Here is a 111,575-nt window from a genome sequence, read left to right as displayed (position 1 = left end):
AGGAGCTGAACGCGCCGGCCAGGCTCCCCGGGAAGGCCAGGCCGTCCCAGCCCGCCGCGTAGGTGAACAGGCGCGGCCCGAAGTCGCGGGCGGGGTTGATGGCGTAGCCCGCGTTGGCTCCGTAGGACATGCCGATGGCGGCGACGACGAGGCCCACGACCAGCGGCCCCAGGTTGGCCCGCACGGCCTGGTTGCGCAGGTCGATGACGGCGGCGATCAGCATGAGCAGGAAGGCCGTACCGACGATCTGGTCGATCAGCGGCCCCCAGACACCGCCGTGGAAGTACGCGGCCGGGAAGGTCGCGAAGATCGAGAACGTGGCGTTCGTGTGCCCGTTCACCTTCGGCCCCGGCGCCGCGCTGTCGTAGGCGTTGATCGCGCTGTGATAGACGAGGTAGACCAGGGCCGCCCCGGTGAGGGCGCCGACGACCTGCGCGAACCAGTACGGCAGGACCTTGGCCCAGGAGAACCCGCGGCGGATGGCCATGGCCAGGGTGACCGCGGGGTTGAGGTGGGCGCCGCTGATCCCGCCGGCCACGTAGACGCCGAGCATGACGGCGAAGGCCCAGCCCCAGGTGATGAGCAGCCAGTCGCCGGCGGCGACGAAGATCGTGGTGGGGGTGGCGGCCCGGCCGGAACCGGGCAGCGCGGCGACCGCCATCGCGACCACACCGCAGCCGAAGGAGATGAGGACGAAGGTTCCCAGGAACTCCGCCATGCACTCGCCCAGCAGGCCGCCCCTGCTCCTGAGGCGGGACGGTTTGACGAGCGCAGGGATTTCCACAGCCATGGAGGCCCCCTCAGAAGAGAGCAATTCGGCCAATATCACCATATTGGCTCACAAAACCACTCTCCGCAGGGTGAACGCTCCCGGCAGGGGTCAGCTGTCGAGGTCGTCGGCGTAGTGGCGAAAACCCCGTCGTTCCCGGTGCAGGGCCCACAGGGCCTGCGCGAGCACGTCCGGGTCCTTGCGGGCGTGCCCCCGGGCGATGGCCCCCGGGATCACCAGCTGGGCGACGTGGATGCCCTCACCGGCCAGCCGGTCGTGCAGCAGATGGCCGTAGGCGCTCTCCGCCGCGAAGGCGATCGAGGTGCCGGCCCGCTCGGGATGCGGTACGGCCGCGCTGCCGCCGTTGACGAACAGGATCGTGCCGCGCCCGAGCCGCCGCATCCCCGGCAGCACCTGCCGCACGGCGGCCACCGCCCCGTACACGGAGAACTCGATCGGCCCCACCAGGTCCCGGTGCCCGGTGTCCAGCACGGGCCGCATGAAGTCGCGGTGCGGCACCGGGCTGTACTGGAGCACCTCGACGGTCCCGAGGGCCTCCGCGAGCCGGTCCAGCGCTTCCGCCAGCTCCTCCGGCCGGCGCACGTCGGCGGGGAAGCCGCGCGCGGTGATCCCCTCGGCCGCGAGGTCCTCGGCGATCGCGTCCAGCCGGCCCCGGTCCCGGGCGACCAGGCCGACCCCGAACCCCTCGCGTCCGAACCGCCGCGCGACGGCGGCACCGAGCCCCGGCCCGGCTCCCACGATGGCGACACTGCTCATGCCCGGCATCCGTACCGCACGGGCCGCCGCCTCACACCGCCCGCCTCACCACACCGGCTGCCTCACACGGCCGTCGCACCGCTGCCGTCCCACACCGGCCGCGGTGCCTCCGGGCCGGCGGCGGCCTCCCGGATGCGTGCCAGCTGGGCGACGGTGACCGCCCGCACGGCGAACGCGCCGGCGACGGCGGCACCGACGACCGCCGCGTCGCTGGCCAGCAGCGGCCACACCTCGGTGTAGGCGCGGGCGATGATCTCGTCGGCGGAGTCCTCGTAGACGATGCCCACCCCGCTGAGCATCCCGAGCAGCCAGAGGACCCACCACACGTTCACGGAGACGGGCAGCCGGCGCCCCGGGGCGGAACCGCGGAACGCGTCGGCGACGATGCCCCGCGGGAACCACAGGTTGACGACCGGGACGATCCAGCCCGCGTACACCCAGAGGCCGGCGTACCGGGGCGCCCGGCCGGACAGCAGGCGCGCGTTGTCCCGCAGCCGCACCACCCAGGACAGGAAGAGCACGGCGCAGACCAGCACCGCGGCCCCGCCGACGGACGTGACCTGGTGGTACGAGTCCTCCAGCGCGGTGAGCGGCCGGTGCAGCCCGCCCCCCTGGTCCGGCGGCCCGGAACCGGGCTCACCGGCGTGTGCCAGCCGCGCCTCCCACACGCCGCGCGCCACCCAGGCGGCGCCCGCGAGCAGCAGCCCGGCGACGGCGAGCCGCCCCGTCACCCGGACGTCCCGGTACGGCGTCGGCCGCCCGGCGGCCCACTCCTCGCGCGCGGCCGGCGCGTCCTCGTGCCCCATCGACCCTCCCCTTGCCGGCGCCCGGGCTCCTCCCGGTCCTCTCCCGGTCTCCTCGGGTGAGGACGACGGCAGCCGGTCCGCCGTTCCGCTCCCAGGGGAGAAGGCCGAGGTCAGGCCATCCAGAAGAACACGGCCGTCATGCGCTTCTCCGCCAGCGTGCGGCCGGAGTAACCGGTCGCGCTGTGCACCAGGTTGGCGTGGTAGAGGAGCAGCCGGTTGTACTTGTGCGGGACGCGGACGTCCTCCTCGAAGGCGTCCGGGGTGACATAGCGGGTGCCGAGGGCCTCGACCAGGTTGGTGTGCGGGGCCTGGACGACGTTGCCGCCGAGCCGGCCGCCGGGCAGGGACTGGCGGTAGAAGCTGGTGCCGCAGTCCTTGGGGACGTCCGGGTTGAGATAGAGCACGGCCGCGTACCGGCACAGGGCGCGGGAGTCGGTGTGCGGGCGGGGCTCGCTCTCGCCCTCCCCGACCACCTGCACGCAGTTGTGGTTGAGGGTGCCGCCGCCGGGCGCCTGCTGCACCCACAGCTCCTTCGCCCCGGTCGCCTTCTTCACCAGCCGCTCGATGCGGCCGAGTTCGCCCGGTTCGAGACCGGGCATGGCACGCAGCCCGGGCCAGGTCTCGGAGGTGTACGGATACCCCTCCACCCAGTCGTCCTTGTCCAGGCACCGCTGCCGTACCGCGTCGACGTCGGGCAGGACGTCGTCCAGCACCCAGTAGTCACGGCCCTTGGTGGGCTTGCGGTAGGGCAGGACGGGCAGCGCGGCCGGCGGGCGGGGCGGGGGCTGTGGGGACATGCGGCGAATCTAGGGGCGCGCCGGGTCCGCCGTCTCCCGGGCAGAGGTCAACCTTCCACCCGGTAAAGGCCAATCTTTCCCCAACGGGTTCCGGTGAATCTTTACCCGGCGGCGCCGAGACGAACGGGCCCCGCGTCCGTACTGCTGTGCGTCGGAACCGCCCACGGGCGGGAACCCCCAGCAGGAGGAACGGTGCGCTTTTCGCGGAACGCGACGGGAACGCTCTTCGTGGGCGGTGCGATGGCCCTGACCCTCACCGCCCTCGCCTACCCGGGCATGCTCGGACTGGACAAGGTCTCCACCGCCCAGGACCGCGTCATCGCCACCACTCAGTGGGGGCCGCTCACCGAGCAGGACCGGGACTTCGTGGTGAAGGTGCGGGCGGCGGGCCTGTGGGAGTACCCGGTGGGTCAGATCGGGCTGCAGAAGGGCGGCTCCAAGGCTGTGATCACGGCCAGTCAGCACCTGATCGACGGGCACGCGGCGCTGGACACCACCTGCCGCAAGATCGCCCCGCTGCTGAACATCACGCTGCCCAACGTGGCGAGCCCCCAGCAGGAGGGCTTCGTGAACACGCTGAAGGCGGACACCGGCAAGCAGTTCGACACCGACTTCGCCAACATCCTGCGGATGACGCACGGCGCGATCTTCAACGCCATCGCGAAGATCCGCTCCACCACGAAGAACTCGCTGGTACGGGCCCTCGCCGACCAGGCCAACGACACGGTGCTGGACCACATGACCGTGATGGAGAAGACGGGCCTGGTCGACTTCGACCAGACCCTGTTCCAGCAGACCACCCCGCCGAAGCTGCCCAACTCGGACCTGACCCCGCCGGCCCCGCCGCCCGGCCAGCCCGAGGTGGTGCTCACCCCGCCGGCGACCGCCACCGCCAGCCCGGTGGACCTCTCGGGCCTCCTCGGCGGCGGCGGCACCCCGGCCCCGGGGGCGAGCCCCGATCCGGCACCTACGGGGGGCTAGCTAGGCCCCGGAGGAAAGGCCCTGGGCCAGCCACACCGTGGTGTCCGGTGGGAGGAGGGTGGCCGCCGGCAGCGGGGTGCTGGCCAGCAGGATCTCGCCCGGCGGGAGCGGGACCGGGTCCGGGCCGAGGTTGGTGACGTTGCGCCAGCCCTCGGTGCGGGTGAAGTCCAGCACGCCGGCGGGCGCGTCCGGCGTCCAGGTCAGCGTCTCGCCCGCCAGCAGTTTGCGGCGCAGCCGCAGCGCCGTGCGGTACAGCTCCAGCGTGGAGCCCTCGGTGCCGGCCTGCGCCTCGACGGCGTACGCCGCGTACGACGGCGGCTGCGGGAGCCAGCCGGCCCCGGGCCCGAAGCCGTACGACGGCCCGGTGGCCGTCCACGGCAGCGGCACCCGGCAGCCGTCGCGGCCCTTGCGGACGTGGCCGGTCTGCTCCCAGATCGGGTCCTGGAGCACCTCGGTGGGCAGGTCGGCGACCTCGGGCAGGCCCAGTTCCTCACCCTGGTAGAGGTACGCCGCACCGGGCAGCGCCAGCATCAGCAGGGTCGCCGCCCGCGCCCGGCGCAGGCCGGCCGCCGGGTCGAGCGCGGGCGCGGTGCCGTGCGAGAGCAGCCAGGCGGCCGGGTCGGTGCCGGGCGGCAGCATCAGCCGGGAGGCGTGCCGTACGACGTCGTGGTTGGACAGCACCCAGGTGGCGGAGGCACCGGCGGCGCGGGCCGTGACCAGCGAGGCGGTGATGACGTCCCGCAGTTCCCCGGCGTCCCAGCGGGCCTCCAGGTACTCGAAGTTGAACGCCTGGCCCAGCTCGTCCGGGCGGGCGTACAGGGCGCGGCGGGCGCCCGGCACCCAGGCCTCGGCGACGGCCGTGCGGGGCGGGCTGTAGGCGTCGAAGATCTTGCGCCAGTCGCGGTAGATCTCGTGGACCTCGTCGCGGTCCCAGTAGGGGTGGCTGCCCGGCGCGACCCGGGGCAGCGCCTCCTCGCCGGTCGCGCCGAGGTCGCCGAGGTCCCGCAGCGGCTCGGTGAGGTCCTTGGCCAGGCCGTGGGCGACGTCGACGCGGAAGCCGTCCACGCCCCGGTCGGACCAGAACCGCAGGGTGGTGCGGAAGTCGGCGCGGACCTCCTCGTTCTGCCAGTTCAGGTCGGGCTGTTCGGGCGCGAAGAGGTGCAGGTACCACTCCCCGTCCGGCACCCGCCGCCAGGCGCTGCCGCCGAAGACCGACTGCCAGTCGCTGGGCGGGAGTTCCCCGCGCGTCCCGCGCCCCCGCCGGAAGACGTAGCGCTCCCGGGCGGCCGAGCCGGGCCCGGCGCGCAGCGCCTCCTGGAACCAGGGGTGCAGGTGCGAGGTGTGGTTGGGGACGACGTCCACGACGACCTTCAGCCCGAGCCGGTGCGCCTCGGCGACCAGGGTGTCGAAATCGTCCAGCGTGCCCAGGCGTTCGTCGACCCCGCGCGGGTCGATGACGTCGTAGCCGCCGTCGGCGAGTTCGGAGGGGTAGAAGGGGCTCAGCCACAGGGCGTCCGCCCCGAGGGCGGCCACGTGGTCCATCCGCTCGGTGATGCCCCGCAGGTCGCCGAGGCCGTCACCGTCGGCGTCGGCGAAGCTGCGCGGATAGACCTGGTAGACGACGGCCTGCCGCCACCAGTCGGGGTTCCTGGACGAGAGGTCCGGCGAGAGGTCCGGCGAGAGGTCTGCCATTCGGGCTCCCAGGGGAGACGGACGACGGTACGGAATCTGTATCTGTCCACCTTGCCCGGAAAGGGAACCCCCGCTGGGACGCCACGCGCCGCCGGGTGGTCAGCGGGCGACCGTCTCCAGGTACAGCTTCACGTACCGGTCCGCGGCCACCTCCAGGGCCACGTCGACCAGGGCCCGTTCGCGGCCGCCCTCGTGGATCTCGGACTCGCCCAGGCGGGGCCGGCGGTCCACGACGGTCTGGCCGCGGGCCGGGCCGGGGGCGAGGGAGACCTCGACCGGGAGGAGGCGGGTGGTGAGGCCGGCCGGGTCGGCGACCGCGCACACCGCGCCGGCGTCGCCGAGGCCGCCCGCCTCCTCGGCCTCCGGCGGCTCGCCCTGGTGGGCGGGGCGGTGGGCGAGCAGCTCGCCGGCCAGCCGGGTGCCGGGCTCGGCGCTGGCGCGCAGCCGGTGCACGTCCGCGCTGTCCACGACGACCTGCTGGAACACGTCCAGGCCGTACATGGTGATCGGCACACCGGCGGTGAGCAGGATCGCGGCGGCCTCCGGGTCGTGCCAGACGTTGAACTCCGCGACCGGGGTGGCGTTCCCGGTGGCCACCGCCCCGCCCATGAACACGATCCGCTCGACGTTCCGGGTCACCTCGGGGTGGGTGCGCAGCAGCAGGGCGATGTTCGTCAGGGGCGCGGTCGGGATCAGGGTGACCGGGCGCGGCGAGGCGAGGATCTCCCGGCGCAGCAGGGTCACGGCGTCGACGTCCGCCGGGGCCCGGGTGGGGGCGGGCAGGCCCAGGTCGCCCATGCCGTCGGAGCCGTGCACGTGCCGGGCCGAACGGGGCGGCTCCAGCAGCGGCCGCTCGGCACCCCGCGCCACCGGGATGTCGGGTGCGCCCGCCCGCTCCAGCACGGTGAGCGTGTTCCGTACGACCCCGTCCACATCGGTGTTCCCGGCCACGCACGTCACCGCCCGCAGGTCGAGCCCCGGGTGCCGCACGGCGAACAGCAGGGCCAGCGCGTCGTCGACCCCGGTGTCGCAGTCGATGATCACGGGGATGGGCTGTCCGGTCACAGCGGACTCCTTCCGTCGAGCCGACGATAGATCAAGCGGGCGCGGGGTGAGCGGCGGCGGATGGGCTGCCCGGGGCGGGAGCCTCACCCGTACGGCGCGGAGGGCTGGTGGGGGGTGGGGGGTGGTGGTGCCGTGGGAGCAGGCACCGTCGGCCGCACGCAGACCAGGAGGCACGATGTCCCCCGCGATACGAGCGATACGCGCGCTACCCGACCGCATACCCCGTGGCGTCGTCCTCTCCCTGCTGGCCACCGGTCTGCTCGCCGCCGGCGGCTGCGCGGCGCTGAGTCTGAAGCAGCCGGCGAGCGCGCCGTACCCGCTGCCCACGGTGGATCCGACGAGTCCGCCGGCGAAGGCGTCGACGCGGGCCGACGCCTCCGCGCTCAGCGACGAGCAGGCGCAGGCCGCGCTGATCAACCAGACCGACCTGGGCGCCCCCTGGACGGCCACGCGCGGCGCGGCCACCTGGCGGGACGGGCTGCTGAAGACGCACACCTCGGCCGGGCAGTGCGAGCGGCTGCTGGACGCCCTGTACAGCGACGAACTCCTCGGCGCCCCGGCCCGGGTCGCCGTCGGCCTGGACGACGCCGACACCGACGCCCAGCTCCGCTACCAGATCGGCGCCCGTCGCCCGGCGGACGTCGACGCCGTGCTGTCCTGGCTGCGGACGATGCCGGCGCAGTGCGCGCGGTTCACGGCCACCACGGAACTGGGCCTCGTGGAGGACGTCCGGGTCGTGGACGCGCCGCTGCCGCAGGTCGGGGACGCCCGGCAGGGCCTGCGCGTCTACCTCTCCACGACGACACCGGACAACCAGCAGTACCTGCTCACCATGGACGTGGCCGCCGTCCGGGTCGGCGAGGACGCCTTCGCGCTGACCAACGCGGGCCTGGGGGACGTCCCGAACGACGCCACCCAGGCCGCCGTGCAGATCGGCGCCCTGCGCCTGGCGGACATCCGCAAGCAGGGACGCGCGCAGGTCTGAGGCTCACAGCGGGGGCTGCGCCGGGGCCGGCCCAAGAGTGGTGGTGCCGGGCGCGGTGCGGTGACCCAGGCCGGTGCGGTAGGCGTCCAGGGCGGCCTCGGTACGGCCCGTGCGGCGCAGCAGGTCGCCCAGCAGCCGGCACAGGTCGGCGAGGTCGCCGGCGGCGCCCGCGCGTTCCAGCAGGCTGAGGGCGCGCACGTAGTGCTCCTCGGCGGCCTCGGTGTCCCGGGCGTCCTCGGCGATGATGCCGAGCAGGCGGTGCGCGGCGGCGGCGTGCACGGCGCCGCGTTCGGAGGAGAAGTCGCCGAGGACGCCCTCCAGGAGGGCGGCGGCCTCCGCGGAGCTGCCCCGGCGGTGCAGCACGTCGGCGAGTTCGACGGCGGCCTGGCTGCGGTACAGGGCGGCCCGGGTCTGGGAGAGCATCGCGTACGCCTGCCGTAACTCGGCCTCGGCACGGTCCAGTTCGCCGTTCTGAGCGTAGACGTAACCGCGCATCCAGTGGCAGTTGGCCAGCTCGGTGCGCAGGCTCAGCTGCCGGTACAGCTCGGCCGCCTTGGCCAGGGAGGCGTCGGCCTCGGCGATCCGGCCCTCGGCGAGCAGGGTACGGGCGACCGAGCGGTGCATACGGGCGATCAGCGCGGGGTCGCCGGCCCGCGGTGCGAGCGCGAGCGCGAACTCGGCGGCCTGGGCGGCGCGGGCGTGGGCGCCCATGTCCATGTAGGGGCCGATGACGCTGGCGTAGAGCAGCAGCAGCGCGTCGGGGTCGTGCAGTCCGCCCCGGTTCAGCTCGTCGAGGGTGGACTCCAACAGGTAGACGGCGTACCGGAGTTCGCCGGCGAGGTAGTGGGCGACGGCCCGGCCGCGGACGGCGGGCACACGCACCGGCAGGGTCTGGTCGGCCAGCCGCTCCTCGGCCTGCTCGAAGTACTCGCGCGCCTCGGTCAGGTCGCCGGTCTCCAGGGCGCACTCGCCGAGTCCGAGCAGGGCGGCGGCCTGTTCGCGGCCGAGTCCGTGGGCCTCCGCCTCGGCGCGCAGCACGCCGTACTGGGCGGCGGCCTCCTCGGCCCGCCCGTCGGCGAGGACGCGCTGGGCCTCGGTGAGCCGGAGTCGCAGGGCGGTGGCGAGGTGGGCGGGCCGGCCGGCGGCCAGCTCCTCGAAGGCGACGCCGAGCCGCTCCGCGATGTGCCGTAACGCCTCGTCGGAGGCCCGGACCCGGCCGGCCTCCAGGGTGGAGATGTAGGCGGGTGAGTACGCCGGCTCCGCCAGCTGTCGCTGGGTGAGGCCCCGTTCGCCGCGCAGCCGTTGTACCCGCCGCCCGATGACCTCCGGGTCGTCCCGCTCCACCATGCCTCGCGTCCCCCCAACGCCCCGGGTAACCCTTGCCGTCGACTCGGGCAGCCCCTAGGTTAAACGGCGAATTAAGCACGCTTAACAGGCCGCTGTCGTGTTGCGAGGTGACCGTGCCCGGACGTCCATCCGCACCCTACGCACGCCCCACCGCACGGAGGGCCGTAACGGCCGCGGTGATCGCCGCGACGGCCCTGCTCCTCGCGGCGAACGCCGGCCCGGCGAGAGCGCAGGGCCTACAGAGCCCGCACGAAGGCGGCCCAGGCCCGCGGGTCCACAGCGAGGTGCGCCAACTCGGGCTGCTTTGAGTCCCTGACAGCAATGAGGGCGGGCAGATCGGCGACCTCTACGCAATCACCGCCGGTGTTTCCGCTGTGGCTTGACTTGTGCCATGCGGCGGGGTGGACAACGGCACACTCGACACACTCACCGCCGCTACTCCCGCTGTACGAGGACTTGCGCCACGCGGCGGGGCCGAGTGCGGCGCATTCGACGCAGTCGCCGCCGTTGCTCCCGCTGTAGCTGGACTTACGCCACGTCGCGCTGTCGAGCTGTCGGCTGGTCTCCATAGCTCTCCTCCATCACGTGGGCGATCAACTCTGCCGAGTCCCGCACCGAGAGCGCGGCAGCCTGTAGCTGATCGTAATGGAGCCAGCCCTCGCTGACGCTCTCCGGATTGGCAGTCATGTGTCCCTGGATGAAGTCCTCCGTGTAGACGATGTCAGGGTGGTCGTCGAAGCGCAGGAGATTGAAGGCGCCGTGCACGGCGGGGTGTTCGCCCGCCGCGTTCGGCAAGATCTGGACGTTGACCATGCGCTGGTCTCGGAAGCTCAACAGGTGCGCGAGTTGCTCTCGCATCACCTCCGGCCCACCCATCGGGCGGTACAGCAGGGCCTCGTCCAGCACGACCCACACCAACGGCGGCCGCTCCCTCTGCAGAAGACGCTGCCGCTCCAGTCGAGCGGCAACCAGCTCATCGAGATGACCCCGGCCCGGCGCGCCGAGCACCGCACGCGCGTACCTCTCGGTCTGCAGCAACCCGTAAACGACCTGCGCCTGAAACGTCGAGATGTACGCCGCCTTCGCCTCCATCTCCGCATACGGCTGGAACCACGTGGGCAACTGGCTCCGCAGGACCAGTCCGACCATCCGCGAGAAGAAGCCGTCCGTCATCAGCGCCGCGTCCACCCGTTCGGCGAACTCCCGCGTCGGCACCTTCAGCGTGGTCTCGATCTGGCCGATCAGCGAACCCGTGCAGAAGACGACCGCGCCGAGTTCCTTCTGCGTGAGCCCCGCCTCCTCCCGTTTTCTGCGCAACTCCGAGCCGAAGTAGTCCAACGGAGAGGCGCTGGGGTCGAGCGGACGGATGTTGACCATGAAGAGAGGCACCCCCTGCGATCGTTCTGTTGCAGAGCGTAACGACAAGATCCCGCAGCTGTCCCGGGATTCGGGAAACCCGGTGGCGCCACTGTCAGGGGCATGACCTACCCTTTGCACACTCGCCGCACGAGGCACACACGGCTCATGCACAGGGGGCTCACGTTCGCCGTGCCCTTGCGGCTCCCCATGCCTTTCATTCGTTCCGGGGGTTCGAATCAGCGTGCGCAAGCGCTCTCTCACGGCCGCCACCACCCTGGCGGTCCTCTTCAGCTCCGCGGCTCTCGCCGCCGCCCCGGCGTTCGCCGACTCCGCCCGGCCCCTGCCGGTGCGGCAGAGCGGTGACATCGTCGTGGACTCCGTCCACCGGCAGGTCTTCGTCAGCGACCCGCTGAACGGCAAGATCGTCGTCACCGACTTCAACGGCGACGTCGTCAAACAGCTCACCACCCGCATGTCCGGCGTCCAGGGCCTGGAACTGTCCGCCGACTCCGGCACGCTCTACGCGGCCGTGCAGGACCTCGACTCCATCGCCGTGATCGACACGGCCACCGACACCGAGTCCACCCGGTACGAGGTCGGCGACAAGCCGCTCAGCGTGGCCTTGGCGGGCGGCAAGCTGTGGTTCGGCTACGGCGGCCCCGCCGCCGGCAACATCGGCTCCGTCGACCTGACCGCCGAGGACCACAAGGTCACCCTCGGCCAGGACGCCGACTGGTACTCCGCACCGCTGCTGGACGCCGCGCCCGGCTCCAACACGCTCGTCGGGGGCGCGGTCGGGCAGAGCCCGGTCGAACTGGCCTCGTACGACGTCTCCTCGGGCACCGCCACCAAGGTCGCGAGCACCCGTGAGGCCGGCGACAACCTCGGCGACTTCCAGGTCACGCCCGACGGCAAGGACGTCGTGGTGGCCAGCGGCGCGCCGTACTACCAGCAGGTGTTCCGGACGTCCGACCTCAACGAGGACGGCAAGTACGTCACGGACGCCTACCCCAACTCGGTGGCGATCGCCCCCGACGGCACCCTCGCGGCCGGCATCGACGGCTCGTACCACCCGGACGTCTACATCTTCAAGCCGGGCTCCGGTGAGCCGGTCCGCACCTACGACTTCCCGAACACCGGCACCACCTCGGGCTCCGACCTGCTGGCCCGCGCAGGTCTCGCCTGGGCCGCCGACGGCTCCCGGCTGTTCGCGGTGACCAGCAACAGCCAGGGCGTGTTCTCCCTGCGCGTGCTGAACGCGCCCACCAAGGCGACGAGCACCGTCACCGTGGACGCGCCGGCCACCGCGACCCGGGCGAAGAAGCTCACCGTGAAGGGCAAGGTCGCCTCCACGACGGCCGTACCCGCCGGCACCCGGCTGACCGTGACCCGCACCGACCTGGAGTCGCCGAAGGGCAAGCCGCTGGCCGCGGCGGTCACCAGGGCGGACGGCACGTTCTCCTTCACCGACACCCCGCCGTCCGGCGGCAAGGTGAAGTACACGGTGGCCTACGCCGGCGACGCCGACCACGCGGCCGCCTCCGGCTCGGACACCGTCGAGGTCTCCCGCGCCAAGACGACGGTGACGATCAACAACAACGGCAAGGTGTACGCCTACGGCAAGGACGTCAGGTTCACCGCGCACCTCGGCACGACGTACTCCAGCCGTACGGTGGAGATCTGGGCCGACCCGTTCGGCTCCGACAAGCCGAACAAGCGGGTGAAGACCGGAAAGGTCGACTCCCACGGCAACCTGTCGGTCACCCTGGACCTGAAGCGGGACACCAAGGTCACCGCGAAGTTCACGGGCGACTCGCGCTACCTGCCGGCGTCCGCGGCCAGCACGGTCGGCGCGCAGGTCAGCGTGTCCACGTCGGTCTCCAAGCACTACAAGGCGAAGTCGGCGTGGGGCCACACGTACTACTTCTTCCACAAGAACAAGAACCCGCTGATCACGACCAAGATGACGTGGTACCCGGACCGCGCGCAGAAGTTCGAGTTCGAGGTGTACTACCAGGGCCGCTGGTACCCGGGCGACCCCGCCTACTTCAGGCTCGGCTCCGACGGTTTCTCGCGGGTCACCATCACCGGCGACCACAGCAAGGACGTCGGCTGGCGGTTCCGGGTCCGCTCGTCGTACATCAACAGCGCCTCCGGTGACACCGTCAACTCCACGACGCACGGGGCCTGGAGGTACTTCACCTTCACCAAGTAGGCGCTGGGTTCCGCCTCTTCGGCACGCGGCGCACGCTCCGACGCGTGCGCCGCCGTGTCTGCCGACAGCCGCCCCTGGGGTTACCACGCCCTCCCTTCCGGCAGAGTGGCCAGGCCGGGGGCGGACAGGTGCAGTACTTCGTAGCGTTCGGTGGCGTCGTGATCCGCGGCGGGGGTGTCCTCCCACAGGACGAGCCTGAACAGTTGCCAGTGCCGGGGGTCCAGGGCCAGTGCGGCGGTGTGGACGCCAGGGAGCCGGGAGAGCTGCCGGAGCCCCTCGACTTCCTGCTCGATGAGCCTGGCCGTCCCGAGTCCGGTCCGGTCGGAGTCGGGGTCGGGGGGAAGCGCGGTCAGGCGGCGGGTCGCGGCCCGCACAGGCGCGGTGCGGGCGGGGCCGGAGTAGCAGGCGACACCGGTCCAGTGCAGGGCGGCGGGGCGGCCGAAGTCCCGGATGATGTTCTGGAACCCGCCGGCGCCGACCAGGAAGTGGGCCATGGCACCGGTGTCGTTCCAGAGGTAGCACGGGGCGTACTGGTTGACGGGCGAGCCATGGGTGCCGCGCTCGCGCATCAGGTATGCCTTGAGGCCCAGTCCCGCGCGGTCGTCGAGGACGTGGCCGCCGGTGGCGACCCGCTTGCGGACGATCTGCATGTCGTAGTCGGCGGGCAGGGTGATCTCGTACTGAGCGGCGTACACGTTCGGGGCCTCTCTTGGTGGTGGGCCGGCCGCGCAGCGGCGGGACCGGCTGGTCGAGCGAGTGGAGGGCTTGTGCTTCAGAGGAGCAGTTCTTCACCCAGCCCGGGGGTGCGGACCTCGTACGGCTCGTCCTCGGCGGCGTCGAGGAAGCGGGCGAGCTCGTCGGGCCGCGTGGCGTAGAAATCGGAGTGGAAGCCGTCGTAGTGGATCGGGATGACGGTCCTGGCCTGGAGGAGGCGGGATGCGACGGCGGCGTGCCGGGCGTCGAGTGCTGCCGGGTAGGGGCTGGGCGGCCGGCAGTGCGGGAAGCAGACGGTCGGTCCGTTGATGGGCGTGAGGACCGCGTCGAAGGGGCCGTAACGGTGGGCGGCGCGCCACCAGTAGCCGTGGTACATGGTGTCGCCCAGGTGGATCACCCGGGTTCCGTCGGCTTCCACGGCCCAGGAGACCTGGGGATCGCCGAGGGCGTCGACGGCGGGTACCGCTGCGATGGTGAAGGGCCCGATGGTGGTCGTCTCCCACCCGTTCATCGAGCGTCGGGGCAGGTCGTGGGCGGCGAGTTCGGCCTCGGCCTGGAGCGTCCACAGGTTCTCGTGGTCATCACCGCCGTAGGACGCCGGGTGCAGGACCACGCCCCCGGGAGCCAGTGCCCGGGACAGGGCGCCGGCGTCCGCGTGGTCGCGGTGGAGGTGGGTGCACAGGCCGGCCAGCGCATTGCCTTGCCCGCGGGGCGGCACGACCTTCGGCAGCGGTACTCCGGTAAGCGGTGTCCCTTCCAGGACTCCTTCGGGGCGGCCCAGTAGGTCGATGACCAGGCTCTCGCCCCGTGCTTCGAGCTCCACTCCGGCCCAGCCCAGCCAGCGGATGCGCATGCGAACGTCCTCCCCGTCATATTTACCGTACGGCCGTTCGCTAATTTAGCAGACGATCGATCGGTAACATGGTCGGCATGAGGAAATCGGCGGAGGAAGCCCGGCGCACCCGCGAGCGCATCGTCGGCGCCGCGGTACACCAGGCGTCCGGCGCGGGACTGACCGGACTGACCATCGGCTCGCTCGCCTCGGCGCTCGAGATGAGCAAGGCCGGCGTCGTCGGCCCCTTCGGCTCCCGCGTCGAGCTGCAACTCGCCACACTGGACCGGGCCGTTCAGATGTTCACGGCGGCAGTGGTGACCCCCGGCCGGGTCGCGGAGCCGGGCCTGCCGTGCCTGAACGCCGTGATCGACGCCTGGTGCGCCTACTTGGCCGACAGCCCCTTCCCCAACGGCTGCTTCGTCACAGCGGCATCCTGCGAACTCGACGGGCAGCCGGGCGAGTTGCGCAGCAGGGTTCAGGAGGCGGTGACCCGCTGGCGGCGGTTCCTGGCCGATCAGATCGCCGCCGCCAGCGCCACCGGCGACCTCGCCCCGGATCTCGAACCCGGCGACCTGGTGTCCACCCTCTCCGGCCTCGCCATGACCGCGAACCAGGAGATCCAGCTCCTTGGCGACCGTGACGCCGCGCTACGCGCCCGCCGCCTCATGCATGCCGCGGTGGCCCGTCATCGGCCCCGGCCCGCCAACTGAAGCCGCACACGGCGGCCCGGTCCGTCCGCGGCCGAGTGGACCGACGAGGATCATCTCCCGGGTGCCGTCGGCGGCCCATCGGATCAGCCGTTTGCTGAGCGGTCTGGAGCGAGCCCAGCTCGTCGGGAAGGTCTCGCCAGGGCGAATGGGTGCGGTACTTCGACGCGATGACCTCAAGCGCTCTAGCGGGCGCCCTGGAGCCGGCTCAGCTGCCGCTGGACGTTCTCCAGCGCGCCGCGCCGGCGCCCCGGCACCCTCAGCCGCAACTCCGCGAGCGCGGGCCCGAGTTCACGGGCCCGCGCCGTGTCCCTGATCCGGGTCCACTGGTGGTGCGCCCGGTCCACGGCCGCCTCCACGGCCGGCGCGTCCTCCGCCTGCCCCGCGGCCAGCCGCGCCTGGGCCACACCGAGCCAGGCCCGGCAACTGCCTGCCGCGTCTCCCGCGAACATCGCCAGGTCGGCCCGCACCTCGCTCCAGTGCAACGCCTGCTCCGACGCGGTCCCGTACGCCCGGACGGCCTCCGCCTCGAACCAGGCCGCGATCCCCTCGGCGTCCCGGTGCCGCCCCTCCCGCACGGCGGCGCTGATACCGGCGTGCGGATCGCCGAGGGCGGCCGCGGGCGCGGCTGCCGGGACGGTCGCGGGGGTGCGGGGGACGGGGGCGGCCGCGGGGATACGGGGGGCGGCCGCGGGGATACGGGGCGCGGGGGCGGCCGGGCCGGTGTGGGGGCCCGGGGTGGACGCCAGCAGCAGGTTGCCCCTCGCCTCCTCCGTCATGCGGGCCAGCGCCTGCTCGTGCAGGAGGCCCAGCGGGGGCCGGTGGCCGCTGCGCAGCAGCGTGGCCACCGTCTTCATGTACGTCGGCTCCGCCAGGCCCCGCCGCCCGGTGGCCGGGGCGACACGGCCGTAGACCGCGGTGTTCCACCCGGAGTCGAGGCCGCGCTCGGTGAGGTGCCGCCAGGCCTCGGCGTCGGCGTGCAGGTCGACCACGAGCGCGGTGTCCGTCGCGGAGCGCAGCCGCAGCTCCTCGCGGATCCAGTGCCAGGGCAGTGCGGTGTAGCGCAGGGTGGCCGGTGTGGTGCGGGCCAGCGCCAGATGCGGCTGGTGCCCGCGCCGGTCCAGGTGCAGCTGGCCGGTGACGTACACGGTGAGCGGCCCGGGGGAGGCCGCGGCGGCCCGCAGCCGGGTCAGGACGGCCTGCGGTTCCAGCGGGTCGGCGAGTTCGACGACGTTCGCGGTGTCGGTGCCGGACAGCACGGAGGGGGCGACGGCGGCCAGCACCGGCAGCACTCCGGCCGCGTCCACCAGGCGCCCCCGGCCCAGCGGCGAGGCCGCGAGCAGCAGCACGGTTCCGGGCATCGTGCCTCCCCCATGTCACCCTGCGGACCCCGTGCACCTCCGGTCCGGGAGGCCCCTGTCGATCCGCTCTTCCAGCCAGCACCGTAACCGCTGCTGCCGCAAACCGGCGCCCCGGTACGGCAAACGTGCCGGTAAGACCGCCGGTTCGGCCGGGCCCCCGTCAACTCCGCGCTCCCGCCTGACCCTCGATCGCGGAGGAGCTCCCCGCACCCGCCGCACCTCCCGCGTCCCCCGCCCTGCGCACCGCGAAGATCGTCGTGTCGTCCCCCAGACGGCCCCCGCTGTGCCGGAGGACGCCGTCGCGGACCCGGCGGACCAGGCGGCGCGGCTCCGTGTGGGCGGGGTCGTCGCGGACGGCGCGGGCGACTTCGTCGGAGAGGGGGAAGAACGCGCCGTGGCGGTCACGGGCCTCGGTCACGCCGTCGGTGACGAGGAGCAGCGTCTCGTCGTCGGCCACCGCCACCCGGTGGACGGGCGGCACGCTCCCCGCGAGGTCGGTGAGGCCGAGCGGCAGCCCGTCGCCGCAGGGCAACTCGCGGACCCCCTGCGGGCCGACGGCGAGCGGGGGCTCGTGGCCGAAGTTCATCACGTCGATCAGGCCGGAGGCGTCGTCGGGGAAGGAGAGGAGGACGGCCGTGGCGAACCGGTCGCCGTCGGCCCGCCCCAGCGCGGCGGTGTGCGAGCGGTGCCGCAGCATGCGGGTCTCCAGGCGTTCGGCGACGGTCGCGAGGTCCTTCTCGTGGTACCCGGCCTCGCGGAAGGTGCCGAGCAGCGCGGCCGCGGCCTCCACCGCGCCCAGCCCCTTGCCCTGCACGTCACCGACGAGCAGCCGGGTGCCGTGCGGGCCGGGCTGGATGTCGTAGAAGTCGCCGCCGACGCGGGCGTCGACGTCGGCGGCCAGGTACACCCCCGCGTGCTCCAGGCCGGCCCACCCGGGGGGCAGCGGGCGCAGCACGGTACGGCGGGTGGTCTCGGCGATGTCCTGCATGTGCAGCATCTGGCGTTCCTGCCGCATCCGCACGGCGGCGGCGAGCGTGGCGAGGACGCCGCCGAGGGCGACGAGCAGGAAGTCGCCGAACCCGGCCTGGTACTCGTCGGGCCAGGCGCTGTCCACCAGGACGTACGTGACCAGCGAGAGCACGCTGTAGCCCGCCGTCGTCCACACCCCGCAGATCGCGGCGGAGATGCCCGGCACGAGGACGATCCAGGTGATGATCCGGAAGTGCTCACCGGTGTTGAAGTCCAGCAGGATGACGGCGACGAGCAGCAGCAGGGGCGGCAGCCACGCGATGCTCCGCCCGCGGACCCGCAGCAGCGCCCGGCGCCGCCCGTACTCCATCTCCGTCACGGCGGGCAGCCCTCCATGTCCGTCCCCGTTCCTCAGCCAAACACGGGGGAGAACCGCGCGCATCCGGGCACTCGTCACCCTCCTGGCCGAGTTGCCAGGCCGGGTCCCCCGGGTGTGCCCTGGAGACGTGCCCCGCACGCGGGGGCGGATCCGGTGGCGGATCCCGGGGGCGAGGAGGAAGGAGTGCTCTCATGGCTCAAGCGGCACCCGCGCCCGGCGGAATGCCCCGGCCCGGCCGCACGCCCGAGATGGAGCGCCGGTCGTCCGAGGTGGTCGCGCGCCCGCCCGACGTCTTCGACCCGCGGACCCACGCGCTCGCCCGGGTGGCCGTCCCGGTCGTCCTGGGCCTGGTCTACGGCTACTGGGTCGCGGCCAACAACCGGGGCGGCGGCCCGGTCACCGGCTGGAACCTGCTGCTCGGCTTCGTCAGCGCGCTGGTGTTCGCGGCGGTGTGCGCGGCCCTGCTGACCCTGGCCCCGCGGATGCCGCGGGAACTGCACGCCCTGCTGTGGACGGCGTTCACCGGCTGCGCGTTCGGCTTCCTCTACAGCCAGAGCGGCAGCTTCTTCGCCACGCAGGGCGCCGGCGAGAGCGGGCAGAGCGATGTGCCGCGGTCGATCCTGATGTCCCTGCTGGTGTCGGCGGTGACCTTCGCCGTGTTCTTCTACCGCTACTACACCCGCGAGGACGCCTCCGGCCACCGGGTCCGCTGACGCGGGCCGGGCGAGTGCGGGTGCATGCGCGTGGGCCCCGGCCGCTCGGCCGGGGCCCACGCGCTCCCCTGTTCCTCCCCCGTGGTGCACGGCGGTCACTTCCGCCTCCCCAGCACCAGGAAACACCCGTTCGGGTGGTCCCTCCAGCGGAGAGCCCCCGAACGCAGTCCCCCCGCTCGCGCACCGGCCCGGGCGGCCCTTGCCTGGAAGCGTGTCCCCACGCCTCAGGAGCGTCCTGTCGGCCGTACTGATCGCCCTGTCCTGCCTCCTCGTGCCGTTCGGCGCGCTGGCGGCCTGGGCGGCGTACGGGCTCGCCGACACGGGCCGCTACGTCACCACGATGGCGCCGCTCGCCGCCGACCCGGCCGTGCGGGAGGCCGTCGTGGACACGGTCGGCGACGGCATCCTGCGCGCCGTGGACGAGCAGCTGAACGCCCACCCGGCCCCCGCCTCGGTGCGCCCGTTCGTGCACGACGCGGTGCGTTCCTTCACCCACACCGAGGCCTTCCGGCTGGCCTGGGACACCGGCAACCGGGTCACCCACGACGCCGTCCTGCGCGCCCTGCGCACGGAGAACGAGGGTGCCGTCACCGTGGACCTGGCCCCGGTCACCGCCCAGGTAAAACGCCAGCTCACGCACGACCACGTGCCGCTCGCCGCGCGGATCCCGGTGGAGCACACCTCGGTCGCCGTGCTCCCGGCGGACCGGCTGACCGCGCTCCGGAAGGGGTTCCACGTGCTCGAAGTCGCCGGTCTCTGGCTGCCGGTCGCGGCCGTCACCTTCGCCGCCGGCGGGATCGCGCTCGCCGTGCGCCGGCGTCGGGCGGTCGCCGCCACCGCGCTGGGCACGGCCCTCGGCGGCGCCCTGCTCGTCCTCGCCCTCGACGTCGGCCGCGGCCTCACCCTGGACGACCTGCCGGCCGGCGTCTCCCACCCGGCCGCGGCCGCCGTCTACGACGCCCTGACCGCCACCCTGCGCTCGGCCGCCTGGCTCCTGCTGGCCCTCGGCCTGACGGTGGCCCTCACGACCTGGCTCACCAGGCACCTCCGGCTACCCCGCCGCCGGGAGAAGTCCCCGGCACCCACCCGGACGACAGCACCGAACCCGACCCGGGCCGAGGCCTGACCCCACCCAGGCCCGCGGCGCCCTACCCCCGTGACGGCACCCGCACCCCACGCCACCCCCACCGGAGCACCCCCGGGGGCCCAGGCCTGACCCCACCAGGACTGTGCCGCCGTACCCCCGTGACGGCGCCCGCCCCCCTCTCCCGGCCCCCCTCACGCACCCCCGCCCCGCGCCACCCCCGCGAGGGTCTCCAGTGCTCGCCCCAGCAGTGGTTCCGGGACCGAGCCGAGGCCGAGTCTGACCGCGTCCGGGGTGCGGCTGGGGTCCACGCAGAAGGCCGTGCCCGGGGTGACCGCGATGCCCTGTGCCCGGGCGGCGGCCGTGAAGGTGTCCGCGCGCCACGGCGGGGGCAGCTCCCACCAGGCGAAGTAGGCGGCCGGGTCGGACCGTACGGCGAACCCGGCGAGCTTCCCGGCGACCAGCCGCTGGCGCCGCCGCGCGTCCCGCCGTTTGGCGGCCACCAGCCGGTCCACCGTGCCGTCGCCGAGCCACCGCACGGCCGCCTCCAGAGCGAACGCGCCCGCACTCCACCCGCCGGACCGCACGGCCCGGGCCACCGCCTCGACACGGTCCTCCGGTACGACGGTGAAGCCGACGGTGAGTCCGGGCGCGACCCGCTTGGAGAGGCTGTCGACGAGGTGGACCAGGCCGGGCGCGAGCGCGGCGAGCGGGGGTGGCCCTCCGGAGTCCAGGAAGGCCCAGATCCGGTCCTCGACCACCGGTGTCCCCAGCCTGTGGACACAGTCGGCGAGCTGCCGCAGCCGCCCGGCGCTCGTCGTCAGCGAGGTCGGGTTCTGCAGGGCCGGCTGGAGGTACAGCGCGGACAGCGGAGCCCTCCGGTGAGCGTCGGCCACCGCCTGCGGCACGACCCCCTCCGCGTCCGTGGCGAGCGGCACCAGAACCAGGCCGAGCCGCGCCGTGATCTCCTTGACCAGCGGATACGTCAGCGGCTCCACCCCGACCCGGCCGCCGGGCCGGACCAGCGAGGCGAGGGTGGCGGCGATCGCCTGCCGGGCGCTGCCGGTGAACAGCACCCGCCCGGGGGCGGCCTCCAGACCGCCGCGGGCGAGCAGGGCGGAGACCGCCGCCCGGGCCGCCGGGGTGCCCGCGGCGGCGGCCGGCCGCAGCGCCTGGCCGAGCGCGTCCGGCCGCAGCAGCGGGGCCAGCGCCGGGGCCAGCAGTTCCGGCTGGCCGGGCACCACGGGATAGTTCAGCTCCAGGTTGACCAGCGGGGCGCCGGCCGCCTCGGTCAGGGCGATCCCCGGCTGCCCGTCCGGCGCGGTGGCCCGCACGAACGTGCCGCGTCCGACCTCGCCCACCACCAGTCCCCGGCGCACGAGTTCGGCGTACACCCGGCCGGCGGTCGAGGGCGCGATGCCGTGCCGGCGCGCGAACGCCCGCTGGGGTGGCAGCCGTTGGCCGGGCAGGAGCCGCCCACCGGTGATGTCGGCCGCGATCCGCTCGGCGATGCGCCGGTAGTCGTCCACAAGTCCCCTTGTTCTCCGGCGCATTGGATTGCACCGAGGACAAAGATCTTATTGCACCGAGCTCTCCGGCACCCTAGGGTCGTTGCCATGCCCCCCTTCCTCGCATTCGAGGACAAAGGCCCCGGACCCTCCTCCCGGGTTCCCCTCGTCCTCGTCCACGGACACCCCTTCGACCGCACGATGTGGCAGCCGCAGCTGACGGAGTTCGCCGCCGGCCGCCGGGTGATCGCCCCCGACCTGCGCGGCTACGGCGCCTCCCCCGTCACCCCCGGCACGGTCCCGCTCTCCCGCCACGCCCGTGACATCGCGGACCTCCTGGACCACCTCGGCGTGGACACCTTCGTGCTGGCCGGCCTGTCCATGGGCGGCCAGATCGCCATGGAGTGCCACGACCACTTCGGCGACCGCGTCCGCGGCCTGGTCCTCGCCGACACCTTCCCCGCCGCCGAGACCCCCGAGGGCCGGACGGCCCGCGCCGCCATGGCCGGGAGACTGCTCGCCGAGGGCATGCGCGGCTACGCCGACGAGGTGCTGGAGAAGATGGTCGCGCCCTACGCCGACCCCGAGGTCAAGGCCCACGTGCACCGCATGATGACGGCCACCTCCCCCGAGGGCGCCGCGGCCGCCCTGCGCGGCCGGGCCGAACGCCCCGACTACCGCGAGCTGTTGACCCGGGTGACCGTGCCCGCCCTCGTCCTGGTCGGCGCCGACGACACCTACACCCCCGTCTCCGACGCCGAGGCCATGCACGCGGCCCTCCCCGACTCCACCCTGCACATCATCGAGCGCGCCGCCCACCTGCCCAACCTGGAACGCCCCCAGGAGTTCAACCGCGCCCTGGCCGCGTTCCTGACCCGTCTGGACGACCGACCGTAAGCCCCCTCGCCGGGCGTGGGAACCGAAATCGGCCGAACAATCCATAATGGGCGCATGTCCCGAGAGTTCCCCACCGGCCTCACCCCACCCGACTGGCTGGTCCGGAACCTCACGCCCCAGCAGGCGCCGGTCAACCGGCCCGCCGTGGCCCGCGCCGCCCTCGCCATGGCCCTCCCCCTGGCCGTCGGACTCGCGGCCGGCCGTCCCGCCTACGGCGCCCTCGCCTCCATGGGCGCCCTGTCCGGCGTCATCGGCGACACCGCGGACGCCTACCGCATGCGCATCCTCAACATCGCCGTACCCCAGCTCTTCGGCGCGGTCGGCGTCACCCTGGGCACGCTGGCGTACGGCCACGGCTGGTACGCGGTCGCCGCCGTCACCGGGGTCGCGCTGGTCTCCGGCATGATCTCGACGATCGGCGCGGTGGCCTCGGTCTCCGGCCTGCTGCTCCTGCTGAACTGCGTGATCGGCGCGGGCCTCCCGCTGCCCTCCCCCTGGTGGCTGCCCCCCGCCCTGATGACCGGCGGCGGCCTGCTGGTCCTCCTCCTGGCCCTGCTGTCCTGGCCGCTGCGCGCGGGCGTACCCGAACGGTCGGCGGTCGCCGCCACCTACCGCGCGGTCGCCGCCCTCCTCGCCACCGCCGGCACGGACCGCACGGAGGCGTACGAGGAGGCCCGCCGTGCCGTCACCCAGTCCCTGAACGAGGCGTACGACCTGATCCTCGCCCGGCGCGCCCGCCACCACGGCCGCAGCCCGGAACTCACCCGGCTTCTGGCGCAGTTGAACGCCATCACCCCGGTGATCGAGGCGGCCCCCGCGGCCCACCTGGCGGCCCGCCCGCTGCCCCCGCAGATCCCGGCGGCGCTCCACCACCTGGCGCGGTCCGTCGCCGGGGACGGCACCCCCGTACCGCCCCTGCACCTGCCCGTGCCCACCACCGAGACGGCGCGGGCCGTGGACCACGCCCTGCGGCACACCGCCGAGGTGGTCACCGCGCCCGACGTGGATCCCCGGGCCACCGACGACCGCCTGGGCCGCCCGGCCGCCCTCGGCATCCGCACCGCCCGCGCCGCCCGGAACGTCGTCCTGTCCACCAACTCCTGGCGCTACGGCGCCCGCCTCGCCCTCTGCATCGGCATCGCCCAGGCCCTGGTCTCCCTGATCCCCGTCCCGCGCTCCTACTGGGTCGCCCTGACCATCACCTTCGTCCTCAAGCCCGACTTCGGCTCGGTCTTCTCCCGTGCCCTGCTGCGCGCGCTCGGCACGGTGGCCGGACTGGTGGTCGCCGCGGTGGTCCTCGCCGAGGTCCCGCTCGGCTGGTGGGACGTCTTGGTCCTCTTCCTGCTGGCCCCGCTCATCCCTGCCCTCACCCCGCGGGGCTACGGCTACCAGACCGCCGCCATCACCCCGGTGATCCTGCTCCTCTCCCACGTCCTCAACCACCAGGGCACCGCCCTGCTGCTGCCCCGGCTGAACGACTCCCTCCTCGGCTGCGCGATCGCCCTGACCGCCGGCTACCTCTTCTGGCCGGAGAGCTGGCACACCCGGGTGGGCGACCGCCTGGCCGACGCGGTGGCCGACACCGCGGACTACGTCGACGCCGCGTTCCACCCCGACACCGCGGCCGCCGCCCGGGCCCGGATGCGCCGGCGCCTCTACCGCGACCTGTCCGTCATCCGTACGGAGTTCCAACGGGCCCTGACAGAACCCCCGCCGACCGGCCGGCGCGCGGCGGCCTGGTGGCCGCTGGTCGTCGCCGTCGAACGGATCGTGGACGCCACGACCGCGGCCCGCGTCCGCGTCCGGCACGGGGCGGCTGCGCCGTCCTCCGGCGAGATCGCCCAGGTGACCCTGCAACTGCGGGAACTGTCCGAGGACCTACGCAACGCGGACACCCTCAGCGCGGTCCGCACCGACCTCACCGGGCCCGCGGGCAGCGTCCTCGAACCCCTCCGCCAGGAGCTGGCCGCGGCGCGCGCCCTCACATCCACGCACGGCCGCTAACCTTACGTGTCCGTCCTGGCCAGGGATTGACGGGCTACAACCTCACGCGAAGGGTTGCGCACATGGGCATTCTCACTCTCCTGCGGAACGCATTCACCCGCTCCCGCAAGACCGACCCCACCGCAGGCAAGCCCACCGTCCCAGACCCCCGCGAGGCAGCGACCCCGACCCCGGATCCGGAGACCGCACCCCCGGTCACGGCTCTGGAGACCACGCCCCCGGTCACGGGCCCGGAGGCCACGACCCCGGCCCAGGACGCGGAGCCCGCAACCCCGGCCCGGGACGCGGAGGCCCCGGCCCCGGAGGGTACGACGACCATCCCGGACCCCCGCCAGTCCCCTCCGGAGACCTCCGAGGAACACGACCTGGTGGCAGCGGCCTTCGACAAGATCAAGGTCCCCCACCAGCCCACTCCGGCCGAGGCCGAGCTCGAGGTGACGGACGAGGAGACCCCGCCGCCGGCGAAGCCGGAAGCGGAAGCGGAACCGGAGCGGATCACCACGGAGGAGGCCGAGCCGACGACGGCCCCGCAGGCCGCCGACGACGAGGACACCCCACAGGCGCCACCCGCACCGGACGACGCAACCCGCACGGGGGATGCGGGTGGGAACACGGACGCCGAAGGCGAAGCCGAGGCGGCCACGCACCCGGAACCGCCGCAGGCAACCCGCGAAGCCGAGGCGGAAACGCACCCCGAGCCGCCGCAGGAAACCCGTGCGGGTGGGACCGCGGACGCCGAAGGCGAAGCCGAGGCGGCCACGCACCCGGAACCGCCGCAGGCACCCCGCGAAGCCCCCGGCAAGGCCAAGCCCGCCATCACCCCCGCCAAGATCAAGTCCGCCGCGCCCTCCCTCACCACCGCCTACAAGGCCGCCGCGGCCGCGCTGAAGAAGACGAACCTCACCGGCACCCGAGCGAAGCTCTACCTCGTGCTGGACCGCTCCGCGAGCATGCGCCCGTACTACAAGGACGGCTCCGCCCAGGCCCTCGCCGACCAGGCCCTCGCCCTCGCCGCCCACCTCGACCCCGAGGCCACGGTCCACGTCGTGTTCTTCTCGACGGAGGTCGACGGGACGACCGACCTCACCCTCACCCCCGGCCACGAAACCAGGATCGACGACGTGCACGCCGACCTCGGCCGCATGGGCCGTACCAGCTACCACGCCGCCGTGGACGCCGTACTCACCCACCACCGCAAGCACACCCCCACCCCCACCACCCCCGCCCTCGTCGTCTTCCAGACCGACGGCGCCCCGGACGCGAAGACCCCTGCCACCCAGGCCCTCACCGAGGCCGCCGAGTCCGACCCCACCGTGTTCTTCTCCTTCGTCGCCTTCGGTGAGCACGACAACAAGGCCTTCGACTACCTCCGCAAGCTGAAGACCACGAACACGTCCTTCTTCCACGCGGGCCCCACCCCCCGCGAGCTGACCGACACCGAGCTGTACGACGGCGTACTGGCGAACTGGCGCCCCTGACCCCGGCGCCCACCCGGTGTGACCCCGCCCGCTTCTCAGCCCGCAAAACGGGAAGCGGGCGGCATACACACGTCGGCTACGATTTCAAGGTTCGTACCCGTAGCGACCTGGGAGCAGCCCCCGATGGCTCGACACCTCATCACCAGCGCCCTTCCCTACATCAACGGGATCAAGCACCTGGGCAACATGGTGGGGTCCATGCTCCCGGCGGACGTGTACTCCCGGTACCTCCGCCAGCGCGGCCACGAGGTCCTGTACATCTGCGCGACGGACGAGCACGGCACCCCCGCCGAGCTGGCCGCCAAGGAGCAGGGCCTGCCGGTGGCCGAGTTCTGCGCGCAGGCGCACGACGCCCAGAAGGCGGTCTACGACGGCTTCGCGCTCGCGTTCGACTACTTCGGCCGCAGCTCCAGCCCGGAGAACCGCGAGATCACCCAGCACTTCGCCCGCAAGCTGCACGAGAACGGGTTCATCGAGGAGCGGGCGATCCGCCAGGTGTACAGTCCCGCCGACGGCCGCTTCCTGCCGGACCGCTACGTCGAGGGCACCTGCCCGCACTGCGGCTACGACAAGGCCCGCGGCGACCAGTGCGAGAACTGCACCCGCGTCCTTGACCCGACCGACCTGATCGACCCGCGCTCGGCGATCTCCGGCTCCACGGACCTGGAGGTCCGCGAGACCAAGCACCTCTTCCTGCTCCAGTCCAAGCTGCAGCACGAGGTCGAGGGGTGGGTCGCCCGGCACGAGGCGGACTGGCCGCAGCTCGCCTCCTCCATCGCCCGCAAGTGGCTGAACGAGGGACTGCACGACCGGGCGATCACCCGCGACCTGGACTGGGGCGTCCCGGTCCCGGCGGACACCTGGCCGGAGCTGGCGGCCGAGGGCAAGGTCTTCTACGTCTGGTTCGACGCCCCGATCGAGTACATCGGCGCGACGAAGGAGTGGGCCGACCAGGACCCGGAGAACCGGGACTGGAAGTCCTGGTGGTACGAGGCGGACGACACGGTCCGCTACACCGAGTTCATGGCGAAGGACAACGTCCCCTTCCACACGGTGATGTTCCCGGCCACCGAGCTGGGCGTGCGCGAGCCGTGGAAGAAGGTCGACTACGTCAAGGCGTTCAACTGGCTGACGTACTACGGCGGCAAGTTCTCCACCTCCCAGAAGCGGGGCGTCTTCACCGACCAGGCGCTGGACATCCTGCCCGCCGACTACTGGCGCTACTTCCTGATCGCCAACGCCCCCGAGTCGGACGACTCGTCCTTCACCTGGGAGCACTTCACCGCCACGGTGAACAAGGACCTGGCCGACACCCTCGGCAACTTCGTCAACCGCGTGCTGTCCTTCTCCCGCAAGCGGTTCGGCGACGAGGTCCCGGCGGGCGGCGAGCCCGGTGAGGCGGAGACGAAGCTCGGCGAACAGATCGCGGAGCTCCTCTCCGAGTACGAGGCGCAGATGGAGGCCCTCCAGTTCCGCAAGGCGGCCGCGGCCCTGCGCGCCCTGTGGTCGGCCGGCAACTCCTACCTGGAGGAGAAGGCCCCCTGGCTGGAGATCAAGACCGACAAGGAGGGCGCGGCCCTCACCCTGCGCACGGCGATGAACCTGATCCACCTGTACGCGGTGGTCTCCGAGCCGTTCATCCCGACGACGGCGAAGACGATGCGCGAGGCGTTCACCCTCACGGACGACACCGCCACCTGGGTGAGCCAGGACGAGGCGAAGTCCCTGACCTCGGTACCTCCCGGCACCCCCTTCACGGTCCCGCCGGTCCTCTTCGCCAAGCTCACGGACGAGGACCTGGAAACCTACAGGACCCGCTTCGGCGGCGACCCGGCCTGACCGGCCGCCCGCGCATCCGGTGGGCCGCACCGCGCCCTGAGGGCACCGAGCGCACCCCGCTCGGTGCCCTCTTCGGGTACGGGCGGGGTTACTTCAGCACGCCCGCCCCCGTCGTGTCCGCCAGTTCCGTCGGGAGGTTCTTCGCCGAGGTCTCCAGGCCCGCGGTGAGGGTCGGGGTCCAGTCGACCGTGGTCTTGATCTTCTTCGAGTTCGCGGCGTTGTACGCGGCGACCAGGTCGGTGGCCGTGCCGTTGACCAGGTTGCCGCTGCCCGCGACGGAGCCGGTGCCGTCGCCGCTGAGCAGCTTGGCGACCTTGCCGCCGGAGGGCACCGTCCAGTAGTTGGCCTGCGCGACGACCTGGGCCTTGGCGCGGGAGTTGATGCTGTACAGGGGCGCGTAGCCGTCGACGGTCGTCGTGTCGTACAGGTTGTTGTAGATGTGGACCTGGCCGATGCGGGTCAGCGGGGCGCGCTGGACGATGCCCTTCCACACGTTGTGGTGGATCGACACCCGCAGCTTGCCGGTGCTGTCGGTGTCGCTGGAGCCGATCAGCATCGTCTTGTCGTGGTCGGTGAACCGGTTCCGCTCGACGGTCACCAGGTCGGAGCCCTTGGTGATGTCCAGGGCGCCGTCGTGGATCTGGTACTCGCGGCCGAAGTACTTCGGGTTCGCCCTGTCGAAGTGGGGCGCGTCGGTGAACGTGTTGTGGTCCGCCCAGACGTGGCTCGCGCCGCGCAGGGTGACCGAGTCGTAGTCCGAGTTCCAGTTGCCGTCGTCGCCGTCGGTCGGGTCCCACTGCGGGAAGCAGTCCTCGGTGGCGGAGAAGGACAGGTTGCGGACGATGACGTTGTCCACGTTCTGGATCTGGAGCATGCCGCCGGTGATCCCGGCGTCGCTGCCCGGCACGCCCACGATCGTGGTGTTGGCCGGCACCTTGAAGACGATGTTCTTCGCCTGCCTGGCCTGGGCGGCGGCGCGGGCCTTCTCCTGGGTGCCGGAGGGCAGCTTGGAGCGGCCGTAGGTGGCGGGGTCGTAGGCCTTGAGGTAGGCGGCGAGCGAGTAGCCGGTGCCGGCGGCGTAGTCCGCGCAGGTCAGCTTCCTGCCGCTGTCGTCGGTGTTGGCGTCGATCGTGCCCTTGATCCTGACGATGCGGGGTGTGGTGTCGGAGACCGAGCCCAGTGCCTTCACGAGCTGGGCGCGGGTGGACACGGTGAAGGTGTGCGCGGAGTCGGCCTTCGCGCCGCCGGTGGTGCCCGTGCCGGAGGCGGCCCAGCCGTCCTTGGCGGCGAGGGTCTGGTGGTACAGGTCCACGGCGTCGGCGTTCGCGTTCATCACGAACACCCCGGCGCCGACCCCCGCCGCCACGACGGCGGCGGACACGGCGAGGGTGCGCCGCTTGCGGAGGGACCGGCGGTGGGAGGGAGCTGCCACGGAGGAGTCCTTAGGGGTCTGTCGAACTTGCCTTACGACCCCTCAGTGGCCGTCGGACGCAGGGAAGTTGCCGCCGCCGGTGAGAATTTCCGGGTACGGCGCGGTCGGGCGCCGCGTTCCCGCGCCGGGAAGCCGGAGAAAATGCTTCCGTGGACTTCCCTGAACCCCATCGCCGGCTCCTCGCGGACGTCGTCGCGGCGAGCGGCCCGTACGGTCTGGTCCTGGCCGGCGGCTACGCCCTCCAGGCGCACGGACTGCTGTGCCGCCCGCACGCCGACCTGGACCTCGCCACCGAGAGCGCCGAGGCGGTCGAGCACATCGCCGGTGCCGTCCGCGCGGCCCTGGAGGCGCGGGGGCGGCGGGTGCGGACCGGCGCCGGCACCGCGCTCACCGCCCAGCTGGCGGTCACGGACCCGCCGACCGGCGAGGAATGCCGGCTCGCGCTGCACAAGGAGGCGTTCTGGCAGCCGCCGGAACTCACCGGCTACGGCCCGACGCTCTCCCTGGCGGACGCCGTCGGTACGAAGATCCGCGCGCTGTACGACCGGGGCGCGGCCGTCGACCTGATCGACGCACAGGCCTGCGCGGCCCGGTTCACCCTGCCCGACCTGGAGGAACTGGGCCGCCGGCACGCCCACGACCCGTTCGACCTGCCCACCCTCCAGTCCCGTCTGACCGGCACGGACTTCTACGCCGACCGGGACTTCCTGCGCTACGGCCTGGACGAGGCCGGGGTGGCCGCCCTGCGCGCCTGGGCCCAGCACTGGTCCGACGACATCGCCGAGCGGCTGCTGGAGGAGGGCGCCTCCCCGGACACCGAGACCGACGAGCAGGACGGGCAGGACGGGCAGGACGGGCAGGGCGACTGAGCCGGGTCAGCTCCCGTCGTGCGTCTGGTCCGGGGCCACGCCCAGGGTGAGGTGGGCGCGGACCCCGCGCGCGATGTGTCTGCGGTCGTACGACAGGTACAGCAGGCCGCCCGCGTGCCCGTTGCCGGGGTAGAGGGTGTCCTCGTCGAGCGGGGTGCGGGGCGTGGTGTTGCCGGAGTACGGCTCGACGTCCTGGGTGAGCAGCACCGCCTTCTCGGCGAAGAACAGCTGCCCGGTGTGGCAGGTGTGGCCGCCCTCGTAGCCCGCGTCCGTCCACGTTCCGTCGACGTGCACCTTGACGTGGATGTGCACGCAGCGGCCCTGGTACCAGCCGGGGAAGACGGTCCGGAAGGTGACGTACCCGCGCCGGTCGGTGCGCCAGGTGCCCCGCAGGTAGCGGCTGTCGTCGGTGGGCTCCTGGTGGCCGCCGCCACCGGGACCGCGGGTGGGGGGCGCGCCCGTGGGCGTACCGCTCGGGGTTCCGGTGGGGGCGCCTGTCGGGGCCGGCCCGCCGCCACCGCCGCTGCCCGACGACTCGTATCCGGAGTAGACGCCCACCGCGTTGCAGTGCCAGATGTCGACGGCCGCGTCCCGCAGCGGTGCGCACGTCTCCGCGTCGATCACCTTCAGGGTGAGCGTCAGCGGGATGCCGGCCTGGTCCTCGGTGACGTTCCGCCGGATCTTGTCGGCGTCGATGTAGTAGGGGCCTTCCACGGCCTCGGAGGTCAGCGTGTAGCAGAGGTCCGCGGAGGTGCCGTCCTCGGCGGACGCGTCGACGGCCAGGGCGCCGCCCAGGCCCACGGCGACGGCGGCGGCACCGCCCGCCATGATCACGGTACGACGGGACGGCTCGCGGTCTCCGCGACCGGGTTCAGGGGTCTCGTTCATGGGCCGGGACCGTAGGGACGCAACCTGTCACCGGGCCCGGAGACGGCTGTGCGCGCCGATCGTCAAGAGCGAGTCAGGACAGATCGGCGCGCACCGCGGTCGCGCTACTTCGGCTGCGGCTTCCTGACGCTCAGGTGCAGCTCGCGCAGGCGGGACTCGTCCAGCTCGGTCGGGGCGCCCATCATCAGGTCCTGGGCGTTGCCGTTGAGCGGGAACGCGATCGTCTCGCGGATGTTGGGCTCGTCCGCGAGGAGCATGACGATGCGGTCCACGCCCGGGGCGATGCCGCCGTGCGGCGGGGCGCCGAAGCGGAACGCGCGGAGCATGCCCGCGAACTTCTCCTCGACGGTCTCCCGGTCGTACCCGGCGATCTCGAAGGCCTTGAGCATGATCTCCGGCTCGTGGTTCCGGATCGCGCCGGAGGACAGCTCGACACCGTTGCAGACGATGTCGTACTGCCAGCCCAGGATGTCCAGCGGGTCCTGGGTCTGCAGGGCTTCCAGGCCGCCCTGCGGCATTGAGAAGGGGTTGTGCGAGAAATCGATCGCGCCGGTCTCCTCGTCCTTCTCGTACATCGGGAAGTCGACGATCCAGCAGAAGCGGAAGACGCCGTCCTCGAAGTGGCCGGCGCGCTTGGCGGCCTCGACGCGGACCGCGCCCATGATCTTGGAGACCTCGTCGTACTCGCCCGCGCCGAAGAAGACGGCGTGGCCGGCGGCCAGGGAGAGGCGCTTGGTCAGCTCCGCGACGTTCGCCTCGGTGAGGAACTTCGCGATCGGGCCGGTCAGCGAGCCGTCCTCGGCCACACGCACCCAGGCCAGGCCCTTGGCGCCCTGCTCGACGGCGTACTCACCGAGCTGGTCGAAGAACTTGCGGGGCTGGCCGGAGACGTCCGGCACCGGCAGCGCGCGCACGTGCTTGCCCGCGAAGGCCTTGAACTCCGAGCCCTCGAAGACGTCGGTGACGTCCACCAGCTCCAGCTTGGCGCGCAGGTCCGGCTTGTCCGAGCCGTACTTCAGCATCGCCTCGCGGAACGGGATGCGCGGGAAGGGGGAGGTGACGTGGCGGCCGCCGCCGAACTCCTCGAAGAGCTCGGTCATGAGCTTCTCGATCGGCTGGAAGACGTCCTCCTGCTCCACGAAGCTCATCTCGACGTCGAGCTGGTAGAACTCGCCCGGCGAGCGGTCCGCGCGGGCGTCCTCGTCGCGGAAGCAGGGCGCGATCTGGAAGTAGCGGTCGAAGCCGGAGATCATCAGCAGCTGCTTGAACTGCTGCGGGGCCTGCGGCAGCGCGTAGAACCGGCCCGGGTGGACCCGGGAGGGGACCACGTAGTCACGCGCGCCCTCGGGGGAGGTGGCGGACAGGATCGGCGTGGCCATCTCGTTGAAGCCCATCGCCGCCATCTTCTGGCGCATGGCGGCGATGACCGCCGTACGCAGCATGATGTTGCGGTGCATGCGCTCGCGGCGCAGGTCCAGGAAGCGGTACTCCAGGCGCCGCTCCTCGTTGACCCCGTCCTCGGTGTTGATGGTGAAGGGCAGGGGCTGGGCCGCGCCGAGCAGCTCGACCTCGGCGACCTCGACCTCGATCTCACCGGTGGGCAGGTCGGGGTTCACGTTCTCGGTTCCACGTGAAACAACGCGGCCGTCGACGCGGACCGTGGACTCCTTGGAGATCTTGTCCAGGGTCTCGTACGCGGGGGTGCCGGGGCGGGCGACCAGCTGCGTGATGCCGTAGTGGTCGCGCAGATCGATGAAGAGGATGCCGCCCAGGTCGCGCCGATTGTGCAGCCAGCCACTCAGCCGGACGTCGGTGCCGACGTCAGAGGCGCGGAGCTGGCCGCAGGTGTGGGACCTGTACCGATGCATCGTCGTTCATCGTCCTTCGTGGTGGGGTGTTCTCCTGCCGGCTCTGCGGACCGGCCGGAACGGGCACGGGGCCCGGACCCATCAAGGGTACCGGGCACCCCCAGCCCGGCTCCCCACCATTCCCGACCGCCCGCCTACGGTGGCAGCCTTCGGTCACATATTCCTAAAGTGGGGCAATGCGCACAGGTGAGCCCCTGCCGTCCGTCGAGGACGTCCTCGCCGCCCTCGCGACCGGGCTCTGGCACTGGGACACGGCCACCGGCCTGGTCACCGTGGACGCGGAGGCGGCGCGGCTGCTCGGGCTGCCCGCCGAGCCGGCCACCCTCACCGAGGCCCAGACCCGGGCCCGCTTCCACCCGGTGGACTGGAACGAGATCACCGGCGTGGTGCGGCTGGCGGTCGCCGAGGGCACCCTCGCCGAGGTGCGCATCCGGATCATGGACGGCGACGGCGACATCCTGCGCGTGGTCCGCAGCCGGTCCAAGCCGTCCTACGACCCCGAGCGGCACGCGTACGAACTGATCGGCACCCTCCAGGAGGTGACCGAGCCGACCCCGGGCACGGCCGCCGCCCGCAGCGCGGTCACCGGGGACTGGCGTCGCTCGCGGGAGGCGTTCCTGCTGGACGCCGGCCGGGCGCTGGCGGAGGCCCGGTCGACGGCCGAGGTGCTGCGGGTGGCCGGCGGGCTGTCGATGCCGGGGTTCTCCCCGGACGGGCTGGTGGTGTTCGGGGTCGAGGGCGACCGGCTGACGGTCATCGGCCAGCACGGGCACCACCCCGGTGACATGGACTCCTTCTCGGACATGCCGCTGGCCACCGCCTATCCGGCCGCCGAGGTGGCCCGCTCGGGCCGGGCGGTGTACCTGTCCTCGCCGGAGGAGTACAAGGACCGCTACCCGGTGACCTGGCCGCTCGCCCAGCACTTCGGGCGCCGCTCGTGGGCGTTCCTGCCGCTGACGGTCGCCGGGCGCACGATGGGCGCCTGGCTGGCCGCCTTCACCCACCCCGTGGCCTTCACCCCCGACGAGCGCGCGGTCCTCACCACGGTCGCCCGGATGCTCGCCCAGGCGCTGTCCCGGGCCGGCGCCGCCGAGACCGAGCGGGAGCTGACCGAGGGCCTCCAGCGCAGCATGCTGCCGTCGCTGGGCCCCGAGATCCCGGGGCTGCGGGTGGCCGCCCGGTACATCCCGACCGGCGGCGGCCTCCAGGTCGGCGGCGACTGGTACGACATGATCCCGCTGCCCTCCGGACGGGTCGCGCTGGTCATCGGGGACGTCCAGGGCCACGACGTGCACGCGGCCGGCCTCATGGGCCAGCTGCGGATCGCGCTGCGCGCCTACGCCGCCGAGGGGCACCGCCCGGACGCCGTGCTCTCCCGCGCCTCCCGCTTCCTGCACGGCGTCACCCAGGCCACCGGCGACGACCCGGGGGCCGACCCCCGCTTCGCGACCTGCCTGTACGCGGAGGCCGACCCGCCGACCGGCCGGCTGGAGATCGCCCGCGCCGGGCACCCGCACCCGGTGATCCGGATGGCGGACGGCACGGTGATGATGCGGCCGACGGCCGGCGGACCGCCGCTCGGCGTCGACCCGGACGCCGACTACCCGACGACCCGGTTCACCCTCGAACCCGGCGAGACGCTGATGCTGTGCACCGACGGCCTGATCGAGACCGGCGGGCACGACCTGGAGAGCGGCTGGCGCAGGCTGCGCGCGATCCTGGAGGACCACGCGGGCGACCTGGAGTCGCTGGCCGACGCCCTGGTGCAGGGGGTGCACGGGCCGTCCTCGCACCACACCACCGGCCCGCTGGCCGACCGCCGCGAGGACGACATCGCGCTGCTGCTGCTGTGCCGGCCGGGAGAGGGCTGCGGCTGCGGCGACACCCTGGCGGTACGGCCGCAGGTGCGGCGCACGCTGCTGTCGGTGGCCCAGGACGAGCCGGAGCGGATCGCCGAGGCCCGCCAGCAGCTGCGCGAGCTGCTGCACGACTGGACTTCGCCCGACCAGCTGGACTCGGCGGTGCTGCTGGTCTCCGAGATGGTCACCAACGTGCTGGTGCACACGGACACCGACGCGCTGCTGCTCGCCGAGGTCACCGGCGCGGGCACCGGGCGGCGGCTGCGGGTGGAGGTCTTCGACGCCGGCGACGACCTGCCGCACAAGCGCCGCCCCGGCGAACTGGCCTCCTCCGGCCGCGGTCTGATGCTGATCGAACTCCTCGCGGACGCGTGGGGGGTGGACCCGCGCGGCGAGGGCAAGAGCATCTGGTTCGAGCTCTACGAGCCGGGGTGCCCGGAGGCCGGCGCGTCGGAGGGGCTGGTGTGACGCTCCCTCAGCTCCTGGACGACCGCGGAGGCCGCCGCGGTCAGCGGGACCGCGAGGAGCATGCCGAGGATGCCCGCGACGGATGCGCCCGCGGTGATCGTCAGCATCACCGCCGCCGGGTGCATCTGCACGGTCCGGCTCTGGATCACCGGTTGCAGCACGTGCCCCTCCAGCACCTGCACCGCGAGCACCACCCCGAGCGCCCACAGCGCGATCACGAAGCCCCGGTCGGCGAGGGCGACCAGCACGGCCACCGCGCCGGAGACGAACGCGCCGAGATAGGGGATGTAGGCGCCGACGAAGACGAGCGCGCCGAGCCCCACCGCGCCGGGGACCCGGAGCACCAGCAGGCCCACGGTGATGCACAGGGCGTCGATGAGGGCGATGAGGGTCGTCCCGCGCATGAACCCCTCCACCGCGGCGAACGCCCGGCGGGCGATGGCCTCAAGGGTGTCCGCGCGGTCGCCGGGCGCGACCGAGCGCAGGGCGGTCACGGCCCGGTGGGAGTCGCGCAGGAAGAAGAAGACGAGCAGCAGCGCGAGCACGGCCATGGCGAGGGACTCGGCGACCACGCTGACCCCGCTGACGACGTTGGACGCGGCCGTCCCGCCGAACCTGCGCAGCAGCTCACGGGAGTTGGCGGCGATGTCGTCCAGACCGGTCCCGGCGGCCCCGAAGTGCCGGGTGACCGACCTGGCGGCGGTCCGCAGCGAGGAGACGATCTGGTCGCCGGTGTCGATGAGCGCGGCGACGACGATGTACACGGCCCCGCCGACGACGGCCACGACGGCGACACAGGTCAGCCCGGCCGCCACCGACGCCTGCACGCCGGCGCGCACCAGCCGCCGGTACAGGGGCCCGAGCAGCGCGGTGCCCAGCAGGGCGAGCAGCACCGGTGTGACGGCCGTACGCAACTCCCCGCACAGCAGCACGCCGAGCCAGGCCACCGCGGCCCCGAGCAGCACCACGGCGCACCAGGCGGCGAACCGGAGGACGGGTACGGGCAGGAGTCGCACGCCTCCAGCAGATCACGGCGCACCACGGCGGTCCCGTCGCGCGAGTCCGGCCGGGTGACGTGCGCGGCTGCCGGACCGCGGCGCTCACGGGAACCGGCGCCCAGGAGGGCGCCGGTTCCCGCCGTCGGGTTCCGCCGTCGGGTTCCTTACGTCGTCAGATTCCGTTCTCGGTCATACCGTGCACCGCGGGGATGGTGCCGAGGCGGCCCTTCTGGAAGTCCTCGAACGCCTGCTGGAGTTCCTCCCGGGTGTTCATGACGAACGGGCCGTAGTGGGCCATGGGCTCGCGGATCGGCCGGCCGCCGAGGAGGACGACCTCCAGGTCCGGGGTGTGGGAGTCCTGCTTCCCGTCCGCGCGGACGGTCAGCGAGGAGCCCGCGCCGAAGACCGCCGTCTGCCCCAGGTGGATCGGGCGGTGCTCGGCGCCGACGGAACCGCGGCCCGCGAGGACGTACGCCAGGCCGTTGAAGTCCTCCCGCCAGGGCAGGGTGACCTCCGCGCCCGGCGCCAGCGTCGCGTGCACCATCGTGATCGGCGTGTGCGTGATGCCGGGACCGGCGTGCCCGTCCAGTTCGCCGGCGATGACCCGCAGCAGCGTGCCGCCGTCGGGGGAGGTGAGCAGCTGGACGGAGCCGCCGCGGATGTCCTGGTAGCGCGGGGCCATCATCTTGTCCCTGGCGGGGAGGTTCACCCACAGTTGCAGGCCGTGGAAGAGGCCGCCCGAGACGACCAGGTGTTCCGGCGGGGCCTCGATGTGCAGCAGGCCGGAGCCCGCGGTCATCCACTGGGTGTCGCCGTTGGTGATGGTGCCGCCACCGCCCTGGGAGTCCTGGTGGTCGAAGATCCCGTCGATGATGTAGGTGACGGTCTCGAAGCCGCGGTGCGGGTGCCACGGGGTGCCCTTCGGCTCCCCGGGCCGATACTCCACCTCGCCCATCTGGTCCATCATGATGAACGGGTCGAGATGGCGGTAGTGGATCCCCGCGAACGCCCGGCGCACCGGGAAGCCCTCGCCCTCGAAACCGCTCGGAGCGGTCGTGACGGCGAGCACGGGACGTGCCACCGCGTCGGCGGGAGCGCTCACACGGGGCAGCGTCAACGGGTTCTCGACGGTCACTGCAGGCATGGTCGGTACCTCCTTGGAGCGCTCACTTTAGTTGAGCGTTGAACTTCTTGTCATCCGGAACAGCGAAAGCCCGGAGGGAATTCCCTCCGGGCTCGGTGTACACGGGGCGGCCCGGGCCGGCCGCCGGGGCGCGGCTCAGCCGCCGTACATGCGGCGCATCGCGAAGTCGACCATCTGCTCCACCGCCTTCGCGTCGAACACCATCCGGTGCTCCCCCTCCATGTCCAGGACGAAGCCGTAGCCGGTCGGCAGCAGGTCGATCACCTCGGCGCCGGTGATGACGAAGTACTTGGACTCCTTGCCCGCGTACCGGCGCAGCTCCTTCAGCGAGGTGAACATCGGGATCACCGGCTGCTGGGTGTTGTGCAGGGCGAGGAAGCCGGGGGTGTCACCGCGCGGGCAGTACACCTTCGACGTGGCGAAGATCTGCTGGAAGTCCTCGGCGGCCATCTGACCGGTGGTGAAGGCACGCACCGCGTCCGCGAGCGAGGGCGGGGACGGCTCGGGGTACAGCGGCGGCTGCTGCCCGTATCCGCCGGCCATCGGCTGCTGGGGCGGGGCGTACTGCTGCTGGGCACCCACGTTCTGGTCGTAGCCGTACATGGGCGTAAGACTACTGAGAACCGGGCGAGGGGTGGGTCACAGATCCCGGGATCGGGGTTGCTTCTTATTACCGACGGGTAGCATCATCGTACCTACTTGTTGGTACGTGAACTAGCTGCGAGGAGCCAAGTGCCTCGCCGATCCCTCAACGGAGCCGTCGCCATGGGGCACTACAAGTCCAATCTCCGCGACATCGAGTTCAACCTCTTCGAAGTACTGGGGCGCGACAAGGTGTACGGCACCGGCCCGTTCGAGGAGATGGACGTCGAGACCGCCAAGAGCGTCCTGGAGGAGCTGACCCGCCTCTCCGAGAACGAGCTGGCCGCGTCCTTCGCGGACGCCGACCGCAACCCTCCCGTCTTCGACCCGGAGACCAACACCGCGCCCGTCCCCGAGTCCTTCAAGAAGAGCTACCAGGCCTTCATGGACTCCGAGTACTGGCGGCTCGGCCTGCCCGAGGAGATCGGCGGCACCACCTCGCCCCGCTCCCTGATCTGGGCCTACGCCGAGCTGATCCTGGGCGCCAACCCGGCCGTGTGGATGTACTCCTCGGGCCCGGCGTTCGCCGGCATCCTCTTCGAGGAGGGCAACGAGGTCCAGAAGCACATAGCCAAGGTCGCCACCGAGAAGCAGTGGGGCTCCACCATGGTCCTCACCGAGCCGGACGCCGGCTCGGACGTGGGCGCCGGCCGCACCAAGGCCGTGCAGCAGGAGGACGGCTCCTGGCACATCGAGGGCGTGAAGCGGTTCATCACCTCCGGTGAGCACGACATGTCGGAGAACATCCTCCACTACGTGCTCGCGCGTCCCGAGGGCGCCGGCCCCGGCACCAAGGGCCTGTCCCTCTTCCTCGTCCCGAAGTACCTCTTCGACTTCGAGACCGGCGAGCTGGGCGAGCGCAACGGCGTCTACGCCACCAACGTCGAGCACAAGATGGGCCTGAAGGCCTCCAACACGTGCGAGATGACCTTCGGCGACAAGCACCCCGCCAAGGGCTGGCTGATCGGCGACAAGCACGACGGCATCCGCCAGATGTTCCGCATCATCGAGTTCGCCCGCATGATGGTCGGCACGAAGGCGATCTCCACGCTGTCCACCGGCTACCTGAACGCGCTGGAGTACGCCAAGGAGCGCGTGCAGGGCCCGGACCTGGCCAACTTCATGGACAAGACCGCGCCCAAGGTCACCATCACCCACCACCCCGACGTGCGCCGCTCGCTGATCACGCAGAAGGCGTACGCGGAGGGCATGCGCGCCCTCGTCCTCTACACCGCCTCCATCCAGGACGCCATCCAGCTCAAGGAGGCGAACGGCGAGGACGCCTCCGCCGAGGAGGCGCTGAACGACCTGCTGCTGCCCATCGTCAAGGGCTACGGCTCCGAGAAGGGCTACGAGCAGCTCGCCCAGTCGCTGCAGACCTTCGGCGGCTCCGGCTTCCTGCAGGAGTACCCGATCGAGCAGTACATCCGGGACTCCAAGATCGACACCCTCTACGAGGGCACCACGGCCATCCAGGGCCAGGACTTCTTCTTCCGGAAGATCGTCCGCAACCAGGGCGCCGCGCTGAACTCCCTCGCCGAGGACATCAAGAAGTTCCTGGCGCTCGGCACCGGCGGCGAGGAGCTGGCCGGCGCCCGCGAGCACCTGGCCAAGGCGGCCGTGGAGCTGGAGGCGATCGTCGGCCTGATGCTGACCGACCTCGCCGCCACCGAGCAGGACACCAAGAACATCTACAAGGTGGGCCTGAACACCACCCGCCTGCTCATGGCCTCCGGTGACGTCGTCGTCGGCTACCTGCTCCTCAAGGGCGCCGCGATCGCCGCCGAGAAGCTGGAGACGGCCTCCGCGAAGGACAAGGCCTTCTACACCGGCAAGATCGCCGCGGCGAAGTTCTTCGCGGCGAACGTCCTGCCCGGCGTCACCCTCGCCCGCAAGGTCGCCGGCAGCGTCGAGCTGGACCTCATGGAGCTGGACGAGGCCGCGTTCTAGCCCGCCCGGACGTTCTGGACGTCCCCGCCGATTCCTCGCACGGGCCCGCTCTCTTTCCGGGAGCGGGCCCGCGCACGTCGTTAAGGTGAATCCATGAGCGCACCAGCCCGCTTCGACCGCGGCCACACCGACGACCTGATGTCCTTCCTGGCGGCGAGCCCGTCGCCGTACCACGCCGTGGCGAACACCGCCGAGCGGCTGGAGAAGGCAGGCTTCCGGCAGGTCGCGGAGACGGACGCCTGGGACGCCGCGGCATCCGGCCACGGCGGCCGGTACGTGCAGCGCGGCGGCGCGATCGTGGCCTGGTACGTGCCCGAGGGCGCCGAGCCGCACACCCCCTTCCACATCATCGGCGCCCACACCGACTCCCCGAGCCTGCGGGTCAAGCCGCGCCCGGACAGCGGGACGCAGGGCTGGCGCCAGGTCGCCGTGGAGATCTACGGCGGGCCGCTGCTCAACTCCTGGCTGGACCGGGACCTGGGCCTGGCCGGGCGGCTGTCGCTGCGCGACGGCTCCTCGGTCCTGGTCAACGTGGACCGGGCGCTGCTGCGGGTGCCGCAGCTCGCCATCCACCTGGACCGCTCGGTCGGCGAGGGGCTCAAGCTGGACAAGCAGCGGCACCTGCAGCCGGTGTGGGGCCTCGGCGACGACGTGCTCGACGGCGACCTCATCGCCTTCCTGGAGCAGGAGGCCGGGCTGGCGGCGGGCTCGGTGGCCGGCTGGGACCTGATGACGCATCCGGTGGAGCCGCCGGCCTACCTCGGCCGGGACCGGGAACTGGTCGCCGGCCCGCGCATGGACAACCTGCTGTCCGTGCACGCCGGTGTCGCCGCCCTCACCGCCGTCGCGTCCTCCGGCACCCCGCTCGGCCACATCCCGGTGCTGGCCGCCTTCGACCACGAGGAGAACGGCTCCCAGTCGGACACCGGCGCGGACGGCCCGCTGCTCGGATCGGTGCTGGAGCGCTCGGTGTTCGCGCGCGGCGGCTCGTTCGAGGACCGGGCGCGCGCCCTCGCCGGCTCGGTCTGCCTGTCCTCCGACACCGGTCACGCGGTGCATCCCAACTACGCCGAGCGGCACGACCCGACGCACCACCCGCGGGTCAACGGCGGCCCGATCCTCAAGGTCAACGTCAACAACCGCTACGCCACGGACGGTTCGGGCCGCGCGGTGTTCGCCGCGGCCTGCGAGAAGGCGGACGTCCCCTTCCAGAGCTTCGTCTCCAACAACTCCATGCCGTGCGGCACGACCATCGGCCCGATCACCGCGGCACGGCACGGCATCCGCACGGTCGACATCGGCGTGGCGATCCTCTCCATGCACAGCGTGCGCGAACTGTGCGGCGCCGACGACCCGTTCCTGCTCGCGAACGCCCTGACGGCCTTCCTGGAGGGCTAGTCGGGGCCTCGCCGGGTACCCGCACGACACCGGAGACTCCGGAACCGGAAGGGGAGGCGAGGTCTCATGGGGCTCGGCGGATGCATCATCCTCATCGCCGTAGGGGCCATTCTCACGTTCGCGACCGACTGGCACATGCAGGGCGTCAACATCACGGTCGTCGGCCTGATCCTGATGGCCGTCGGCCTGATCGGGGTGGCGACCTTCAGCGGCATCGCGCGCCGCCGCCGCGTGGTCGTACCGCCGACGCCGGTGGTGGAGGAGGAACCGCGCCACCACCGCGTCGACGGCTACTCCGACGGCTACGGCGTCTGAGGGGCCGCCTCCTGCTCGTCCAGGCCCGCCAGGACGAGCGGCAGGCGGTCCGCCCCGCCCTCGGTCAGGCGGAGCGGGACGCCCCAGTCCTGCTGGTGGACATGGCAGGCCGGGTACTCGTTGGCCGGGTCGTCGTCGCAGGAGGCCGCCATCGCGGAGACGTGCAGGACGCCCTCGGTGACGGCCGGGTTCAGCTCCAGCTCGCGGGAGAGGTCCGTGTCCGCTCCGTCGCCCTTGAGCAGCAGCTCGGGCGGCGTCGAGGACACCAGCAGCCGGGTCGAGGGGCCGTAGCGCTGGTCCAGCTTCTGTCCCGCGGGCGCCTGGAAGATCACGTCCAGCCGCAGCCTGCCCGGAGCGACCTCGGTCGCCGCGCGCCGGGTGCGGTGGGCTACCGACTCCACCCGTACCGCCTCCTCCGGCAGCCGCAGCCGGGTCAGCCGGTGCCGGGCCGACTCCACGACCACGATGTCCTCCCCGGCGAGCACGGCGTCGCTGGGCTCGCGCAGGTCCGTGGCGAGGGTGGTGACCTCGCCGGTCGCCGGGTCGTAGCGCCGCAGGGCGTGGTTGTAGGTGTCCGCAACGGCGACCGAGCCGTCGGGCAGGGCGGTGACGCCCAACGGGTGCTGCAGGAGTGCCTGGTCCGCGGCCCCGTCCCGGTGGCCGAAGTCGAACAGGCCGGTGCCGACGGCGGTGTGGACGTGCCCGTCGAGGTCCACCCAGCGCAGGGCGCTGGTCTCGGAGTCGGCCAGCCACAGCCGCTCCCCGGTCGCCGCGAGGCCGGAGGGCTGGGCGAACCAGGCCTCGGCGCCGGGCCCGTCCACCAGGCCCTCGTTGGTGGTGCCCGCGGCCACGGCGACGGTCCGGGTGGCCGGGTCGTACGTCCACAGCTGGTGGACGCCGGCCATGGCGATCCACACCCGGCCGCCGAAGACCGCCACGTCCCACGGCGAGGAGAGGTCCACCTCACGGGCCGGCCCCGAGGTCGCCGAGCCCTGCCACCACTGGGTGCCGGTGCCGGCCAGGGTGGTCACCTCGCCGGTGGCCGGGTCCAGCCGGCGCAGGGCGTGGTTCACGGTGTCGGCGACCACCACCGAGCCGTCGTCGAGGAGCGCGAGGCCCTGCGGCTCGTTGAAGGACGCCTCCTCCCGGCCGCCGTCGGCGAACCCGCGCGTGCCGGAGCCGATGCGCCGTACGACGGTCTCGGCGTCCTCGGCCAGTTCCACCAGCTGGTGCCGGGTGGTGTCGCTGACCAGGAAGTGGCCGGACGGCAGGAGCAGGGCCTTGCCGGGGAAGCGCAGGGTCGTCGGCTCGGGCTCCGGCGGGACGTACGGCCCGTCGCCCCGGCGCAGGGTGCCCTTGGCCTCGTGCTCGGCCTCCAGCTCGGTCACCAGGCGCTTGATGGCGTGCACATGCCCCTCGCCGGCGTGCTGGGCGACGACGTACCCCTCGGGGTCGATCACCACGAGCGTCGGCCAGGCGCGGACCGCGTACTGCTTCCAGGTGGCCAGCTCCGGGTCGTCCAGGACCGGGTGCTCCACGCCGTAGCGCTCCACGGCGTCCACGACGGCCTGGTGCTCGGCCTCGTGCACGAACTTCGGCGAGTGCACCCCGATCACCACGAGCGTGTCCCGGTGCTCGGCCTCCAGCTCGCGCAGCTCGTCCAGGACGTGCAGGCAGTTGATGCAGCAGAAGGTCCAGAAATCCAGGACGACGATGCGTCCGCGCAGGTCGGCAAGGGTGTACTGCTGGTCTCCCGTGTTCAGCCAGCCGCCCTTGCCGATCAGCTCGGGGGCGCGTACTCGGGCGCGTCGGGGTGCGGTGTCGGTCATGGATCCAAGGGTGCCACCCGTGGCCGACAACCGTTCGAGTGCCTGTGGACAACTGCGATCGGTCCTGGTGGACGAGGTGGTGATGCCGGTGAGGGCCGCGGTGACCATCACCTTGCCGGTCTGCCCCGGGACCGGCCGGCAGGCGAGCTGCCGGCCGTACCGGTGGGACCACGGCGCTCTGTCCCGCCCCGCCTACTTGAGCGCCGTACCGCCCGCGTCGTGGTAGGCGATCGTCTTCCTGATCAGGTTGCCGCCGTCGGACTCGACCGACGTCTGCTCCTCCTGCCCCGCGCCGAAGAGCAGGCCGGCGACGTGCGCCTGCGCCACCTGGTCCATGTGCGCGAAGAACCAGTCCACCTTGTCGTCCTTGTAGTGGTTGCGGGTGTTGTTCTGCGCCATGTTGCCCACCGGGATCTGCCACAGGACCACCGGCTTGCCCACGGACTCGGCCATCGTCCGGTAGAACTTGAGCGAGGCGGCGGCCTTCTGGTCGGTCCAGAAGTCGTCGTGGCCGCCGTGGGCCGGCTGCGCGTACCAGCCCGCGTCGCGGTCCGACACGTCGGCGACCAGGAAGTCGGCGTTCCGCGCCCCGAGGCTCGCGTAGTCCTTGACGCACCCCTGCGTGTTGCTCTGCCAGTCCCAGCAGGAGAGGTGCATGCCCACAGTGGCGTTCGGCGCGTAGGTGTGCGCCATCGAGACCAGGCAGCGGGTGAGTCCGGCGGCGCTGTTCTCCTGCGCCGCGCAGTCGGTCGGGTTCGCGCCCGAGACCTGCGCGGGGACCTTGTGCGGATCGCCGAGCGACCGGACGTAGCCCCAGAAGTCGGGCTCCAGGTCGATCATGTCGTGCGACGTACCGATCTTCTGCAGGAAGAACCGGTAGTCGTTCATGTACCGGGTCAGCAGGTCGGTCCTGTTGATGGCCTTGACCTCGCCCGGACCGTCGCCCGATCCCGCCAGGTCCCCGAGGTCGCGCAGGGAGTACCAGGTCCAGAAGAACCTCTGCGGGCGCGACCTGCCCTGGTAGGTCGCCTTGGCCACGTGGTCGTCCGACCAGGTCACGTAACTGCCGGGCGCCGTCGTGTCGCCGCCCCAGCAGCCCCACCAGCTCGACCAGGCGGCCTGGCAGAGCGATGCCGAGTAGTACGACGCCGAAGGGGCGGGCCGGCTGTGCACATAGGCGTAGCGCACGTCGAACGGCGCGGCGGTCGCCGACGCGTCGGACATCGACCCGCCGACGAGCACCGTACTGCTGCCCATGAACCGCGTCGCCGAGCCGCCGCCACCGGGCGCGGGGGACGACTGGGGCGTGCCGACGGACCCGGCCGGGACGAGTTGCCACTGCTGCTCGGCGCCGCCCCGGTCACGGTCCTGGACCACGGCGGCCCCGTCGGTCCTGGCGGCCCTCTGGACGCCGACGGCCATGCCGCTGTGGTGGTTGATCAGACGAACGTGGCCACCGGACGACTCGGCCAGTTCGAACTGCTGGTTCGCGCCGTTGTGGTCGCTCCACTGCACGAGGTCGGAGCCGGCGCTCTTCGACCAGTCGCGGTCGTCCAGCACCTTGCCGGAGGTCCGGTTCTGGAGCCGGTAGTAGCCGTCGCCCGCCTCGATGAACCGCCACTGCTGGTTGGCCGCGCCGGTGCGCGCCCACTGCACCACCGCCGCGCCGTCGTTCGTGGCGAAGGCGCGGTCGTCGAGGGCCTTGCCGCTGTTGCGGTTGACCAGCACGTACCACTTCTTCAGGTCCAGGGTGTCCGCCGAGGCCTGGCTGACCACCACGGCGGAGCCGGCCACGACCACCATGACGAGGGCCGCCCAGAAACCCCGGCGCGCGAGCAGCCGGCGGCCACGGTGCTTCGGGCGGCCGGCGCGGGACGCCTCCGATGGCGTCGGCGGCCCGGGGACATGTCCGGGTTCTCGTTCAAGGGACACGCCTGTTCTCTCTTTCGTCCGTCGCGTCTGGCCGGACCACCCGGCCCGACACCACCCAGTGGTCCGCGGGGCCGGAAAGGTTGCCGCCCAGCCGCGGGTTTTCTCCGCTACCGGGGCTTCGCTCACCGCCTTCGGGACGGAACACGGTGTTTCCGGGAGAATCGGCCGATGTCGGGGAAGCATGACCCGTATGAGATTCCTCGTGCGCGACCGGATCCTCGGCATCGGTGACGACTGGTGGATCGAGGACGAACACGGCCGGAAGGTGTACCTCGTCGACGGCAAGGCGATGCGGCTGCGCGACACCTTCGAGCTGAAGGACGCCCAGGGGCGGGTCCTGATCGACATCCACCAGAAGATGCTCGCCCTGCGCGACACCATGGTGATCGAACGGGACGGCGAGCCCCTGGCCCGCATCCGGCGCAAGCGGCTGAGCCTGCTGCGCAACCACTACCGCGTCTCACTGGTGGACGGCACCGAACTGGACGTCAGCGGAAAGATCCTGGACCGCGAGTTCGCCGTGGAGTACGAGGGCGAACTCCTCGCGGTGATCTCCCGCCGCTGGCTGAGCATCCGCGACACCTACGGCGTGGACGTCGTACGGGACGACGCCGACCCGGCGCTGCTCATCGCGGTGGCGGTGTGTGTGATCCACCTGTCCGAGAAGGAGGGCGAGGAGGACTGATCCGGAGCCGGCTCCGGATCAGCGCCTGCGGTGGGGCGTGTCCAGGCCGAGCACCCGGTCCTTGAGCGCCGGGAACTGTTCCCGGGTCGCGGCGGCCTTCGCCGGGTCGAGGTCCACGGTGAGGACCTCCTCCGCGGAGCCGGCCTCGGCGAGCACCTCGCCCCACGGATCCACCACGATCGAGTGACCCGCCTGGGGAACTCCGGCGTGGGTCCCGGCCGTTCCACACGCGAGCACGAACGCCTGGTTCTCCACCGCCCGCGCCTGGGCCAGCAGCGTCCAGTGCGCGCGTCGCCGCTCGGGCCAGCCCGCCGGGATCACCAGCATCTCGGCGCCGGCGTCGACGAGTCCGCGGAAGAGTTCGGGGAACCGGAGGTCGTAGCAGGTGGCCAGGCCGAGCGTGGTCCCGGGCAGCGGGACCGTCACCAGGTCCCGGCCCGCGCCCATCAGCACCGCCTCGCCCTGGTCGAAGCCGAAGCGGTGGATCTTGCGGTAGGCCGCGGCCAGTTCACCGGAGGGGGAGAAGATGAGAGACGTGTTGTAGAGGGTGGTCTCGTCCGCGGCGGAGCCGCTGCCGGCCGGTGCCCGTTCGGGAAGGGAGCCCGCGTGCAGCCACACGCCCGCGTCGCTCGCCGCCTTGGCCATCGCCTCGTACGTCGGCCCTTCGAGCGGCTCGGCCTCCCGGCCGAACTCCTCGTAGGCGAAGGCCCCGGTGGTCCACAGCTCGGGCAGGACCACGAGGTCGGCCCCGCGCTGCTCCCGCACCAGCGCGGCCGCGCGGCGGCGCCGGGAGTCGACCGGTTCGTCCTCGTCCACGGCGATCTGGATCAGCGAGGCGCGCACACTACCACCGTCCTGGCATTGGAGTCGTCCACACAGGCCTACGATCGTCACACGAAAGCACTGCCGGGGTGCCTCTCAGCAGCGTAACTTAGCCTCCCGAGACACCCGCCGAAGTGCAGCCGCCGCCCACTGGCAACGCCGCCACAACCCGCCCGTGTACCGACCGCCGAGGGGTCCCGTTCCGTGAGTCTGCATCCCACCCTCCAGCCCTACGCCGACGCCTGGACGCACTCCATCGAAGCGATATCCGAGATGGTGCAGCCGCTCGTCGAGGGTGAGTGGAACCGGCGGACACCCTGCCCCGGCTGGTCCGTGCGGGACATCGTGTCCCATGTCATCGGCATGGACTGCGAGATGCTCGGCGACCCGCGCCCCATCCACGCCCTGCCGCGCGACCTGTTCCACGTCACCACCGAGCACCAGCGCTACATGGAGATGCAGGTCGACGTCCGCCGTCACCACACGTCACCGGAGATGACGGCCGAGCTGGAGTACACGGTCATCCGCCGCAACCGCCAGCTGCGCAACGAGTCGCGGGACCCCGCCACCCTGGTGCGCGGACCGCTCGGCACCGAGATCACCCTGGAACAGGCCTACCGCAACCGGGCGTTCGACGTGTGGGTGCACGAGCAGGACCTGCGCGCCGCCCTCGGCCGCCCCGGCAACCTGGACTCGCCGGGCGCGTACGTCGCCCGGGACGTGCTGCTGGAGGTGCTGCCCAGGGTCGTCGCGCACGACGCGAACGCCCCGCGCAGCTCGGCGATCGTGTTCGACGTGCACGGGCCGGTGGAGTTCCTGCGCACGGTCCGCGTCGACATCCAGGGCCGCGGCACCGTGGAGACCGTCCCCGCGCTCGGTCCCGCCGCCACGCTCACCCTCGACTGGGAGACCTACGTCCGCCTGGCCTGCGGCCGGGTCGGCGCCGAGGCGGTGGCGGACCGGGTGAAGACGGAGGGCGACCAGGACCTGGCGGCGGCGATCCTGCGCCACTTCGCGGTGACCCCGTAGGACGGGCGCCCGCGGCCGCGGCACCGGACCCTCAGGCGGGGACGTGCACCGTCTCCACCCGGCTGGCCACCAGCCGCTCCCGCTCCCGCCGGGCCGCCCGCCCCCGCAGCCGCAGGATCTGGCTGATCCCGAGCGCCTGGAGCACGAACACGACGCTGAACGCCACGGTGTAGTCGTCCCCGGTCGCGTCCAGCAGCACGCCGATCGCGAACAGGGTCGTCATGGAGGCGACGAAGCCACCCATGTTGGTGATGCCGGACGCCGTGCCCTGACGCTCGGGCGGGTTGGCCGGCCGGGCGAATTCGAAGCCGAGCATCGACGCCGGACCGCACGCGCCGAGCACCGTGCACAGCACCAGCAGCAGCCACATCGGCGCGTGGTCGCCGGGATAGGCCAGCGTCGCCGCCCACAGCAGCGCGGTGGCGCCGACCGTGCCCAGCGCCAGCGGCAGCCGCGCCCCGTGGTGCCGGGCGACGATCTGGCCGTAGACCAGCCCTGTCACCATGTTGGAGAGCACGACGAGGGTGAGCAGCTCGCCGGCCGTGGCGCGGCTGAGGCCCTGCGCCTCGACGAGGTACGGCAGGCCCCACAGCAGCAGGAACACCATCGCCGGGAACTGGGTGGTGAAGTGCACCCACAGGCCCAGCCGGGTGCCCGGCTCGCGCCAGGCCGCGGCGATCTGCCGGCGGACGTAGGCCGCGCCCCGGTGCGGGGACGGCTCCGGCTCCTGGCCCTCGGGGTGGTCCTTCAGGAACAGCAGGGTCAGGACCAGGACGACCACGCCCGCCAGCGCGCTGCCCGCGAACGCCGCCGTCCAGCCGATACCGTGCAGCAGCCGGGCCAGGACCAGGGTGGAGACCAGGTTGCCCGCCATCCCGACCAGGCCCGCGAACTGCGCGACCAGCGGCCCGCGCCGGGCCGGGAACCAGCGGGAGCCGAGCCGCAGCACGCTGATGAACGTCATCGCGTCGCCGCAGCCCAGCAGCGCGCGGGAGGCGAGCGCCGTGCCGTACGAGGGGGAGAAGGCGAAGCCCAGCTGCCCGGCGGTGAACAGGACCGCCCCGATGCTCAGCACCTTCTTGGTGCCGAGGCGGTCCACCAGCAGGCCGACGGGTATCTGCATGCCCGCGTAGACCAGCAGCTGGAGGATGGAGAACGTGGACAGGGCCGAGGCGTTGACGTGGAAGCGGGCGGCCGCGTCGAGGCCGGCCACGCCCAGGGACGTCCGGAAGATGACGGCGACGAAGTAGACCGCCACACCTATGGACCACACGACGACCGCCGGGCGACCGCCCGGCGGGTCCCCCGGAAGAGTGGTGGCGTTGCGCGCCGGAGCGCTCATCGGACCTCACCCCGCGCGAGGTGCGAGAACCAGCCCACATGCCGGTGGACGATGTCCACGGCCGCCTCCGCGTCCCCGGCGCGCAGCGCGTCCAGGATCTTCCCGTGCTCGGCGAGCGTCTTGGCGATCCGGTCGGGGTGGGAGTGCATGACGGCCACGCCCATCCGCAGCTGGCGGTCGCGGAGCTGGTCGTAGAGCCGGGACAGGATCTCGTTGCCCCCGCTGCGCACGATCTCGGCGTGGAAGCAGCGGTCGGTGATCGCGGCGGCGGCCAGATCACCGGCGGCGGCCTGCGCCTTCTGCTGCTCCAGCAGCTCGGTCAGCCGCTCCAGCAGGCCCGGCGGCGCGGGTACGGCCTTGCGGGCCGCGTGCTCCTCGACCAGCAGCCGGGTCTCCACCACATCCGCGATCTCCTGCGCGGAGACCGGCAGGACCAGGGCGCCCTTCTTCGGGTACAGCCGGATCAGGCCCTCGGCCTCCAGCCGCAGCAGCGCCTCCCGGACGGGGGTGCGCGAGACCCCGACGGCCTCGGCCAGCTCGCCCTCGGTGAGCAGCGCCCCGCCCTCGTAGCGACGGTCGAGGACACCCTGCTTGACGTGGGCGTACACGCGGTCGGCGGCGGGGGGCGGCTTGAGGGACTGCGGGGCGGGCTGCTCGACGGCCGTGTTCATGCCCACAGCATAGATACAACACGTACGCAAGGGACACTGTCGTCCATCATGCGGACGTGACGAGGACCCCGCCGAAGCGGCCGCACAACCTTCTGTGCTACTTACGTGTCACACCCATGCGGCACCCTTCCGTTGCCAGCTCAACTAGGCCGCACCCCAGGGGCATTCACGACATTCGAGGTATATCACTTTGATTACCGGCATCCAGGGCATCCGCCTCCGCCGAGCCGCCGCCGTCGCCGTCACCTCCGGCGCGCTGCTCGCCACCGGCGCCCTCACCGCTGCGCCCGCGCAGGCCGTCACCGCGCCCTCCATCGTGGCCAAGGGCGGCTACGTGATGAACAACGCGAACGGCTCGACGCTGTACACCAAGGCGGCGGACACCAAGCGCTCCACCGGCTCCACCACCAAGATCATGACCGCCAAGGTGGTCCTCGCGCAGTCGAACCTCAACCTCGACGCCAAGGTCACGATCCAGAAGATCTACAGCGACTACGTCGTCAAGAACAACGCCTCCCAGGCGCACCTGATCGTCGGCGACAGGGTGACCGTCCGTCAGCTGCTGTACGGGCTGATGCTGCCGTCCGGCTGCGACGCCGCGTACGCCCTCGCCGACAAGTACGGCTCCGGCTCCACCACTTCCGCGCGGGTGAAGTCCTTCATCGGCAAGATGAACACCGCCGCCAAGAACCTGGGCCTGAAGAACACCCACTTCGACTCGTTCGACGGCATCGGCAACGGCGGCAACTACTCGACGCCGCGCGACCTGACGAAGATCGCCAGCAGCGCGATGAAGAACTCCACGTTCCGCACGATCGTCAAGACGAAGTCGTACACCGCGAAGACGGTCACCAAGTCGGGCGGCACCCGCACGATGGCCGCGTGGAAGAACACCAACGGGCTCCTCAGCAGCTACAGCGGCACCATCGGCGTGAAGACCGGCTCCGGGCCGGAGGCCAAGTACTGCCTGGTGTTCGCCGCCACCCGGAACGGCAGGACCGTCATCGGCACCGTCCTCGCGTCCACCTCCATCACGCAGCGCGAGACGGACGCGAAGAAGCTCCTCGGCTACGGCTTCGCCAAGCTCGGCTGACATCTCCTCACCTCCGGAAGGGCCCGTCGCGGAAAGCGGCGGGCCCTTTCCGCTCCCCCCGGAGTCATCCCCCATATGGTGCTACTGTCATTAGCACCATGTTGCTGCGTCTGGACCAGACCGACACCCGCCCCCTGCACACGCAGGTGGCGTCGGCGATCCGGCGCGCCGTCGCCGACGGCGAGTGCCGCGCGGGCGACCGGCTGCCCTCGGCCCGCGATCTCTCCGCGGCCCTGGACATCAACGTCAACACCGTCCTGCGCGGCCTGCGCGAACTGCGCGACGAGGGCCTGCTGGAGTTCCGCCGGGGCCGGGGCATCACCGTCGCCGAGGGCGCGGCCCGGCGCTCCGGCCTCCAGATCCGGGTGCGCGAGCTGGTAGCCGAGGCATCCCGGCTGGGCTACAGCCGTACCGACCTCATCGACATGATCCGGGGGACCTCATGACGCACGGGCACGCCGGGAACGAGGGGCACGGCAGGGAGCCGGACGGCCCCGGCGACGGCCGAGGCGGGGGCCACGGGAAACCACCCGCCCAGGGGGGCACCCACCGGGGCCGGGCCGCGCGCTGGGCGCTCGCCGGCTCGACCGTGGCCGTCACGGCCGTGCTCGCCGGCCTGCCCTGGGTCGCGCACGACCGGCTCCCCGACCGGCTGGCCACCCACTGGAGCGGCGGTGACGTCCCCGACGGCTCGATGCCGCTGTGGGCGGCCTCCCTGTTCCCCGCGGGCGTCTGGCTGGTGACCGCCCTCGCGGTGACCGTGCGTCGGCGCCGCTCCCGGCCCGCCGTGCGCCCCTGGCGGGCCATCACGCTGGCGCCCGCCGGCGCGGCTCTCGTCGGCGCCCAGGTCTGCGTCATCCGGGCGAACCTCGACCACACGGACTGGCACACGGCCCGTCAGCCGGCCCTCGGTGTGGTGGCGGTGCTGGCCGCGACGGCGGTCGCCCTCGTGGTGGCCTGGTGGCTGACCACCCGGAACACCGCCGCACCGGCCACCGCCACCCCCGCGCTGGACCTGCCCGCGGGCGAGCACCTGGTGTGGTTCTCCCGCGCCGCCAACCCCTGGCTGGGACTGCTGGCGGCGGCGGCCGGCCTGATCGCCGCCCTCGCGCTGGTCGCCCTGGCCGCCGATCTGGCGGACCCCGCCGTGCTGTGGCCGGTGTGCGCGGCGTGCACGGCCACATCGCTCGCCGGCGCGGCCTTCTCCTCGGTCCGGGCGACGGTGTCGGAGGCCGGCCTGGAGGTGGCGTTCGGTCCGCTCGGCCGACCCGTGCGCCGCTGGCCCCTGGCCGCCATCGAGTCCGCCCGGGCCGAGCCGCGGCTGCCGTCCCAGGTCGGCGGCTGGGGCTACCGTCTCAGCGGCCTCGGTACGACGGTGATGCTCCGCGCCGGTGACTGCCTGGTCGTACGCCCCCGGGGCCGGCGTACCGACTTCGCGGTGAGCGTGGACGACGCCGAGCGGGGCGCCGCCCTGCTGAACGCGCTCCGCGCCCGGCAGCCCGGCTGACACCCGCGAACCGGCGGGCCTGGACGAGACCGCCTCACGACAGCTCGTCGTAGGTCTTGAAGGTGTACGAGGCGTCGTACGCCATCAGGTTCCCTTCGGCCGCCGGGAGACCGAGCCGTCGGTCGAGAGCCCGGTCGAGCGGTCCGCAGTGGGCGGCGGCCGGGGCGCTGAACGTGTCGTCGTATGCCGAGAACTCGATCACCGGCGGGTCCTGGGACACCCACTTGGAGGGGCCCGAGCGCTTCAGCTGGAAGTCGACGGGTGCGCCGGCCCCGATCACGCAGTCGTGCGACAGCAGCGGCCCCAGGAGGCGGAAGCGCAGGCTGAACTGTCCGGTGTAGAAGTCGGACCGGCCGCCGTACTCCGCGTGTATCGCCATCGCCAGGGCCGGCACGTGTTCGCCTGCCGGGGTTCCGGTCAACCCTCCCGGCACGGGTGTGGGCGCGCTGTGCATCGCCCCCCACACCTGCCCCTTGCTGCCGTCCGGCAGGGGCCCCTCGGCGTGGGTCATGGTGATCGGGGCGAGCGTCACCTTCATCTTGCCCAGCGTCAAGCGCGGCGAGGCGGTGTGCACTTCGCATCGCCAGCGAGCCGCGTCGACACCGTCGGGCAGCGGAGGGCAGTCACGGAAGCCGGCCGCCGACGCGCCGGCGGAGCGGGGCGCGGAGTAGGCGACGCCCGGCGCGGCCACCGCGGCCGCACCGACGAGGACGGTGGCGCCCACCACGGCGGCGACACGGCGGGCGGCACCCTGACGGGCGGTGACGGAAGCGGGAGGGACGGCAGCGGATTTCGTCATGTCACCAGCGTGCCGCCGTCGTCACCCCGTCACCATCCGTGACCTCCCCGACCGACCCCGGAGTAACCCCTGACACCACATCAGGGACGGATCGCGGGTGTACGTGCTCGATCAGGGCTGAGAAAGAGAGGGGGCGGTCGCAAGCCAAAGTTGCGGCCGTCCCCTCCTGACGCCGAGCCTAGCCGGTGGGCACGCTCGCCGCCGCCAACCTCACGACCAGGTGATCAGCCGCTTCGGCTGCTCCAGGATCGCCGCCACGTCGGCCAGCACCTTGGAGCCCAGCTCCCCGTCCACCAGGCGGTGGTCGAAGGAGAGCGCGAGGGTCGTCACCTGACGCGGCTTCACCTTGCCCTTGTGCACCCACGGCTGGAGTTTGATCGCGCCGACCGCCAGGATCGCCGACTCGCCCGGGTTGAGGATCGGCGTGCCCGTGTCGACGCCGAAGACGCCGACGTTGGTGATGGTCACCGTGCCGCCCTGCATCGCCGCGGGGGACGTCCTGCCCTCGCGGGCCGTGGACACCAGCTCGCCCAGCGCCTCCGCCAGCTGCGGAAGCGTCTTGTCGTGCGCGTCCTTGACGTTGGGGACGATCAGGCCGCGCGGGGTGGCGGCCGCGATGCCCAGGTTGACGTAGTGCTTGCGCACGATCTCCTGGTTGGCCTCGTCCCAGGACGCGTTGATGTCCGGGTTGCGCTTGATGGCTACCAGCAGGGCCTTGGCGATCAGCAGCAGCGGGTTGACCCGCAGGCCCTGCATCTCCTTGTCCTGCTTCAGCTCCTCGACCAGCTTCAGCGTGCGGGTGACGTCCACCGTCACGAACTCGGTGACGTGCGGCGCCGTGAACGCCGAGCCGACCATCGCCTGCGCGGTGGCCTTGCGGACACCCTTGACGGGGATCCGGGTCTCGCGCGCGGTGTCGTACGACGCCACGGGCGCCGGGACCGTCGCGGTGGCGGGGGCCGCCGGGGCCTCCGTCGCGGCCGGGGCCGTCTGCTCGGCCGTCCGGGGCGTGGCCGCCGCGTGGACGTCCTCCCGGGTGATGACGCCGTCCGGGCCGGACGGGATGATCGCGGCCAGGTCGACGCCCAGGTCCTTCGCCAGCTTGCGCACCGGCGGCTTGGCCAGCGGACGCGGCTTGCCGGCGACCGCGCCGCCGTGGCCGTTCAGCTCCGCCTGGATGGCCTGCGCCGGCGCGGGGACGCCGGCCTCGGGGCTCTTGCGGGGGCGGCGCCTGGTGGAGGAGGTCGCCACGCCGTAGCCCACCAGGACCGGCTGGCGGCCCTCCGGCTTCGGCTCCTCCTTCGCCGGGGCGGGTGCCGCCTCGGGCTGGGCCGCCGGGGCCTCCGGCGCGTCACCGCCGCCCACCGCCACCGCGATGATGGGCGTGCCCACGTCCACCGTGGTGCCCTCGGGGAAACGCAGCTCGCGGACCACGCCGTCGTAGGGGATGGGCAGTTCGACGGCCGCCTTCGCCGTCTCGACCTCGCACACCACCTGGCCGTCCGTCACCGTGTCGCCCGGCTGCACGTACCACTTGAGGATCTCGGCCTCGGTGAGTCCCTCGCCCACGTCGGGCATCTTGAACTCGCGTACGGACGCTTCCGTCATCGTCGTCACGACCTCTCCTCAGTACGCCAGCGAGCGGTCGACGGCGTCGAGCACACGGTCCAGGTCCGGCAGGTACTCCTCCTCCAGGCGCGCCGGCGGGTACGGCGCGTGGTAGCCGCCGACCCGCAGGACCGGGGCCTCCAGGTGGTAGAAGCAACGCTCGGTGATCCGGGCGGCGATCTCCGCGCCGGAGCCGAAGAACACCGGGGCCTCGTGCACCACGACCAGGCGGCGGGTCTTCTCCACCGAGGCCTGGACGGAGTCGAAGTCGAGGGGGCTGACCGAGCGCAGGTCCAGGACCTCCAGGGACTTGCCCTCCTCGGCCGCCGCGTCCGCGGCCTCCCGGCACAGCTTCACCATCGGGCCGTAGGCCGCCAGGGTGAGGTCCGTGCCCTCGCGGACCACGCGCGCCTTGTGCAGCGGGGCGGGGATCGCCTCGGGGTCGACCTCGGCCTTGTCCCAGTAGCGCCGCTTCGGCTCGAAGTAGATCACCGGGTCGTCGCTCTGGATGGCCTGCTGCATCATCCAGTAGGCGTCGGAGGAGTTCGACGGCGAGACCACCTTCAGGCCCGCCACGTGGGCGAACAGCGCTTCCGGCGACTCCGAGTGGTGCTCGACCGCGCCGATGCCGCCGCCGTAGGGGATGCGGACGACGACCGGCAGCTTGACCTTGCCCAGCGAGCGGGCGTGCATCTTGGCGAGCTGGGTGACGATCTGGTCGTAGGCCGGGAAGACGAAGCCGTCGAACTGGATCTCCACCACCGGGCGGTAGCCGCGCAGGGCCAGGCCGATCGCGGTGCCGACGATGCCGGACTCGGCGAGCGGGGTGTCGATGACCCGGCTCTCGCCGAAGTCCTTCTGCAGACCGTCGGTCACCCGGAACACGCCGCCGAGCTTGCCGACGTCCTCGCCCATGACCAGCACCTTGGGGTCGGTGTCCAGGGCGCGGCGCAGCGACTCGTTGATGGCCTTGGCCATCGCCATCTTCTCGGCCATCTCAGTGACCCCCTTCATCGGCGAACGACGCCTGGTAGGCGGCGAACTGGGCGCGCTCCTCGTCGACGAGCGCGTGCCCGTCCGCGTACGCGTTCTCGAAGATGGCGAAGTGGTCCGGGTCGGGCATGGCGCGGACCGCTTCGCGCACTCGTTTGCCCAACGACTCGGACTCGCTCTCGAGTTCCGCGAAGAATCCCTCGTCCGCGTGGTGTGAGGTCTCCAGATACCGGCGGAGGCGCAGGATCGGGTCCTTCGCCTCCCAGGCCAGCCGCTCCTCGTCGCCCCGGTAGCGGGTGGGGTCGTCGGAGGTGGTGTGGGCGCCCATGCGGTAGGTGAACGCCTCCACCAGGGTGGGGCCCTCGCCGCTGCGGGCGCGCTCCAGTGCCCGCTTGGTGACCGCCAGGCAGGCCAGCACGTCGTTGCCGTCGACCCGGACGCCCGGGAAGCCGTAGCCCTGCGCGCGCTGGTAGAGCGGCACGCGGGTCTGGCGCTCGGTCGGCTCGGAGATCGCCCACTGGTTGTTCTGGCAGAAGAACACCACCGGGGCGTTGTAGACCGCGGCGAAGGTGAACGATTCGGCGACGTCGCCCTGGCTGGAGGCGCCGTCGCCGAAGTAGGCGATGACCGCCGAGTCCGCGCCGTCCTTGGCCACGCCCATCGCGTAGCCGGTGGCGTGCAGCGTCTGGGAGCCGATGACGATCGTGTACAGGTGGAAGTTGTTGCTGTTCGGGTCCCAGCCGCCGTTGTTGACGCCCCGGAACATGCCGAGCAGGTTGGTCGGGTCGACCCCGCGGCACCAGGCGACGCCGTGCTCGCGGTAGGTCGGGAAGACGTAGTCGTCCTCGCGGGTGGCCCGGCCGGAGCCGATCTGGGCGGCCTCCTGGCCCAGCAGGGAGGCCCACAGGCCCAGCTCGCCCTGGCGCTGCAGGGCGGTGGCCTCGGCGTCGAAGCGGCGGGTGAGCACCATGTCGCGGTACAGGCCGCGGAGCTCTTCGGGGGTGATGCCGGCGACGTAGGGGTCGTACTCGGCGTTCTTGACCCGCTTGCCCTCGGGCGTCAGGAGCTGCACGAGTTCCGGGTCGGTGCTCTTCTTCGCGGTGCTGCGGGTGGTACGGGTGGTGCGCTTGGTGCCGGTGGCTCCGGACGTGCCGGCGGTGCCGGTCTCGCTGCCGGTGGTGCCGGCCTTGCCTGCGGCGCTGCGTCGCGGCTTGCGCGCGGCACTGCTCTCCACGGTCACGTGTGCTCCTCCGTCGTTCCGGCCCCCGGGGTTGCCGGTAGGCCAGTGCGGCTCACCTGTTTCGACCACCGGGCACGGGGTGGGTGCCACTCGGCCGGGAACAGGCGTGACAGGTGCCCCGGCGAGCGCCCTGCAACCATCACGTTACCCAGTGCCTCACATTTCTGTGAAACCCCGTTTGACCTGCGATTTTGCTTGGATTTCCAAGTAAATCGAGGTGGTGTGAAAGCGCCTGGTCACAGCCTTGCGCCACTCCGGAGCACCCGCACGTTATCCCGCGCACCCAGGTCACGGGAAGGGTTTCATGTGAGACGGGCCTCGTAGACGAAGCAGGAAAAGTCGGGGTTTTTCCGATCACGGGATTCCGATCGGCGCGCCCATGACGGCCGGACGTCACCCGCGCGCGAGCCGGAAAGCACTCTCGTGACCGAATGCGACCGTCGGCGACTGCCTGTGACAAGGCCCAGCTCACGGGGGCGGCGCGTGCCCTAACATCTGGCGCGTGCCGCGCTCATGTGTACCACCCCCCGGTTCCCACGCACCCCCTCTGGGCGCCCTGCTCCGCCTCTACGCCGCGGGAACCGCCCTCACCTGTGAGCCGGTCGACCAGGGACTCCTCAACCGCGGCTACCGGCTGTGCACCACCCGCGGCCGCTACTTCCTCAAGCACCACTTCGACCCGGACACCGCCGACCCCGTCGCCATCGAACGCCGGCACCGGGCCACCCAGCGCCTCGCCGACCTCGGCGTCCCGGTCGCCCCGCCGCTCGCGGACCGCGAGGGCCGCACGGTCGCCGTCATCGGCGGCCGCGCCTACGCCCTGCACCCCTGGATCGACGGCAGGCACCGCCACGGCGGCCAGCTCACCCGCGGGGAGAGCGCACGCCTGGGGGCGCTCCTGGGCGCCGTACACGCCTGCCTGGAGCGGGTGATGCCGCCCAAGGGGCGCACCCGGCCGGCCACCGGCCCGCACCCCGTGGAGAGCGCCGACCCGGCCGACACCTTCGCCCTCATCGACGACCTGCTCGCCCACGTGCGCCGGCACCGGCCCGCCGACGCCTTCGACGAACTCGCCCGGCACCGGCTGCTGGAGCGCCGCGCGCTCCTGGAGCAGCACGCGGACCGGCGCCCGCCGCGCGGCGGTTCGGTGGGCTGGGTGCACGGCGACTTCCACCCGTTCAACCTGCTCTACAAGGACGACGACGCCCCCGCGGCCATCGTGGACTGGGACCGACTCGGCGTGCAGCCGCGCGCGGAGGAGGCGGTACGCGCCGCCGTCATCTTCTTCGTGCGGCCCGGCGGAACGCTGGACCTGCCGAAAGTACGTGCCTACGCGCGCGCGTACCGGCGCGCGGCCGGCGACACGCCCTCGGGGCTTGCGGCGGCCGTGCACCGGGTGTGGTGGGAGCGGCTGAACGACTTCTGGATGCTGCGCTGGCACTACGAGCGCGGCGACACGCGCGCGGACTGCCAGTTCCCCGCCGCGTCGGCGCTCGCCGGATGGTGGACGCGCGAGTACGACGCGGTGTGCGACGCGTTCGTGGGGTGAGCGGCCGGCGTCATCTCAGGGTGACGCCGGTCCGGTCACCGGAGGCTCGCTTCAACCGGTGGTGTCGCCGGTGCTGCCGTCGGTCGTGGTGCCCTCGGTGGCCCCGGCGTCACCGGTGCCCGCGTCCGTGCCGCCGGCGGTGGTACCGGCGTCCGTGCCGCCGGCGGTGGTGCCCGCGTCCGTGCCGCCGTTCGTCGGGTCCGTGGGCTTCGACGGCGTGGTCTGCGGGTCCGACGGCTCGTTGCTCGGCGTCGAACTGGCCGACTGCGACGGGGTGGACGACGGCGTGGACTCCTGCGGCCAGCCGGAGCCGGAGCCCGTGCCCGAGCCCGAACCGGTCTCCGTGGAGGACTTCGAGGGCTGGCCGGTGTCCTCGTCGGACGGCGTCGAGGAGGGCGTCTCCTTCTTCGTGCTCTTGGAGTGCGTCGTCTTCGGCTTGGTGTCGGTGCCGTTGCCGCCGTCGTTGTTCGCGCGGTTCACCGCCAGCGCGACGCCCGCCGCGATCGCGATGACCGCGAGGACGGCGAGGATCCACAGCTTGCCGCGTCCGCTGCCCTTGTTGCCGTGCCCCTCGAAGCCGCCCTCGTCGCCGCCGCCGTAGCCCGTGGGCAGGATGGGCTGCGGGATCTGCGCGGTGCCGCCGCCGTCGCCGGGGTGCGGCATGACGGTCGTCCCGGCGAAACCGGCCGCCGGGGTCTGCCGGCCGTCGTGCGCCGCCACCGGGCCGGTGTTCCAGGTGCCGGTGTGGCCGCCCTGGTCGTACAGCATCTGCAGGCCGTACTGGACCAGGCCGCGCATCTCCTCGGCGGTCTGGAAGCGGTCGTCGGGGTCCTTGGCGAGGGAGCGCATGACCAGGCCGTCCAGCTCCGGCGGGCAGCCCTCGGAGACCTCCGACGGCGGGGTCGGGATGTCCTGGACGTGCTGGTAGACCACCGACAGCGGGGTCTCGCCGGTGAACGGGGGCCGCAGGGAGAGCAGTTCGTACAGCAGGCAGCCGGTCGCGTACAGGTCGGAGCGGTGGTCGACGGCCTTGCCGAGCGCCTGCTCCGGGGAGAGGTACTGCGGGGTGCCCATGACCATGCCGGTCTGCGTCATCGTCGTGGACGCGCCGTGCAGGGCGCGGGCGATGCCGAAGTCCATCACCTTGACGGCGCCGCTGTGGGTGATGATGACATTCGCCGGTTTGATGTCACGGTGCACGATGCCATGCTGGTGCGAGTAGGCGAGCGCCTCCAGCACACCGGAGACGATGATCAGGGCCTGCTCGGGTCCCGGCGCCTCGGCGTTCAGCAACAGGTCGCGGATGGTGCGTCCCTCGACCAGCTCCATGACGATGTACGGCACGGACTGGCCGCCCACGACGTCCTCGCCGGAGTCGTACACGGCGACGATCGCGTGGTGGTTGAGGCCGGCGACCGACTGCGCCTCGCGGGTGAAACGGGCCTTGGAGACGGGGTCCTCGGCCAGGTCCGCGCGCAGCAGCTTGACCGCGACCGTGCGGCCCAGACGGACGTCCTCGGCCGCGAACACCTCGGCCATGCCGCCCCGGCCCAGCCGGTGCGTGAGCCGGTACCGGCCGTCGCCGACGAGCCCTCCGTTGCCCCACATCTCCGGCGCGTCAGACATGCCGCCGCCAGTCGCCTCGGGGTCGGACGGGCCCTGAGAGCGCTGCGTCTGTGCCATCAGTCCTCGCCGTCGTTTCTGCCCGCGGTGCGCGCGGTGTTGTCACGGTCTCCGTCGGCCACGCTACAGCCTCCGCGGGAGCCACCGGTTCGGAACGGGAACCGGAACCGACCCGAGACTGACCGGCCATGAAACCTCTAGCACGCGCTGTCGTGCAAATTCTGTGCGCCCGTCGTACGACCCCTGTAACGCTTGCGCGACGCTTCTTGCGCGTACGGTCACGGAACGGGCAGCGAGCTTGACCTGTCAGTGCCCTGGGGCAGACTTGGCCGGGAATGACACATGCGATCAAGGCCCGTCCGCCGGCTGACGGCGGGGGGCGGCCGGTGGGGGACGCGGAGAGATGAGCCAGGACGGCACACAGGGCCGGTACGCGGGGCAGTCCCTGGCCGGGGGCCGGTACCAGCTGCGCGACCTGCTGGGCGAGGGCGGCATGGCCTCGGTCCACCTGGCGTACGACGCGGTGCTGGACCGCCAGGTCGCCATCAAGACGCTCCACACCGAGCTGGGCCGCGAGCAGGCCTTCCGCGAGCGTTTCCGCCGTGAGGCGCAGGCCGTGGCCAAGCTCACGCACACCAATGTCGTCTCCGTCTTCGACACGGGCGAGGACACGCTGAACGGCATGGCGACGCCGTACATCGTCATGGAGTACGTCGAGGGCCGGCCGCTGGGCTCGGTCCTGGCGGAGGACATCCGGCGGTTCGGCGCGATGCCCGCCGACAAGGCGCTGAAGGTCACCGCCGACGTGCTCGCGGCCCTGGAGATCAGCCACGAGATGGGGCTGGTCCACCGCGACATCAAACCGGGCAACGTGATGGTGACCAAGCGCGGCGTGGTCAAGGTGATGGACTTCGGCATCGCGCGCGCCATGCAGTCCGGCGTCACCTCCATGACCCAGACCGGCATGGTCGTCGGCACCCCGCAGTACCTCTCGCCCGAGCAGGCCCTCGGCCGCGGGGTGGACGCCCGCGCCGACCTGTACTCGGTCGGCATCATGCTGTTCCAGCTGGTGACCGGACGGCTCCCGTTCGACGCGGACTCGCCGCTGGCGATCGCGTACGCGCACGTGCAGGAGGAGCCGGTGGCGCCCTCCTCGGTCAACCGCGCGCTGCCGCCCGCGGTGGACGCGCTGGTCGCCCGCGCCCTGAAGAAGAACCCGAACGAGCGCTTCCCGACCGCCGAGTCCATGCGCGCCGAGTGCCTGCGGGTCGCGGCCTCCTTCCAGGCGGCCCCGCCGAGCATCGCGCCGGGCGCCGGTCCGACGCAGAGCGGCTCGGGCGTCGGCTCCGCGGTGTTCCCGCCGGTCGACCGGACGGCCCCGGCACCGCACGGGCAGGTCCAGACGCCGTACCAGCCGGGCCCCGCCCCGACTCCGGCCCCGAACCCGTACGGCCACCCGACGCCCGCGGCCGCGTCCTACGGCTACCCGCAGCAGGGCTACCAGCCGCCTTCGGTGGGCTACGGCCCGCAGGCCGGCGCGCCGACCCCGCCGCCGTACACGATCGCGCCGCAGGCCGCGGGCCGGCCGGCCGGTCCGTCCGGCGGCGGCCTGAGGAAGCGGCCGGTGGTCGTCGGTTCGGTGGCCGTGGCGGCCATCGTGGTGGCGGGGCTGGTCGTCGCGCTGACGGTGAAGAACGCCGGCGACGACACCGGGGCCGGCTCCGGCGGAGCGAGCGCCTCGGCGTCCGCATCCCACCGCGCGGGCTACCGCGGACCGGACCGCACCCGGCGGATCGACAAGAGCAAGTGCACCGATCCGCAGGAGTCGTGGAAGGACCCCAAGAAGATCCAGCTGCCCGACTTCCGCTTCAAGGACATCCAGTCCGTGAAGGAGTGCCTGCAGGCCGCGGGCTGGAAGTGGAAGACCAAGCCCCAGGACGACAACACCTGGGGCGACGGGACCGTCCTGGACCAGTTCCCCACCGAGGGCACCGACGTCGACCCCGACAACCTGGACAGCATCGAGCTGAGCGTGTCCACGGGCAATCCGCCGCAGTGACCCGCGCGGGGGCGTGGGCCGGGCCCGGCGGTCCGGACGGGATCCACGGATGAGTCGGGCCCGGCGGTCGTCCGCCGGGCCCTACGTGTGCAGTGAGCCGTGTGTCGTCGGCCTTGTGTCTTACGGGTACGGCCGGTGGCCTACAGGTACGGCCCGCCCGAGCGACCGCCCGCGTGGTGGTCGTCGCCGCCCTCCTGGCCGGTCACCCCCGGCGGGAGCGCGCGGCGCATCTGCTCCAACTGGGCCCGTGCGGCCATCTGCTGGGCGAACAGCGTGGTCTGGATCCCGTGGAAGAGGCCCTCCAGCCAGCCCACCAACTGGGCCTGCGCGATCCGCAGTTCCGCGTCGGTCGGGGTGGCGTCGTCGGTGAACGGCAGCGAGAGCCGCTCCAGTTCCTCGACCAGCTCCGGGGCCAGACCATCCTCCAGCTCCTTCACCGAGCTGGCGTGGATCTCCTTCAGCCGCACCCGGCTGGCCTCGTCGAGGGGGGCGACGCGCACCTCCTCCAGCAGCTGCTTGATCATGCTGCCGATCCGCATGACCTTGGCCGGCTGTTCCACCTGCTCCGTCACCGGGGTCTCACGGGAGTCATCGTCCCTGCCGCCGCCGAGCGCCATCCCGTCCTGGCCCACGACGAGGATCTGGGGGTTCTCCGGCGACCGTTCGTTCCTCGGCATCTCCATGCCGCCATTCTCTCGCACGCCACCACCTCATCACCGTCCTGCCCCCACGTGGGGCTGATCCACCGTTTAGACCCGACGGAGCAATCCGAAATGCCCTCTTCGTCCTGGAATGTGAGGCTTGTTTCCGTCGGTTTTCCAACGGTCACGACACCCTGGGCTCCGGGAGGTCACGGACGTGACTCCACGCCTGCGACTCACACTCCGCAGTCTCCGGCTGCTGGTCCTCCTCACGGCGGCGGCACTGCCGGCGTACGGCATCGCCGTCGCGTACGGCGGCCCGCCGGGGCACCCCGCGGCAGCGGGCCCCGGCCGCGCGGTCACGCGGTACACCGCCGCGGGCCGCGGGCACCCGGAGCAGGGGCCACCGGGCCGCGACGGCCCCGGCCGGGCCCAGGCCGCTCCGGCCCCCTCCGCGCACCCGCACCGGGACGCGCCCGCCGCCGTCCCGCTGCCGTCCGACTCCGCCTCGGCGTCGGCCGGCGCCTACCGCCGGATCGCCACCGTCGAGCCGTCCCGGGCGGGCAGCCGGGCCGGTGAGGGGCGGATGCGGCCGGGCCGACCGGACGGGCCCGCGATCGAGGTGGAGGGCGACGACGATCCCCCGCCCGCCACCCCCGTCGCGCAGCCGGAAGAGCAGGAGGAGCCGGCGGAGCCCGAGGAGGCGGAGACCGCGCAGATACCGGGCGCCTCCTCGTCACCGCAGGAGGCCGGCTCCGCCCCGGCCGGGCACCCGGTGCAGCCCGTCCAGCAGGCGGCCCCGCAGGGTGAGGCCCCCACGGAGCCGGTCCTGCGGCTCCTGCCACTGGGCAGCGGCCTGGTCCTCATCGGACTGGGCCTGGGCCTGGCACTGCTGGGCCTGAGACTGCGCCGGAGCTGACCGGCCCCGCCGCTACGGCGCGACCAGCAGCACCTTGCCGATGTGACCGCTCTCCTCCACCAGCCGGTGCGCTTCGGCCGCGTCCGGCATCGGCACCTCGCGGTCCACGACCGGACGGACGTGCCCGGCGGCGAGCAGGGGCCACACATGCTCGCGTACGGCGGCGACGATGGCCGCCTTCTCCTCCAGCGGACGGGCCCGCAGCGAGGTCGCGCTGATCGCGGCCCGCTTGCCGAGCAGCGTGCCGATGTTCAGCTCGGCCTTCACCCCGCCCTGCATGCCGATGATCGCCAGGCGCCCGTTGACGGCGAGGGCCTGCACGTTGCGGTCCAGGTACTTGGCGCCCATGTTGTCGAGGATGACGTCGGCTCCCGCGCCGCCGGTGGCCTGCCGGATCTCGTCGACGAAGTCCTGCTCGCGGTAGTTGATGAGCACGTCCGCGCCCAGCTCGGCGCAGCGCTCCAGCTTCTCCTTGCTGCCCGCGGTCACCGCGACCCTGGCGCCGACGGCCTTGGCCAGCTGGATCGCCATGGTGCCGATGCCGCTGGAGCCGCCGTGCACCAGCAGTGTCTCGCCCGGGCGCAGGTGGGCGACCATGAACACGTTGGACCAGACGGTGCAGACGACCTCGGGCAGCGCCGCCGCCCGGGTCAGATCGACGCCCTCGGGCACGGGCAGCAGCTGTCCGGCCGGTACGGCGACCTTCTCGGCGTAGCCGCCGCCCGCGAGCAGCGCGCACACCGGGTCGCCGACGCTCCAGCCGGAGACGCCGGGACCGAGTGCGGCGACCCTGCCGGAGCACTCCAGGCCGGGGTAGGGGGAGGCGCCGGGCGGCGGGTCGTAGAAGCCCTGACGCTGCAGGATGTCGGCGCGGTTGACGGCGCTGGCCACCACCTCGACCAGCACCTCGCCCTCGCCGGGCACCGGATCGGGGACCTCGTCCCACACCAGCGCCTCGGGATCACCAGGTTCGGGAATCGTGATCGCATGCATACCGGTGACGCTACTCCCGGAGGATCGCTCACCCGCCGGGCAGGGGGCGGGTGTCGGGGGTGACCTGGGCGCCGGGGGTGACGCGGACGATCGTGATGAGCCGGTCCGTCAGCTGGAGGGTGCCGACGGCCGGATCGTCGTAGCCGAGCACCCGGTGGCCGCGGATGACGCTCACCACCAGGTCGTCCGTCTCGCGCGGCTTCCGGCCCACCTCGCCGCGGACGACGGGCCGTTCGAGTATGTCCAGTCCGCTGCCCTGCTGGATGAGGTCCTCCATGACCATGCCGGCGGCGGGACTGAGCACGGACAGGCCGAGCAGACGGCCTGCCGCGCCGGAACTGGTGATGACGGCGTCGGCGCCGGACTGCTTGAGCAGCGGCGCGTTCTCCTCCTCGCGCACCGCGGCCACGATCTTGGCAGTGCGGTTGAGCTGGCGGGCGGTCAGGGTGACGAGCACGGAGGTGTCGTCGCGCTGCGGGGCGACGATGATCTGCCGGGCCTTGTGCACCTCGGCCCGTTTCAGCACGTCACTGCGGGTGGCGTCGCCTATGACGCCGACGTAGCCCTCGGCGTTCGCCGCGTCGATCACCTTGGCGCTGGGGTCGACCACGACCACCTGTTCCTTCTTCAGACCGGTCGCGCAGACGGTCTGGATGGCCGACCGCCCCTTCGTGCCGAAGCCGACGACGACGGTGTGGTCACGCAAGGTGGACCTCCAGCGGTTCAGGCGCCATTCCTCACGGGTGCGTTCGGTGAGGACCTCCAGCGTGGTGCCGACCAGGATGATCAGGAACAGCACGCGCAGGGGCGTGATGACGAAGATGTTGGCGAGCCGGGCGCCGTCGCTGACCGGGGTGATGTCGCCGTATCCGGTGGTGGAGAGGGTGACGGTCGCGTAGTAGAACGCGTCGAGCAGGCCGACGGGGCCGTCGGAGTTGTCGTGGTAGCCGTCGCGGTCGGCGTAGACGACGAACGCGGTGGCGACCAGCACCACCAGGGCCATGATCAGCCGCTTGACGACCTGGCGGATCGGGCGCTCCACCACTTTCCTCGGCAGTTGCACCCGATGGGTCACCAGACGTTCGTCCGCGCGGCGGGCGATGGCGTCATGGCCCGGAAGTTTCACGTGAAACACACCCCGATCCCGGCGGCCGCCCACGGCAGGTCCAGCAGTTCCGTCTCCTCGCCCTGCCGCGCCCCGCCCGGTGGTACGACGGCCAGCGCATCGGCGGCCGCGATGCCCCGGAGCATGGCCGGGCCGCTGTAGTGCAGCGGCATGGCATGGTCGCCGCGCAGCACCACGGGGACGAGCCGGGTGTCGTACGGGTGCCCCTGCGTCGCCTCCCGCAGTGGCAGGGCGTACGGCTCGGGGGCGGGGTGGGCGGCGAGGGTCCGCAGCAACGGTTCGGCGAGGGTGAGCAGCCCGGAGACGGCCGCGAGGGGATTGCCGGGCAGGCCGACGAGGTGCTGGTGCTCCTTGGTGCGGGCCAGCAGCATGGGGTGGCCGGGGCGCACCTTGACGCCGTCGACGAGGAGTTCGGCGCCGACGCGTTCCAGGACCGGGTGGACGTGGTCGACCGGTCCGGACGCGGTACCGCCCGTGGTGACGATCAGGTCGGCCTCGCAGCGGGTGACGGCCCTCTGGAGCGCCCGGGCGTCGTCACCGATCCGGCGGACGGCGACGACCTCGGCGCCCAGCGCGCGCAGCCAGGGCGGCAGCATGGGGCCGAGGGCGTCCCTGATCAGCCCGTCATGCGGGAGTCCCTCGGTCAGCAGCTCGTCGCCGAGCACGAGGACCTCGACGCGGGGCCGGGGCACGACGGTGACCGTGTCGTAGCCGGCCGCCGCGGCCAGGCCGAGGACGGCGGGGGTGACCAGGGTGCCGACGGGCAGCAACTGGTCGCCGGTGCGGCACTCCTGGCCGCGCGGGCGGATGTCCTGGCCGTGGAGCATCTCGCGGGTGGTGTGCAGGCGGCCCTGGGCGTCGATCCGGCCGTGCTCGGTGCGCAGGACGGCGGTGGTGTCGGCGGGGATGCGGGCGCCGGTGGCGATCCGGACCGCCTCGCCGTCGGTGAGCGGCTCCGGCTGCGCGTGCCCGGCGAGCACGCCCTCCTCCCGCACCTGCCAGGGGCCGGGTCCGGCGACCGCCCAGCCGTCCATCGCGGAGGTGTCGAAGGAGGGCAGGTCGGTGAGCGCGTCCAGCGGGGTCGCCAGGGCCAGCCCGAGGGCGTCGCCGAGCGGCACACGGACGGGGGTGCGGCGGGCGCGGGAACGCCCGGCCCGGGCGGCGATCTCCCGGGCCCGGGGCCAGGGGGTGGCCCGGTGGGGTTCGGCGGGCCGCTCGCCGGGCGGCTGCGGGGCCGGGTCGGGTGTCCGGCCCGTGCCGTCGTCGGCGCCGTCGTCCCGGGGCTCCCTGTGGGCATCCCTCACCAGCGCCAGCGCCTCCTCGACGTCGAGGTCGTCGGTGTCCTCGGCGGGCGCCTCGGCCCGGGTGCCGGGGGCGGTCATCCGGCGTCCGGGGTGCTCGGGTCCCCGCTGCCGCCGTCCGGACCCCCGTCGCCCTCCTCCGCCCAGCGCAGCGCCAGCGCGGCGGCCCTGCGGGCGGCTTCGGCGACGGCCTCGGGGCCGCCCTTGCCCTGCGCCGCGGCATAGCCGACGAGAAAGGTGGTCAGCGGCGCCGCGGGGCGGGCCACGCCGTGCGCGGCGTCCCGGGCCAGGTCGAGCAGGACGCCGGTGTCGACGTCCAGGTCGATGCCCAGCTCGTCCTTGACTGCGGAGATCCATTCATCCAACACGTGTCCATGCTCCCTGATCCGTGCCCTGGCGTCGGCGATGTCGTCCCAGGTGTCGCAGTCGAAGGACGCGAGCGGGTCCGGGACGCGGGTGAGGCTCAGTGCTCCGGTCAGCCGGCGCAGCGGCAACCCGGTGAGACCGCCGTGCGCGGCGGCGAGTGAGGTCAGCTCGCGGCGCAGGGCGGCGGTGCGGTAGGCGGCCACGAGCGGCTGGTCGCGGCCGTCGGCATCGGTGAGCACCGCGCCGTCGGCACCGGTGTCCTGAAGGGCGGTCAGCAGGCCGCGCACAGTGGCTGGTTCGAGGAAGGGCAGGTCGGCGGAGAGCACGACGGTGTGCGCGGCGGTGGTGAGGCGCAGGCCGGCGTCCAGCGCGGCGACCGGTCCGCCGCCGGGCGGCTCCTCGCGCACCCAGCGCACCGGGCGGGCGGTGGGCCGGGGCGCGGCCACGACGACGGTCGTCCGGGCGTCCGCGCAGGCCGCGAGCACCCGGTCGAGCAGCGCGCGGCCCCCGACCCGGACGGCGGGCTTGTCGGCCCCGCCGAGCCGGCGGGCGGCACCGCCGGCCAGCACGACGGCGTCGTACGGCCCGGCGGGCACGGCGGGGGCGTTGTCGGTCATCCCCCGAGTATGTCCTGCCCGGTCCCGCCCCCGGGGCCGCTACAGGGTGCGCAGCAGCACCGCCGGCTGTTCCACGCAGTCCGCCACGTACCGCAGGAAGCCACCCGCCGTGCCGCCGTCGCACACCCGGTGGTCGAAGGTGAACGAGAGCTGGACGACCTGGCGGACGGCCAGCTCGCCCTCGTGCACCCACGGCTTGGGGACGATCCGGCCGACGCCGAGCATGGCCGCCTCGGGGTGGTTGATGATCGGGGTGGAGCCGTCAACGCCGAAGACGCCGTAGTTGTTCAACGTGAAGGTGCCGCCGGTGAGTTCCCCGGGTGTGAGGGTGCCCGCGCGGGCCGCTTCGGTGAGCCGGGCGAACTCGGCGGTCAGGGACTCGGCGTCGCGCGCCTGGGCGTCCCGGACGACGGGCACGACCAGGCCGCGTTCGGTCTGGGCGGCGAACCCGAGGTGGACCTGGCCGTGCCGGACGATCTCGCGGGCCTCGGTGTCGACGGAGGAGTTCAGCTCGGGGAACCGGGCCAGGGCGGCCGTGCAGATGCGGGCGAGCAGCGCGAGCAGGGAGATCTTCGGGCCGCCGGCCGCGTTCATCGCCGTGCGCGCGCGCAGGAGTTCGGTCGCGTCGGCGTCGACCCAGCAGGTCGCGTCCGGGATCTCCCGGCGGCTGCGGGAGAGCTTGTCGGCGACCGCGCCGCGCACGCCCTTGAGCGGGATCCGCACGCCCGCCTCGGCCCGGGGTGCCGCCTCGGGAGCCGTCTGTACGACCGGCTCGCCGGCCGGGCGCGTCGGCGCGGCCCCGGCCCGCAGCGCGTTCTCGACGTCGACGCGCAGGATGAGTCCCTCCGGCCCGGAACCGACCAGCTGTCGCAGGTCGACCCCGTTGTCCCGGGCGAGCTTGCGCACCAGGGGCGAGATCACGGGGACCGGACCCTCGACGAGCGCGGAGACGGGCGCGGGCGCAGTGGTGGGCTCGGGCGTCTGTGCCGTCGCCGGTGGGGTCACGTGCGCGGGGGGTGCCGCCGGCGTGGTCCCCGGCCGCTGCACCCGCCCGTTGACGCCGGCCGTGCCTGCCCGGACCCGGCGCCTGCGGGCCGCCGGGGCCTGCGTGCCGTAGCCCACCAGGACGTTGCCGGAACCCTCGGACTCCGCCGCCGGTCCTCCGACGGCGACCGTCAGCAGCGGTGCGCCGACGGGCAGTTCGGTGCCCTCCTCGCCGAAGCGGGCGGTGACCACGCCGCCGTAGGGGCAGGGCACCTCGACCATCGCCTTGGCCGTCTCCACCTCGACCACCGGCTGGTCCACGGCGACCACGTCACCGACCTTGACCAGCCAGCGGACGATCTCCGCCTCGGTGAGGCCCTCGCCGAGGTCGGGCAGCTTGAACTCCAGCACCTGAGCCATCAGCCCTCGGCCTCCCACTGCAACCGGGCCACGGCGTCCAGGATGCGGTCGACGCCGGGCAGGTGGTGCCGCTCCAGCATGGGCGGCGGATAGGGGATGTCGAAGCCGGCCACGCGCAGCACCGGCGCCTCCAGGTGGTGGAAGCAGCGTTCGGTGACACGGGCCGCGATCTCGCCGCCCGGCCCGCCGAAACCGGTGGACTCGTGGACGACGACGGCGCGGCCGGTGCGCCGGACGGCCGCGCAGACCGTCTCGTCGTCGAACGGCACCAGGGAGCGCAGGTCGAGGACCTCAAGGTCCCAGCCCTCGGCCCGGGCGGCCTCGGCGGCCTCCAGGCAGACCGGGAGCGAGGGGCCGTAGGTGATGAGCGTGGCGGTGCGGCCGGGCCGGCGCACCACCGCGCGCCCGATGGGCTCGACGTCCGTGGGCTGCTCGGGGTTCCAGGTGTCCTTCGACCAGTACAGCCGCTTGGGCTCCAGGAAGACGACCGGATCGTCCGAGGCGATGGCCCGGCGCAGCAGTCCGTAGGCGTCGGCGACGGTGGCCGGGGTGACGACGTGCAGCCCGGGCGTCGCCATGTAGAACGCCTCGGAGGAGTCGCTGTGGTGCTCGACGCCGCCGATGCCGCCGCCGTAGGGGACCCGGACGGTGATCGGCAGGGGCATCCGGCCACGCGTGCGGTTGCGCATCCGGGAGACATGGCTGATCAGCTGCTCGAACGCCGGGTAGGCGAAGGCGTCGAACTGCATCTCCACCACCGGCCGCAGTCCGTACATGGCCATGCCGACGGCGGTGCCGAGGATGCCGGCCTCGGCGAGCGGGGTGTCGGTGCAGCGGTCCTCGCCGAACTCCTTGGCGAGGCCGTCGGTGACCCGGAAGACACCGCCGAGGGTGCCGACGTCCTCGCCCATGACGTGCACGGTGGGGTCGGCGGCCATCGCGTCGCGCATCGCGCGCGTGAGGGCCTGCGCCATGGTGGCGGGCTTGACGGCGACGGTGGTCATCGGGCGCCGCCTTCCCGCTCGCCGTGCTGCTCCTGCTCGGCGTCCAGCTCGGCCCGCAGCAGGGCCCGCTGTTCGCGCAACTGCGCCGTGGTCTCGGCGTAGACGTGGTCGAAGAGGTCCATGGGGTCGGGTTCGGGGTCCTGGTTCATGCGGTCCCGCAGTTCGGCGGCCATCGTCTCGGCGTCCTGCCGGGCGGCCTCGATCCCGGCCTCGTCGAGCAGTCCGCGGGTGGTCAGTTCGCGTTCCAGCAGCTGGACCGGGTCGTGGGCGCGCCAGGCCGCGACCTCGGCGTCCTCGCGGTAGCGGGTGGCGTCGTCGGCGTTGGTGTGGGCCTCGATGCGGTACGTCACCGCCTCCACCAGGGTCGGACCGCCGCCCGCGCGCGCGTGCCGTACGGCGTCGCTCAGGACCTCGTGCACCGCGACGGCGTCGTTGCCGTCGACCAGCCGGCCCGGCATGCCGTACCCGACGGCCTTGTGGGCCAGGGAGGGCGCCGCGGTCTGCTTGGCGAGCGGGACGGAGATGGCGAAGCCGTTGTTCTGCACCAGGAAGACCACCGGTGCCTGCCAGACGGCGGCGAAGTTCAGCGCCTCGTGGAAGTCGCCCTCGCTGGTGCCGCCGTCGCCGACCATGGCGAGCGCGACCACGTCGTCGCCCTTGAGGCGGGCGGCGTGGGCGAGGCCGACGGCGTGCGGCAGCTGGGTGGCGAGCGGGGTGCTGAGCGGGGCCACCCGGTGGGCGTAGGGGTCGTAGCCGCTGTGCCAGTCGCCGCGCAGCAGGGTGAGCGCCTCGGCGGGGTCCACGCCCCGGGCGACGACGGCGAGCGTGTCGCGGTAGCTGGGGAAGAGCCAGTCACGCTCTTCCAGGGCCAGGGCGGCGGCGACCTCGCAGGCCTCCTGGCCGGTGCTGGACGGGTAGACGGCGAGCCGGCCCTGCTTGGTCAGGGCGGTGGCCTGCGTGTTGTACCGGCGGCCGCGCACCAGCTGTGCGTACAGCCGGCGCAGCAGGTCGGGCTCGGCCTTGCCGGCCGACTCGGTGCCGAGGACGCGGTACGGCTCGGCGTCGGGCAGCAGCGGCGCGGGGTCCATACGGGGCTGCCAGGCGGGCGGCGGCGATGGCCGGTACGCGCCCCGCTGCTCCAGAACCGTCATGACGGCACCTCCTCGTGGGAGCGGCTACGGGAGGCGCGTCGGCTGTGACTCGCCTCACCAACCGATTGTTCGGTCGCCGGCACATTTTGGCTACAGGCACCTCGAGGCTGTGGACAAACGGTTCTCCACAGCCTGGAATGAACGCAGAGCGTCCACGGCGGGGAAGCGGAGGGACATGGGACCTGAACAAATGGCCGACGGTCCGCAGGACGGCGCCGCGCTGCCGCCGCCGCGCCCGCTGGACGCCATCGATCAGGACATCCTGCGGATCCTCCAGGCGGACGGCCGCGCCTCGATACGGTCGGTCGCCGAACGCGTCCACGTCTCGCGCGCCAACGCCTACGCGCGCATCAACCGGCTCGTCGAGGACGGGGTGATCCGGGGCTTCAGCGCGCGCGTGGACCACGAACGGGCCGGTCACGGCACGTCGGCGTACATCACGCTGAAGATCGTCCAGAACACCTGGCGCACGGTCCGCGAGCAGCTCAGACAGCTGCCCGGCGCCGACCACATCGCCTTGGTGGGCGGCGACTTCGATGTGCTGCTGCTGGTGCACACGCCCGACAACAGGGCGCTGCGCGAGCTGGTGCTGACCCGGCTCCAGGCGATTCCCGAGGTGCTCAGCACCCGTACGCTGCTGGTGTTCGAGGAGGAGGACCTGGAGCCGCAGACCTGAGGGCCGGACGGCCGGGGTCAGCCGTGCCGCAGCCCCGAGAAGACCAGTCGGACCACGGCCTCGGCCACCTCCCGGTCGCTCGCGCCCCGCACGTCCGGCCGGTACCACTCCACGATGGAGTTGATCATGCCGAAGACCAGCCGGGTGGCCAGCCGGACCTCCACGTCACCGCGTACCTCCCCGTCGGCCGCGGCCGCCTTCAGCAGCTCGGCGACCCGGTGGTCGAAGTCGCGGCGCCGCTCCAGCGCCCACCGCTCGGTCTCGGTGTTGCCCCGCACCCGCAGCAGCAGCGTCACGTAGGGCAGCTCGGCTATGAGCACCTCGACCATGCGGCGCACGACGTGCTCCAGCCGGTCGGCGGCCCGCCCCGCGCGCGCGTGCTCCTCGTCCAGGATGCCGAAGAGGCCGTCCAGGGCGCGGCTCACGGCCCGCCGCAGCAGCTCCTCCTTGCCGCTGACGTGGTGGTAGATCGACGACTTGGAGATGCCGGCCGCCTTGGACAGGTGCTCCATGGAGGTGCCGTCGTAGCCGCGCTCGTTGAAGACCCGCACGGCGACGGAGAGCAGCGTCTCGGGGGTGTAGGTGTCACGTCGGGCCGTGGTCATGAGGTGCCCTCCTGCCGGCCGGCGGCGTGCCCGTGGCGGTACAGCGCGAAGGAGGGCGCGCACCGCCCGGACAGGTCGCGCAGGTTCATCTCCTCCAGCAGGTCGTGGGCCCACGTCCGGCCGAGCCTGCGGTTCCATTCGAAGGGGCCGAGGGGGTAGTTGACGCCGAGGCGCATGGCGGTGTCGACGTCCTCCTCGGTGGCCACGCCCTTGGCGACGGCGTCGTACGCGAGGTCGATGATCCGGGCGACCGTGCGGGCGACGATCATGCCGGGGACGTCGCCGATGACGCTGACCTCCTTGCCGAGCGCCTGGAAGAGGCCGACGGCCTCGGCGAGGGTCCGGGCGGGGGTGTCCCGGGAGGCGGACAGGGCGATGCGGGTGGCCTTGCGGTAGTCCGCCGCGAGGTCGAAGTGGACGAGGTCGTCGAACTCCACGGAGCTCCGGCCGTCGGCGAGGGCGAGCCGGCCGCCGCCGGGCAGCACCAGCCGGGCGCCGTCGTCCGCGGCCTCCTCGCGCACCGTGATACCCGCCTCGCGGATCATCGCGACCAGGTCGGCGGCCGGGCCCAGATCGCCCTCGGCGATGACGTGGGCGGGCGGCTGCTCCTTGTCGGCGGTGTGCGGTGCGGGGCGCTCGGCACCGTCCCGGTACTCGTACCAGCCCCGGCCCGTCTTGCGGCCGAGCCGGCCGGACTCCACCAGCCGGCGCTGCGCCAGGGAGGGGGTGAAGCGCACGTCCTGGAAGAAGGACCGCCACACCGAGTGGGTGACGGACTCGTTGACGTCCTGGCCGATCAGGTCGGTCAGCTCGAAGGCGCCCATCCTGAAGCCGCCCGACTCGCGCAGGACCGCGTCGATCGTCGCGGGGTCGGCCGCCTGGGCCTCGTGGACGGCGAACGCCTCGGCGTAGAAGGGCCGGGCGACACGGTTGACGATGAAGCCGGGGGTGTCGGCGCAGGCCACCGGGGTCTTGCCCCAGGCGCGGGCGGTCTCGTACGCGCGCGTGGCCGACGCGGCGTCGGTGGCGAACCCGGAGACCACCTCGACCAGCGGCAGCAGCGGCGCCGGGTTGAAGAAGTGCAGGCCGACGAAGCGGCCCGGGTGGCGCAGCGCCCCGCCGATCGCCGTCACCGACAGCGAGGAGGTGTTGGTGGCCAGCAGACAGTCGTCGGCGACGATCTCCTCCAGCTCGCCGAAGAGCGCCTGCTTGACGTCCAGCCGCTCCAGGACGGCCTCCACGACCAGGGCGCAGTCCGCCAGCTCCGCGAGTTCCTCCGCGGGCCGCAGGCGGGCACGGGCCGCGTCCCGTTCGGCGCCGGTGAGCCGGTCCTTCTCCACCAGCCGGTCGAGCCGGGCGCCGATCGCTTCGGCCGCGTCCCGGGCCCGCCCGGGGACGGCGTCGTACAGCCGCACGGGGTGGCCGGCGGCCAGCGCGACCTGGGCGATTCCCTGGCCCATGGTGCCGGTGCCGACCACGGCCACGGGGCTGCTGGGGTCGAGTGCTGTCATGTGCGCGATCCTCCCGCACGGGGTTTTCCACAGATGCGGCGGACCCCCTTGAACCGACCGATCGTTCGGTTACTCTAGCTCTGACCGTCCCATCCCGCTGCTCTTTCCGCCAGGTCCCGAACTCGACGAAGAGTTCTCCAGACGAGGAGTTGGTCCCGCATGGCCGCCGAACTGACCGCCCACGAGCTGATCGAGAAGCACCGGCCCACGCTCGACCAGGCCCTGGAAGCGATCCGCACGCGCGCGTACTGGTCCCCGCACCCCGAGCACCCCAAGGCGTACGGCGAGAACGGCAGCCTGGACGCCGCGGCGGGCAAGGCCGCCTTCGACGCCCTGCTGGGCACCCGCCTGGACCTGGGCCAGCCCGGCACGGACGACTGGGTGGGCGGCGAGGTCTCGCCGTACGGCATCGAGCTGGGCGTCACCTACCCGCACGCGGACGTCGACGTGCTGCTGCCGGCCATGCGGGCCGGGCAGCGCGCGTGGCGGGACGCCGGACCGGAGGTCCGCGCGGTGGTCTGCCTGGAGATCCTCAAGCGGATCAGCGACCGGACGCACGAGTTCGCGCACGCCGTCATGCACACCAGCGGTCAGGCGTTCATGATGGCGTTCCAGGCCGGCGGCCCGCACGCCCAGGACCGCGGCCTGGAGGCGGTGGCGTACGCGTACGCCGAGCAGGTCCGCACCCCCGGGACGGCCGAGTGGACCAAGCCGCAGGGCAAGCGCGACCCGCTGGCGCTCACCAAGGCCTTCACGCCCGTCCCGCGCGGCATCGGCCTGGTCATCGGCTGCAACACCTTCCCGACCTGGAACGGCTACCCGGGCCTGTTCGCCTCCCTGGCCACCGGCAACGCGGTCCTGGTCAAGCCGCACCCGCGCGCGGTGCTGCCGCTCGCGCTCACCGTCCAGGCCGCCCGGGAGGTGCTGGCCGGGGCGGGCTTCGACCCGAACCTGGTCGCGCTGGCCGCCGAGCGCCCCGGGGAGGGCATCGCCAAGACCCTCGCCACCCGCCCCGAGATCCGGATCATCGACTACACGGGGTCGACGTCCTTCGGTGACTGGCTGGAGGCCAACGCCCGCCAGGCGCAGGTCTACACGGAGAAGGCCGGCGTCAACACGGTGATCGTGCACTCCACGGACGACTACCAGGGCATGCTGTCCAACCTGGCGTTCTCGCTGTCCCTGTACAGCGGCCAGATGTGCACCACCCCGCAGAATTTGCTGATCCCCCGCGACGGCATCGCCACCGACCAGGGCCCCAAGACCTTCGACGAGGTCACCGCCGACCTGGCCCGCGCGGTCGACGGCCTGCTCGGCGACGACGCGCGCGCGAACGCCCTGCTGGGCGCGATCGTCAACCCGGACGTCAAGGCGCGCCTGGAGGCGGCGGCCGGACTCGGCGAAGTCGCCCTCGCCTCCCGCGAGATCACCCAGCCGGACTTCCCGGGCGCGGTGGTCCGCACGCCCGTCCTGGTCAAGCTGGACGGCGCGAAGCCGGACGACGAGGCGGCCTACATGAGCGAGTGCTTCGGCCCCGTCTCCTTCGCCGTCGCGGTCGACTCGGTGACGGACGCGGTGGAGCTGCTGCGCCGCACGGTCCGGGAGAAGGGCGCGATGACGGTCGGGGCGTACACCACGGACGCCGGGACCGAGGACGCGATCCAGGAGGTGTGCCTGGAGGAGGCCGCCCAGCTGTCGCTCAACCTCACCGGCGGGGTGTACGTGAACCAGACCGCCGCCTTCTCCGACTTCCACGGCTCGGGCGGCAACCCGGCGGCGAACGCGGCCCTGTGCGACAGCGCCTTCGTGGCGAACCGCTTCCGGGTGGTCGAGGTGCGCCGGGAAATCTAGGTCCTGTCCTCCGGAAGGGCCTGGGTGGTGGCGGTGCCGGTCGCGCTCCAGTGGTACAGCGTCATCCCCACGCTGGTGGCGAGGTTGTAGCTGGAGACCTGGGGCCGCATCGGCAGGCGCAGCAGGTGGTCGGCTCGGGCGCGCAGTTCCGGTGACAGACCGGTGCGTTCCGAGCCGAAGGCCAGCACGGCGTCGTCGGGCAGCTGGGTGCCGCGGATGTCCTCGCCCTCCGGGTCGAGGGCGAACAGCGGGCCGGCGGGCAGCTCGTCGACGCCGAGCCGCTCGACGGCGGTGGCGAAGTGCAGGCCCGCGCCACCCCTGAGCACCGTGGGGTGCCAGGGGTCGAGGGTGCCCGTGGTGACCACGCCGGTCGCCCCGAATCCGGCGGCCAGCCGGATCACGGCGCCCGCGTTGCCGAGGTTGCGGGGGTGGTCCAGGACCACGACGGGCGCGGTGCGGGGGGTTCGGGCGAGGGCGCGCAGGTTGGCCTCGCGGGACGGCCGTAGCGCGAGGGCGGCCACCCCGGTCGGGTGGGGGCGCGGGACGAGCGCGGCGTACGCCGGCCCGGGCACCTCCGTCAGGAGGGCCTCCAGGGCGTCGCGGACGTCCCCGGCCAGGTCCTCGGCGAGGGCGAGCGCGGTTCTCCGGTCGGTCGTGACCGCGACCGGTACTTCGGCCCCGAAGCGCAGCGCGTGCTTCAGGGCGTGGAAGCCGTCGAGCAGCACGGCGGTGTCCGCGTGTGCGCGCCAGCGGCTCAGCGGGTCGCTCATGCCGTGAACCCTACGTGGTCCGCCGTGCTCTCCTCGGGGGAGCGCGGGCCCGGGACCGTCCGGCCGGCCCGCCGGACGAGCCGCCCCCGCGCGCGGTCGGCCAGGTCGCCCACCCGCCGCAGGAAGGACGTCGGCAGGAAGACCGCGTCCGCGGTGATCATCGCCAGCGAGAAGAACGGCAGCCCGAGGACGACCGCGATCACCGCGTGCTCGGTCATCATCAGCACCAGCAGGATGTTCTTGGCCCGCCGGTTGAGCAGCGTGAACGGGAAGGCGATCTGCACCATGACCGTCCCGTAGGTCACGATCATCATGATCGTGCCGCTGGACGACATCAGGTCGGCCAGGGCAGGCCAGGGCGAGAAGTAGTCCAGGTGGAGCGGGTAGTAGACGGCGGTGCCGTCCTGCCAGCGCGTGCCCTGGATCTTGTACCAGCCGGCCGTGGCGTAGATCAGGCAGGCCTCCGCCATGATCACGGCCAGGGCGCCGTTGTGCAGCACGTTGGCGACGACGTCCAGCAGGATCCGCGGCTGCTCCCAGGCCGCCCGGCGGCCGACGGCCCACCACAGGCCGAGCCCGGCCCAGGCCGCCCACAGCAGCGCCGGGACCAGCCACTCGCCCTCGAACCGGCCGGTCAGCGTCACCGTGCCGAGCGCGCCGCCCAGCCCCGCCCACAGCACCGGGCCCACCAGGTCGGCGGGCACCCGCTCCCCGCGCGCGCGGGCCGCCTCGCCCTGGGCGGCGCGCCGCGCGTCCAGGGACCACACCTGGCCGCAGCGCGTGAACACCAGGTAGAAGGCCATCAGGTGCAGCACGTTGTCGCCGCCGTCGCCGACGAACACGCTGCGGTTCTGCAGCGACAGCACGCCCACCATGAACAGCACGGACGCGGTCCGGGTGCGCCAGCCGAGCAGCAGGGCCGCGCTCGCGAGGACGGCCAGCGTGTAGCAGCACTCGAACCACAGCTGCCCGTCGGACCACAGCAGCGCCGTGAAGGCGTGGTTGTCGGCGGTCAGCTGCCGGGCGAGGTTCCAGCCCCACGGCCCGGAGGGTCCGTACAGCTCCTGGCGGTGCGGGAACTCGCGCAGCAGGAACAGCAGCCAGGTCCCGGCGAAGCCGATCCGGATCACGGCGCTCTGGTACGGCCCGAGGGCCGCCTCCGTGACGCGGACGACACCACGCGACAGCATCGGGGAGAGAGAGTTCACCGCACGCCTCCCGCGGCCTCGTCGGACGTCAGGGACCACCAGGGCAGCACGCGGTAGGCGGGCTGGTCGGACACCCGCTCGCGGCTCCACGGCGGCGGCTGCACATTGCTGGTGCTGGAACGGACCTTCACGCGCTGGATCACGCCCTCCCGGCTCGTCGGGTCGTCCCGGTACAGGCGCATCACCACGATCCGCCGCAGGTACTGCTCGGACAGCGAGCCGCGCAGGCCGCCGGGGCGGTTGTCGGTGCCGTGCGTGGCGGCGAAGAAGTCCCAGGCCCGGCGCAGCTCGTTCTGCTGGGTGTGGCTGGGCACCGGGTTGCCGTCGATGGCGGCGCCGTCCTGCGCGGACAGGTCCGTCCACCCCGTGGTGCGCAGGGCGCCGTCCCGCATCCGCACCTCCGCGCGGACCTGTACGGCGATGTTCTGCTGCAGCGGGTTCGGTGCGAACAGCTTCCAGTTCTGCTCGAACTCCGGGTACACCCATTCCTCTATCGCCTTGCCGTGCTGCTTCGTCACCGTGTTCGCGGGGGCGAGGCTGAGAAACACCATCAGCAGGTGTGTACAGGCGGCCACGGCGACCACCGCGAGCGCCAGCGCGGCGACGACCTGGTAGCGACGGGAGAGCGCGGCGACACCGGTGCGGGCGGGCGCGGACGCGGGTGCGGGGGGCGGTGCCGTGGGCTCTTCCGGGAGACGCGTCCCGGCCGACCCGTCCGGGCCCTGTGGGCCCCGCGGATCCTCGTCGTACGCGTCCATTCCGTCCCGTCCCCCGTTTCGGCTCATGCGGTCAGCTCGGTGTGCTGCCCGGTGTCGTACCCGGTGTCCTGCTCGGTGCCGTGCCCGGTGCCGTGCCCGGTCGTGCTGCCCGGCCCGGCGGTACGGCCGAGCGGCCGGTCCGGTGGCGCGGCGCCGTCACGGGCGCCACACGCGGCACGAGCGCCGCGTCCCGGCGCCCGGACGGAACGGTACTCAGCCCCGGGCACCGGGCGCAGCCCCGGGTACGACCCGAATCCCACCGCGGGCCACCGCGGTACGCCCTCCCGACGCCACGCGCCTCGCCCACCAGCGCCCCCGCCACCCCTCCGACACGTTGTCCACAGGTGGGGCGAGGAGTTTTCCACAGCGGTTGACACCCCACCGCGGCCCGGCACACCATGGATTCGCACGGACCGAACGATCGGTCGGGACACTTCGCTCGGACAGAGTTCACCGCACAGCCCGATGTCAGGGGGACCGCATGGCCACAGCAGCCGCGCAACGCACGGCACCGGACACCGTCGACACGGCGGCCTACCAGCACGCCTTCGACGCGGCCGTGGCCGCCGACGAACGCATCGAACCGCGCGACTGGATGCCCGACGCCTACCGCGCGACCCTGGTCCGGCAGATCGCCCAGCACGCGCACTCCGAGATCATCGGCATGCAGCCGGAGGCCAACTGGATCACCCGCGCGCCCTCGCTGCGCCGCAAGGCGATCCTGATGGCGAAGGTCCAGGACGAGGCCGGCCACGGCCTCTATCTCTACAGCGCGGCCGAGACCCTCGGCACCAGCCGCGACGAATTGCTCGACAAGCTGCACGCCGGCCGCCAGAAGTACTCCTCGATCTTCAACTACCCCACCCTGACCTGGGCCGACGTCGGCGCGATCGGCTGGCTGGTGGACGGCGCCGCGATCACCAACCAGGTCCCGCTGTGCCGCTGCTCCTACGGCCCGTACGCCCGGGCGATGGTGCGGATCTGCAAGGAGGAGTCCTTCCACCAGCGCCAGGGGTACGAGCTGCTGCTGGCCCTCAGCAAGGGCACCCCGGAGCAGCACGCCATGGCGCAGGACGCGGTGGACCGCTGGTGGTGGCCGTCGCTGATGATGTTCGGCCCGCCCGACGACGAGTCGCAGCACTCCGCGCAGTCGATGGAGTGGAAGATCAAGCGCCACTCCAACGACGAGCTGCGCCAGCGCTTCGTGGACATCTGCGTCCCGCAGGCCGAGTCCCTGGGTCTCACCCTGCCCGACCCGGAGCTGCGGTGGAACGAGGAGCGGGGGCACCACGACTTCGGCCCGATCGACTGGACCGAGTTCTGGGAGGTCCTCAAGGGCAACGGCCCCTGCAACGAGCAGCGGATCACCCAGCGCAGAAGCGCCCACGAGGAGGGCGCATGGGTACGAGAAGCAGCCGCGGCCTACGCGGCCAAGCACGCCGGCGACACCGGTGGGACGGGAGCGACGCGAGCATGAGCACCACCGACTGGCCCCTGTGGGAGGTCTTCGTGCGCTCCAGGCGCGGCCTCTCCCACACCCACGCCGGCAGCCTGCACGCGCCCGACGCCGAGCTGGCCCTGCGCAACGCCCGCGACCTGTACACCCGGCGCGGCGAGGGTGTCTCGATCTGGGTCGTCCCGGCCGCCGCGATCACCGCGTCCTCGCCGGACGAGAAGGACCCGTTCTTCGAGCCGGCCGCCGACAAGCCCTACCGGCACCCGACCTTCTACGAGATCCCGGAAGGGGTGAAGCACCTGTGACCGCCACCGGCCCCGCCACCGTCCCGGTGACCGCCGCGCTCACCCTCGGCGACGACGCCCTGGTGCTCTCCCACCGCCTGGGGGAGTGGGCCGGGCACGCCCCCGTCCTGGAGGAGGAGGTCGCCCTCGCCAACATCGCCCTGGACCTGCTCGGCCAGGCCCGGGTGCTGCTGTCCCTGGCCGGCGACGAGGACGAACTGGCCTATCTGCGCGAGGAGCGCGCCTTCCGCAACCTCCAGCTGGTGGAGCAGCCGAACGGCGACTTCGCGCACACCATCGCCCGCCAGCTGTACTTCTCCACCTACCAGCAGCTGCTCTACGCCGAACTCGCCGTCGGCGCGGGACCCTTCGCGCCGCTGGCCGCGAAGGCGGTGAAGGAGGTCGCCTACCACCGCGACCACGCCGAGCAGTGGACGCTGCGGCTCGGCGACGGCACGGAGACCAGCCACGAGCGGATGCGCCGGGCCTGCGACGCGCTGTGGCGGTTCACCGGGGAGATGTTCCAGCCGGTGGAGGGCCTCGACGCCGACTGGGCCCGCCTGGAGGAGCGCTGGCTGGAGTCCGTGACCGACGTGCTCGGCCGGGCCGGCCTCGCCCTCCCCGAGGGCCCGCGCGCCGGCGGCTGGTCGGCGGGCGCCGGCCGGCAGGGCCTGCACACCGAGCCGTTCGGCCGGATGCTCGCCGAGATGCAGCACCTGCACCGCAGCCACCCGGGGGCGTCATGGTGACCGCCACCGCCCTGGAGGCGGAGCTGCTGGAGCTGGCCGGCGCGGTCCCCGACCCTGAACTGCCCGTGCTCACCCTGCGGGAGCTGGGCGTGCTCCGCGCGGTGCACCTCCGGGGCGCCGACGCGGTGGAGGTCGACCTGACCCCGACCTACACCGGCTGCCCGGCCCTGGAGACGATGAGCGTCGACATCGAGCGGGTGCTGCGCGCCCACGGCATGCGCGAGGTCACCGTCCGCACGGTGCTCTCCCCCGCCTGGTCGACGGACGACATCACCCCCGAAGGGCGCGAGAAACTCCGGGAGTTCGGCATCGCTCCCCCGCGCGTGCGCCAGGACGGCGGCCCGGTGCCGCTGGCCCTGGGCCCGGCCCGCACCCGGGACGCGGGCACCGCCACCGCCACCGAACCGGTCCGCTGCCCGCACTGCGGGTCGGCCGACACCGAGCTGCTGAGCCGGTTCTCCTCCACCGCGTGCAAGGCGCTGCGCCGCTGCCTGGCCTGCCGTGAACCGTTCGACCACTTCAAGGAGTTGTGATGGCCCGCTTCCACCCGCTGCCGGTGGCCGCGGTCGACCGGCTCACCGACGACTCCGTCGCTCTCACCCTCACCGTCCCGCCCGAGCTGCGCGAGGAGTACCGGCACGCACCCGGCCAGCACCTCGCGCTGCGCCGCCGGACCGACGGCACGGAGATCCGGCGCACCTACTCGATCTGCTCCCCCGCCCCCGATCCGGTCGGCGAGGGCCCGAGCAGCCTGCGGGTGGGAGTGCGGCTGGTCGACGGCGGCGCCTTCTCGACGTACGCGCTGAAGGAGATCGCCGTCGGGGACGAGCTGGAGGTGATGACCCCGGCGGGCCGCTTCACGCTGGAACCGGCGCCGGGTCTGTACGCGGCGATCGTCGGCGGCAGCGGCATCACCCCGGTGCTGTCCATCGTCGCCACGCTGCTGGCACGCGAACCCGGGGCCCGGTTCTGTCTGATACGCAGTGACCGTACGGCGGCCTCGACGATGTTCTTGGAGGAGGTCGCCGACCTGAAGGACCGTTATCCGGAGCGGCTTCAGCTGGTGACCGTGCTCTCCCGGGAGGAGCAGCAGACGGGGCTGCCGTCCGGCCGGCTGGACCGGGAGCGGCTCATGGGGCTGCTGCCCGCGCTGCTGCCGGTGGAGCGGGTGGCGGGCTGGTTCCTGTGCGGGCCGTACGGGCTGGTGCAGGGCGCGGAGAAGGCGCTGCGCGAGCTGGGTGTGGCGCGGGGCCGGATCCACGAGGAGATCTTCCACGTGGACGCGGGATCGGTTCCGGCGGCCATGGTTCCGGCGCCCGCGCACAGCACCGTCACCGCGCGCCTCGACGGCCGTGGCGGCACCTGGCCGGTGCGGGAGGGCGAGTCGCTGCTGGAGACGGTGCTGCGCAACAGGCCCGACGCGCCGTACGCCTGCAAGGGCGGGGTGTGCGGGACCTGTCGGGCCTTCCTGGTCGCGGGCGAGGTGCGCATGGACCGCAACTTCGCGCTGGAGACGGAGGAGACGGAAGCCGGATATGTGCTGGCCTGCCAGTCGCATCCGCTGACGGAAGGGGTGGAGCTGGACTTCGACCGCTGACGCGCCCCCGTCGCACCGGTCGCGCGCCCGCCCCCGCCCCCTCCCCCTCACCCGCCCCCTTCTCCGCGGCCGTTCCCTCCCTCTCACCCGTCCCTTCTCCGTGCCCGCTCCCTCCCTCTCACCCGCTCCCTTCTCCGCGCCCGCTCCCTCCCTCTCACCCGTCCCTTCTCCGTGCCCGTTCCCTCCCTCTCGCCCGTTCGTGCCCGTTCCCTTCTCCTAGAACCTGTTCTATCTTGACGGCCCGTCAGACCCACGCAGCCGCGTCCGGACGGCCGGACGTGGTGCCGGATGACCGGACCCGCCAGGAGGACAGGCCGTGGACTTCACCTTCACCGAGGAGCAGCGGGCGGCGGCCGAGGCGGCGCGGGGGGTGTTCGCCGGGGTCGCGCCGGACGCGGTGCCCAGTCCGGCGCTCACCACCGGCGCCGTGGCCGAGGGCTTCGACCGGGCCCTGTGGTCCCGGCTGGCCGACGCTGACCTGCTGAGTCTGCTGCTGGCCGAGGAGCACGGCGGGGCGGCCCTGGACGCGATCGCGCTGTGCCTGGTGCTGCGCGAGGCCGGCCGGGTGCTCGCCCGGGTGCCCCTGCTGGAGCACAGCGCCGCCGCCGCGGCCGTGCAGGCCTACGGCGACCCCGGGCAGGCCGACCGGCTGCTGGCCCGGGCCGGCCGGGGCGAGCTGGTGCTGACCGTCGCCGCACAGGGCCGCAGCGGCCACGACCCGGCCGAGCGGGCCGTCACCGCACGGCGGGAAGGGCCGGCGTGGCTGCTGGACGGGGTGCAGACGGCGGTGCCGTGGGCGTACGACGCGGACCTGGTCGTCGTACCGGCGCACGTGGAGGGCGCGGCGTGCGACCGGACCGTGCTGGCGCTGGTGCCGCGGGAGGCCGAGGGGCTGGTGCTCGCCGAGCAGGTCTCCACCAGCGGTGAGCGGCTGGCCGAGCTGCGGCTGCGGTCGGTGCGGGTGGGGACCGGCGAGGTGATCGAGGCCGACGGCGCCTGGGAGTGGCTGCACGCGCTGCTGGTGACGGGCACCTGCGCGCTGGCGCTCGGGCTGGGCGAGCAGGTGCTGCGGATGACCGCCGAGTACACGGGCAAGCGGGAGCAGTTCGGGTATCCGATCGCGACGTTCCAGGCGGTGGCCGTGCAGGCCGCGGACCGGTACATCGACCTGCGCGCCATGGAGGTCACCCTGTGGCAGGCCGCGTGGCGGATCGCCTCCGGGGCACAGGGGGCGCTGCCCGTCGCGGGCGACCTGGCGGTGGCGAAGATCTGGGCGGCGGAGGGGGTGCGGCGGGTGGTGCAGACGGCCCAGCATCTGCACGGCGGGTTCGGCGCCGACACCGACTATCCGCTGCACCGCTTCCACGCCTGGGCCAAGCACCTGGAGCTGTCGCTCGGCCCGGCGGCGGCGTACGAGGAACGGCTCGGCGACCTGCTGGCCACGCATGCCCTCGCCTGACATCCCGCACCCGACACCCGGCGCCCGACACCGGCCCCCGCCCACGGCCTACGAGGACCGCCGGGGTCGGCCTACAAGGCCCGCAGGCCCTACAGCCCTACAGCCCTACAGCCCTACAGGACGAAGCCCGGCTTGCCCTCGGTGGTGACGACCGGGCGGCCGGTGGTCTGCCAGTGCTGCATGCCGCCGTCGACGTTGACCGCGTCGATGCCCTGCTGGACCAGGTACATCGTGACCTGCGCGGAGCGGCCGCCCGAGCGGCAGACGACGTGCACGCGGCCGTCCTGCGGAGCGGCCTCGGTCAGCTCGCCGTAGCGGGCCACGAACTCGCTGAGGGGAATGTGCAGGGCTCCCTCGGCGTGGCCCGCCTGCCACTCGTCGTCCTCGCGGACGTCCAGCAGGAAGTCGCCGTCCTTGAGGTCCGTGATCTGGACCGTGGGCACACCAGCTCCGAAAGTCATGGCTCCGACGCTACCCGAAGCCCGGGGCGGGTCAGTCCCGACTCAGGAGGGAGGCCAGTTCCGCCTCCCGCCGGGCGATGTCGGCGCGCAGCCGGCCGGCGATCTCGTCGAGCAGCCCGTCGGGGTCGTCCGGGGCGAGCCGGAGCATGCCGGCGATGGCGCCCTCCTCCAGTTCCCGGGCGACGAGGGTGAGCAGCTCCTTGCGCTGGGCGAGCCATTCGAGGCGGGCGTACAGCTCCTCGGCGGGGCTCGGGCGGCGCTCGGGCGGTACCGGCCCGGCCGCCCACTCCGCGGCCAGCTCCCTGAGCAGGGCCTCGTCGCCGCGGGCGTAGGCGGCGTTGACCCGGCTGAGGAACTCCTCCCGCCGCTTGCGCTCCGCCTCCTCCTGGGCCAGGTCGGGGTGGGCCTTGCGGGCCAGCTCGCGGTAGAGCTTGCGGGCCTCCTCGCTGGGCCGTACCCGCTGCGGGGGCCGCACCGGCTGGTCGGTGAGCATGGCGACGGCCTCCGGGAACAGGCCGTCGCCGTCCATCCAGCCGTGCAGCAGGTCTTCCACGCCGGGCATCGGCAGCACCCGGGCGCGGGCCTCCTGGGCCCGGCGGGCGTCCTCGGGGTCGCCGGTACGGGCGGCCTTCGCCTCGGCGATCTCGGCGTCCAGCTCCTCGATGCGGGCGTAGAGCGGGCCGAGGCGCTGTTCGTGCAGACGGGCGAAGTTCTCGACCTCGACGCGGAAGGTCTCCACGGCGATCTCGTACTCGATCAACGCCTGCTCGGCGGCCCGCACGGCCTTTTCCAGCCGCTCCTCGGGGCGGGGGGCCTGGGAATGGTCGGCTTCCGGGGTCGTCACCCGCCCAGCGTAGCCGCTGCCCCCGGCTCGGCCCGGCGCGGTCGTCCGCCCCCGGCCGATCCCTCACAACGCCCCGGCCCACCCCTCACCACACCCCGGCCCACTCCTCACCACACCCCGGGAAATCCCCTCACCACTCCCCGGGAAAGCCCTCACAACACCGCCGGGGGATCCGCGCACCCCACCCCTCGGGGATCCCCGCACCCCACGCCCGAGGATCCGCGCACCCCACCCCCGGGGATGCCCGCACCGCGCCCCGGGATCCCCGCACCGCGCCCCCGGGGCCCCTCACACCCCCAGCTCGGCCTCGATGCGGCCCGCCCGGATGCCCGCGAGCAGGTCGGCGTGGTCCGCCTCCGTGCGGTCGGCGTAGGCGACGGCGAAGGCGGCGATCGCCTCGTCCAGTTCCTCGTTCTTGCCGCAGTACCCGGCGATCAGCCGCGGGTCGGCGCTGTGGGAGTGGGCGCGGGCCAGCAGGGCGCCGGTCATGCGGCCGTAGTCGTCGAACTGGTCGGCGGCGAGGGCGGCCGGGTCGACGCTGCCCTTGCGGTTGCGGAACTGGCGCACCTGGTAGGGGCGCCCCTCGACGGTGGTCCAGCCCAGCAGGGTGTCGCTGACGACCTGCATCCGCTTCTGCCCGAGGACCACCCGGCGCCCCTCGTGCGCCACCGCGGCCGTCTCGAAACCGGCCGTGGCCAGGTGCGGGACGAGCGCGGACGGGCGGGCCTCCTTCACTTGGAGGACCAGGGGCTCGTCGCGGTGGTCGAGGAGCAGGACGACGTAGGAGCGGGTGCCGACGCTGCCGGTGCCGACCACGCGGAAGGCGACGTCGTGCACGGCGTACCGGGCGAGCAGGGGGTGGCGGTCCTCGCCGAGCGTGTCGAGGTAGGCCTCCAGGGACGCGGCGACCGCGGCGGCCTCGGCGTCCGGGACGCGGCGCAGCACCGGCGGGGCGGGCACGAACCGGCGTCCGCCGTCCGGCGCCACCTCGGTCGACTTCGCGGCGAACCGGCCGCTGGTGTTGGCCCGGGCCTTCTCCGAGACCCGCTGGAGCGTGCCGAGCAGGTCGTGGGCGTCGGTGTGGGAGACGAGTTCCTCGTCCGCGATGGCGTTCCAGGCGTCGAGCACCGGCAGCCTGGCGAGCAGCCGCATGGTGCGGCGGTAGGCGCCGGCCGCGTCCCGGGCGGCGGCGCGGCACGTGTCCTCGTCGGCGCCCGCCTCCCGGCCGGCGAGCACCAGCGAGGCGGCGAGCCGCTTGAGGTCCCACTCCCAGGGCCCGTGCACGGTCTCGTCGAAGTCGTTGAGGTCGATGACGAGGCCGCCGCGCGCGTCGCCGTACAGACCGAAGTTGGCCGCGTGCGCGTCACCGCAGAGCTGGGTGCCTATCCGGGTCGTGGGGGTGCGGGCGAGGTCGTACGCCATGAGTCCGGCCGCGCCGCGCAGGAAGGCGAACGGGGTGGCCGCCATCCGGCCCACGCGCAGCGGGGTCAGCTCGGGTATGCGGCCGGTGTTGGACTCGGCCACCGCGCTCACCGCGTCGGGCCGGCCGGCGTCCGGGTCGAGCGCGCCGTGGGCGGAGCGCGGTACGGCCGCCCGCAGCGCCTTGCCCTCCGCCTTCGGCGAGCCCTGCGCCGGCCAGGGCGCGAAGCCGCGCACCCGGGGCAGCCGGCGGACACCCCCGTCCACCGCGCCCACTCCGTCCGCCTCGTCCACACCGGTTCCGGTCATCGCGACCGCCTCCCCCGAATCAACAGCCCACGCCCCCGTGGAGCAGGCGCCTGCACCAACCCCCGGCGGGGGAACGGTACATCGGGTGGCTGAAAGGCGTCAGGCAGGGCCGTCACCGCACGTGAGACCGCACCGGAGGGGCGATTTTCAGCCACGTCATCGATGGGCCGGACGGACGGCACGACCCTGGGCGCCCGCGAGTCGTACCGCAACCGAGGCGAGAAAGATCGGCGTTCACCGATCTCTTGCGAATGTCTCTACAGATCTTCACCATTCGGATACCAGTTCTTTTCGCGCCATTGTCGATCACCAAAACCGGCCACTGCCGGTTCGGCTGCGCATAAGGTGATCACCGCGCTGCGGACACCGACCAACGTCCGTCGTCGCGCTCTTACATCCAGCGACACGGGGGACACCGTCGCTGCCGGGGGAAGTGTTTCGTCATGCCGGGGTGCGATCGCGCCTGGCCGAAAACACACGTCCGCCTGCCTTCGTGCCCTCGTTCGCGCTGGAACCCCTGGCGCACGCCAGAGGTGCAGCCAAGAACCATCGGCCGAGGAGGCCCCCGTGCTCAAGCACAAGCACATACTGCGTACCGGACTTGTCGCCACTGCGGCCGCAGCCGCGCTCGCCGGCACCATCACGACCGCCAGCGCCGACACCGTCCCCGACGACTCGTACGCGGTCACCCAGAACGAGGCGGGCCTGGTCGACCTGTTCAACCCGGCGGACGACGCCGTGGCCAACTTCTCCAGCAAGCTGGAGGGTTGGGCCCCGGGGTCGAAGGAGTCCCGCCACTGGGACGACAACGACTACACCGAGATCATGTTCACGGGCTGCTCGCTGGTCTCGTCCCGCGGTGCCTCGGTGGACGTCAAGCTGTGGCAGGACATCCCCTGGGAGCTCGACAAGAGCCTCGGCAGCAAGCGGTTCACCAACTGCTTCACCGGCTCGAACAAGACGTCGCGCGGCGAGTGGGACGCCCACTACGACGGCAGCAAGCGCTACTTCACGATCCCCGCGCTGAACGGTGACACGCAGGCGCACGACCAGATCAACGTCAAGCGGGTCCAGGTCGACACCACGAAGGCCGACTAGTACCCGAGCCGTCCCTCAGGCAGTCGAGGCCGGGGGGCACCCACTGGGTGCCCCCCGGCCGTCCCAGTTCCGGAAACGGTGTCGTCTGTTGAACCTTCGAGCCCGTCTGCGCACCACCGCGGCGGTGTGGACCGCACCCCTGTGGGTCGGCATCGTCGCCTTCTACTTCTTCTACGTCCTGCACCTCGACGACTCCTACGCGGAGGTCGTCTCCGGTCCGCTGTGGGCACCCCAGCTGGTCGAGCACGCGCTCTTCTACTTCTATCCGTTCGCCTACGCCATCACCTGCGGCCTCGCGGCGTGGGAAGGCGGCCGGCTCAGGCGGGACGGCGTGTGGGGCCTGGCCCCGGGCCGCTCCCGGTTCCGGGTCGGAGCGAACGCCCTCGCACCGGTCATCGGCGCCGGCTGGCTCGTCCTCGGACTGCCCGTCGTGATGCGGCTGGTGGAGACGCGGGTCCTTCCCACCGCCCCTTCCCTGGCCCCGCTCCTGCTCGGCATGGGACTGGTGGTCGCCTGGGCGGTGATCGGCTGCGCGCTCGGCCACGTCACACCGCGGTTGATCTCCGCGCCGCTGTCGGCTGTCGCCGTCTTCTTCCTGATCGTGAAGACCGGCCAGGTCGAGCCCGTGTGGCTGCGCCACGTGTCCGGTTCCCCGGACACGACACTGGACTTCGGCGAGCAGTACAAGGCGATCACGCTCCTCGTCCCGCTGCTGTTCACGTCGAGTGTGGCCGTGGCCGCGGCCGCCTGGTGGCTGTCCGGCACACCCGTGGTGCGGTGGACCGCGCGGGCCGCGACAGCGGCCGCCGTACCCGTGGTCATGGCGCTGTGCGCGCACGCGGCCGCCGGATGGGGCTATGGCGACGGGCCGGTCAGCGCGGGTCACGCGGCCGTCCGCTGCGAGGGATCCGCTCCCCGGGTGTGCATGGCGCGCACGGGCGGTGCCGTGGAACGGCTTCCGCGGGTCCGCCACGAGGTGATCGGCGTCCTCACCGCACTGCGCGGGGCCGGCGTCCGGGTGGCCGTGCCGGACACGGTCACCGACAGCATGCTCACCGGACGCCATCCGGTGGCGTCGGACGCGAGGGTGTGGCGGCTGCCGTTGTCCCAGGCGATGGCGGCCCGCGGCATCGGGCCGGCCGGTATCCGTTACGGCGTGCTGATCACGTCGGTCCGCTTCCCCTGCACCGTGCCCGACTCCTTCCAACCAGGCCGCTCCGACTGGGTGGTGAACCACGACGCGGCGATGCTGTGGGCCGCGATGGTCGCCGGCGCCGACCGGCCGTACCACGCCTGGCTGCGCGACGAGTACGCCAAGAGCTTCCAGAACGCCGGTGAGGTGCTGGCCAAGGTCGAACAGCGTGCCGGTGACGCGTGGGCGCTCCCGCCGCGCGGGCAGGCCGCCTGGTTCACCAGGGAGCAGACCAAGGCGTGCGGCCTGATCGAGGCGGCCGCCGGATGACCCTCTGGTTCACCGTGCGCCGGGTCCAGGCGGTACTGCTCCCGGCACTGGCCGCGTTCACGCTCCTCGTCATGGTGGCGCACGACCAGTACGTCAGCGTGCCGGGCCTGATCGGCACGTCCGGCAACCAGGTGTTCGTGATGCAGCTGGCGCCCCTGGTCATCGTCTCGGGCCTCGCCCACAGCCTCGGCCAGGCGGTCCCCGACGTGGAGGTGACGGCCCGGCGTCCCGTCCGCGTTCTGGACGGCGCCCTGGTCGTCTCCCTGACCGCGGCGGCCGCGCTCGCCGCCGCGGCGGTCGCGCTGGCCGCCGGTTCGGCCGAGGCGGCCATGTCGGGCCGGAACACCATGTTCCTCACCGGACTCATGCTGGTGGCACGCCGGTGCCACGAGCAGGCCGCCACGGCGCTCCCGGTGGCCTGGGTGCTGGGCATGGCCCTCGTCGGTTACCGGGACTCCGACCGCCCCTGGCCGTGGGCCCTCACCCTGCATCCCGCCGGTTTCCCGCCCGCCTTCGCGGTCTGCCTTCTCGTCTTCGCCGCCGGGCTCACCCTCCACGTCCGCACCCCCCGCCTGTGAAAGAGCTGCCGTGTCGATCCGTTTCGAGTCCTGCACCTTCGGATACCGGGGCAGGAAACCCCCCGTCCTCCAGGAGCTGACCTACACCGTCCCCGACGGCTTCACCGTCCTCCTCGGCCCCAACGGCGCCGGCAAGTCCACCCTGCTCAAACTCGGCAGCGGCCTGCACCGGCCCCGCTCCGGCGGTGTCCGCATGGGAGACCTGCCCTCGCACGACCCCGCCTTCCGCGAGCGGGTCGCCTGGATGCCGCAGACGATCGTCCCCATGACCGGACTGACCGCACGGGAGCAGGTCGCCTACACGGGCTGGCTGAAGGGCATGACCAAGTCGGACGCCTGGGACGCCGCGTTGACGGCACTGCGCCGCGTTCACATGGGCGACCGGGCCGACGTGAAGTCCCGGCACCTGTCCGGGGGCCAGCTCCGTCGTGTCGGCGTCGCCTCGGCACTGGTCCACGGGGCCGGGACACTGCTCCTCGACGAGCCGACCGCCGGCATGGACCCGACCCAGCGGCGGGTCTTCCGGGACCTGATCGTCGGCCTGGCCACGGACGACGTACGCGTGCTGATGTCCACCCACGACGTCGCGGACCTCGCCGAGGAGGCCGACCACGTGACCGTCCTGCAGCACGGGCGGATCACCTTCACCGGTCCCACCGGGGGGTTCCTCGCGCACGCGCCGGACGACACACCGCAGACCCGCCGGGCCGAGACGGCCTACACCGCGGTCTCCGCGATGTCCGGCGGACACCCCTGAGCGCTGGTGACAAGAGTCACCGACCCCCGGGCGAGCCCAGGTCTCCAACCTCCGGCCCCGTCCGTGACATAGCTCACGGGCGGGGGCCCGGGCACCGGTCTGCGGGCACAACGAGAAACGGGCCCCCGCCGTGACTTCCGTCACCGGCAGAGACCCGTTTCACGGTTTCTCTGTGCGCGAGGGGGGAGTTGAACCCCCACGCCCTTGCGGGCACTGGAACCTGAATCCAGCGCGTCTGCCTATTCCGCCACCCGCGCATTGGGTGTGTCTTCCGGTTCCTTCCCTTTCGGGGCGGCCCCTTCCGACACGCAGAACATTAGCACGCCGTACGGGGTGGATTCACATCGCTTCCCGGCCGCCCCCCTGCCCGCCACCAGGGACGCGCGCCGGCCGGGGGCCGCACGGGCGTGCGTTTCAGGCAGACGCGCTTCTCGTATCAACCTCGTACCGGTCCCGGTCGTCCCCCCGGGAGACGGACCGGGTCGGCAGCCGGGTGCGGGACACTGGTTGCGGGCCGCCTCTACGATCCATGGCAGCAGGACGCGCGCGAGGAGTTCCAAGGGCAGCCGCTGGGGGAACCGGCTGATTGGCGGGCGCGTGGATACGATCAGTAAGCAGTACCGGCAGTACCCGGCAAGGCAGCGGCACAGAGCAGGCAAGACGACGGCAGGGACGGAGGAGGTGCCCCATGGGAGTCCTGAAGAAGTTCGAGCAGCGTCTCGAAGGTCTGGTGAACGGCACCTTCGCCAAGGTCTTCAAGTCCGAGGTCCAGCCCGTGGAGATCGCCGGAGCGCTCCAGCGGGAGTGCGACAACAACGCCACCATCTGGAACCGTGACCGGACCGTCGTACCCAACGACTTCATCGTGGAGCTGAGCGCGCCGGACTACGAGCGCCTCAGCCCCTACTCCGGGCAGCTCGGCGACGAGCTGGCCGGCATGGTGCGCGACTACGCCAAGCAGCAGCGTTACACCTTCATGGGTCCGATCAAGGTCAACCTGGAGAAGGCCGAGGACCTGGACACCGGCCTGTACCGGGTGCGCTCGCGCACCCTCGCCTCCTCCAGCGGTCAGCAGGCGGCGCCGCAGGCGCCCGCCGGACGCCCCCCGCAGAGCGCCCCGGGCGGTTACGGCTACCCGCCGGCCGCCCCCGCGGGCGCGCCCCCGATGCCGGCCGCGCCGCCGCCCGGCACCCGCCCCGGCGGGTACGGCTATCCGCAGCCCGCCACCCAGCGGCCCGCCGCGGCCCCGATGGGCGGCGCGCGCACCCGCTACTGGATCGAGATCAACGGCAACCGCCACCAGATCTCCCGCCCGACGCTGGTGCTGGGCCGCAGCACCGACGCCGACGTGCGGATCGACGACCCCGGCGTGTCCCGCCGGCACTGCGAGATCCGGACCGGAACGCCCTCGACGATCCAGGATCTCGGCTCCACCAACGGCATCGTGGTGGACGGGCAGCACACCACCCGCGCTACGCTCCGCGACGGCTCGCGGATCGTCGTGGGCAGCACCACCGTTATCTATAGGCAAGCCGAAGGGTGAAGCGGGGGCAATGTCAGAGCTGACCCTCACGGTCATGCGGCTGGGTTTCCTGGCCGTACTGTGGCTGTTCGTGATCGTGGCCGTGCAGGTCATCCGGAGCGACCTGTTCGGTACGCGCGTCACCCAGCGGGGATCGCGTAGGGAGGCGGCCCGGCCGCAGCAGGCCGGCCGCCAGCAGACCCGGCAGCAGGCCGCGCCGCCGCCGCAGCGCGCCCAGCAGTCCGGCGGCCGCCGGGGCCGCAACGCCCCCAGCAAGCTGGTCGTGACCGAAGGCACACTGACCGGCACCACCGTCGCGCTGCAGGGCCAGACGATCACCCTGGGCCGGGCGCACGACTCCACCATCGTGCTGGACGACGACTACGCCTCCAGCCGCCATGCCAGGATCTACCCGGACCGCGACGGCCAGTGGATCATCGAGGACCTCGGCTCCACGAACGGCACCTACCTGGACCGGTCCCGGTTGACGACCCCCACGCCGATCCCGCTGGGCGCGCCGATCCGCATCGGCAAGACCGCAATCGAGCTGCGGAAGTAGTGCTACGTCATGAATAAGCGCGAGCGGAGCGAGCACGCAGCGGCAGGCCGCCACCCGGTCTCCGGCGCGCTCCCAACCGGAGGGTGGGCAGTGTGGCTCGACACGACCGGCTGTACCCGGAGCCGACGGGCGAGGTGCGCATGAGTCTGTCACTGCGCTTTGCCGCCGGATCGCACAAGGGCATGATCCGCGAGGGCAACGAGGACTCCGGTTACGCCGGTCCGCGCCTGCTCGCCATCGCCGACGGCATGGGCGGCCAGGCCGCGGGCGAGGTCGCCTCCTCCGAGGTGATCTCCACCCTGGTCACGCTCGACGACGACGTGCCCGGCTCCGACATCCTCACCTCCCTCGGCCAGGCCGTGCAGCGCGCCAACGACCAGCTGCGCGCCATGGTCGAGGAGGACCCGCAGCTCGAAGGCATGGGCACCACCCTCACCGCGCTGCTGTGGACCGGCCAGCGGCTCGGCCTGGTGCACGTCGGCGACTCGCGCGCGTACCTGCTCCGGGACGGCGTGCTCACCCAGATCACCCAGGACCACACCTGGGTGCAGCGGCTGGTGGACGAGGGCCGGATCACCGAGGAAGAGGCCACCACCCACCCGCAGCGCTCCCTGCTGATGCGCGCCCTCGGCAGCGGCGACCACGTCGAGCCCGACCTGTCGATCCGCGAGGTCCGGGCCGGCGACCGCTACCTGATCTGCTCCGACGGCCTGTCCGGCGTGGTCTCCCACCAGACGATGGAGGAGACCCTCGCCAGCTACCAGGGCCCGCAGGAGACCGTGCAGGAGCTGATCCAGCTCGCGCTGCGCGGCGGCGGCCCCGACAACATCACCGTCATCGTCGCCGACGTGCTCGACCTGGACACCGGGGACACCCTCGCCGGCCAGCTGTCCGACCAGCCCGTCGTGGTCGGCGCCGTCGCCGAGAACCAGCACCACCTGCACGACAACGGCATCATGCAGACCCCGGCCGGCCGCGCCTCCCACCTGGGCCGCCGCGGCCAGGGACACGGCGGCGGCGAGTTCGGCCCGCCCGGCTCCGGCGACACCACCGGTTACGTCCCGGACGGCGGCTTCGGCGACTACGCCGAGGACGACCTGGCCAAGCCGCGCGGGCGGCGCAGATGGCTGAAGACCTCGCTGTACGGCGTCCTCGCCCTCGCCATCGTCGGCGGCGGCCTGTACGGCGGCTACCGCTGGACGCAGACCCAGTACTACGTCGGCGCCAACGCCGAGCACGTCGCGCTGTACCGCGGGATCAGCCAGGACCTGGCCTGGGTGTCGCTGTCGAAGGTGGAGAAGGACCATCCCGAGATCGAACTCAAGTACCTGCCGCCGTACCAGCAGAAGCAGGTGAAGGCCACGATCGCGGAGGGCGGGCTGCAGGCCGCCCGGACCAAGGTCACGGAGCTGGCCGTGCAGGCCTCCGCCTGCCGCAAGCAGGCCGAGCGCAAGGCCGCCGAGACCGCGCAGAACGCCCGGAAGAAGGCCCAGAAGACCGCGGAGGAGAACGCGCGGAAGAACGCCGGGCAGGGCACCACCACGCAGACCGCCTTCATCAAGGCCTCCCCGACCCCGAACCCGTCGGCCTCGAAGACGTCACCGGCCTCCCCGGCGTCCCCTTCGAAGTCTCCGTCCACGACCCCGTCCGCGAACCCCAGCCCCGGCCCCACTCTCTCGGAGGACGAGCAGAAGGTCGTCTCGCTGTGCGGTAAGCAGTAGGCAAGCCGTGAGAGGCCCTGTCACACGATGAGCAGTACTACGAACCCGCCGACGCACCACACGTCCACGATCGGCGCCATCGGCGCGCCGAGCCGTCGCAACACCGAGCTGGCCCTGCTGGTCTTCGCGGTGGCCATCCCCCTGTTCGCCTACGCCAACGTGGGTCTGGCCATCCGCAACCAGGTGCCCGCCGGACTGCTGGAGTACGGCCTGGGCCTCGCGCTGCTGGCCGGCGTCGCCCACCTCGGCGTCCGCAAGTTCGCGCCGTACGCCGACCCGCTGCTGCTGCCGCTGGCCACCCTGCTCAACGGGCTCGGGCTGGTGTGCATCTGGCGGCTGGACCAGTCCAAGCTGCTCCAGTCGATCGGTGTGGGCGGCGGCAAGGCCACCAACCAGCTGATCTACACGGCGCTGGGCATCGGACTGCTGGTCGCCGTCCTGGTGTTCCTCAAGGACCACCGGACGTTGCAGCGCTACACCTACATCTCCATGGTCGTGGCGCTGGTGCTGCTGGTCGTGCCCGTGTTCTTCCCGGCGGTCAACGGCGCGAAGATCTGGATCAACATCGGCGGCTTCACCATCCAGCCGGGTGAGTTCGCGAAGATCGTCATCGCGATCTTCTTCTCCGGCTACCTCATGGTCAAGCGCGATGCGCTGGCGCTGGCCAGCCGCCGCTTCATGGGGCTCTACCTGCCCCGTGGCCGCGACCTCGGCCCGATCCTCACCGTCTGGGCGATCAGCCTGCTCATCCTCGTCTTCGAGACCGACCTCGGTACGTCGCTGCTGTTCTTCGGCATGTTCGTGGTCATGCTGTACGTCGCGACCGAGCGCACCAGCTGGATCGTGTTCGGTCTGCTGATGTCCTCGGCGGGCGCGGTCGGCGTGGCCTCGTTCGAGTCGCACGTGCAGCAGCGCGTCCAGGCCTGGCTCGACCCGATGCGCGAGTACACGCTCAGCCGGCAGGGTGCTCCGGGCGTGCACTCCGAGCAGCTGCAGCAGGCCCTGTGGGCCTTCGGCTCCGGTGGCACCCTCGGCAGCGGCTGGGGCCAGGGCCACTCGGACCTGATCCGGTTCGCCGCCAACTCCGACTTCATCCTGGCCACCTTCGGCGAGGAGCTGGGACTGGCGGGCATCATGGCGATGCTGCTGGTCTACGGGCTGATCGTGGAGCGCGGTGTGCGCACCTCGCTGGCCGCCCGCGACCCGTTCGGCAAGCTGCTGGCCGTCGGCCTGTCCGGCGCCTTCGCGCTCCAGGTGTTCGTGGTGGCCGGCGGTGTGATGGGCCTTATCCCGCTGACCGGTATGACCATGCCGTTCGTCGCGTACGGCGGTTCGTCCGTGCTGGCGAACTGGGCGCTGATCGGCATCCTGATCCGCATCAGCGACACCGCCCGCCGCCCGGCACCCGCCCCCGCCGGAAACCCTGACGCCGAGATGACCCAGGTGGTCCGCCCGTCATGAACAAGCCCCTGCGCCGGATCGCGATCTTCTGCGGCCTGCTCGTCCTGACGCTGCTCCTCCGGGACAACTGGCTCCAGTACGTCAAGGCCGACAGCCTCAAGGACGACCCCCAGAACCGCCGCGTCACCATCGCCCGCTACGCCACCCCGCGCGGCGACATCATCGTGTCCGGCGGCACCCCGATCACCGGGTCCGCCCTGACCAGCAAGACCGGTCTGAACGACCTGAAGTACAAGCGCACCTACAAGAACGGCCCCATGTGGGCGCCGGTCACCGGCTACGCCTCGCAGGCCTTCGGCGCCACCCAGCTGGAGTCCCTCGAGGACGGCATCCTCACCGGCAACGACGACCGGCTGTTCTTCCGCAAGACCCTGGACATGATCACCGGCAAGGAGCAGCAGGGCGGCAACGTCGTCACCACGCTCAACGCGTCCGCGCAGAAGGCCGCGTACGACGGCCTGAAGAAGCAGGGCGGCAAGGGCGCGGTCGTCGCGCTGGACCCCTCCACCGGCAAGATCCTGGCGCTGGCGTCCTACCCGTCGTACGACCCCTCGTCCTTCGCGGGCAACACCAACGACGACGCGGCGGCCTGGAAGAAGCTCCAGAAGAAGTACAACCCCGCCGATCCGATGCTGAACCGGGCGCTGCGCGAGACCTACCCGCCGGGCTCCACCTTCAAGGTGGTCACGGCCGCCGCGGCGCTGGAGAACGGCAAGTACACCTCGGCCGACGAGAAGACCGACTCGCCGCTGCCGTGGACCATGCCGGGCACCACGACCCAGCTGAAGAACGAGGGCAACATCCCCTGCGAGAACGCGACCATGCGGACCGCGCTCCAGTACTCCTGCAACACCGTCTTCGGCAAGATCGGCGCCGACCTCGGCAACGACAGGATGCTCGCGGAGGCGAAGAAGTTCGGCTTCGACTCCGAGCAGTTCACCCCGGTCCGTTCCAGCGCCTCGGTGTTCTCCGACGGCATGAACCAGTCGCAGACCGCGCTGTCCTCCATCGGCCAGTACAACACCGCCGCCACCCCGCTGCAGATGGCGATGGTCGCCTCGGCGGTCGCCAACGACGGCAAGCTGATGAAGCCGTACATGGTCGACTCGTTGCAGTCCTCCAGCCTGGACCCGGTCGCCACGACCCAGCCGGAGGAGCTGAGCCGGCCGCTGTCGCCGAAGAACGCCCAGATACTCCAGGACATGATGCAGACGGTGGTCGAGAAGGGCACCGGTACGCGGGCGAAGATCGACGGCGTCAAGGTCGGCGGCAAGACCGGTACCGCCCAGCACGGTGTCGAGAACAGCGCGAACCCGTACGCGTGGTTCATCTCCTACGCCAAGCTGCCCGACGGCAGCTCGCCGGTCGCCGTGGCCGTGGTGATCGAGGACGAGGGCGCCAACCGCGACGACATCTCCGGCGGCGGCCTGGCCGCGCCGATCGCGAAGAACGTCATGGAGGCGGTCCTCGACTCCAAGAAGTGACCGTCGCCGAACGCCGGGAGTGAGGCCGCTCACATCTCCTTCACATCGCCGCACGTTGCGATACCGGTCCTGTATCGGGTTACGGGCTTGGCCAGGTCACACAGAGCGAGCCGGGTACGGTAGGCCCGGACGGCAGCCTCCGGCCGTGCACACGGGTGCGCGGCCGAGACCGACGGAGAGGGCTGGTAGGTAGCTATGGAAGAGCCGCGTCGCCTCGGCGGCCGGTACGAGCTGGGCCAGGTGCTCGGCCGCGGTGGCATGGCGGAGGTCTACCTCGCGCATGACACCCGCCTCGGCCGCACCGTGGCGGTGAAGACGCTGCGCGCGGACCTCGCACGCGACCCGTCCTTCCAGGCCCGGTTCCGCCGGGAGGCCCAGTCGGCCGCCTCGCTCAACCATCCCGCGATCGTGGCGGTCTACGACACGGGCGAGGACTACATCGACGGGGTCTCCATCCCGTACATCGTGATGGAGTACGTCGACGGGTCCACGCTCCGCGAGCTGCTGCACTCCGGCCGCAAGCTGCTGCCCGAGCGCGCGATGGAGATGACCATCGGCATCCTCCAGGGCCTGGAGTACGCGCACCGCAGCGGCATCGTCCACCGCGACATCAAGCCGGCCAACGTCATGCTGACCCGCAACGGCCAGGTCAAGGTGATGGACTTCGGCATCGCCCGTGCCATGGGCGACGCCGGCATGACCATGACCCAGACGGCGGCGGTCATCGGCACCGCCCAGTACCTCTCGCCGGAGCAGGCCAAGGGCGAGCAGGTCGACGCCCGTTCGGACCTGTACTCGACGGGGTGCCTGCTCTACGAGCTGCTGACGGTACGGCCCCCCTTCGTGGGCGACTCCCCGGTGGCCGTGGCCTACCAGCACGTCCGGGAGGAGCCGCAGCCCCCGTCGGTCTTCGACCCCGAGATCACGCCGGAGATGGACGCGATCGTCCTGAAGGCGCTGGTCAAGGACCCGGACTACCGCTACCAGTCGGCCGACGAGATGCGCGCCGACATCGAGGCGTGCCTGGACGGCCAGCCGGTCGCGGCCACGGCCGCGATGGGCGCGGTCGGCTACGGCGGCTACCCCGACGACCATGCGACGACCGCCCTGCGCTCGGACGCGGGCGCGGGAGCGACCACCATGCTCCCGCCGATGAACCCGGACGACGGCGGCTACGGCTACGACGACCGCCCGGACCGCCGCCGCCAGCAGAAGAAGTCCAACACCTCCACGATCCTGCTGGTGGTGGCGGGCCTGCTGGTCCTGGTCGGCGCGATCCTGATCGGCAAGTGGGCCTTCCCCGGCAAGAACGCGGCCGACGGCCGGGTGACCGTGCCGACACTCGTGGGCCAGCCGGAGAAGACGGCCCGCAAGATGGCCCAGAACGTCGACCTGAAGGTGTCCGTCACCAAGAAGGCCTGCGACGACCAGGCCACGGGCAACGTGTGCTCCCAGAGCCCGGAGCAGGGCAACAAGGTCGACAAGAACAGCGTCGTCACCCTGGTGGTCTCCACGGGCGCGCCGAAGGTGCAGGTGCCGGACGTGCTCGGCGCCCAGTTCGCCGACGCGGAGTCCCAGCTCAAGGCGAAGGGCTTCCAGGTCGACAAGAAGACCCAGGTGTCGGACCGCACGCCCGGTGTCGTCATCGCCCAGGCCCCGGACGCCGGCACCAGCAAGGAGAAGGGCTCCTCGATCACCCTCACGGTCGCCAGGCCCGAGGAGAAGATCACCGTCCCCGACGTCACCGGCAAGTCCTGTGACGACGCGAAGGCCGAACTCCAGGCCAAGGGCCTGACGCCGACCTGCAACGACACGCCGGTCACCGATCCGGCCCAGGACGGCAAGGTCCAGAACACCAACCCGGCGGCCGGTCAGCAGGTCTCCAAGGGCACGGCCGTCACGGTCAACGTCGGCAAGGCGCAGCAGCAGAAGCAGGTGCCGAACGTCACGGGCCAGACCCTCCAGCAGGCCCAGCAGATCCTGCAACAGCAGGGTTACACGAACATCCAGGTCAACGGGCCGAACGACGACAAGGCACGTGTCCTCCAGCAGAATCCGCAGCAGGGCACGCAGGCGGACCCGGCCAGTACGCAGATCGTGCTGACCACCGTGGACTTCGGCAACGGCCAGGGCGGCGGCGACAACGGCGGCGCGAACATCTTCGGCGGAGCCGGCGGCTGACCCGTCCCGCGCACGCGTGGGCCCCTGCCGGGATCTCCCGGCAGGGGCCCACGCGCATGCTCAGCGCAGTTCCTTCGGCGGCGTCCGGGCCGCGTCCACCTTCTCCACCCGGACCAGCTCCCCCCACACCACGTACCGGTAGCGGGAGGTGTAGACGGGGGTGCAGGTCGTCAGGGTGATGTAGTGGCCCGGTTTCTTCCTGCCGGACTCCCTGGGGACCGCCGAGAGGACCTTGACGTTGTACTTCGAGGTCTCGGGGAGGATCGCGTAGACCTTGTAGACGTACCAGTCGTCCCGGGTCTCGAAGACGACCGGGTCGCCCTTCCTGATCCTGTCGATGTTGTGGAACTTCGCCCCGTGCCCGTCCCGGTGGGCGGCGACGGCGAAGTTGCCGTCCTTGCCGGTGGTGGGCAGCGTGGCCTTGACCGGGTCGGTGTAGTAGCCGGCCACGCCGTCGTCGAGGACGTCCGTGCCGGTGCCCTTCTCGACCAGCACCTCGCCGTTGCGCATCGCCGGCACGTGCAGGAACCCGATGCCGTCCTTGGTGTCGAGCGCGCCGGGGCCGGACGGCTGCCGCTGCGCCCAGTGGTCGCGCACCTTGTCGGCCTGCCGGTCCGCCTTGCGGTCCGCTATCACGTTGGTCCACCACAGCGAGTAGACGACGAACAGGCCGAGCAGCACCCCGGCCGTGATGAGGATTTCCCCGAAGACGCTGACCGCCAGCGCGATCCGGCCGGGGCGCCGGCGGCCCGGGGCCGTATCCGGAACCGGTTCGGACGCGTCCGTGGTCTCGTCGGTCTCGTCGGCGGTCGCTGCCACTGTTCCTCTGCCCCTACTCGGTGAAGCCCTACTCGATGAGCGCGTCCGGCTTGCCCTTGCTGCGCGGGCGTTCCTGGACCATCTTGCCCCAGACGATCAGCCGGTACTTGCTGGTGAACTCCGGCGTGCAGGTGGTGAGGGTGATGTAGCGGCCGGGCCGGGTGAAACCGGAACCGGGCGGCACGGGGTCGAGCACGCTGGTGTTGGACGGCGGGGTGACCGGCAGCGTCGAGGTCACCTTGTACACGAAGTACGTGTCCTGCGTCTCGACCACGACCGCGTCACCGGGCGTGAGCCGGTTGATGTACCGGAACGGCTCGCCGTGCGTGTTGCGGTGCGCCGCGAGACCGACGTTGCCGGTCTTCGCGCCGGGCATCGCCGTCTTCAGCGGGGCCTCGCCGTAGTGCCCCACCATGCCCTTGTCGAGCACCTTCTTGTTGCTGACGCCCTCCGCGATCGGCGCCACCACGTCCAGCTTCGGGATGTGCAGGATCGCGAAGCCCTGCCCTGGCTCGAACACGCCCGGGTTCCGCTTGCCGCTGGCCCAGTCGTCCTGGAGCTGGTGCGCCTCGCTGCCGGCCTGCGCGTGCGCGCGGACGTTGGTCCACCACAGCTGGTAGGTGACGAACAGCAGCATCAGCACGCCGGTGGTGATGAACACCTCGCCGATCACCCGGCTGGCGACGGTGGCCGGGCTCGCCTTGCGCAGCCGGGCCTGGCGGCGGGCCTCCACCCGGGTCAGGGGCCGCTGCGGATCGCGCTGGGCCGGGGGAGCCGTCGTCTCGCGGGGCCCGCCGTGCCGCCCGCCACGCCGCTTGGCGGCCTTTCTCCGGGCCGCACGGCCGCCCGGGGCGGCCGGGGAGGCGGCGGGGCCCGCGAAGGCCGTGGAGGCGCCCGTGGGGCCGCCGCGCGGGCCGGAGCCCGGGGGTGGCGGGACGCGCAGCGCCATCGTCTCCTCGTCGACGGCGGGCCGGCCGACGGGCGCCTCGGGGGGCAGCGGGCCCGCCAGGTCGTCCTCGGTCAGCCGGGGCATCGGCGCCGTCGGCGGGTCCGGCCGGCGCCGCGCGTGCGGCCGCGCACCGACGGAGGACTCGTACCGGCTCCCGCCGCCGTACAAGTCCTCGCGCTCGGGGCGCAGGGCGGTCACGCCGTGGCCCTGCCCACCACCGGGGCGAGCCCCGCCGACCTCGCCACGGCACCCTCGTCGCCGCACTCCGCCAGCCAGTTGGCCAGCATCCGGTGCCCGTGTTCGGTCAGCACCGACTCGGGATGGAACTGCACGCCCTCCACCGGGAGTTCACGGTGGCGCAGGCCCATGATGATCCCGTCGTGGGTGCGGGCGGTCACCTCCAGCTCGGCCGGGACGGTGGCGGGCTCGGCGGCCAGGGAGTGGTAGCGGGTCGCCGTGAAGGGCGACGGCAGGCCGGCGAAGACGCCCCGGCCCTCGTGCTCGACCGGTGAGGTCTTGCCGTGCAGCAGCTCGGGCGCCCGGTCGACCACACCGCCGTACGCCACCTGCATCGACTGCATGCCGAGGCACACCCCGAACACCGGCACCCCGGTGGCCGCGCAGTGCCGGACCATGTCCACGCACACGCCCGCCTGCTCCGGCGTCCCGGGGCCGGGCGAGAGCAGCACGCCGTCGAAGCCGTCCTGGGCGTGCGAGGTCGACACCTCGTCGTTGCGCAGGACCTCGCACTCGGCGCCCAGCTGGTACAGGTACTGGACGAGGTTGAAGACGAAGCTGTCGTAGTTGTCGACGACGAGAATCCGCGCACTCACTGGTTGTCCACCGTCACATCGTTGAAGGGCAGCAGCGGTTCGGCCCACGGGAAGACGTACTGGAACAGGACGTAGACCACGGCCAGGACCAGGAGGAGCGCCAGGAGCGCCTTCACCCACACGTTGCCCGGCAGATGCCGCCAGATCCAGCCGTACATGCCGTCCCCTGCCGTCCCTTCCGTGTCCCTTACGGCACCAGACCCACGCCGTACCTCACCAGACTAACGGCGCAGAGCCCTCGGTTCGCCTGCCTCCACAGGCTGGGTGGAATCCAGGTGCGCCCAGACGATCAGCCGGTGGCTGTGCCCCCATTCCGGATCGCACGTGGTCAGCGTCAGATACCGGCCCGGACGCGGGTACCCGGATTTCCGGGGGACAGCGTCGATCACCCCGACGTCGGTCGGCACGGTTTTGTAGGGCCCTTTGTCGATCCGATACGTGAACCAGGTCGTTCCGTCGGTGAGGACGACCGCGTCGCCGGGCCGCAGCTCGGGGAAGTCCTTCAGCGGGTCGCCGTAGGTCCGCCGGTGCCCGGCGACGGCGAAGTTCCCCCGTCCGCCGAGGTGCGCGGTGCCCGTGTAGTGGCCGAGGCCCTTCTTCAGGGTGCCGGTTCCGGTGCCCTCCAGCACCGGCTTGTTCCACGTGGAACCGAGCCGCGGGATGTACATGATCGCGAAGGGTTCACCGGGGTGGTACGGCGCCGGCCCGGTCGCCCGCACTCTCTGCTCCCCCGGCGTGCCGGCCGGACGGACGCTCCCCCGCGACCACTGGTCGTGCAGCCGGCCGATCTGGTCGCTCATCGCGCCGTCGGCCCGTACGCCCGTCCAGTACAGCACGTAGACGACGAAGAGCACGATCAGGGTGCCGACGGTGACGCACAGCTCGCTGACGGTTCTGACGATCACGCGCACCGGCGGCTCCCGGACGGACGTCTACCCCACTGGCTTCGCGTAGTGCAGATCCACTGTGCCGGAGTAACCCGGAAGAGTCACCGTCCCGTCGTCGGCGACTTTCCAGCCGAGGCCGTAGACGTTGACGTAGACCATGTAGGTCTGGATCGCCTTGCTCGCGGCGAGCGCCTGCTTCAGCCGGTCCGGGTCCCCGACCGCCGTGATCTTGTACGGCGGCGAGTAGACGCGGCCCTGGAGGATCAGGGTGTTGCCGACGCAGCGGACCGCGCTGGTGGAGATCAGCCGCTGGTCCATGACCTTGATGCCCTTGGCGCCGCCCTGCCAGAGCGCGTTCACCACGGCCTGGAGGTCCTGCTGGTGGATGACCAGGTAGTCGGGCTGCGGCTCGGGATAGCCGGGGAGCTTGGCGGTGGCGCCCGGCGGGGCGTCGTTCAGGGTGACGGTGACGGCCCGGCCGGTCAGCGGCCGGGTGCCCGCGCTCTTCTCCAGCCCGCCGAGCTTCTCGTCCTGGGCCCTGGTGCTGCCGTCGTCGCTCTCGGCGAGCGACTCCACGCTGTCCCGCAGGGTCGCGTTGGACTCGTCCAGCTCCTTGTTCTTGCGGCTGCGCTGCTGGATCAGGTCGGACAGCTTCAGCAGCGAGCCGTCCTGGCGGATGTCCGTGCCCTTGGCCGTGTCGAAGCTGGTGAAGAAGATCAGACCGGCGAGGGCGAAGACGGCCGCCGTGAGGATCCGCACGGGCCGCGGACGCGGCCCGCGGACGGGGCCCGAACCCGTTGATCCCGTCCCGGGGGAGTCGGCAGAATTGCTCAACGTACCCTTATCTCCTTCAGCGCCACGGAAGCACTACGCTAACGGACGCCCGGGGGAGCACACAGAGTCGTCATGTTGGCCCCTTGTACGCTGCCCCGAGCCCGACCCAGTTACCTGCGCGGCCACGCAGCGCATCGACAGGAGAGACCCTCGTGCCGAAGTCACGTATCCGCAAGAAGGCCGACTACACGCCGCCGCCCGCGAAGCAGGCGCAGGCCATCAAGCTCACCAACAGCGCCTGGGTCGCGCCCGTGATGCTGGCCATGTTCCTGATCGGCCTGGCCTGGATCGTGGTGTTCTACGTGACGGACGGCTCGCTGCCCATCGACAGCCTGGACAACTGGAACATCGTCGTGGGCTTCGGCTTCATCGCGGCCGGCTTCGGCGTCTCCACGCAGTGGAAGTAGCGCCGGCTCTGCCCAGGGCTGTTCGCTGAGTTATCCACAGCCTTTTTCCACATGGGGAAAAGAAAGACGATCTGTGGATAACCCCTCGGGTGTTGACGCCGGTGTGACTGGCCAAGCGCCCGTCAGACATCCGTTCGCCCCCTGCCTGACCTGCGGAAACACATCCGAGCGGCAGGGGGCACAGCTGTGCCCGCACCGTATGCACAAGATCCGCCACACCCTGTGGACAACCATTCGGTAGCAGGGTGTTCCCTTCCGTGTTCCTCTCCGCGTTCGGCCCGCTCAGGTGAGCTGCGCGGTCCTGACCAGCACGAGCGCCACGATCAGGGCCAGGACGACGGCACACGTGCCGTACTGCACCAGGGCGCGCTTCTCGCGAGGCGCGTGGACCATCGCGTACCCGGTGACGACACCGGCGACGAGCCCGCCGACGTGCCCCTCCCAGGAGAGGTGCATGCCCGGGCTGAACGTGAAGATCAGGTTGATGACCAGGAGCGCGAAGATCGGCCGCAGGTCGTAGTTGAGCCGGCGCATCAGCACGGCGGTGGCGCCGAAGAGGCCGTAGATCGCGCCCGACGCGCCGAGCGTGGCGGTCGTGGGGGGCGTGAGCAGGTAGACCAGCGCGCTGCCGGCCAGGCCGGAGACGAAGTAGACCGCCAGGTAGCGGACCCGGCCGAGGGCCGCTTCGAGGGGGCCGCCGAGCCACCACAGGCTCAGCATGTTGACGCCGATGTGCCAGTACTCCTGGTGCGCGAACACCGACGTCACCAGGCGGTACCACTCACCGCCCGCCACACCCGAGGTGGGCGGGTACGGCTTCGGGGGCCAGGCGCCGTAGAGCACCAGGTCGTTCAGGAGGGTCGGATCGGCCTTGACCGCGATGAAGACCGCGATGTTGATGCCGATCAGGATCTTGGTGAACAGCCGGGGATCGGCCGCGACCGTGCCGCCGGCGATCGTGCGCGGCCGGGCGGCCTGCGGTGCGTGCCCGGTGCCCGAGCCGCTGCGGACACAGTCCGGGCACTGGAAGCCGACCGAGGCACTGACCATGCACTCGGGGCAGATGGGGCGCTCACAGCGGGTGCAGCGCACACCGGTCTCGCGGTCCGGGTGCCGGTAGCACACGGGCACGCTCCGGGCGTCCTGCGCGCTCCCTGCGGCCTGGTCCATCGGTTCCCCTCGGTCGTCGTGTCCGCACCTGGTCGTACGGTACCTGCGGCACCATCCTGCCCTGTTCATCCCTACGGACGAACGACGCTCCCGGTTCCCGCGCTGCGGCTCAGTCGTCCTTGCGGGTCTCCACGGCCACCGTCTCGATCACGACGTCCACGACCGGCCGGTCGTTGCGCCCGGTCGGCACGTTCGCGATGGCGTCGACCACCTTCCGGCCGGCCGGCCCGGTGACCTCGCCGAAGATGGTCCGCTTGCCGTTGAGCCAGGTGCTCGGCGTGACGGTGATGAAGAACTGCGAGCCGTTGGTGCCCGGACCGGCGTTGGCCATGGCCATCAGATACGGGGTGTCGAAGGCCAGGTCGGGGTGGCACTCGTCCTCGAACCCGTAGCCGGGGCCGCCCAGGCCGTTCCCCAGCGGATCACCGCCCTGGATCATGAACCCGCTGATGACGGAGTGGAACACCGTGCCGTCGTAGAGCCGGTTCCTGCTCTTCTCACCGGTGCCCGGGTGGACCCACTCGCGCTCCCCGCGCGCCAGCTCCACGAAGTTCCTGACCGTGACGGGGGCGTGCAGCGGGAAGAGCCGCACCTCGATGTCGCCGAGGGTGGTCTTCAGGGTGGCATACAGCTGCTCGGCCACGGTCCGCCTTCCGTTGTCGTCCGCCACCTCCGATCCTTCCACGCTCCCGTGCCGCGCGTCGCCGGGCGACCACGACTTCCGCGAGGCGGGCGGCGCGCCGCGGCGATTCGTGGCAATGTCGACGGCGGGCCCCGCCGCCCCGCGTCAGGCCGCGGCAGGCGCTCGACACCCATATGCCCGCCCGCGCATGCCGCACCCGCCCTCGGCAGGCATGATCCGTAAAAGGGCGGAAAGTCGAAATACCGTACGCCACCGAGGAGGAGGAACCCGTGACCCGCATCGACAGCGTGCGCGCCGCGACCGGCTCGGCGAAGGACAGCGTGCTGCACGCCGCGGAAGTGGTGGCGCCCTACGCCGACACGGCCAAGGAGCGTGCCGCGTTCTACGCGCAGGAGGCACGCGTACGGCTGGCGCCCGTGGTGTCGCAGGCCGCCGAACAGGCCCGCGTGCAGTACGACGCCCGGCTCGCCCCGCGCCTGGAGCAGGCCCGCGCCCATGTCCCGCCGAAGGTGGACGTGGCCGCACACGAGGCCGCCGTCCGTACCCGCAAAGCCGCTCGGCAGGCCGCCGACTACTCACGTCCCAAACTGGAGCAGGCCGTCGCCGCGACCGCTCCGGTCCGCGACGAGGCCGCCGCGCGCGGCGCCGCCGCGCTGGCCGCGCTGCGCGGCCAGGTGTCGGCGAAGGAGATCCGGAAGCTGGCCCGGCGCAACGCCCGCCGGTCCCGCGCCGGGCGCGCCCTGAAGCTGACGGCGGTGGCCGCCCTCGTGGCGGGCGGCGCCTTCGCGGCCTGGAAGTGGTGGGACAAGCAGGCCAACCCCGACTGGCTGGTCGAACCGCCCGCGGCGACGGAGGTCCCCGACGGGGGCCGCCTCACCTCGGTCGACGGCACCGGCCCGGCGGGCCTGGACCCCGAGGTCGAGGCCAAGCAGGCGGAAGAAGACGCGGCCGATACCGACGACGAGACGTGATCCCGACGCTCTGACACCTTATCGACCGATGCCCTCCGGCACTGCGTTTCCGCAGACCGGAGGGCATTTTTTTGCGCATGGCGAATTCCCGCACGGAAAAGCACGCGAGCGAAGAAATTCACACCTGCCGGACCGGCGTAGCCGTCGACGCACCGCAGCAGGGACACGCGGCAGGTCAGGGCACACCACGGCGTGGGACACGAAATGCGCATGAAGTCAAACAACCGGCTCGGAATTCACGGGAATTGACACGCGCCGGGCGATTGCCTACGGTCCGCTCGTCAGCTTTTCCGGGCCGCACCCGAAGGTATTCATGACTCATGGGAATTCGGACAGTCAGGCCACATACCTGCCCGACCGGCACATGTTCGCCCTGTGGACCTGGGCCGGCCGCGGCGTGGGGGCGGCACCGCCGGTCGGTGACGTGGAGCGTGTCCGCCTGGTCGTCCCGACGCCGGACCTCGGCGGGCTCACGGTGTCCGACGTCGACTGCGTGCTGGTCGAGCCGGACCGGCTCGTGACCGTGCCGCTCGACTCGCCCGGCCCCTCGGTGGCCGTCTGGCGGTCGTGGCTCGCGGGCGGTGAGGCGGCCCTGCCGATCGCCGCGCACGCGGTACCCGACGCCACCGGTGTCGCCGTCACGACGGCGGAACACGCGGGCGGTGTCTTCCGCCGCACCACCTCGGCGGGGGCCCAGATGCGCACGGCACTCACCGCCGGGCTGCGCCCGTACCAGGTGCGCGGGGTGAGCTGGCTGCGGGAGACCCTCGACACGCACGGCGGCGCGGTACTGGCCGACGAGATGGGACTCGGCAAGACCCTGCAGACCATCGGCTGCCTCGCCGGACGCGCCGAGCAGGGGCCCCAGCTGGTGGTCTGCCCCACGTCGTTGGTCGGGAACTGGGCGCACGAGACCGCGCGGTTCGCCCCCGGCCTGCGGACCGCCGTCTGGCGCGGCGGCCCGCTGCCCGCGGTGGACGCCGGCACGGTGGTCCTCACCGGCTACCCCACGCTGCGCACGAACGGTCCGGCCGTTGCGGGGGCCCGGTGGAGCACCGCGGTCTTCGACGAGGCGCAGGCCCTGAAGAACCCCCGTACGCAGGTGTCGAAGGCCGCGCGCGCCCTCGCGGCCGACGCCCGGATCGCCCTGACCGGGACACCCGTCGAGAACCACCTCGACGAGCTGTGGGCGCTGCTCGACCTGGTCGCACCGCACCTGTTCGGCAACCGGACGCAGTTCCGGCGTCGTTTCGTGCGGCCGATCGCGGGCGGCTCCCGTGCCGCTGCCGCCCGGCTGCGCGGGGCCATCGAGCCGGTCGTGCTGATGCGCAAGAAGTCCCAGGTCGCGGGCTCGCTGCCGGCCAAGATCCACGCCGATCTCCGCTGCGACCTCACCGACGAGCAGGAGCGGCTGTACGACCGGCTGCTGGAACAGGCCATGGACGACGGCTTCGGCAGTGGTGCGCGGCGGCGGGCCAGGGTGCTCGCGGTACTGACCTCGCTCAAGCAGGTCTGCAACCATCCGGGCCTGCTCACGGACGACCTCGGGGAGCTGTCGGGCAGGTCGGGCAAGCTCGACCTGTGCACCGACATCGTGGCCGGCAATCTGGCGAACGGCTCTCCCACCCTCGTCTTCACCCAGTACCGGCGGACCGGTGAGCTGCTGGTGCGGCACTTCGCCGACCGGTTCGGGGTGAGTGCGCCGTTCTTCCACGGCGGCCTGAACCAGGACCGACGGACCGACCTCGTCCGCCGGTTCCAGTCCGCCGACGGTCCGCGGGTGCTCGTCCTCAGCCTGAAGGCCGGCGGCACCGGGCTCACGCTCACGCGCGCGGCCGACGTCATCCACTTCGACCGGTGGTGGAACCCGGCCGTGGAGGCCCAGGCGTCCGACCGGGTCCACCGGATCGGCCAGACCCGCACGGTCACGGTCACCACCCTGACCTCCGCAAGCACCGTCGAGGAGCACATCGCGGCCATGCACGACCGCAAGTCCGCGCTGGCGGACATCACCGACACGTCCGGTGTCGCCGAGCTGACCCGCCTGGACGACGGCCGTCTCCTCGAGGTCCTGCGCCGCAAGCGAGCCGCCTAGCCATGGCCGACCACGGTTACACCAGGTGGGGCAAGGACTGGGTGCGGTTCGCCGAGTCGCTGCGCCAGACCCGTCCCGATCCCCGGCTGCCGGGCGCGCGGCGCATGGCGCGCGACGGGAAGGTGCGGATCACGTGGGACGGCCGGACGGTGCGCGCGGTCGTGCACCAGGGACGCGGCACCGCGGTGGTCACGATCGAGGTCGCGCCGATGTCCGCGGCGGCGGCGGCCGAGATCTCCCGCCGGCTGAGCGGCCTCCGGCCGCTGCTCACCGACGACCTGTACCGCGCGCTCGCCGACACGGGCCGCTCGCCCGCACCGGTCCTCGCCGGCGTCGCCTGCTCCTGCCCGGCCGCCACCCCGCGGTGCGTCCACGAGCTGGCCGTCTACTACGACATGGCGCGGCGCATCGACGACGATCCCCGCATCGCCCTCGACGTGCAGGGGTTCTTCCGCACTCCGGCGGACGGCGGCCCGGCACCCGCCGAAGCGCCGGCACGGCGCTGGACCGCGCTCAACTCCCTCGACGCGACGGCCTACTTCACGGCGGCGGAGTGACGCGGACATGCGTGCGCACGTCACCCGCGCATGGCGGCGAGCGCTTCCCCCTCCTCACCGGTCACGACCGGCGCACCACCGGTCGCCGCCTCCGGCAAGGGCGACCCGCGGATCCAGGTCCTCGACGGCCCGAGCCGGATCGGCACCGGCGGTCCGTACCCGAAGTAACCCGACACCGTCGAGCGATCGGATCCGGCCACTTGTGCCGAGGCGCCGGCCGCCGCCCATGTGCTCGGAAGGCAGTCCACGTCGATGGGAAGACTTCTTTCCAGGATGAACGCGCCTGCCCAACAAGGCGGAAAACAGACGCTTGAAGCGGCGGCAAACAGCATGACCGGTCTGTGGTCCTTGACTGCTGAACAGGCCATCGCCGAGGCTCCCTTCGTCGCATCCGCGGCAGGTACATGCAGCACATCGGGCCACCGATCACCGGTCGGCAGGCCCTTTCCACTGTTCGCCCGACAGTAAGGAGTGCAGCGATGTCGAAGTACACCCTGGAAAAGAAGCCCGCCTTCTTCCGCGCCGCCAACGCGGAGGTCTTCTTCGAGGCGGAGGCCATGGAGACCGAGGCCGTGATCAGCAGCCTCGGTGAGGAGCTGGAGGTCGACGCCGAGCTGGACGCGATCCTCGGCGAGCACTGACCAAGGCACCCAGGAGGGAGCGGCCCGGGCCGCTCCCTCCGTCCGCGAACTGCCGCGAATCCCCGAAGGGTATGTGCTGACGTGCCAAGACTGCGGACGAAGACCGCGTTCGCCGGACTGACGACGGTCGCGCCCGACGCGGTACCGCCGGACACCGCCGCAGCGGTCGTCGGTTCCGGGTATTCCCTCGGCAGCGCCCACCAAGGGGCGGAAAACGGACCCTTCTTCCTCCGGACGCTCTCCAAGGCGCTCACCTGGGGCGCGGAACAACCCGGAATCGTCCAGCTGCGCAACGGCCGCGTCCCCTTGGAACGCGCGGTCGACATCGGTGACGTGCTCTTCGACGACATGGCGCTCGCCGACGCACAGGAGGCACTGGCCCGGGTCATCGCCGCGCTGCCCGCCGGTACCGTCCCCGCGGTGATCGGGGGCGACCACACGGTCACCCTGCCGGTCGTCCGGGCGCTGTGGAAGCGGCGCCGGCGCCCCTTCACGGTCGTCCAGTTCGACCACCACCTGGACGTGCAGATCTGGGACGGCGCACCGACCCGGGACGTGCCACGCGACCCCCTCT

103 protein-coding genes, 1 tRNA gene and 1 pseudogene (2 of these 105 running past the window's edge) are annotated in these 111,575 nt (G+C 72.3%); 47 read left to right on the top strand and 58 right to left on the bottom strand.

Annotation, left to right across the window (positions count from 1 at the left end):
* From ACZ3ZD_RS16980 to ACZ3ZD_RS16965, 4 genes are all read right to left on the bottom strand, one after another.
* A protein-coding gene (locus tag ACZ3ZD_RS16980; RefSeq protein ID WP_467397659.1) for an MIP/aquaporin family protein crosses the window boundary here: on the bottom strand, positions 1–790 show its 5' portion. The gene continues 158 nt to the left of window position 1, outside the view; only the first 790 of its 948 coding nucleotides appear in the window; the start codon lies at positions 788–790; its stop codon lies beyond the left edge, outside the window.
* 90 nt (positions 791–880) lie between these two features.
* Positions 881–1,546: an SDR family NAD(P)-dependent oxidoreductase gene (locus ACZ3ZD_RS16975; RefSeq protein WP_467397657.1), complete on the bottom strand. Its 666-nt coding sequence runs from the start codon at positions 1,544–1,546 to the stop codon at positions 881–883.
* 62 nt (positions 1,547–1,608) lie between these two features.
* Positions 1,609–2,352, bottom strand: coding sequence for a DUF4328 domain-containing protein (locus ACZ3ZD_RS16970; RefSeq protein ID WP_467397654.1), 744 nt, complete (start codon positions 2,350–2,352; stop codon positions 1,609–1,611).
* 110 nt (positions 2,353–2,462) lie between these two features.
* Positions 2,463–3,149 carry a DUF6445 family protein gene (locus ACZ3ZD_RS16965; protein WP_467397652.1) on the bottom strand — a complete coding sequence of 229 codons (687 nt, stop codon included), beginning with the start codon at positions 3,147–3,149 and terminating at the stop codon, positions 2,463–2,465.
* A gap of 228 nt (positions 3,150–3,377) precedes the next feature.
* Here ACZ3ZD_RS16965 and ACZ3ZD_RS16960 point away from each other — a divergent pair, with 228 nt between their 5' ends.
* Complete coding sequence (locus tag ACZ3ZD_RS16960) at positions 3,378–4,130, top strand: DUF4142 domain-containing protein (RefSeq protein WP_467397875.1); 753 nt, start codon at positions 3,378–3,380, stop codon at positions 4,128–4,130.
* Here ACZ3ZD_RS16960 and ACZ3ZD_RS16955 read toward each other — a convergent pair whose 3' ends face one another.
* Together ACZ3ZD_RS16955 and ACZ3ZD_RS16950 are read right to left on the bottom strand one after the other, a co-directional pair.
* A complete protein-coding gene (locus ACZ3ZD_RS16955; RefSeq protein ID WP_467397650.1) occupies positions 4,131–5,822 on the bottom strand; it encodes a glycoside hydrolase family 13 protein in 1,692 nt (563 codons plus the stop codon).
* Positions 5,823–5,921: 99 nt separating this feature from the next.
* Positions 5,922–6,887, bottom strand: coding sequence for a nucleoside hydrolase (locus tag ACZ3ZD_RS16950; RefSeq protein WP_467397647.1), 966 nt, complete (start codon positions 6,885–6,887; stop codon positions 5,922–5,924).
* A gap of 175 nt (positions 6,888–7,062) precedes the next feature.
* Here ACZ3ZD_RS16950 and ACZ3ZD_RS16945 point away from each other — a divergent pair, with 175 nt between their 5' ends.
* Positions 7,063–7,872 (top strand): hypothetical protein, encoded by an 810-nt coding sequence (locus tag ACZ3ZD_RS16945; RefSeq protein ID WP_467397645.1) that lies wholly within the window; start codon positions 7,063–7,065, stop codon positions 7,870–7,872.
* Positions 7,873–7,875: 3 nt separating this feature from the next.
* Here the strand turns inward: ACZ3ZD_RS16945 and ACZ3ZD_RS16940 are convergent, their stop codons facing one another.
* The 3 genes from ACZ3ZD_RS16940 to ACZ3ZD_RS16930 all read right to left on the bottom strand — a co-directional run bounded on the left by ACZ3ZD_RS16940 (position 7,876) and on the right by ACZ3ZD_RS16930 (position 10,596).
* Positions 7,876–9,219 (bottom strand): helix-turn-helix domain-containing protein, encoded by a 1,344-nt coding sequence (locus tag ACZ3ZD_RS16940; protein ID WP_467397643.1) that lies wholly within the window; start codon positions 9,217–9,219, stop codon positions 7,876–7,878.
* Positions 9,220–9,455: 236 nt separating this feature from the next.
* Positions 9,456–9,788: a DUF397 domain-containing protein gene (locus ACZ3ZD_RS16935; RefSeq protein ID WP_467397640.1), complete on the bottom strand. Its 333-nt coding sequence runs from the start codon at positions 9,786–9,788 to the stop codon at positions 9,456–9,458.
* Positions 9,748–10,596, bottom strand: coding sequence for a helix-turn-helix domain-containing protein (locus ACZ3ZD_RS16930; protein WP_467397638.1), 849 nt, complete (start codon positions 10,594–10,596; stop codon positions 9,748–9,750). Before ACZ3ZD_RS16930 ends, ACZ3ZD_RS16935 begins: the two co-directional genes overlap by 41 nt.
* A 223-nt stretch (positions 10,597–10,819) precedes the next feature.
* Between ACZ3ZD_RS16930 and ACZ3ZD_RS16925 the strand changes: the two genes are divergently transcribed.
* Positions 10,820–12,793 carry an Ig-like domain repeat protein gene (locus ACZ3ZD_RS16925; protein WP_467397635.1) on the top strand — a complete coding sequence of 658 codons (1,974 nt, stop codon included), beginning with the start codon at positions 10,820–10,822 and terminating at the stop codon, positions 12,791–12,793.
* An 80-nt stretch (positions 12,794–12,873) separates the two neighbouring features.
* Here ACZ3ZD_RS16925 and ACZ3ZD_RS16920 read toward each other — a convergent pair whose 3' ends face one another.
* Both ACZ3ZD_RS16920 and ACZ3ZD_RS16915 read right to left on the bottom strand, forming a co-directional pair.
* On the bottom strand, positions 12,874–13,488 hold the full coding sequence (locus ACZ3ZD_RS16920) for a DUF4865 family protein (protein ID WP_467397633.1): 615 nt from the start codon (positions 13,486–13,488) through the stop codon (positions 12,874–12,876).
* 77 nt (positions 13,489–13,565) lie between these two features.
* On the bottom strand, positions 13,566–14,360 hold the full coding sequence (locus ACZ3ZD_RS16915; protein ID WP_467397631.1) for an MBL fold metallo-hydrolase: 795 nt from the start codon (positions 14,358–14,360) through the stop codon (positions 13,566–13,568).
* 77 nt (positions 14,361–14,437) lie between these two features.
* On the opposite strand from ACZ3ZD_RS16915, the gene ACZ3ZD_RS16910 reads away from it, so the two are divergent.
* A complete protein-coding gene (locus tag ACZ3ZD_RS16910) occupies positions 14,438–15,052 on the top strand; it encodes a TetR/AcrR family transcriptional regulator (RefSeq protein WP_467397628.1) in 615 nt (204 codons plus the stop codon).
* Between the two features lie 27 nt (positions 15,053–15,079).
* On the opposite strand, the pseudogene ACZ3ZD_RS16905 reads toward ACZ3ZD_RS16910, so the two are convergent.
* The 3 genes and pseudogenes from ACZ3ZD_RS16905 to ACZ3ZD_RS16895 all read right to left on the bottom strand — a co-directional run.
* A pseudogene (locus tag ACZ3ZD_RS16905) lies at positions 15,080–15,236 on the bottom strand (transposase); the annotation flags it as partial.
* Complete coding sequence (locus ACZ3ZD_RS16900) at positions 15,235–16,410, bottom strand: hypothetical protein (protein WP_467397627.1); 1,176 nt, start codon at positions 16,408–16,410, stop codon at positions 15,235–15,237. The gene ACZ3ZD_RS16900 and the pseudogene ACZ3ZD_RS16905, both read right to left, overlap by 2 nt.
* Positions 16,411–16,570: 160 nt before the next feature.
* Complete coding sequence (locus ACZ3ZD_RS16895) at positions 16,571–17,749, bottom strand: PP2C family protein-serine/threonine phosphatase (RefSeq protein ID WP_467397873.1); 1,179 nt, start codon at positions 17,747–17,749, stop codon at positions 16,571–16,573.
* 200 nt (positions 17,750–17,949) lie between these two features.
* Between ACZ3ZD_RS16895 and ACZ3ZD_RS16890 the strand changes: the two genes are divergently transcribed.
* Both ACZ3ZD_RS16890 and ACZ3ZD_RS16885 read left to right on the top strand, forming a co-directional pair.
* Entirely contained in the window at positions 17,950–18,471 is a 522-nt protein-coding gene (locus ACZ3ZD_RS16890; RefSeq protein ID WP_467397624.1) for a hypothetical protein, read from the top strand.
* Positions 18,472–18,682: 211 nt separating this feature from the next.
* Entirely contained in the window at positions 18,683–19,597 is a 915-nt protein-coding gene (locus ACZ3ZD_RS16885) for a hypothetical protein (protein ID WP_467397622.1), read from the top strand.
* 152 nt (positions 19,598–19,749) lie between these two features.
* On the opposite strand, the gene ACZ3ZD_RS16880 is transcribed toward ACZ3ZD_RS16885, so the two are convergent.
* The gene (locus ACZ3ZD_RS16880) at positions 19,750–21,084 is read right to left on the bottom strand and encodes an aminotransferase-like domain-containing protein (RefSeq protein ID WP_467397619.1); all 1,335 of its coding nucleotides are present in this window, start codon (positions 21,082–21,084) and stop codon (positions 19,750–19,752) included.
* An 87-nt stretch (positions 21,085–21,171) separates the two neighbouring features.
* On the opposite strand from ACZ3ZD_RS16880, the gene ACZ3ZD_RS16875 reads away from it, so the two are divergent.
* The 4 genes from ACZ3ZD_RS16875 to metG all read left to right on the top strand — a co-directional run bounded on the left by ACZ3ZD_RS16875 (position 21,172) and on the right by metG (position 27,281).
* Complete coding sequence (locus tag ACZ3ZD_RS16875; protein ID WP_467397616.1) at positions 21,172–21,960, top strand: alpha/beta fold hydrolase; 789 nt, start codon at positions 21,172–21,174, stop codon at positions 21,958–21,960.
* 54 nt (positions 21,961–22,014) lie between these two features.
* Entirely contained in the window at positions 22,015–23,964 is a 1,950-nt protein-coding gene (locus tag ACZ3ZD_RS16870) for an FUSC family protein (RefSeq protein ID WP_467397614.1), read from the top strand.
* A gap of 62 nt (positions 23,965–24,026) precedes the next feature.
* A complete protein-coding gene (locus ACZ3ZD_RS16865) occupies positions 24,027–25,442 on the top strand; it encodes a VWA domain-containing protein (RefSeq protein WP_467397612.1) in 1,416 nt (471 codons plus the stop codon).
* A 123-nt stretch (positions 25,443–25,565) separates the two neighbouring features.
* Complete coding sequence (metG, locus tag ACZ3ZD_RS16860; RefSeq protein ID WP_467397609.1) at positions 25,566–27,281, top strand: methionine--tRNA ligase; 1,716 nt, start codon at positions 25,566–25,568, stop codon at positions 27,279–27,281.
* A gap of 88 nt (positions 27,282–27,369) precedes the next feature.
* Here the strand turns inward: metG and ACZ3ZD_RS16855 are convergent, their stop codons facing one another.
* Positions 27,370–28,713 carry a pectate lyase family protein gene (locus ACZ3ZD_RS16855; protein WP_467397607.1) on the bottom strand — a complete coding sequence of 448 codons (1,344 nt, stop codon included), beginning with the start codon at positions 28,711–28,713 and terminating at the stop codon, positions 27,370–27,372.
* Positions 28,714–28,862: 149 nt separating this feature from the next.
* On the opposite strand from ACZ3ZD_RS16855, the gene ACZ3ZD_RS16850 reads away from it, so the two are divergent.
* Positions 28,863–29,582 (top strand): nucleotidyl transferase AbiEii/AbiGii toxin family protein, encoded by a 720-nt coding sequence (locus ACZ3ZD_RS16850; protein WP_467397605.1) that lies wholly within the window; start codon positions 28,863–28,865, stop codon positions 29,580–29,582.
* Positions 29,583–29,588: 6 nt separating this feature from the next.
* On the opposite strand, the gene ACZ3ZD_RS16845 is transcribed toward ACZ3ZD_RS16850, so the two are convergent.
* Complete coding sequence (locus ACZ3ZD_RS16845) at positions 29,589–30,470, bottom strand: intradiol ring-cleavage dioxygenase (RefSeq protein WP_467397602.1); 882 nt, start codon at positions 30,468–30,470, stop codon at positions 29,589–29,591.
* Between the two features lie 104 nt (positions 30,471–30,574).
* Positions 30,575–32,338 (bottom strand): aspartate--tRNA ligase, encoded by a 1,764-nt coding sequence (gene aspS / locus ACZ3ZD_RS16840; RefSeq protein WP_467397600.1) that lies wholly within the window; start codon positions 32,336–32,338, stop codon positions 30,575–30,577.
* A gap of 176 nt (positions 32,339–32,514) precedes the next feature.
* On the opposite strand from aspS, the gene ACZ3ZD_RS16835 reads away from it, so the two are divergent.
* Positions 32,515–34,665 (top strand): SpoIIE family protein phosphatase, encoded by a 2,151-nt coding sequence (locus ACZ3ZD_RS16835; protein WP_467397597.1) that lies wholly within the window; start codon positions 32,515–32,517, stop codon positions 34,663–34,665.
* Here the strand turns inward: ACZ3ZD_RS16835 and ACZ3ZD_RS16830 are convergent.
* The 3 genes from ACZ3ZD_RS16830 to ACZ3ZD_RS16820 all read right to left on the bottom strand — a co-directional run bounded on the left by ACZ3ZD_RS16830 (position 34,617) and on the right by ACZ3ZD_RS16820 (position 37,410).
* Positions 34,617–35,681 (bottom strand): AI-2E family transporter, encoded by a 1,065-nt coding sequence (locus ACZ3ZD_RS16830; protein ID WP_467397595.1) that lies wholly within the window; start codon positions 35,679–35,681, stop codon positions 34,617–34,619. The two genes, ACZ3ZD_RS16835 and ACZ3ZD_RS16830, sit on opposite strands and share 49 nt — an antisense overlap.
* Positions 35,682–35,835: 154 nt before the next feature.
* Positions 35,836–36,807: a pirin family protein gene (locus ACZ3ZD_RS16825; protein WP_467397593.1), complete on the bottom strand. Its 972-nt coding sequence runs from the start codon at positions 36,805–36,807 to the stop codon at positions 35,836–35,838.
* Between the two features lie 135 nt (positions 36,808–36,942).
* The gene (locus tag ACZ3ZD_RS16820) at positions 36,943–37,410 is read right to left on the bottom strand and encodes an SseB family protein (protein WP_467397590.1); all 468 of its coding nucleotides are present in this window, start codon (positions 37,408–37,410) and stop codon (positions 36,943–36,945) included.
* A 162-nt stretch (positions 37,411–37,572) separates the two neighbouring features.
* Here ACZ3ZD_RS16820 and ACZ3ZD_RS16815 point away from each other — a divergent pair, with 162 nt between their 5' ends.
* The 3 genes from ACZ3ZD_RS16815 (at position 37,573) to ACZ3ZD_RS16805 (ending at position 41,112) form a co-directional block, all read left to right on the top strand.
* A complete protein-coding gene (locus ACZ3ZD_RS16815) occupies positions 37,573–39,399 on the top strand; it encodes an acyl-CoA dehydrogenase (RefSeq protein ID WP_467397870.1) in 1,827 nt (608 codons plus the stop codon).
* 93 nt (positions 39,400–39,492) lie between these two features.
* Complete coding sequence (locus ACZ3ZD_RS16810; RefSeq protein WP_467397588.1) at positions 39,493–40,797, top strand: M18 family aminopeptidase; 1,305 nt, start codon at positions 39,493–39,495, stop codon at positions 40,795–40,797.
* A gap of 66 nt (positions 40,798–40,863) precedes the next feature.
* Positions 40,864–41,112: a DUF6458 family protein gene (locus tag ACZ3ZD_RS16805; RefSeq protein ID WP_467397586.1), complete on the top strand. Its 249-nt coding sequence runs from the start codon at positions 40,864–40,866 to the stop codon at positions 41,110–41,112.
* Here the strand turns inward: ACZ3ZD_RS16805 and ACZ3ZD_RS16800 are convergent.
* Complete coding sequence (locus ACZ3ZD_RS16800; RefSeq protein WP_467397583.1) at positions 41,100–42,941, bottom strand: thioredoxin-like domain-containing protein; 1,842 nt, start codon at positions 42,939–42,941, stop codon at positions 41,100–41,102. The genes ACZ3ZD_RS16805 and ACZ3ZD_RS16800 overlap by 13 nt on opposite strands.
* 192 nt (positions 42,942–43,133) lie before the next feature.
* Positions 43,134–44,873, bottom strand: a complete 1,740-nt coding sequence (locus tag ACZ3ZD_RS16795) for an RICIN domain-containing protein (protein ID WP_467397581.1) — start codon at positions 44,871–44,873, stop codon at positions 43,134–43,136.
* Between the two features lie 190 nt (positions 44,874–45,063).
* Between ACZ3ZD_RS16795 and ACZ3ZD_RS16790 the strand changes: the two genes are divergently transcribed.
* The gene (locus ACZ3ZD_RS16790; protein ID WP_467397578.1) at positions 45,064–45,558 is read left to right on the top strand and encodes an LURP-one-related/scramblase family protein; all 495 of its coding nucleotides are present in this window, start codon (positions 45,064–45,066) and stop codon (positions 45,556–45,558) included.
* An 18-nt stretch (positions 45,559–45,576) separates the two neighbouring features.
* On the opposite strand, the gene ACZ3ZD_RS16785 is transcribed toward ACZ3ZD_RS16790, so the two are convergent.
* Complete coding sequence (locus ACZ3ZD_RS16785; protein ID WP_467397576.1) at positions 45,577–46,401, bottom strand: carbon-nitrogen family hydrolase; 825 nt, start codon at positions 46,399–46,401, stop codon at positions 45,577–45,579.
* A gap of 183 nt (positions 46,402–46,584) precedes the next feature.
* Between ACZ3ZD_RS16785 and ACZ3ZD_RS16780 the strand changes: the two genes are divergently transcribed.
* Positions 46,585–47,409 carry a maleylpyruvate isomerase family mycothiol-dependent enzyme gene (locus ACZ3ZD_RS16780; RefSeq protein WP_467397574.1) on the top strand — a complete coding sequence of 275 codons (825 nt, stop codon included), beginning with the start codon at positions 46,585–46,587 and terminating at the stop codon, positions 47,407–47,409.
* A gap of 31 nt (positions 47,410–47,440) precedes the next feature.
* Here ACZ3ZD_RS16780 and ACZ3ZD_RS16775 read toward each other — a convergent pair whose 3' ends face one another.
* Entirely contained in the window at positions 47,441–48,751 is a 1,311-nt protein-coding gene (locus ACZ3ZD_RS16775; RefSeq protein ID WP_467397571.1) for an MFS transporter, read from the bottom strand.
* On the bottom strand, positions 48,748–49,422 hold the full coding sequence (locus tag ACZ3ZD_RS16770; RefSeq protein ID WP_467397569.1) for a GntR family transcriptional regulator: 675 nt from the start codon (positions 49,420–49,422) through the stop codon (positions 48,748–48,750). Before ACZ3ZD_RS16770 ends, ACZ3ZD_RS16775 begins: the two co-directional genes overlap by 4 nt.
* A gap of 190 nt (positions 49,423–49,612) precedes the next feature.
* Here ACZ3ZD_RS16770 and ACZ3ZD_RS16765 point away from each other — a divergent pair, with 190 nt between their 5' ends.
* The 3 genes from ACZ3ZD_RS16765 (at position 49,613) to ACZ3ZD_RS16755 (ending at position 52,022) form a co-directional block, all read left to right on the top strand.
* Complete coding sequence (locus tag ACZ3ZD_RS16765) at positions 49,613–50,515, top strand: D-alanyl-D-alanine carboxypeptidase family protein (RefSeq protein WP_467397566.1); 903 nt, start codon at positions 49,613–49,615, stop codon at positions 50,513–50,515.
* Positions 50,516–50,613: 98 nt separating this feature from the next.
* The gene (locus ACZ3ZD_RS16760) at positions 50,614–50,961 is read left to right on the top strand and encodes a GntR family transcriptional regulator (protein ID WP_467397565.1); all 348 of its coding nucleotides are present in this window, start codon (positions 50,614–50,616) and stop codon (positions 50,959–50,961) included.
* The gene (locus tag ACZ3ZD_RS16755) at positions 50,958–52,022 is read left to right on the top strand and encodes a DUF1648 domain-containing protein (protein ID WP_467397562.1); all 1,065 of its coding nucleotides are present in this window, start codon (positions 50,958–50,960) and stop codon (positions 52,020–52,022) included. The genes ACZ3ZD_RS16760 and ACZ3ZD_RS16755 overlap by 4 nt, the downstream gene beginning before the upstream one ends.
* A 34-nt stretch (positions 52,023–52,056) precedes the next feature.
* On the opposite strand, the gene ACZ3ZD_RS16750 is transcribed toward ACZ3ZD_RS16755, so the two are convergent.
* From ACZ3ZD_RS16750 to pdhA (ACZ3ZD_RS16735), 4 genes are all read right to left on the bottom strand, one after another.
* Entirely contained in the window at positions 52,057–52,821 is a 765-nt protein-coding gene (locus tag ACZ3ZD_RS16750; RefSeq protein WP_467397560.1) for a hypothetical protein, read from the bottom strand.
* A 210-nt stretch (positions 52,822–53,031) separates the two neighbouring features.
* Positions 53,032–54,438 (bottom strand): dihydrolipoamide acetyltransferase family protein, encoded by a 1,407-nt coding sequence (locus ACZ3ZD_RS16745; protein WP_467397557.1) that lies wholly within the window; start codon positions 54,436–54,438, stop codon positions 53,032–53,034.
* A 9-nt stretch (positions 54,439–54,447) separates the two neighbouring features.
* On the bottom strand, positions 54,448–55,425 hold the full coding sequence (locus tag ACZ3ZD_RS16740) for an alpha-ketoacid dehydrogenase subunit beta (RefSeq protein WP_467397555.1): 978 nt from the start codon (positions 55,423–55,425) through the stop codon (positions 54,448–54,450).
* 1 nt (position 55,426) lies between these two features.
* Positions 55,427–56,662: a pyruvate dehydrogenase (acetyl-transferring) E1 component subunit alpha gene (gene pdhA / locus ACZ3ZD_RS16735; protein WP_467397553.1), complete on the bottom strand. Its 1,236-nt coding sequence runs from the start codon at positions 56,660–56,662 to the stop codon at positions 55,427–55,429.
* 502 nt (positions 56,663–57,164) lie between these two features.
* Here pdhA (ACZ3ZD_RS16735) and ACZ3ZD_RS16730 point away from each other — a divergent pair.
* Positions 57,165–58,211 carry a phosphotransferase gene (locus ACZ3ZD_RS16730; RefSeq protein WP_467397550.1) on the top strand — a complete coding sequence of 349 codons (1,047 nt, stop codon included), beginning with the start codon at positions 57,165–57,167 and terminating at the stop codon, positions 58,209–58,211.
* Positions 58,212–58,262: 51 nt separating this feature from the next.
* On the opposite strand, the gene ACZ3ZD_RS16725 is transcribed toward ACZ3ZD_RS16730, so the two are convergent.
* Positions 58,263–59,894 (bottom strand): protein kinase domain-containing protein, encoded by a 1,632-nt coding sequence (locus ACZ3ZD_RS16725; RefSeq protein ID WP_467397548.1) that lies wholly within the window; start codon positions 59,892–59,894, stop codon positions 58,263–58,265.
* Between the two features lie 343 nt (positions 59,895–60,237).
* Between ACZ3ZD_RS16725 and ACZ3ZD_RS16720 the strand changes: the two genes are divergently transcribed.
* Positions 60,238–61,893, top strand: coding sequence for a Stk1 family PASTA domain-containing Ser/Thr kinase (locus ACZ3ZD_RS16720; protein ID WP_467397546.1), 1,656 nt, complete (start codon positions 60,238–60,240; stop codon positions 61,891–61,893).
* Positions 61,894–62,033: 140 nt separating this feature from the next.
* Here the strand turns inward: ACZ3ZD_RS16720 and ACZ3ZD_RS16715 are convergent, their stop codons facing one another.
* Positions 62,034–62,576, bottom strand: a complete 543-nt coding sequence (locus tag ACZ3ZD_RS16715) for a bacterial proteasome activator family protein (RefSeq protein ID WP_467397544.1) — start codon at positions 62,574–62,576, stop codon at positions 62,034–62,036.
* A 175-nt stretch (positions 62,577–62,751) separates the two neighbouring features.
* Between ACZ3ZD_RS16715 and ACZ3ZD_RS16710 the strand changes: the two genes are divergently transcribed.
* Complete coding sequence (locus ACZ3ZD_RS16710; RefSeq protein WP_467397541.1) at positions 62,752–63,453, top strand: hypothetical protein; 702 nt, start codon at positions 62,752–62,754, stop codon at positions 63,451–63,453.
* A 12-nt stretch (positions 63,454–63,465) separates the two neighbouring features.
* Here ACZ3ZD_RS16710 and ACZ3ZD_RS16705 read toward each other — a convergent pair whose 3' ends face one another.
* From ACZ3ZD_RS16705 to pdhA (ACZ3ZD_RS16675), 7 genes are read right to left on the bottom strand one after another with little or no spacing between them, the layout of a single operon-like run.
* Positions 63,466–64,446: an NAD(P)H-quinone oxidoreductase gene (locus ACZ3ZD_RS16705; RefSeq protein WP_467397539.1), complete on the bottom strand. Its 981-nt coding sequence runs from the start codon at positions 64,444–64,446 to the stop codon at positions 63,466–63,468.
* 28 nt (positions 64,447–64,474) lie between these two features.
* Positions 64,475–65,572, bottom strand: coding sequence for a potassium channel family protein (locus ACZ3ZD_RS16700; RefSeq protein ID WP_467397538.1), 1,098 nt, complete (start codon positions 65,570–65,572; stop codon positions 64,475–64,477).
* On the bottom strand, positions 65,569–66,954 hold the full coding sequence (locus ACZ3ZD_RS16695) for a molybdopterin molybdotransferase MoeA (protein ID WP_467397535.1): 1,386 nt from the start codon (positions 66,952–66,954) through the stop codon (positions 65,569–65,571). The genes ACZ3ZD_RS16700 and ACZ3ZD_RS16695 overlap by 4 nt, the downstream gene beginning before the upstream one ends.
* Positions 66,951–67,856, bottom strand: coding sequence for an NTP transferase domain-containing protein (locus ACZ3ZD_RS16690; protein ID WP_467397533.1), 906 nt, complete (start codon positions 67,854–67,856; stop codon positions 66,951–66,953). The genes ACZ3ZD_RS16695 and ACZ3ZD_RS16690 overlap by 4 nt, the downstream gene beginning before the upstream one ends.
* A 39-nt stretch (positions 67,857–67,895) precedes the next feature.
* Entirely contained in the window at positions 67,896–69,260 is a 1,365-nt protein-coding gene (locus tag ACZ3ZD_RS16685; RefSeq protein ID WP_467397531.1) for a dihydrolipoamide acetyltransferase family protein, read from the bottom strand.
* Positions 69,260–70,264: an alpha-ketoacid dehydrogenase subunit beta gene (locus tag ACZ3ZD_RS16680; RefSeq protein ID WP_467397528.1), complete on the bottom strand. Its 1,005-nt coding sequence runs from the start codon at positions 70,262–70,264 to the stop codon at positions 69,260–69,262. Before ACZ3ZD_RS16680 ends, ACZ3ZD_RS16685 begins: the two co-directional genes overlap by 1 nt.
* Positions 70,261–71,415, bottom strand: coding sequence for a pyruvate dehydrogenase (acetyl-transferring) E1 component subunit alpha (gene pdhA, locus ACZ3ZD_RS16675; protein WP_467397526.1), 1,155 nt, complete (start codon positions 71,413–71,415; stop codon positions 70,261–70,263). Before pdhA (ACZ3ZD_RS16675) ends, ACZ3ZD_RS16680 begins: the two co-directional genes overlap by 4 nt.
* Positions 71,416–71,605: 190 nt before the next feature.
* Here pdhA (ACZ3ZD_RS16675) and ACZ3ZD_RS16670 point away from each other — a divergent pair, with 190 nt between their 5' ends.
* Positions 71,606–72,091, top strand: a complete 486-nt coding sequence (locus ACZ3ZD_RS16670; RefSeq protein WP_467397868.1) for an Lrp/AsnC family transcriptional regulator — start codon at positions 71,606–71,608, stop codon at positions 72,089–72,091.
* Between the two features lie 17 nt (positions 72,092–72,108).
* On the opposite strand, the gene ACZ3ZD_RS16665 is transcribed toward ACZ3ZD_RS16670, so the two are convergent.
* Positions 72,109–72,696 carry a TetR/AcrR family transcriptional regulator gene (locus tag ACZ3ZD_RS16665; protein ID WP_467397523.1) on the bottom strand — a complete coding sequence of 196 codons (588 nt, stop codon included), beginning with the start codon at positions 72,694–72,696 and terminating at the stop codon, positions 72,109–72,111.
* The gene (locus tag ACZ3ZD_RS16660; RefSeq protein WP_467397521.1) at positions 72,693–74,207 is read right to left on the bottom strand and encodes a 3-hydroxyacyl-CoA dehydrogenase; all 1,515 of its coding nucleotides are present in this window, start codon (positions 74,205–74,207) and stop codon (positions 72,693–72,695) included. Before ACZ3ZD_RS16660 ends, ACZ3ZD_RS16665 begins: the two co-directional genes overlap by 4 nt.
* 159 nt (positions 74,208–74,366) lie before the next feature.
* On the opposite strand from ACZ3ZD_RS16660, the gene paaN reads away from it, so the two are divergent.
* Positions 74,367–76,058: a phenylacetic acid degradation protein PaaN gene (gene paaN / locus ACZ3ZD_RS16655; protein ID WP_467397518.1), complete on the top strand. Its 1,692-nt coding sequence runs from the start codon at positions 74,367–74,369 to the stop codon at positions 76,056–76,058.
* On the opposite strand, the gene ACZ3ZD_RS16650 is transcribed toward paaN, so the two are convergent.
* From ACZ3ZD_RS16650 to ACZ3ZD_RS16635, 4 genes are read right to left on the bottom strand one after another with little or no spacing between them, the layout of a single operon-like run.
* Positions 76,055–76,828 (bottom strand): TrmH family RNA methyltransferase, encoded by a 774-nt coding sequence (locus tag ACZ3ZD_RS16650; RefSeq protein WP_467397516.1) that lies wholly within the window; start codon positions 76,826–76,828, stop codon positions 76,055–76,057. The two genes, paaN and ACZ3ZD_RS16650, sit on opposite strands and share 4 nt — an antisense overlap.
* Positions 76,825–78,036 carry an HTTM domain-containing protein gene (locus tag ACZ3ZD_RS16645; RefSeq protein WP_467397514.1) on the bottom strand — a complete coding sequence of 404 codons (1,212 nt, stop codon included), beginning with the start codon at positions 78,034–78,036 and terminating at the stop codon, positions 76,825–76,827. The genes ACZ3ZD_RS16650 and ACZ3ZD_RS16645 overlap by 4 nt, the downstream gene beginning before the upstream one ends.
* Positions 78,033–78,794: a DUF5819 family protein gene (locus tag ACZ3ZD_RS16640; protein ID WP_467397512.1), complete on the bottom strand. Its 762-nt coding sequence runs from the start codon at positions 78,792–78,794 to the stop codon at positions 78,033–78,035. The genes ACZ3ZD_RS16645 and ACZ3ZD_RS16640 overlap by 4 nt, the downstream gene beginning before the upstream one ends.
* 23 nt (positions 78,795–78,817) lie before the next feature.
* On the bottom strand, positions 78,818–79,054 hold the full coding sequence (locus tag ACZ3ZD_RS16635) for a hypothetical protein (protein WP_467397509.1): 237 nt from the start codon (positions 79,052–79,054) through the stop codon (positions 78,818–78,820).
* A gap of 221 nt (positions 79,055–79,275) precedes the next feature.
* Between ACZ3ZD_RS16635 and paaA the strand changes: the two genes are divergently transcribed.
* The 6 genes from paaA (at position 79,276) to ACZ3ZD_RS16605 (ending at position 84,339) form a co-directional block, all read left to right on the top strand.
* A complete protein-coding gene (gene paaA / locus ACZ3ZD_RS16630; RefSeq protein ID WP_467397507.1) occupies positions 79,276–80,271 on the top strand; it encodes a 1,2-phenylacetyl-CoA epoxidase subunit PaaA in 996 nt (331 codons plus the stop codon).
* Positions 80,268–80,555 (top strand): 1,2-phenylacetyl-CoA epoxidase subunit PaaB, encoded by a 288-nt coding sequence (gene paaB, locus ACZ3ZD_RS16625; RefSeq protein ID WP_014673816.1) that lies wholly within the window; start codon positions 80,268–80,270, stop codon positions 80,553–80,555. Before paaA ends, paaB begins: the two co-directional genes overlap by 4 nt.
* Positions 80,552–81,283: a 1,2-phenylacetyl-CoA epoxidase subunit PaaC gene (gene paaC, locus ACZ3ZD_RS16620; protein WP_467397504.1), complete on the top strand. Its 732-nt coding sequence runs from the start codon at positions 80,552–80,554 to the stop codon at positions 81,281–81,283. The genes paaB and paaC overlap by 4 nt, the downstream gene beginning before the upstream one ends.
* Entirely contained in the window at positions 81,277–81,816 is a 540-nt protein-coding gene (gene paaD, locus ACZ3ZD_RS16615) for a 1,2-phenylacetyl-CoA epoxidase subunit PaaD (RefSeq protein ID WP_467397502.1), read from the top strand. The genes paaC and paaD overlap by 7 nt, the downstream gene beginning before the upstream one ends.
* Positions 81,816–82,880 (top strand): 2Fe-2S iron-sulfur cluster-binding protein, encoded by a 1,065-nt coding sequence (locus ACZ3ZD_RS16610; protein ID WP_467397500.1) that lies wholly within the window; start codon positions 81,816–81,818, stop codon positions 82,878–82,880. The genes paaD and ACZ3ZD_RS16610 overlap by 1 nt, the downstream gene beginning before the upstream one ends.
* A gap of 316 nt (positions 82,881–83,196) precedes the next feature.
* A complete protein-coding gene (locus ACZ3ZD_RS16605; protein WP_467397497.1) occupies positions 83,197–84,339 on the top strand; it encodes an acyl-CoA dehydrogenase family protein in 1,143 nt (380 codons plus the stop codon).
* A gap of 113 nt (positions 84,340–84,452) precedes the next feature.
* On the opposite strand, the gene ACZ3ZD_RS16600 is transcribed toward ACZ3ZD_RS16605, so the two are convergent.
* The 3 genes from ACZ3ZD_RS16600 to ACZ3ZD_RS16590 form a co-directional block, all read right to left on the bottom strand.
* Positions 84,453–84,782, bottom strand: a complete 330-nt coding sequence (locus ACZ3ZD_RS16600; RefSeq protein ID WP_467397864.1) for a rhodanese-like domain-containing protein — start codon at positions 84,780–84,782, stop codon at positions 84,453–84,455.
* Between the two features lie 49 nt (positions 84,783–84,831).
* On the bottom strand, positions 84,832–85,644 hold the full coding sequence (locus ACZ3ZD_RS16595; protein WP_467397495.1) for a hypothetical protein: 813 nt from the start codon (positions 85,642–85,644) through the stop codon (positions 84,832–84,834).
* A gap of 288 nt (positions 85,645–85,932) precedes the next feature.
* The gene (locus ACZ3ZD_RS16590) at positions 85,933–87,372 is read right to left on the bottom strand and encodes a DUF2252 domain-containing protein (RefSeq protein WP_467397492.1); all 1,440 of its coding nucleotides are present in this window, start codon (positions 87,370–87,372) and stop codon (positions 85,933–85,935) included.
* A gap of 567 nt (positions 87,373–87,939) precedes the next feature.
* Between ACZ3ZD_RS16590 and ACZ3ZD_RS16585 the strand changes: the two genes are divergently transcribed.
* The 4 genes from ACZ3ZD_RS16585 to ACZ3ZD_RS16570 all read left to right on the top strand — a co-directional run bounded on the left by ACZ3ZD_RS16585 (position 87,940) and on the right by ACZ3ZD_RS16570 (position 91,267).
* On the top strand, positions 87,940–88,470 hold the full coding sequence (locus ACZ3ZD_RS16585; RefSeq protein WP_467397490.1) for a hypothetical protein: 531 nt from the start codon (positions 87,940–87,942) through the stop codon (positions 88,468–88,470).
* An 88-nt stretch (positions 88,471–88,558) separates the two neighbouring features.
* The gene (locus tag ACZ3ZD_RS16580) at positions 88,559–89,932 is read left to right on the top strand and encodes a hypothetical protein (protein ID WP_467397488.1); all 1,374 of its coding nucleotides are present in this window, start codon (positions 88,559–88,561) and stop codon (positions 89,930–89,932) included.
* A complete protein-coding gene (locus ACZ3ZD_RS16575) occupies positions 89,929–90,510 on the top strand; it encodes a hypothetical protein (protein ID WP_467397485.1) in 582 nt (193 codons plus the stop codon). The genes ACZ3ZD_RS16580 and ACZ3ZD_RS16575 overlap by 4 nt, the downstream gene beginning before the upstream one ends.
* A 10-nt stretch (positions 90,511–90,520) precedes the next feature.
* Positions 90,521–91,267 carry an ABC transporter ATP-binding protein gene (locus ACZ3ZD_RS16570; RefSeq protein ID WP_467397482.1) on the top strand — a complete coding sequence of 249 codons (747 nt, stop codon included), beginning with the start codon at positions 90,521–90,523 and terminating at the stop codon, positions 91,265–91,267.
* A 173-nt stretch (positions 91,268–91,440) separates the two neighbouring features.
* Here the strand turns inward: ACZ3ZD_RS16570 and ACZ3ZD_RS16565 are convergent.
* A tRNA-Leu gene (locus ACZ3ZD_RS16565) sits at positions 91,441–91,524 on the bottom strand.
* A gap of 431 nt (positions 91,525–91,955) precedes the next feature.
* On the opposite strand from ACZ3ZD_RS16565, the gene ACZ3ZD_RS16560 reads away from it, so the two are divergent.
* The 6 genes from ACZ3ZD_RS16560 (at position 91,956) to pknB (ending at position 100,195) form a co-directional block, all read left to right on the top strand.
* Positions 91,956–92,810, top strand: a complete 855-nt coding sequence (locus ACZ3ZD_RS16560; RefSeq protein WP_467397480.1) for an FhaA domain-containing protein — start codon at positions 91,956–91,958, stop codon at positions 92,808–92,810.
* Positions 92,811–92,820: 10 nt separating this feature from the next.
* Positions 92,821–93,348 carry an FHA domain-containing protein FhaB/FipA gene (locus tag ACZ3ZD_RS16555; RefSeq protein ID WP_467397477.1) on the top strand — a complete coding sequence of 176 codons (528 nt, stop codon included), beginning with the start codon at positions 92,821–92,823 and terminating at the stop codon, positions 93,346–93,348.
* A 140-nt stretch (positions 93,349–93,488) separates the two neighbouring features.
* Positions 93,489–95,069 (top strand): Stp1/IreP family PP2C-type Ser/Thr phosphatase, encoded by a 1,581-nt coding sequence (locus ACZ3ZD_RS16550; RefSeq protein ID WP_467397862.1) that lies wholly within the window; start codon positions 93,489–93,491, stop codon positions 95,067–95,069.
* Positions 95,070–95,096: 27 nt separating this feature from the next.
* A complete protein-coding gene (locus ACZ3ZD_RS16545) occupies positions 95,097–96,530 on the top strand; it encodes an FtsW/RodA/SpoVE family cell cycle protein (protein ID WP_467397475.1) in 1,434 nt (477 codons plus the stop codon).
* Positions 96,527–98,014: a peptidoglycan D,D-transpeptidase FtsI family protein gene (locus ACZ3ZD_RS16540; RefSeq protein WP_467397473.1), complete on the top strand. Its 1,488-nt coding sequence runs from the start codon at positions 96,527–96,529 to the stop codon at positions 98,012–98,014. The genes ACZ3ZD_RS16545 and ACZ3ZD_RS16540 overlap by 4 nt, the downstream gene beginning before the upstream one ends.
* Before the next feature lie 195 nt (positions 98,015–98,209).
* The gene (gene pknB, locus ACZ3ZD_RS16535) at positions 98,210–100,195 is read left to right on the top strand and encodes a Stk1 family PASTA domain-containing Ser/Thr kinase (protein ID WP_467397470.1); all 1,986 of its coding nucleotides are present in this window, start codon (positions 98,210–98,212) and stop codon (positions 100,193–100,195) included.
* A 60-nt stretch (positions 100,196–100,255) separates the two neighbouring features.
* On the opposite strand, the gene ACZ3ZD_RS16530 is transcribed toward pknB, so the two are convergent.
* From ACZ3ZD_RS16530 to ACZ3ZD_RS16505, 6 genes are all read right to left on the bottom strand, one after another.
* Positions 100,256–101,014 (bottom strand): class E sortase, encoded by a 759-nt coding sequence (locus ACZ3ZD_RS16530; protein ID WP_467397468.1) that lies wholly within the window; start codon positions 101,012–101,014, stop codon positions 100,256–100,258.
* Positions 101,015–101,042: 28 nt separating this feature from the next.
* Positions 101,043–102,161, bottom strand: coding sequence for a class E sortase (locus ACZ3ZD_RS16525; protein WP_467397465.1), 1,119 nt, complete (start codon positions 102,159–102,161; stop codon positions 101,043–101,045).
* The gene (locus ACZ3ZD_RS16520) at positions 102,158–102,796 is read right to left on the bottom strand and encodes an aminodeoxychorismate/anthranilate synthase component II (RefSeq protein WP_467397463.1); all 639 of its coding nucleotides are present in this window, start codon (positions 102,794–102,796) and stop codon (positions 102,158–102,160) included. The genes ACZ3ZD_RS16525 and ACZ3ZD_RS16520 overlap by 4 nt, the downstream gene beginning before the upstream one ends.
* Positions 102,793–102,954: a hypothetical protein gene (locus ACZ3ZD_RS16515; protein WP_467397460.1), complete on the bottom strand. Its 162-nt coding sequence runs from the start codon at positions 102,952–102,954 to the stop codon at positions 102,793–102,795. Before ACZ3ZD_RS16515 ends, ACZ3ZD_RS16520 begins: the two co-directional genes overlap by 4 nt.
* A 63-nt stretch (positions 102,955–103,017) precedes the next feature.
* The gene (locus ACZ3ZD_RS16510) at positions 103,018–103,707 is read right to left on the bottom strand and encodes a class E sortase (protein ID WP_467397458.1); all 690 of its coding nucleotides are present in this window, start codon (positions 103,705–103,707) and stop codon (positions 103,018–103,020) included.
* Positions 103,708–103,728: 21 nt separating this feature from the next.
* A complete protein-coding gene (locus ACZ3ZD_RS16505; protein WP_467397455.1) occupies positions 103,729–104,517 on the bottom strand; it encodes a DUF881 domain-containing protein in 789 nt (262 codons plus the stop codon).
* A 152-nt stretch (positions 104,518–104,669) separates the two neighbouring features.
* Between ACZ3ZD_RS16505 and crgA the strand changes: the two genes are divergently transcribed.
* Positions 104,670–104,924, top strand: coding sequence for a cell division protein CrgA (gene crgA / locus ACZ3ZD_RS16500; RefSeq protein WP_061922326.1), 255 nt, complete (start codon positions 104,670–104,672; stop codon positions 104,922–104,924).
* A 282-nt stretch (positions 104,925–105,206) separates the two neighbouring features.
* Here crgA and ACZ3ZD_RS16495 read toward each other — a convergent pair whose 3' ends face one another.
* Positions 105,207–106,094, bottom strand: coding sequence for a rhomboid family intramembrane serine protease (locus ACZ3ZD_RS16495; protein WP_467397452.1), 888 nt, complete (start codon positions 106,092–106,094; stop codon positions 105,207–105,209).
* Between the two features lie 109 nt (positions 106,095–106,203).
* A complete protein-coding gene (locus tag ACZ3ZD_RS16490) occupies positions 106,204–106,737 on the bottom strand; it encodes a peptidylprolyl isomerase (protein ID WP_467397860.1) in 534 nt (177 codons plus the stop codon).
* Positions 106,738–107,006: 269 nt separating this feature from the next.
* Between ACZ3ZD_RS16490 and ACZ3ZD_RS16485 the strand changes: the two genes are divergently transcribed.
* From ACZ3ZD_RS16485 to ACZ3ZD_RS16475, 3 genes are all read left to right on the top strand, one after another.
* Positions 107,007–107,708 (top strand): DUF5324 family protein, encoded by a 702-nt coding sequence (locus ACZ3ZD_RS16485; RefSeq protein ID WP_467397450.1) that lies wholly within the window; start codon positions 107,007–107,009, stop codon positions 107,706–107,708.
* 313 nt (positions 107,709–108,021) lie between these two features.
* Positions 108,022–109,803: a DEAD/DEAH box helicase gene (locus tag ACZ3ZD_RS16480; protein ID WP_467397447.1), complete on the top strand. Its 1,782-nt coding sequence runs from the start codon at positions 108,022–108,024 to the stop codon at positions 109,801–109,803.
* A 2-nt stretch (positions 109,804–109,805) separates the two neighbouring features.
* Entirely contained in the window at positions 109,806–110,360 is a 555-nt protein-coding gene (locus tag ACZ3ZD_RS16475) for a hypothetical protein (protein WP_467397446.1), read from the top strand.
* 20 nt (positions 110,361–110,380) lie between these two features.
* On the opposite strand, the gene ACZ3ZD_RS16470 is transcribed toward ACZ3ZD_RS16475, so the two are convergent.
* Positions 110,381–110,692: a hypothetical protein gene (locus tag ACZ3ZD_RS16470; protein ID WP_467397443.1), complete on the bottom strand. Its 312-nt coding sequence runs from the start codon at positions 110,690–110,692 to the stop codon at positions 110,381–110,383.
* 147 nt (positions 110,693–110,839) lie between these two features.
* On the opposite strand from ACZ3ZD_RS16470, the gene ACZ3ZD_RS16465 reads away from it, so the two are divergent.
* Both ACZ3ZD_RS16465 and ACZ3ZD_RS16460 read left to right on the top strand, forming a co-directional pair.
* The gene (locus ACZ3ZD_RS16465) at positions 110,840–111,001 is read left to right on the top strand and encodes a hypothetical protein (RefSeq protein ID WP_467397441.1); all 162 of its coding nucleotides are present in this window, start codon (positions 110,840–110,842) and stop codon (positions 110,999–111,001) included.
* 81 nt (positions 111,002–111,082) lie between these two features.
* Positions 111,083–111,575, top strand: partial view of an arginase family protein gene (locus ACZ3ZD_RS16460; protein WP_467397439.1) — the 5' portion only. 479 nt of this gene lie beyond the right edge of the window; 493 of the gene's 972 nt are visible here — the first part of the coding sequence; it begins with the start codon at positions 111,083–111,085; its stop codon lies off the right edge, out of view.

It is taken from the genome of Streptomyces sp. NPDC023481 (assembly GCF_055560195.1).
The sequence above is the reverse complement of the archived record's forward strand: the minus strand, read 5'-3'. Positions and strand labels throughout refer to the sequence as shown.

Bases quoted from the DNA above. Each gene is read 5' to 3' on its own strand.
- ACZ3ZD_RS16975 (WP_467397657.1), bottom strand. From the start codon at position 1,546: ATGAGCAGTGTCGCCATCGTGGGAGCCGGGCCGGGGCTCGGTGCCGCC.
- ACZ3ZD_RS16970 (WP_467397654.1), bottom strand. From the start codon at position 2,352: ATGGGGCACGAGGACGCGCCGGCCGCGCGCGAGGAGTGGGCCGCCGGG.
- ACZ3ZD_RS16965 (WP_467397652.1), bottom strand. From the start codon at position 3,149: ATGTCCCCACAGCCCCCGCCCCGCCCGCCGGCCGCGCTGCCCGTCCTG.
- ACZ3ZD_RS16955 (WP_467397650.1), bottom strand. From the start codon at position 5,822: ATGGCAGACCTCTCGCCGGACCTCTCGCCGGACCTCTCGTCCAGGAAC.
- ACZ3ZD_RS16945 (WP_467397645.1), top strand. From the start codon at position 7,063: ATGTCCCCCGCGATACGAGCGATACGCGCGCTACCCGACCGCATACCC.
- ACZ3ZD_RS16940 (WP_467397643.1), bottom strand. From the start codon at position 9,219: ATGGTGGAGCGGGACGACCCGGAGGTCATCGGGCGGCGGGTACAACGG.
- ACZ3ZD_RS16935 (WP_467397640.1), bottom strand. From the start codon at position 9,788: ATGGAGACCAGCCGACAGCTCGACAGCGCGACGTGGCGTAAGTCCAGC.
- ACZ3ZD_RS16930 (WP_467397638.1), bottom strand. From the start codon at position 10,596: ATGGTCAACATCCGTCCGCTCGACCCCAGCGCCTCTCCGTTGGACTAC.
- ACZ3ZD_RS16915 (WP_467397631.1), bottom strand. From the start codon at position 14,360: ATGCGCATCCGCTGGCTGGGCTGGGCCGGAGTGGAGCTCGAAGCACGG.
- ACZ3ZD_RS16910 (WP_467397628.1), top strand. From the start codon at position 14,438: ATGAGGAAATCGGCGGAGGAAGCCCGGCGCACCCGCGAGCGCATCGTC.
- ACZ3ZD_RS16900 (WP_467397627.1), bottom strand. From the start codon at position 16,410: ATGCCCGGAACCGTGCTGCTGCTCGCGGCCTCGCCGCTGGGCCGGGGG.
- ACZ3ZD_RS16895 (WP_467397873.1), bottom strand. From the start codon at position 17,749: ATGGAGTACGGGCGGCGCCGGGCGCTGCTGCGGGTCCGCGGGCGGAGC.
- ACZ3ZD_RS16890 (WP_467397624.1), top strand. From the start codon at position 17,950: ATGGCTCAAGCGGCACCCGCGCCCGGCGGAATGCCCCGGCCCGGCCGC.
- ACZ3ZD_RS16875 (WP_467397616.1), top strand. From the start codon at position 21,172: ATGCCCCCCTTCCTCGCATTCGAGGACAAAGGCCCCGGACCCTCCTCC.
- ACZ3ZD_RS16870 (WP_467397614.1), top strand. From the start codon at position 22,015: ATGTCCCGAGAGTTCCCCACCGGCCTCACCCCACCCGACTGGCTGGTC.
- ACZ3ZD_RS16865 (WP_467397612.1), top strand. From the start codon at position 24,027: ATGGGCATTCTCACTCTCCTGCGGAACGCATTCACCCGCTCCCGCAAG.
- metG (WP_467397609.1), top strand. From the start codon at position 25,566: ATGGCTCGACACCTCATCACCAGCGCCCTTCCCTACATCAACGGGATC.
- ACZ3ZD_RS16845 (WP_467397602.1), bottom strand. From the start codon at position 30,470: ATGAACGAGACCCCTGAACCCGGTCGCGGAGACCGCGAGCCGTCCCGT.
- aspS (WP_467397600.1), bottom strand. From the start codon at position 32,338: ATGCATCGGTACAGGTCCCACACCTGCGGCCAGCTCCGCGCCTCTGAC.
- ACZ3ZD_RS16835 (WP_467397597.1), top strand. From the start codon at position 32,515: ATGCGCACAGGTGAGCCCCTGCCGTCCGTCGAGGACGTCCTCGCCGCC.
- ACZ3ZD_RS16825 (WP_467397593.1), bottom strand. From the start codon at position 36,807: ATGCCTGCAGTGACCGTCGAGAACCCGTTGACGCTGCCCCGTGTGAGC.
- ACZ3ZD_RS16820 (WP_467397590.1), bottom strand. From the start codon at position 37,410: ATGTACGGCTACGACCAGAACGTGGGTGCCCAGCAGCAGTACGCCCCG.
- ACZ3ZD_RS16815 (WP_467397870.1), top strand. From the start codon at position 37,573: ATGGGGCACTACAAGTCCAATCTCCGCGACATCGAGTTCAACCTCTTC.
- ACZ3ZD_RS16810 (WP_467397588.1), top strand. From the start codon at position 39,493: ATGAGCGCACCAGCCCGCTTCGACCGCGGCCACACCGACGACCTGATG.
- ACZ3ZD_RS16805 (WP_467397586.1), top strand. From the start codon at position 40,864: ATGGGGCTCGGCGGATGCATCATCCTCATCGCCGTAGGGGCCATTCTC.
- ACZ3ZD_RS16800 (WP_467397583.1), bottom strand. From the start codon at position 42,941: ATGACCGACACCGCACCCCGACGCGCCCGAGTACGCGCCCCCGAGCTG.
- ACZ3ZD_RS16790 (WP_467397578.1), top strand. From the start codon at position 45,064: ATGAGATTCCTCGTGCGCGACCGGATCCTCGGCATCGGTGACGACTGG.
- ACZ3ZD_RS16775 (WP_467397571.1), bottom strand. From the start codon at position 48,751: ATGAGCGCTCCGGCGCGCAACGCCACCACTCTTCCGGGGGACCCGCCG.
- ACZ3ZD_RS16770 (WP_467397569.1), bottom strand. From the start codon at position 49,422: ATGAACACGGCCGTCGAGCAGCCCGCCCCGCAGTCCCTCAAGCCGCCC.
- ACZ3ZD_RS16760 (WP_467397565.1), top strand. From the start codon at position 50,614: ATGTTGCTGCGTCTGGACCAGACCGACACCCGCCCCCTGCACACGCAG.
- ACZ3ZD_RS16755 (WP_467397562.1), top strand. From the start codon at position 50,958: ATGACGCACGGGCACGCCGGGAACGAGGGGCACGGCAGGGAGCCGGAC.
- ACZ3ZD_RS16750 (WP_467397560.1), bottom strand. From the start codon at position 52,821: ATGACGAAATCCGCTGCCGTCCCTCCCGCTTCCGTCACCGCCCGTCAG.
- ACZ3ZD_RS16740 (WP_467397555.1), bottom strand. From the start codon at position 55,425: ATGGCCGAGAAGATGGCGATGGCCAAGGCCATCAACGAGTCGCTGCGC.
- ACZ3ZD_RS16725 (WP_467397548.1), bottom strand. From the start codon at position 59,894: ATGGCACAGACGCAGCGCTCTCAGGGCCCGTCCGACCCCGAGGCGACT.
- ACZ3ZD_RS16720 (WP_467397546.1), top strand. From the start codon at position 60,238: ATGAGCCAGGACGGCACACAGGGCCGGTACGCGGGGCAGTCCCTGGCC.
- ACZ3ZD_RS16715 (WP_467397544.1), bottom strand. From the start codon at position 62,576: ATGGAGATGCCGAGGAACGAACGGTCGCCGGAGAACCCCCAGATCCTC.
- ACZ3ZD_RS16705 (WP_467397539.1), bottom strand. From the start codon at position 64,446: ATGCATGCGATCACGATTCCCGAACCTGGTGATCCCGAGGCGCTGGTG.
- ACZ3ZD_RS16695 (WP_467397535.1), bottom strand. From the start codon at position 66,954: ATGACCGCCCCCGGCACCCGGGCCGAGGCGCCCGCCGAGGACACCGAC.
- ACZ3ZD_RS16690 (WP_467397533.1), bottom strand. From the start codon at position 67,856: ATGACCGACAACGCCCCCGCCGTGCCCGCCGGGCCGTACGACGCCGTC.
- ACZ3ZD_RS16685 (WP_467397531.1), bottom strand. From the start codon at position 69,260: ATGGCTCAGGTGCTGGAGTTCAAGCTGCCCGACCTCGGCGAGGGCCTC.
- ACZ3ZD_RS16680 (WP_467397528.1), bottom strand. From the start codon at position 70,264: ATGACCACCGTCGCCGTCAAGCCCGCCACCATGGCGCAGGCCCTCACG.
- pdhA (WP_467397526.1), bottom strand. From the start codon at position 71,415: ATGACGGTTCTGGAGCAGCGGGGCGCGTACCGGCCATCGCCGCCGCCC.
- ACZ3ZD_RS16670 (WP_467397868.1), top strand. From the start codon at position 71,606: ATGGCCGACGGTCCGCAGGACGGCGCCGCGCTGCCGCCGCCGCGCCCG.
- ACZ3ZD_RS16665 (WP_467397523.1), bottom strand. From the start codon at position 72,696: ATGACCACGGCCCGACGTGACACCTACACCCCCGAGACGCTGCTCTCC.
- ACZ3ZD_RS16660 (WP_467397521.1), bottom strand. From the start codon at position 74,207: ATGACAGCACTCGACCCCAGCAGCCCCGTGGCCGTGGTCGGCACCGGC.
- paaN (WP_467397518.1), top strand. From the start codon at position 74,367: ATGGCCGCCGAACTGACCGCCCACGAGCTGATCGAGAAGCACCGGCCC.
- ACZ3ZD_RS16650 (WP_467397516.1), bottom strand. From the start codon at position 76,828: ATGAGCGACCCGCTGAGCCGCTGGCGCGCACACGCGGACACCGCCGTG.
- ACZ3ZD_RS16640 (WP_467397512.1), bottom strand. From the start codon at position 78,794: ATGGACGCGTACGACGAGGATCCGCGGGGCCCACAGGGCCCGGACGGG.
- paaA (WP_467397507.1), top strand. From the start codon at position 79,276: ATGGCCACAGCAGCCGCGCAACGCACGGCACCGGACACCGTCGACACG.
- paaB (WP_014673816.1), top strand. From the start codon at position 80,268: ATGAGCACCACCGACTGGCCCCTGTGGGAGGTCTTCGTGCGCTCCAGG.
- paaD (WP_467397502.1), top strand. From the start codon at position 81,277: ATGGTGACCGCCACCGCCCTGGAGGCGGAGCTGCTGGAGCTGGCCGGC.
- ACZ3ZD_RS16610 (WP_467397500.1), top strand. From the start codon at position 81,816: ATGGCCCGCTTCCACCCGCTGCCGGTGGCCGCGGTCGACCGGCTCACC.
- ACZ3ZD_RS16590 (WP_467397492.1), bottom strand. From the start codon at position 87,372: ATGACCGGAACCGGTGTGGACGAGGCGGACGGAGTGGGCGCGGTGGAC.
- ACZ3ZD_RS16575 (WP_467397485.1), top strand. From the start codon at position 89,929: ATGACCCTCTGGTTCACCGTGCGCCGGGTCCAGGCGGTACTGCTCCCG.
- ACZ3ZD_RS16560 (WP_467397480.1), top strand. From the start codon at position 91,956: ATGGGAGTCCTGAAGAAGTTCGAGCAGCGTCTCGAAGGTCTGGTGAAC.
- ACZ3ZD_RS16555 (WP_467397477.1), top strand. From the start codon at position 92,821: ATGTCAGAGCTGACCCTCACGGTCATGCGGCTGGGTTTCCTGGCCGTA.
- ACZ3ZD_RS16550 (WP_467397862.1), top strand. From the start codon at position 93,489: ATGAGTCTGTCACTGCGCTTTGCCGCCGGATCGCACAAGGGCATGATC.
- ACZ3ZD_RS16545 (WP_467397475.1), top strand. From the start codon at position 95,097: ATGAGCAGTACTACGAACCCGCCGACGCACCACACGTCCACGATCGGC.
- ACZ3ZD_RS16540 (WP_467397473.1), top strand. From the start codon at position 96,527: ATGAACAAGCCCCTGCGCCGGATCGCGATCTTCTGCGGCCTGCTCGTC.
- pknB (WP_467397470.1), top strand. From the start codon at position 98,210: ATGGAAGAGCCGCGTCGCCTCGGCGGCCGGTACGAGCTGGGCCAGGTG.
- ACZ3ZD_RS16515 (WP_467397460.1), bottom strand. From the start codon at position 102,954: ATGTACGGCTGGATCTGGCGGCATCTGCCGGGCAACGTGTGGGTGAAG.
- ACZ3ZD_RS16495 (WP_467397452.1), bottom strand. From the start codon at position 106,094: ATGGACCAGGCCGCAGGGAGCGCGCAGGACGCCCGGAGCGTGCCCGTG.
- ACZ3ZD_RS16480 (WP_467397447.1), top strand. From the start codon at position 108,022: ATGACTCATGGGAATTCGGACAGTCAGGCCACATACCTGCCCGACCGG.
- ACZ3ZD_RS16475 (WP_467397446.1), top strand. From the start codon at position 109,806: ATGGCCGACCACGGTTACACCAGGTGGGGCAAGGACTGGGTGCGGTTC.
- ACZ3ZD_RS16470 (WP_467397443.1), bottom strand. From the start codon at position 110,692: ATGCTGTTTGCCGCCGCTTCAAGCGTCTGTTTTCCGCCTTGTTGGGCA.
- ACZ3ZD_RS16465 (WP_467397441.1), top strand. From the start codon at position 110,840: ATGTCGAAGTACACCCTGGAAAAGAAGCCCGCCTTCTTCCGCGCCGCC.